A 112155-nucleotide genomic window follows, 5' to 3' on the forward strand; every position below is an offset into this window, starting at 1 on the left:
CCGCCACCTATCCCGACGGCACGGTCTATATCGGCCAGTTCAGCGACGGCCAGCGCCACGGCGAGGGCGAGATCTCGATGCCCGACGGGTTCAAGTACATCGGCGACTGGCAGAACGGCGAGATCTCGGGCCAGGGCGTGGCGACCTATGCCAATGGCGATGTCTACGAGGGCACTTTCGTCGCCGGCAAGCGCCAAGGCGAGGGCACCATGCGCTATGCCGCCGGCCAGGAGGCCTCTGGCGAGTGGAAGAACGGCGCGCTGGTGCAGGCCGACGAGCCCGAGACGCCAGCCGAGGAGAGCGCCGAGGATGAAGAGGCGCCGGCCCCGGCGGAGTGAGCGGGGTGTTCGGGGGTCGGGCGGCCACCCACTGCGCCCCCACGTCCCGGACCTGATCCGGGACCTCCTCGTCAGCCAAGAGGCCCCGGATCAAGTCCGGGGCGCGCGGAAGGGGGCGCGCTGAATACTTGATCTCTGCGCGGGCCATATTCGCTCAACGCGGCAGGCGCGCAACTGACCGCCTCACAGTCTGCCGCACTGCTGTATCGCGACCACCGCCGCGCCAAGCCAGCCCCACGCGAGCCCGCGTCCCGGACCTGATCCGGGACCTCACCGTCAGCCAAGAGGCCCCGGATCAAGTCTAGGTCGCGCGGAAGGCGGCGCGATGAATACCTGATCTCTGCGCGGGCCATATTCGCTCAACGCGGCAGGCGCGCAACTGACCGCCTCACAGTCTGCCGCACTGCTGTATCGCGACCACCGCCGCGCGATGTCAGCCCCACACGAGCCCGCGTCCCGGACCTGATCCGGGACCTCTACGTCAGCCAAGAGACCCCACGCCACCTGGGGCGCACGCGCGCCTGCCCGGCCCGTGTCACACCACCTCGCCGGCGCTCATCCGCTCCAGAAACGCCTCCGCCTCCTCCAGAATTTGCGCCCGTTTGCCCGCGTCAATCCGGTCCCAGGTGCGGTACATGTTGCCCATCCGGCCATTTCCCTCCAGCCGGTCGCGCTGACGATCGAGGAAATGCCAGTAGAGCAGGTTGAACGGGCAGGCGCCCTCGCCCAGCTTGGTCTTCACGTCATAGGCGCAAGAGCCGCAATAATCCGACATCCGGTCGATGTAAGCCCCTGACGAGACATAGGGTTTCGAAGCAAACAGCCCGCCGTCGGCAAACTGGCTCATGCCCACCACATTGGGCGCCTCGACCCACTCATAGGCATCGGCGTAGACCGCGAGATACCATTCGTGCACCTCGGCCGGGTCGATCCCCGCCAGCAGCGCGAAATTGCCGGTCACCATCAGCCGCTGAATGTGATGCGCATAGGCCTCCTCGCGGGTCTGCTCCACGGTCTTGGCCAGACAGGTCATTCGCGTCTCGCCGCCCCAGTAGAGCCAGGGCAGTTTCCGCTGCTGGTTCAGCTTGTTGTTGCGCGGATAGTCCGGCCCTTCAAGGAAATAGACCCCACGCACGAACTCGCGCCAGCCGATGACCTGGCGGATGAACCCTTCGACCGCGTTCAGCGGCGCATCGCCGGCGCGATAGGCCTCTTCCGCCGCCGCGCAGACCTCGCGCAGGTCCAGAAGCCCGATGTTCAGGTACGGCGAGATCAGCGCGTGATAGAGAAACCGGTCGTCGTTCAGCATTGCATCCTGGTAATCGCCGAACTTCGGCAGCGCGTGCTTGATGAAATGCGCCAAGGCCCGGCGCGCCTGCCCGCGGTCGGTGGCAAGGGTGAACGGCCTGAGGCTGCCGAAGTTGTCGCTGAAGCGTGCCTCGACAAGGTCGAGCACCGCCTCGACCGTCGCATCCGGGGTGAAGGCCATCGGCCCACCAAAACCCACCTCGCCCGGCGGCGGCTTGCGGTTCTCCTTGTCGTAGTTCCATTGCCCGCCCTCAGGCTTGTCACCATCCATCAGATAGCCGGTCTTGCGCCGCATCTCGCGGTAGAAATACTCCATCCGCAGGCTCTTGCGGCCCTCGGCCCAGCTCTCGAACGCCTTGTGCGAGGCCAGAAAGCGGTCGTCCTCGAGCAGGCTGACCGGGATCGGCGCCTCCTGCAGGGCGGTGATCAGCCGCCATTCGCCGGGCTCGGTGGCCAGCACCTCGCTGGCGCCGGTCTCCTCGGACCGGCGCAGAAGTTCGCCGACGATCGAGCCGGCGTTCTCGCTGTCATCCAACTCGCTGTAGCGCACCTGCCAGCCGTCATCGCGCAGGCGGGCGGCGAACTTGCGCATCGCCGCCAGCACCAGCGCGATCTTCTTGGGGTGATGCGGCACATAGCCGGTCTCGTCAGTGACCTCGGCCATCACCACGATGTCGCGGTCCTTGTCCGCCACCTTCAGCGCGGCGATTTCCGGGCTCAGCTGGTCGCCCAGAACCAGCACCAGCCGGCTCACCAGATCACCGCCTTGCCGGCCCAGTCGTAAAACCCGCCGGTCTGCTCCGAACCAAGACCGTCGATCACCGCGAGCAGGTTCTCCGCCGCCTCGTCCGGGAGCACCGCGGGATGCCGGCCGAGGTACTTTTCGGTGAAGGCCGTGGCCACGGTGCCGGGGTGCAGCGCCACGCAGAGCGCCTGCCGGTGGCTGCGTGCCAATTCGATGGCGAAGCTGTGCACCATCTGGTTCACCGCCGCCTTGGCGACCCGGTAGGCATACCAGCCGCCCAGCCGGTTGTCGCCAATCGAACCGACCCGCGCCGAGAGCACCGCGATCACCGCCCGCCGGTCCCTGGGCAGCAGGGGAACCGCGTGTTTCAGCACCATCGCCGGGCCGATGGCATTGAGCGCGAATTGCGCCGCCATCGCCCCGGGCGTCAGGTCGCGGATGGTCTTTTCCGGCGCGGCACCGTCGATCTCCAGCGCGCCGGTGGCGACGAGGATCAGATCAAACGGCCCCGCCAGCGCGCCCAGTTGCCGCCCCACCGCGGCCTCATCGGTCACGTCGAGCCCATCTGCGGAGCGCGACAGCCCGGTCACCTCCACGCCGCGCGCCCCGAGCGCCGCCACCACCGCGCCGCCGATCCCGCCGGAGGCGCCGATCACCAGCGCCCGCTTGATGTCATGTTGTCTGTCCATTCCGGCCAAAATAGCGCGTCCGCGCCGCAAATCCCGGCAAAAAGGCACTTTTCATTCGGGACCACCGGCGTATAGTCGCCCCATGTTGACCAAAGGCCATATCCCGACCCTGTCCCGCGCCCCCCGCGCGGCGCTGTCGCTCGGCCTGCTTCTCCTAGCCCGCCTCTGAGCGTGCCGTCAGGCGCGACCGCTCAGAGGAGGCCCGTTCGCGCCCGAACCCCGGAGAATATCTTTCAAGAGACAAGAGCATGACACAAGACGACAAGAACCGCGTGTTGATCTTTGACACGACCCTTCGCGATGGCGAGCAGAGCCCCGGCGCGACAATGACCCATTCGGAAAAGCTCGAAATTGCCGAGCTGCTTGACGACATGGGGGTCGACATCATCGAGGCCGGCTTCCCCATTGCCTCGGAAGGCGATTTCGCCGCCGTCTCGGAGATCGCCCAACGCTCGAAATCGGCGGTGATCTGCGGCCTCGCCCGCGCGCAACTTCCCGACATCGACCGCTGCTTCGAGGCGGTCAAAAAGGCCGCCCGGCCGCGCATCCACACCTTCATCGGCACCTCGCCGCTGCACCGCGCCATCCCGAACCTCACCCAGGACGAGATGGCCGAGCGCATCCACGAGACGGTGAGCCACGCGCGCAACCTGACCGACAACGTGCAATGGTCGCCGATGGATGCGACGCGCACCGAGTGGGACTACCTCTGCCGGGTGATCGAGATCGCGATCAAGGCCGGCGCCACCACGGTCAACATCCCCGACACGGTGGGCTATACCGCGCCGCGCGAGAGCGCCGAGCTGATCCGACGGCTGATCGAGACGGTGCCGGGCGCCGATGAGGTGATCTTTGCGACGCACTGCCACAACGATCTCGGCATGGCGACGGCGAACTCGCTGGCCGCGGTCGAGGCCGGGGCGCGGCAGATCGAATGCACCATCAACGGGCTGGGCGAACGGGCCGGCAATACCGCGCTCGAAGAGGTGGTGATGGCGATGAAGGTGCGCCACGACATCATGCCCTTCTCGACCGGCATCGACACCCGCAAGATCATGCATATCTCGCGGCGCGTCGCCACGGTCTCGGGCTTCAACGTGCAGTTCAACAAGGCGATCGTCGGCAAGAACGCCTTTGCCCACGAAAGCGGCATCCACCAGGACGGCATGCTGAAAAACGCCGAGACCTTCGAGATCATGCGCCCGGAGGACGTGGGCCTCTCGGGCACCTCCCTGCCGCTCGGCAAGCACTCGGGACGCGCCGCGCTGCGCGCCAAGCTCAAGGAGCTCGGCACCGAGGTGGGCGACAACCAGCTCAAGGACATCTTCGTGCGGTTCAAGGAGCTGGCCGACCGCAAGAAGGAGGTCTTCGACGACGACATCCTGGCGCTGGTCTCGGCCACCACCGAAGGCGACGCGGAGCAGTTGCAACTGGTCAACCTCAAGGTGGTCTGCGGCACCGGCGGCCCGGCGGAAGCGGCGATCGAGATGGAAATCGGCGGCGCCGAGCATTCCGCCACCTGTCACGGCGACGGCCCGGTCGATGCCGCCTTCCGGGCGGTGCGCGAGATCCATCCCAACACAGCGCAGCTGCAGCTCTACCAGGTGCATGCGGTGACAGAGGGCACCGATGCGCAAGCGACGGTCTCGGTGCGGCTGGAAGAGGACGGCATGATCGCCACCGGCCAGTCGGCGGATACCGATACCGTGGTGGCCTCGGTCAAGGCTTATATCCAGGCGCTCAACCGGCTTCTGACCCGGCGCGAGAAACTGGGCCCCGGTGCCGATGCGCGCGAGATCAGCTACAAGGAACTGGGCTGAGCCGAGCCGCGTGGAGTCGCCGCGCCTGGCGCGCGTCGACCAACCGGGGGGCCAGCCCCCAGACCCGCGACCAACTGGGGGCCAGCCCCCAGACCCCCGGAGTTGAGGGGCAAGATGAAGCCAGGAGCGCGCTCCTTCATTCATCTTGCCAAATAAACCTCCGGGGGTGAGGCCCCCCGGGGCCGAAGGGGGCTGGCCCCCTCTTCGACGCCAGCGATCAGGACCGCCCTTTCCAAGGTACCAGCACCCGCTCGGCCTTGCGCATCAGCATGTCGATGCCAAAGCCGATCACGCCGATCAGGATGATCCCCATCAACACGATATCGGTGAGCTGGAACTTCGAGGCCACCATGATCATCATGCCGGCACCCTGTTCCGCCGCGACCAGCTCGGCCGCCACCACCGTGCCCCAGCAGACCCCCATCGCCACCCGCGCCCCGGTGAAGATTTCGGGCAGCGAATTGGGCACGATCACATGCCGCATGATCTGCGCCTTGGACGCGCCCAGCGAATAGGCGGCGTGCACCTTGGTGATGTTCACCCCCGACACGCCGGAGCGCGCGGCGATGGCCATGATCCAGAGGGCCGCAAGGAACAGCAGGATGATCTTGCCGGTCTCGCCGATGCCGGCCCAGATGATCACCAGCGGGATCAGCGCCAGTGGCGGCACCGGCCGCATAAACTCGACGATCGGATCGAACCAGCCGCGGAACCAGCCCGAGAGACCCATGGCATAGCCCAGCGGGATGCCCACCAGCGCGCCCAGCGCAAAGCCCACCACCACGCGGAACAACGAGAAGCCGAGGTGCTCCCAGAGCGTGCTGTCGCGATAGCCCTCACCGGCAATCTCGCCCAGCCGTGCCACCACCGCCTCTGGCGGTGGCAGCCAGATCGGCTCCATCTGCCAGCCTTTCGCCGGCTCGAAGTTGAGCGTGCCCTTGGGCGACATCCCGACCCGGCCAAAGCCGGTCTGGACTTCGCCGCCCGGAGTGATCTCTTCGCCATTGACCGCCACCACCCGGTGGCCCTGGTCCCGGCCCTTCTCATCGTTGCGGTCGACCCGCAGGAGCCCGGAGCGCCAGGCGCCGATGGTGAAGGCGTCGTTCTTGGCCCAGCCGTCACCCGGCGGAACCTCCGGCGCCACCGCATCCTCGCCCACGGGGTGCACCAGCACGGTGATCGTCGCGTCGTCGCGGCTGCCGTCATCGGCCTCGGCCGTATAGGTGAACTCGGCCACCCCCTCGAACGGTCCCGGCGCATGCAGGAACCGCGGCAGCATTGAGGAGCCGGTGAAGGCGCCCCAGAGCAGGAAGATCGTCAGGACCGAGACCACGCTGGCGATCCGGTTCGAGTTGACCGCGGTCTCGTCGCCGAAGGTGACGGTCTTGCGGGCGCTGTAGCCCTTGGCGGTCTGGTCGACGATCAGCCGCACCAAGAAGAAGGAGCCGACGAAAATCGCGATGTAGAGCAGCAGGATGATCATGCCTCTTCCTCCGCGCGGCCCATGATTTCCTCTTCCATGTCCCAGATCATGCCAAGGATCTCCTCGCGCCGCTCGGCGAATTCAGGGTGTTTCTTGACCTCTCGCAGGTCCTGACCGACGCCGAGATCGGCAAAGGGCAGACGGTACTCGCGGTGGATGCGCCCCGGACGCGGCGCCATCACCAGGAGCCGCTCGCCCAGAAGCAGCGCTTCCTCGACCGAATGGGTGATCAGGATGATGGTCTTACCGGTCTCCTTCCAGAGCCGCAGCACCAGCGATTGCATCTTCTCGCGGGTCAGCGCATCGAGCGCGCCCAGCGGTTCGTCCATCAAGATCACGTCGGGATCATTCGCCAGGCACCGCGCCAGCGCGACCCGCTGCTGCATGCCGCCGGAGAGCTCATAGATCGCCTTTTCCTTGAAATCCTGCAGCCCGACGACATTGAGCAGGTGATCGACCTCGGCGCCGTAGTCCTTTTCACCCTGGCCCTTCATCCGTGGCCCAAAGCTGACGTTCTCGCGCACCGACATCCACTCGAAGAGCGCGCCCTGCTGGAACACCATGCCGCGCTCGGCGTCCGGGCCGGTGACGTCATGGCCGTTCAGCTCGATCTTGCCCGAGGTCGGCGCCAGAAAGCCGGCGACGATATTGAGCAGCGTGGTCTTGCCGCAGCCCGAAGGCCCCAGCACCGACATCAGCTCGCCCTCGGCAAGGTCGAGCGACACGTCCTTGAGTGCCTGCACGTGACTGCCGTTCGGCAGGTCGAATCGCATCGACAGATTTTCGATCAATAGTCCCGACATGGCTGCCCCGATGCCCCTTTTGCCCCTGTGCCTCTTGTTGGTGAGGCCGCTCCTCGGCCCTGGCGGGACGTCCTCGCAAGGAGGGCCCGTCAGGGACCGAGACGCGGCCCGGTCTTTTTTCGCGCCGGCCTACATGCCGCTGGCCGATTGCAGCGGCCCGGTGTTGACCGCGTCCTCATAGCTGTCGAGCGCGCCATCAATCGAGCCGGCCTCGACGAAGACATCCGCCACGCCCTTCATGAATTCCTGCGCGCCGCCGCCGAGCCATTTCTCGCCCAGCTGGTCATCGACCGTCGGGAAGACGAAGGTCGAGATCGTCTGCATCGTCGCATCTTCGTCCATGCCGGCGTCCTTGGCGATCATCGGCAGCATCTTGTCGCGGTTGGCCTCGTCGGCCCACATCGCGTTGGCCTCGGCCGTGACCTTGAGGAACGCCGCCACGGTATCGGAATTCTCCGCCACCCAGGAGGCCGGGCCCGAGGTCACGTCGAACACCAGGATGCCCAGCTCTTCCTTCTCGGCGCCGGTCATCAGCGTATTGCCATGTTCCAGCATCCGGCGCAGCGAACCGCCCCAGCCGCAGGCCATGTCGACCGAGCCCTGCGCCAGCGCCGCGGCGCCGTCCGGCGGCGCCATGTCGACCACGTCGAGCGACGCCACATCAACGCCGAAATGGCTCATCTGCTTGAGGAACCCGTAATGCGCGGCGGTGCCCAGCGGCACGGCGACCTTCTTGCCTTCCAGCTCGGCAGCGCTCGACTGGTCGATCTCGAGCTCTTCCTTGACCACGCAGTTGTCGTTCTCGGAATAGGTCACCGCGACGTCGAGGATCTGCAGGTCCTGCCCGGCCGAGGTCGCCACCACGAAGGGCGGCACGCCCTGGCTGACCGAAAGATGCACGTCGCCAGAAGCCATCGCCGCCGACATCGCGGTGCCGGTGTCGAAGCTGACCCAGTTCACCGGCATGCCCAGCGCCTCGTCGTACATGCCTTCCTGCTTGGCATACTGGAACGGCATCGGCCATTCGAGGAAATAGCCCACCGTGATGCCGTCGCTGTGGCTGGCGGCAAAGCCGGCCTGCGCCGAGGCCATCAGCGCCGCTGCGGCCACCGTACCCAGAACCCGTCGTGTGATCGTCATGTCGAGTGCTCCCGTGTTGGTCCTGCCCTTCTCGGGCATGTGATCGGCCGGACATCCCGGCCACGTCGCGGTTGGTCCGGACGTCGGGTCAATCCGAGCGGAAATCCTTCCGGCGATCAACGAAAAACTTTGCGCGCCGAAAGATACCAAAGGGCTTGCAGGCAAGCGCCTGTCGTTTTTCCGCAATCTTGCCAGCACCTTACCGCATACCGCCCGGTTTCCGGACGGCGCCGGCTTTCCTCTGGACTCAAAGGCAGGCCGGATGTGGCCCTATCCTTCGCCGCCGTTCGCCGCTTTTTTGACAGAAACGACTGCCGGTCTCCGACGGGCCTGCTGGCGTGTGTTCCTTGACCCCCGAAACTGAAAGGTGACGCCATGGATGGCACTCTGAGCGCAAATGACATCAGCCGTGTGGTCGAGGCCGACAAGGCCCACATCTGGCATCACCTGACCCAGCACAAGCCGTTCGAGACCGCCGATCCGCGGATCATCATCGAGGGCCGCGGCATCCACGTCTGGGACCAGCGCGGCACCCGGCTGCTCGACGCGGTCTCGGGCGGCGTCTGGACGGTCAACGTGGGCTATGGCCGCGAGCGGATCGCCAACGCGGTGCGCGACCAGCTGATCAAGCTGAACTATTTCGCAGGCTCGGCCGGCTCGGTGCCGGGCTCGCAGTTCGCCGAGGCGCTGCTCGACAAGATGCCGGGGATGAGCCGGGTCTATTACTGCAACTCCGGGTCCGAGGCCAACGAGAAGGCCTTCAAGATGATCCGCCAGATCGCCCACAAGCGCCATGGCGGCAAGAAGCACAAGATCCTCTACCGCGACCGCGACTACCACGGCACCACGATCTCCTGCCTCTCGGCCGGCGGCCAGGACGAGCGCGGCGCGCAGTACGGCCCCTATACGCCGGGCTTCGTGCGGGTGCCGCATTGCCTCGAATACCGCCGCCACGAACAGGATGGCGCGCCGGTCGAGAACTACGGCGAATGGGCCGCCGACCAGATCGAACAGGTGATCCTGCGCGAAGGCCCCGACACCGTCGGCGGGCTCTGTCTCGAGCCGGTGACCGCCGGCGGCGGCGTCATCACCCCGCCAGAGGGCTACTGGCAGAAGGTCCAGGAGATCTGCCGCAAGTACGACATCCTGCTGCATATCGACGAGGTGGTCTGCGGCCTCGGCCGGACCGGCGAATGGTTCGGCTATCAGCATTACGGCATTCAGCCCGACCTGGTCACCATGGCCAAGGGCGTGGCCTCGGGCTATGCCGCCATCGCCTGCCTCGTCACCACCGAGGAGATCTTCACCCCCTTCAAGTCCAACGCCGCCGACCCGCTGGATTATTTCCGCGACATCTCGACCTTTGGCGGCTGCACCGCAGGGCCGGCCGCAGCACTCGAGAACATGGCGATCATCGAGGAGGAGGACCTGCTGGCCAACACCCGCGCCATGGGGGCCCATATGTTCGAGGCGCTCGAAGCGCTGGCCGAGCGTCACCCGGTGATCGGCCAGGTGCGTGGCAAGGGCCTGTTCCTCGGCGCCGAACTGGTCACCGACCACGACGACAAGACCCCGGTGAGCGAGGCACAGGTCGCCGCGGTGGTCGGCGACTGCGGCAAGCAGGGGGTGATCATCGGCGCCACCAACCGCTCTGTGCCGGGGCACAACAACACGCTCTGCTTCAGCCCGGCGCTGATTGCCAGCAAGGACAACATCGACGAGATCGTCAGCGCCGTCGACCAGGCCCTGACCCGCGTCTTCGCCGGCTGACCGGGCACCGCGAGACCGGCCCCCTGCCCGGCCCACTGCGGGGCCCCCCCTCTCCGGCTTCTTCTGGCCAAAAATATTCCTGGGAGGAGGCCGCAGGCCCCGGGGGGCAAAGCCTCCTCTCAACAATCCTGCGGGGCATAGCCCCCCGCATTCTTCGCAATTCCGCCGACCGCACCATAAGTCCAGATTGCACCCCTCATGCAGCCAGTCTAACCATGGCGCATGGCCGTCCCCGTCGAAGCCTTCTTCCTCGATCCCCATGCCCAGGGCACGCTGCAGGTGCGCATCCAGCAGATGATCGCCCAAGGCATCCTCTCGGGTCGCATCCGGTACGGCGAAAAGCTGCCCTCGACCCGCAAGCTGGCGGCGCATCTGGGCGTCAGCCGGATCACCGTGACGCTGGCCTATACCGAGCTGGTGGCCAATGACTACCTCGCCGCGCGCGGCCGCTCGGGCTATTTCGTCTCGGAGAACGCGCCCAGTCCGCCGCCCGCCTTCGCCGGCGCCGAGGCGCCGCAGCACCCGGTCGACTGGACCCGCGCGCTGGGGCAGCGCTTTGCAAGGGCCTCGGAGGTCACCAAGCCGCTGGACTGGAACCGCTACAAATACCCCTTCGTCTATGGTCAGGCCGATCCGCGGCTGTTCGACCACGCCAACTGGCGGCTCTGCGCCCTGCGCGCGCTTGGCGCGGCGGATTTCCACGCCCTGACCTCGGATTACTACGATCAGGACGACCCCGAGCTGATCGCCTTCATCGCCCGCCACACCCTGCCGCGCCGCGGCATCCAGGCGCAGCCGCAGGAAATCCTCGTCACGCTGGGCGCGCAGAACGCGCTCTGGCTGGCGACCCAGGTGTTGCTGACCCGCGACCGGGTGGCGGCGATGGAGAACCCAGGCTACCCCGCGCTGCGTGACATGCTGCTGCAGGCGCGCTGCCGGTTGGCGGCGGTCGACATCGACGCCGACGGGCTGCCGCCCGAGGCGCTGCCGGCAGAGACCGACGTGATCTTCGTCACCCCGAGCCACCAGGCGCCGACCTCGGCCACCATGCCGATGGCACGGCGCAGGGCGCTGCTTGACCGGGCGCGGGCGCTCGATGCGCTGGTCGTCGAGGATGACTACGAGTTCGAGATGGCCTACCCGGCGGCGCCGCAGCCGGCGCTGAAATCGCTCGACCGCGAGGGCCGGGTGATCTACGTCGGCTCGTTCTCGAAATCGCTGTTTCCGGGGCTGCGGCTGGGTTACCTGGTGGGCGACACGGCCTTTATCCGCGAAGCCCGCAGCCTGCGCGCCAGCGTGCTGCGCCACCCGCCGGGCCATGTGCAGCGCACCACGGCGCATTTCCTGGGCCTCGGCCATTACGACGCGCTGATGCGGCGCCAGGCCCGCGCCCTGCACGAGCGGCGCGCGGCGATGGAGGCGGCGATCCGGGCCGAGGGGCTGGAGGTGGCCGGGGTGCCCGGCCTCGGCGGCTCGTCCTTCTGGATGCGCGCGCCGGAGGGGATGGACACCATCCGGCTGTTCGAGCGGTTGCAGGACCGCTCGGTGCTGATCGAGCCGGGGCATAATTTCTTTGCCGGCGATGCGGTGCCGCGCAACTTCTACCGGCTGGGCTATTCCTCGATTCCGAGTGCCCGGATCGCCGAGGGCATTGCGCTGGTTGCCGCGGCGCTGAAGGCCGAAAGCGGCGCCTAGCGCCGCCAGTGGGTCGGCACGATGATCAGCGCGCCGATCGACGAGACGATGGCGTTGAGCCCCGGCGAGGCAAACCCGAACCCGAACATCAGCCGCACGAAGTAGAACAGGAAGGCGCCGCCGACGCAGATGATGATGCTCTGCAAATAGCCGTTGTGGGTGAAGCCGGATTTCTCCGAGACATAGCCGACGATGCCGGCGATCACCACGGTGCCGATCAGGACCGGAAACATCAGCCCTCTCCCAGCTGCAGCCCGGCGGGCAGCGCCATGCCGCGCAGGAAGGTCTCGGCGTCCTGCGCCGCCTTGCCGGCGCGCTGCAGGGTCAGCAGCCGGACCGCGCCGCGGCCGCAGGCGACGGTGATCGCACCGTCGAGGATCGTGCCCCGCGCGCCCTGCCCCTCGGCCAGTTCCGACATCAAGAGCTTGATGCGCGTGCCCTCGGCCGTGGTCCAGGCGCCGGGAAAGGGCGAGAGGCCGCGGATCTGCCGGTCGATCTCTTCCGCTGGTCGGGTCCAGTCGATCGCGGCCTCGGCCTTGTCGATCTTGCTGGCATAGGTCACGCCGGCCTCGGGTTGCGGCTCTGGCGTCAGCGTCTCGAGCCGGTCCAGCGCCTCCACGATCAGCTGCGCGCCCATCGCGCTCAGCCGGTCGTGCAGCGCGGCTGTGGTGTCTTGGGGCGTGATCGCGGTGGCCTCGCGCAGCAACACCGGCCCGGTGTCGAGCCCGGCCTCCATATGCATGATGCAGACGCCGGTCTCGGCATCGCCGGCCATGATCGCCCGGTGGATCGGTGCGGCGCCGCGCCAGCGCGGCAGCAGAGAGGCATGGATATTGAGGCAGCCCTGCGCTGGCGCGTCGAGCACCGCCTGCGGCAGGATCAGCCCATAGGCCACGACAATCGCCACGTCGGCCTTGAGCGCGGCAAACTCCGCCTGTGCTTCGGCCCCTTTCAGCGAGACCGGGTGGCGCACCTCGAGCCCCAGCGCCGCGGCGCGGGCGTGCACCGGCGTCGGCCGGTCCTTCTTGCCGCGACCGGCGGGGCGCGGCGGCTGGCAGTAGACGGCGGCGATCTCGTGGCCCGCATCGACCAGCGCGTCGAGCACCGGGACCGAGAACTCCGGCGTGCCCATGAAGACCACTCTCATGACAGTTTCCTCGCCTTGCGGATCAGCATGTCGCGTTTGACCTTGCTCAGCCGGTCGAAATACATCCGGCCGTTGAGATGGTCGATCTGGTGCTGCACCGAGGTCGCCCAGAGGCTGACGAAATCACGCTCTTCAGTCTCGCCATGCTCGTTCAGGAACCGCACGGTCACCGCGCGGGGGCGTTTCACCTTGGCCGAGACACCGGGCAGGTTGGGGCTGGCCTCCTCGTGTTCGCGCAGCTGCACCGAGGCGTGCAGCACCTCGGGGTTGGCCATGCGCACCACCCGGCCGCGCTCTTCCGAGGCATCGACCACGGCCAAGCGCACCATCTCGCCCAGTTGTGGGGCGGCAAGGCCGACGCCGGGCATCGCCTCCATCACCTCGATCATCTGTTCCCAGAGAATGCGGTGTTCGTCGGTGAGGGCGCTCACCGGTGCGGCGGGGGTGCGCAGGCGCGTGTCGGGCCAGGGGATCACTTTGCGGGTCATGGCCGATGGGGTAAGCCAGCCCGCGGGTTGTCGCAAGGGGGGATGCGCGCCGCGCCCCGTGGATCAGGCGGTGCGGGCCATCTCGCGCTTGAGCTTGACCATCTTGCGGGTGATCATCTGGCGCTTGAGCGGCTTGAGGTAATCGATGAAAAGCTTGCCGTCGAGATGGTCGATCTCATGCTGCACGCAGGTCGCCCAGAGCCCGTCCATGTCCTGCTCCTTCAGGGTGCCGTCGCGGTCGAGCCAGCGCACGCGGACCTCGGCCGGGCGGGTCACCTCGGCGAACTGCTCGGGGATCGACAGGCAGCCCTCCTCGTAGACATTGAGATCCTCGGAGGCCGCGATGATCTCGGGGTTGAACATCACCACGGGTTTCGGCGGCTGGGTCTCGTCCTTTTCGCAGTCCATCACGATCACCCGATCCATCACCCCCACCTGCGGCGCAGCAAGGCCGATGCCGGGAGCGGCGTACATGGTGTCCAGCATGTCGTCGGCCAGAACGCGCAGATCGTCCGACAGATCGGCGACGGGCGTGCAGAGCTTCTTGAGCCGCGGGTCGGGGTGGATGAGGATGGGCCGTTTCATGCGGGTGATCTAGTGCAGCTTCTCCGAAAGCGCAACGGGCTCAGGCGCGCAGAACCGCGCCGGGGTTCATGATGCCCTGCGGATCGAGCGCCCGCTTGATCGCGCGCATGGCAGCAAGCCGCGCCGGATCGCCATAGCGTTCGAGGTCGGCAACCTTGAGCCGCCCGAGCCCGTGCTCAGCGCTGAACGAGCCGCCCATGTCGACGCAGAGGTCATGCACCGCGCGCTGGATGGCGTCGCGTTGGCCGGCGTAGTCTGATTTGCTGCGGCCCTCTGCGGGAAAGACGTTGTAGTGCAGGTTGCCGTCGCCCAGATGGCCAAAGCAGTTGATGCGGATGTCGGGGAAGTCCGAGAGCGCCTCTGGCGCCCTGTCGATGAACTCCGGCACCAGGCTCAGCGGCAGGGCGATGTCATGCGAGGAGATCGCGCCGATCATCCGATTGGCGGTGGGGATCTCCTCTCGCACCGCCCAGAGTCCGGCGCGCTGCGCCTCGCTCGAGGCGATCACCCCGTCGCTCGCCAGCCCCTCTTCCAGCGCTCCGGCAAAGATCGTCTCCAGCGCAGTCATCGGGTCCTGCCCGGCGCTCATGCCAAGCTCGATCAGCACCGACCATTCGGGGCGGTCGGCAAAGGGCTGGCGGACCTGCGGCAGCTTTTCGGCGAGGAAGTCGAGCCCGGTCCGACCGATCAGCTCGAAGACCGAGACCGCCTCGCCGGCGATATCGCGCGCCAGGCCCAGCAGGCGCAGAGCGGCGGCAGGACTTTCGACCACCACCATCGCGGTGCCGGTGGCCGCGGGGCGCGGCGAGAGCCGCAGGCTGGCGGCGGTGATCACCCCCAGCGTGCCCTCGGCGCCGATCAGCAGGTTGCGCAGGTCATATCCGGTGTTGTCCTTGTAGAGCCGCTGCAGCCCGTTCCAGAGCGTGCCGTCGGGCAGCACCGCCTCGAGACCAAGGCAGAGCGCGCGGGCGTTGCCATAGCGCAGAACGTTGACGCCGCCGGCATTGGTGGCGAGGCAGCCGCCGATCCGGGCGCTGCCCTCGGAGGCCAGCGACAGCGGGAACAGCCGGTCGGCCCCGGTGGCCGCAGCCTGGATATCGGCAAGGATCGCGCCGGCCTCGGCCACCAGCACGTTTTCCTCGGGGTAGAGCGCGCGGATGGCATTCATTCGCTCGAGCGAGAGGATCAGCGCCGGCGGCCCGGCGGGCTGGACCTGACCGCCGACGAGGCCGGTGCCGCCGCCAAAGGGCAGCAGGCCGACACGGGCTGTGTTGCAGGCGGCGACGATCCGCGCCACCTCGTCTGCACTGCGCGGCAGGGCAACATAGCCCCCCTGCCCCTGCCAATGGCCGCGCGGTTCCTCAAGGTAGCGCGGCTCTGCGGGGCGCAGGGTGTCAGCGGGCAACTCCTCTGCGAGGCGCGCGGCGAAACCGGCATCGGCCGGGGAAAGGTCGGTCATCTGGGGTCTCCTTGCGGCCGGTCTTAGCGGCTTGCGGCGGCGAAGGCTATTCGTCGCGCAGCCAGGCGGGGCGCAGGATGACCACGGTCGGCCGCGAGGGCAAGGTGGCGAGGCTGACCTCGATTGATGAGGTGCCGGGGCGGCTGATCTCGAAGTCGTCGGCCATGCCGGCGACAAAGCGCTCGACACCGTAGTCCGAGAACCAGTGCATCGGGATCACGATCGAGGATTTCAGCCGTTTCAGGATGCGGGTCATGGTGCCGAGATCGACGGTCATGCCGCCGTCCACCGCCGCCATCACCACGTCGAGCCGGCCCAGCGCGGCATATTGCCGGTCGTCGGGTTCGTGGTGCAGGTGACCGAGATGACCGATGCAGAGACCGCCGACCTCGAAGACGAAGATCGAGTTGCCCTCGGGCTCGGTGCCGCCGCCGGAGCGGATGTCGGTGGAGACATTGCGCACCAGCATCTCGCCGAGGTCGAGGTAATGATCGATGCCGCTGCCGAAGGGCTCGCCCCAGCCGGGCAGCACATGCGGAATCGCGGGATCGGGGGCATGGGTGAAATGGCTGGAATGGGCGTGGTTCATGGTGACCACATCGGGGATCATCGTGGTGGTGCCGATGAAGCCGGTGAAATCGGTGATGGCGTTGAGCCCGCCCTGGGTGCGGATCAGAAAGGCGGCGTGCTGGATGTACTGGATGCGCACGGTGTAATCGGGCAGCGGGTCTGACCAGGCGGCCTTGTGGATGTAGCTGATCCCGGGCGCGGCATCGGCAATGGCGATGCAATGCGAGGGGCGGCGGTCTTGCTGGGCGCTGGCGGGGGTGGCTGCGGTGGTGATGGCGGTGAAGAACAGGGCCGTCAGGAGAAATCGGAACATGGGGCTTACCTCTCTGCGGCGAGGATAGCGCGATTCGTGGCTGGGTCACCGGGTTTTGATGCGCCGGAGCGAGGGGCCAGCCCCTCGTCGTCCATTGGGCTTGAACCAATGGCGCCACAAAGACAGACCCCCGGAGTTTATTAGGCAAGATGCGTATAGGAGCCTTTGCCCTAGAGGCCGGCGTCGGTCTTGCCGCGGCGGTCGATGCGCAGGGCGGCATAGAGCACATGGGTGCGCCACCGGCCGTTGATCTGCAGGTAGCTCTGGGCCACGCCCTCGTATTTGAAACCGGCGCTTTCCAGCAAGCCGCGGGAGGCCTGGTTTTCCGGCAGGCAGGCGGCCTCGAGCCGGCTGAGGTCCATCTTGGTAAAGGCGTGGTGGACCAGCGCCAGGATCGCCTCGCGCATATAGCCGTGGCGGGCATGGGCCTCGCCGATCCAGTAGCCCAGCGTGCCGGCCTGGGCCGGGCCGCGGCGGATGTTGTCGAGGGTGATGGCGCCGAGAAGCGCCTGGTCGGCGCGGCGCACAAGGAAGAGCGGCATGGCGGTGCCGTTGGTGATCGCGCGCTGCGACCAGTAGACCCGGTTGGTAAAGCTCTTGCGGCTCAGGTGATCGTTCGACCAGGTCGGCTCCCAGCGGGTGAGGAACCCGCGCGAGCTGTCGCGCAGGGCCGACCAGTCGCGAAAGTCCGAATGCAGCGGCGCGCGCAGGGTGAGACGATCGGTCTCGAGCCGTATCCTGCGCCGCGTGAGCAGCATCAGGCGGCGCGCCGCGCGTTCAGCCCCGCGAGATCCGGAGCGGCCTCGACCGGGCCGTAGAGCGCCAGTGCCGCCGGCGCGTTGGCGGCAAGATGACCGCCGAAGTCGCGCACGCCCTTGACGGTGACGGCGTCGATCCGGGCGATGCTTTCCGAAAGGTCCGGCACCCGGCCCCAGATCTGCACCATGCGGGCCAGACGCTCGGCGCGGCTCGAGGGGCTTTCCAGCCCCATCAGCAAGCCGGCCTTCATCTGGGCGCGCGCACGGGCCACTTCCGCCTCGGTCATGTCATCGGCGGCGCGTTTCAGCTCGTCGATGGTGAGCCCCACAAGGTCGGACAGCTGCTCGGCCGAGGTGCCGGCATAGATCGTCATCATGCCGGTGTCGGCATAGGCGCCGGCCTGGGCAAAGATGGTGTAGCACAGGCCCCGATTCTCGCGGATCTCCTGAAACAGCCGCGAGGACATGCCGCCCCCCAGCGCCACCGAATGGACCTGAGCGGTATAGATCGCCTCGTCGCGGTAGCCGGGGCTTTCCAGCGCCAGCGCGAAATGCGCCTGTTCCAGCGATTTCACCGTGCGGCTCTCGCCGCCGCCGAACCGCGCCGGGCTGTCGGTCTCGGCCTTGCGCGGGGCGAGATGGCCAAAGAGCGCTTCGGCCTGTTTCACCAGCGCCGCGTGATCGACCGCGCCGGCGGCCGAGAGGATCATCTGGTCGGGGCCGTAATGCTCGGTGACGAAGCGCGCGAGGTCATCGCGGCCAAAGCCTTGGACCCGCTCAGGCGGGCCGAGGATCGAGCGGCCCAGCGCCTGGCCGGGGTAGGAGGCCTCTTGCAGCCAGTCGAAGATCACGTCGTCGGGCGTGTCGTTGGCCTGGCCGATTTCCTGCAGGATCACGCCGCGCTCGACCTCGATCTCGCGCGGGTCGAACACCGGGTTGAGCAGGATGTCGGCCACCACGTCGACCGCCAGCGGCACGTCGGCCTTGAGCACGCGGGCGTAATAGGCGGTCACCTCCCGCGAGGTATAGGCGTTGATATAGCCGCCGACGTCCTCGATCTCTTCGGCGATCTGCAGCGCCGAGCGGCGCTCGGTGCCCTTGAAGGCCATGTGCTCGAGGAAATGCGCGATGCCGTTCTGGTCTTCGCGCTCGGCGCGGCCGCCGGCGCCGACCCAGATGCCGACCGAGGCCGATTCCAGCCCCGGCATGTGTTCGGTCACGACGCGGAGACCGTTGGCGAGCGTGTGCAGTTCTACCGTCAAGAGGCGATCTTCTCCCGGATGTGGGTTTCAAGGGCGGCGAGGTCGTTCGACACTCGGGTCACCCGTTCCGGACGCTCATACAGATCCGCCATGCGTTGGGGAAGCCCCGGCCGCACGCCGGCCGCTTTTTCCACCGCGTCAGGGAATTTCGCCGGATGGGCGGTGGCGAGCGTGATCATCGGGGTCTGCGCCACGCGCTGCTCTTCGGCCACCTTCACGCCGACGGCGGAATGCGGGCAGAGCAGCTCGCCCATGGTCTTGCGGGCGTGGGCGATGGTGGCCATGGTCTCGTCCTCGCTGGCGCGGCCAGAGTCGAAATGCTCGCGCAGCCGTTCCAGCGCCCCCTGGGACACCGAGAAGCCGCCCTGCCCCAGCTCGTCCATCAGCTGGCCGATGGCATTGCCGTCGCGGTCATAGGCGTCGAACAGCGCGCGCTCGAAGTTGGAGCTGACCTCGATGTCCATCGACGGCGAGATCGAGGCATGAACCGCGTCCTTGGCATAGGCGCCGGTCGACAGGCAGCGGTGCAGGATGTCGTTCTGGTTGGTGGCAATCACCAGCCGGTCGATCGGCAGGCCCATGCGCTTGGCGATATAGCCGGCGAAGATGTCGCCGAAATTGCCGGTGGGCACGGTAAAGGAGACCTTGCGCTGCGGCGCGCCGAGCGCCACGGCGGAGGAAAAGTAATAGACCACCTGCGCCAGCACCCGCGCCCAGTTGATCGAGTTGACCCCGGCGAGGCGCACCTCGTCGCGGAACTCGAAATGGTTGAACATGTCCTTGAGACGCGCCTGGCAATCGTCGAAATTGCCGTCCACGGCGAGCGCGTGGACATTGGCCTCCGACGGCGTGGTCATCTGCCGGCGTTGCACTTCGCTGACCCGGCCATTCGGAAAGAGGATGAAGACGTCGACCGCATCCAGGCCCCGGAAGGCCTCGATCGCGGCAGAACCGGTATCGCCCGAGGTTGCGCCGACGATGGTGACCCGCTCGCCGCGCCGCTTGAGCGCATCCTCGAACAGCTGGCCGATCAGCTGCATCGCGAAGTCCTTGAAGGCCAGCGTGGGGCCGTGGAAGAGCTCGAGCAGGAAGTGGTTGGGCGCCAGCTGCACCAGCGGCGCGCGCGCACCGTGGCCGAAGACTGCATAGGCGCGGGTGATGCAATCGCCGAAGCTCTCGTCGGTGAAACTGTCGCCGACAAAGGGGCGCATCACGCGAAAGGCGACCTCTTCGTAGCTCAGGCCGGCCAGCGCCGCGATGTCGTCATGGGACATCTGCGGGATCTCGGCGGGGACATAGAGGCCGCCGTCCCGGGCGAGGCCGCTGAGCATCGCCTCTTCGAAGGAAAGTTCCGGGGCGCGGCCCCTGGTCGAGATGTATTTCATCGCTCAAGCGTCCTTGGTCTGGCGTGCGCGGAAGATGTAGTAGCCGGTCATCCCGAGCCAGATGGCGGCGAGGGAAAACCACGTGATGGCATACTTCAAGTGATCGTTGGGAATGGCCGAACTGTCCACCGGCAGCGGCGTGAGGCCGGGCGCCGGCGGCGTCTCGCTGCGGAGGATGACCAGCAGCGGCTCGGTCTTGAGGGCGCGGGCCATGGCCGCCACGTCGCGGGCGTACCAGATGTTGGCCTGCTGGTCGTTCTCGGGGGTCGAGGAGGTGCGGTCGTCGGGCCAGTGGATATTGCCGGTGATCTCGGCCGCGCCGGTGCGGCGTGCGGCGTCGCGCGCGGAAACCGGGATGAAGCCGCGGTCGATCAGGATGCGGCGGCCGGTGTTGGTGAGGAAGGGCGCGATCACGCGGTAGCCGGCGCCGATGTGCTTTTGAGAGACCAGCACATAGAGCGCGTCGCTGCCGATCTGGCCGCTCAGCGCCACCGGGGCATAGGTGTCGCTGGCGATGTCTGGCACCTCCGGCAGCGCGATCGGCTCGGCGGTGATGCGGGCGTCGATGGCGGCAAGGATGTCCTCTTTCCAGGCGAGCCGCTGGACCTGCCAGGTGCCAAGCCAGACCAGCAGCGCGGTGCCGGCCAGTCCGATGATCAGGGCAAAGAGGATGCGTGTCATGTGGTCCCGGTGGCGCGCGGAAATGGCGCGCCCGTGTTTTCCATGGTTCCGGGAGGCGATGCAACCGCAAAGGACGGGGATCCGGGCCAGTGGCGGCGCGCGGGACGGCGCAGCGAGCTATCTGAGGGGCAATTTATCTCTGGCCGGTCAGAGCGTCCTTGCAAGGGTGTGCCTTTGTTGGCGAAAGCGCCGCCCCGATGGGGCGGGCCGGCGCTGGCCCGGCGGCTTCGCCTTGTCCCGGGCCGGGGTCGGACACGACCGTCACGAAGCCGCGTTGTCGCGGCCAGGCAGAAGCCGGAAAAACGAACGCCCGCCAAAGTGGCGGGCGTTTCAAAAATTTCTGTCAGCTGCAGCCTCAGCCGCCCCAGATGTAGACCGCGGCGAAGAGGAACAGCCAGACCACGTCGACGAAGTGCCAGTACCAGGCGGCGGCCTCGAAGCCGATGTGCTTTTCGGGCGTGAAATGCCCCCGCAGCAGCCTGAGCAGGCAGACGAAGAGGAAGATCGTGCCGATGATCACATGCGCGCCGTGGAAGCCGGTCGCCATGAAGAAGTTGGCACCATAGATGTTGCCGGAGAAGCCGAAGGCGGCGTGGCTGTACTCATAGGCCTGGAAGATGGTGAAGATCACCCCCAGAACGATGGCGATGATCAGGCCCCACTTCATGTCCTCGCGGTTGTTCTCATGCACCAGCGCGTGGTGCGCCCAGGTGGCGGCGGCGCCAGAGCAGAGCAGGATCAGCGTGTTGATCAGCGGCAGGTGGAAGGGATCGAAGGTCTCGATGCCCACCGGCGGCCAGACGCCATCCACCGCCGGGCTCATGCCGTTCGGGTCCATCGGGTAGAGCGCGTGCTTGAAGAAGCTCCAGAACCAGGCGGCAAAGAACATCACCTCGGACATGATGAACAGTATGAAGCCGTATTTCAGGCCGATCCGCACCACCGGGGTGTGATCGCCGACGCGGCTTTCGGCCACCACCTCGGACCACCAGCCGAACATGACGTAGAGCACGCCGACGAAGCCGATCAGGAACATCCACGGGCCGTTGTCGTGGAACCAGAGCACGGCGCCGAACAGCATGATGAAGCCGGCGACCGACCCGAGCAGCGGCCAGATCGAGGGGCTCAGAATGTGATAATCGTGGTTCTTTACATGGGCCATTTTCGTGTCTTCCCTCGTGCAAAAGGCTCAGTTCGTTTGGTTTTGCGCCGGGGCCGCGTCAAGCGCGGCGGTCTCCGGCATGTCGATCTCGTAGAAGGTATAGGACAGCGTGATATGCTTGGTGTACTTCGCATCGCGATCCTCGACAATCTCGGGATCGACGTAAAAGGTCACCGGCATCTCGACCCGTTCGCCGGGCATCAGCACCTGCTCGGTGAAGCAGAAGCATTCGATCTTGGTAAAGAAGGCCCCGGCGTCATAGGGCGCGACGTTGTAGCTGGCCTGCCCGGCGACCGGGCGGTCGGTGGGGTTGTAGGCCTCGTAGAAGGCCAGCCCGGTCTCGCCGATGCGGATCGTCATCTCGGGCTGCAGCGCCTTGAACTCCCAGGCCATGTCGCGGTCAAGCGAGGCATCGAAGCGTATCTTGATGGTCTTGTCGAGGATCACGTCGCTGCCGGTCTCGGAGACATTGGTCACGCCGCCGAAGCCCGTGACCCGGCAGAACCAGTCGTAGAACGGCACCGAAGCCCAGGCCAGCGCGCCCATCAGCACCACGACCGATACGGTCTGCGCCACGGTCTTTGCCGGTCCCGAGAGCGCCATCAGCCGGCCTCCTGCACAGCCGGCGCGCTGTCGCGGAAGCCTTGGCTGGTGACCTTGACATAGGTCAGGCCAAAGACGATCACGATCAGCGCCGCCAGCACCAGGCCGACGCCGGTGTTGCGGCCCTTGCGGCGGCGGTGCAGCTCATGTTCGGGTTGAAAGTTCACCACAGGCCTCCGGGGTTGAGCGACAGGCCGGCGCGGTCCAGCCCGGCCTCGACAAGGATCGCGCCGAAATGCGCGAAGAGATAGAGCAGCGACAGCTTGAAGAAACGGCGCTCGACGGCGAAGTTGTCCGCCTCGGCATCGTCTTCATCGCGGCGCCAGATGCTGACGGCCCCCTTGATGAAGAGCGCGTTGAGCACCAGAGCCACGGCCAGATAAAACGGCCCGCCTGCCCCGGTGAAGGCAATCGCCAAGGCCAGCGCCGCCAGCAGCAGGGTGTAGGCCAGGATATGCACCCGGGTCGCCTTGCGACCGTGGGTCACGGTCAGCATCGGCACGCCGGCGTTGTCGTAATCGCCGCGCATGAACAGGGCCAGCGCCCAGAAATGCGGCGGCGTCCACATGAAGGTCAGGCAGAACATCAGCACCGATTCCACCGCGATGCCACCGGTGGCCGCGGCCCAGCCGATCATCGGCGGGAAGGCCCCGGCCGCGCCGCCGATGACGATGTTCTGCGGCGTCCAGCGCTTGAGCCACATGGTGTAGATCACGACGTAGAAGAAGATGGTGAAGGCCAGCAGCCCCGCCGCCACCCAGTTGGTCGCCAACCCGAGCAGCAGCACGGCAAAGCCCGAAAGGCCGACGCCCAGCGCCAGCGCCTCTTCCGGCGCGACCTTGCCGGCGGGGATCGGACGGCGGGCGGTGCGTTTCATCACCGCGTCAATGTCGGCGTCCCACCACATGTTGAGCGCGCCAGAGGCCCCGCCGCCCACCGCGATGAACAGCACGGCGCAGAAGCCCACGAAGGGGTGCACCGGCACCGGCGCGGCCAGAAGGCCCACGAAGGCGGTGAACACCACCAGCGTCATCACCCGCGGCTTGAGCAGGGCGAAGTAATCGCCGAACTGGGCCTCGGTGTCTCGGCTGGCGCTATGCAGGCTGGCGTCGGTCATCTTGGTCTCCGGGATGGTGCGCGGTGACGGCGCACCTGGCGGGCTGCTTGCGTCGATGCCGGGGCGGTGGGTTGCAAACCCACCCTACGGCGTGGTGTCATGTCACCGGGCGCAGACCGCCCGGAGGTCTCGCGGGGTGAGGTCGCCCCCACCGCCACGCTTAATTGGCCGACGCGACCTCGAAGGGCTGCGGCAGGCCGGCATATTCCTCGACCGCGCCGGCGAGCCAGGCTTTATAGGCCTCTTCGCTCACCACCTTGACGGTGATCGGCATGTAGGCGTGGTCCTTGCCGCAGAGCTCGGAGCACTGGCCGAAGTAGACGCCCTCGCGGTCGGCTTCAAACCATAGCTCGGCGATCCGGCCGGGCACGCCGTCCTGTTTCACGCCGAAGGCCGGGATGGTCCAGGAGTGGATCACGTCGGCGCCGGTGACCTGCATCACGACGGTCTTGCCGACCGGCACGACGACGGCGGTGTCGGTGGCCAGCAGGTACAGATCGTCGGTGTAGCCGGCCTCGGCCAGGCCATCGCGGCCGAGCATGAAGCTGTCATAGGCGATGACGCCGGGCTCGACACCCTCGACACCGGCGTCGACATATTCATAGCCCCAGTACCACTGGTAGCCGGTCGCCTTGATGACGATCTCGCCCTCGGGGATTTCCTGTTGCTTGAACAGCACCGGCAGCGAGAAGGCGCCGATCAGCACCAGGATGGCGATCGGACCCACGGTCCACGCCACTTCGATCGGGGTGTTGTGGGTAAAGGCCCGCGGCGTCGGGTTGGCCTTGCGGTTGAACCGCGCAAAGCAATAGACCATCAGGCCGGCGACGAAGATGCAGATGATGGTGATCACCACCAGCAGCATGCCGTCGAGCCATTGCAGGTCGCGCGCCAGTTCGGTGGCCGCGGGCTGGAAGCCGACGCCGTTCGGGACCGGCTTGCCCACGATCTCGAGGTCCTGCGCCAAGGCAGGCGCCGCGACAAGCGAGGCCGCAAGGCCGGTGAGCAGAGATTTAAGTTGCATCATATACACCCTGGTCGGTTCATGCTGTTCGTCTGGTCGGGGGGCGGGCGCGGGAAATCCGCACATACGAATCCATTGCCGCGCCGCCCATTGTAACGCAGGCGTTTAAAATCATATTCTGTGGATGAGATAAAGCGCCACGCCCGCGTCAAAGGGCCGCTTTTTTGATTTGGATCAAACTTCCCGAGGCATATCCCATGGCAGAGACCGCGTTTCGCCCGTTTCAGACATCGCTCGACCCCGACCGGGCGCTGGCCCTTCTGCGCGAGGCCACCGCCGGCGCCGAGGATGGCGAGCTGTTTCTCGAGCGGCGCCGGTCGGAGGTGCTGCATTTCGACGATGGCCGCGTGAAAACAGCTAGTTACGATGCCTCGGAGGGCTTTGGCCTGCGCGCGGTCAAGGGCGAGGTCGCGGGCTATGCCCATGCCACCGAGATCTCCGAGCCGGCGCTGAAGCGCGCGGTCGAGACCGCGCGTCTGGCGGTGGGCGATGGCGGCGGGGTGATGGCACCGGGACCGCAGGCCACCAACCGCCGGCTCTACACCGATGCCGACCCGATCACTGGCGCGGCCTTTCCGGTCAAGATCGAGACCCTGCGCGAGATCGACGCCTTCTCGCGCGATCTCGACCCTCGGGTGGTGCAGGTCTCTGCCACCATCATGGCGGCGCACCAGGAGGTCGAGATCCTGCGGCCCGACGGTCTGCATGTGACCGACATCCGCCCGATGACCCGGGTCAATGTCTCGGTGATCGTCGAGAAGGACGGCCGGCGCGAGAGCGGCACCGCCGGCGGTGGCGGCCGGGTCGGGCTCGACGGGCTGCTCGATCCCGCCGACTGGCAGGCCAAGGCGCGCGAGGCGCTGCGCGTCGCGCTGGTGAACCTCGAGGCCGTGGCCGCGCCCGCCGGGGTGATGGACATCGTGCTCGGCCCCGGCTGGCCCGGCATCCTGCTGCACGAGGCGATCGGCCACGGGCTGGAGGGCGACTTCAACCGCAAGGGCTCCTCGGCCTTTGCCGGGCTGATGGGCAAGCAGGTGGCGGCCAAGGGCGTCACCGTGCTCGATGACGGCACCCTGCCCGACCGCCGCGGTTCGCTCTCGGTCGATGACGAGGGCACGCCCTCTGGGCGCAACGTGCTGATCGAGGACGGCATCCTGACCGGCTTCATGCAGGACCGGCAGAACGCGCGGCTGATGGGGGTGGAGCCCACCGGCAATGGCCGGCGCGAGAGCTTCCAGCACATCCCGATGCCGCGGATGACCAACACCTACATGCTGGGCGGCGACACCGAGCCTGGCGATATCGTGGCCGGGCTCGAGGATGGCATCTGGGCGGTCGGCTTCGGCGGCGGCCAGGTCGATATCACCAACGGCAAGTTCGTGTTCTCCTGCACCGAGGCCTACCGGGTCAAGAACGGCAAGGTCGGCGCCCCGGTCAAGGGCGCCACGCTGATCGGCGACGGGCCCTCGGCGCTGATGCGGACCCAGGCGCTGGGCAATGACATGGCGCTCGATCCCGGCATGGGCAACTGCGGCAAGGCCGGCCAGTGGGTGCCGGTGGGTGTCGGCCAGCCAACGGTGCGGATCGGCGGGCTGACGGTGGGCGGCGCCGCCGCCTGAGCCGGCAATCATGGCGGAATCATGGCCGGTCGAGCCGCGCCCGGCGCGCGGGTCCGGCCGGCGCGGTTTTCGTAAAACCCCGAAAACATTCGTTTCGCTCAATCTGTCGCGGTTTACCCGTCGTTAACCAGCCACATTGTAGACATGATTCTGCAAGCAGGCGGGACCAGGATGGCCGACACAGTTTATTCTTCCTCTCACCCCCTACTCCCACCCACCTCGGAAGATGACCGGCTGGGCTGGATCCGCCTCTTGCGCTCTCACAGGGTCGGCATTTCGACCTTCTACCGGCTGATGGCCGAGCATGGCTCGGCCGAGGCTGCCCTCGCCGCCCTGCCCGACGTGGCCAGCGCGGCCGGGATCAAGACATATTCCCCCTGTTCACTGGCCGAAGCCCAAGGCGAATACCGCCGCGGCACGGCGCTTGGTGCCCGGCTGATCTGTCGCGGCGAGCCCGACTATCCCCGCGCCCTCGCCGAACTGCCGGATGCGCCGCCGTTCGTCTGGGCCCGCGGCCAGACCAAGCTGTTGCACACCCCGCTGATCGCCCTGGTCGGCGCCCGCAATGCCTCGTCGCTGGGCACCCGGATGGCCCGCGCCCTGGCGACTGAGCTGGGCGAGGCCGGGTTCACCGTGGTTTCGGGGATGGCGCGCGGGGTCGACACCGCCGCACATCTCGCGGCGCTCGAGATCGGCACCATCGCCGTCTTTGCCGGTGGCGTCGATGTCATCTACCCGTCCGAGAACACCGGCCTGGCCGAGGACATCCTCGACCGCGGGCTGGTGCTGTCCGAGCAGCGGCCGGGGCTGGCGCCGCAGGCCCGGCATTTCCCGCAGCGCAACCGGATCATCTCGGGGCAGTCGCGCGGTGTCATCGTGGTCGAGGCAGCGGCAAAATCCGGCAGCCTGATCACCGCCCGCAATGCGCTCGACCAGGGCCGGGAAGTGCTGGCGGTACCGGGCCACCCCTTCGATGCCCGGGCCAGCGGTTGCAACATGCTGATCCGCGATGGCGCCCGGCTGGTCCGCAACGCCGCCGACGTGATCGAGGCGCTGGACCCGATCTGCAGCGCGCCGCCGCAACCCGAATTGCCGCTGACGCCGGCGCCCGCCCCACCGAAACGCAGCCTGCGCGAAACCGCGGCGCTGCATTCCGAGATCCTGTCGCGGCTCGGGCCGTCACCATTGGCCGAGGACCAGCTGATCCGCGATCTGGAGGGCGCCTCGCCGGAGGTCGCGGCACAGCTGACCGATCTGGAGCTCTCTGGCCGGATCAGGCGGCATCCGGGCGGGTTGATCTCGCTGGCGTCCTGAGGGACCTACGTCGCCGAACGCTCGGCACAAGGACCCCGACCGGACCGTGCGTCCAGGTCGGGCTGGGCTGCAACGGGCGAGATGGAGAGACCGTCCCATGGGCACGCGCGCCATACCGACGGTCCAGGCCCAATTGGGCGTCGTGCGAAGAGGCAAAGGCGGCGGGTTCAATACCCTGTAGATGGCCCTCGCGGCGCTCAGAAGCAGTAGTCGGAGATCACCGGGCGATAGGCGGCGCAGAGCGGCTCCCAGACGAACCAGGCGTCGGTGGCGCCGATGGCGTGATGCACCGCCACCCAGGTCGCGCCGCTCTTGCGGTAGAGCGCCTGGAGGCTAGCGCCATCCATCATCTCGGGGTCGAGCGTGCCGCGGGCAAACCCCGGCGTGCGCCGCAGGTCGATCGCCGCCCCGCCGGGGCGCTGCGCAGTGAGCGCCGCAAAGGCCAGGTCGCCGGCCACCCGCAATTCGCCGACGACGAATTCCACCGGCGCGCCGAGTTCCCATTCCGCATGCGGCCGCAGCGCCTCCATCAGCGCGCTGCGGGTGGCACTGCCGCGCGCGGGCTCGTGCCAGGCGCGGTCCTGGGCGGCGCCCTTCCCGGTCGCGAGGCCCAGGGCCACGGCGGCAATCGCAAGCAAGATCACACGGCGTCGCATCTGTCCTCCGGTCGTTGCGGCCAGCATAGGGCCGGGGCGCGCGGTTTCACAACGCAGAATTGCCTGCATTGACTTTTGCACCACTCCGCCCACATGTTCCGCCGCCAGAGCAGGCGGTTTGAGTCGAAAGGAAATTTCATGCCAGTTGTTGTTGTCGAATCTCCGGCCAAGGCCAAGACAATCAACAAGTATCTCGGCTCGGATTACACCGTTCTGGCGTCTTATGGCCATGTGCGCGACCTGCCGGCCAAGAACGGATCGGTCGATCCGGATGCCGATTTCGAGATGAAATGGGAGATCGGCGTCGACAGCCGCAAGCACGTCAAGGCGATCGCCGACGCGCTCAAGGACGACAATGCGCTGATCCTCGCCACCGACCCCGACCGCGAAGGCGAGGCGATTTCCTGGCACCTCGAGGAGGCGCTGCGCAAGCGCCGGGCGATCAAGAAGGACACGCCGGTCAGCCGCGTCGTCTTCAACGCCATCACCAAGACCGCGGTCACCGAGGCGATGAAGAACCCCCGCCAGGTCGACGCGCCGCTGGTCGAGGCTTATCTGGCCCGTCGGGCGCTCGACTACCTCGTGGGCTTCAACCTGTCGCCGGTGCTCTGGCGCAAGCTGCCCGGCGCGCGCTCGGCCGGCCGGGTGCAATCGGTCTGCCTGCGGCTGATCGTCGAACGCGAGATGGAGATCGAGGCCTTCAAGCCGCGCGAATACTGGTCGGTCAAGGCGCTGCTCGCCACCCCGCGCGGTCAGGAATACGAGGCGCGGCTGACGGTGCATGCCGGCAAGAAACTCGACAAATACGACCTGGAGAACGAGACCGCCGCCGAACTGGCGGTGCAGGCGGTCACCTCGCGCGATCTCTTCGTCACCTCGGTCGAGGCCAAACCGGCGACCCGCAACCCCTCGCCGCCCTTCATGACCTCGACCCTCCAACAGGAGGCCAGCCGCAAGTTCGGCATGGGCGCGCGGCAGGCAATGAACGCGGCGCAGCGGCTCTACGAGGCCGGCCACATCACCTATATGCGGACCGACGGCATCGACATGGCACCAGAGGCCGTCGACGCGACCCGCACCGCGATCAAGGACCGCTACGGTGCCGAGTTCGTGCCGGCCAAGGCGCGGGTTTACAAGAACAAGGCCAAGAACGCGCAGGAAGCGCACGAATGTATCCGTCCGACCGAGATGTCCAAGGACACCGCCGCGCTGAAGCTGCGCGACAGCGACCAGGCGCGGCTCTACGACCTGATCTGGAAGCGCACCATGGCCTGCCAGATGGAGAGCGCCCGGCTCGAGCGCACCGTGGTCGAGATCGCCAGCCAGGACGGCCAGGTGGGCCTGCGCGCCAATGGCCAGCGGATTGCCTTCGAGGGCTTCCTCAAGGTCTACGAGGAAGGCCGCGATGACGTGGCCGAGGGCGATGACGACCGCATCCTGCCGCAGATCATGGACGGCGAGCCGGCCAAGTTCGCGAGATCCGGGCTGGAGACCGAATACAGCAAGGCCGGCGACAGCGCGCCCGCGGTGGTCGAAGCCGCCGGCATCCAGCGCAACGGCAAGGCGCTCTTGTCCGAAAACACCGCTGTTCTGGCGCTGCAGCACCACACCCAGCCGCCGCCGCGCTATACCGAGGCAACGCTGGTCAAGAAGATGGAAGAGCTGGGCATCGGCCGGCCTTCGACCTATGCCTCGATCGTCACCACGATCCAGGAACGCGGCTACGTGCAGAAGGAAAAGAACCGGCTGATCCCCGAGGACAAGGGCCGGATCGTCACCATCTTCCTGCTGAACTTCTTCCGCAAATACGTGGGCTACGAGTTCACCGCCAACCTCGAGGAAGATCTCGACAAGGTCTCGGCCGGCGAAGGCGACTACAAGGAGGTGCTCAAGCGCTTCTGGCAGGATTTCTCCGCCGCCATCGCCGAGACCTCGGACCTGCGGATCGCGCAGGTGCTCGACGTGCTCGACGAGGCGCTGTCTGACCAGCTCTACCCGCCGCGCGAGGATGGCAGCGATCCGCGGGTCTGCCCGAAATGCGGCGCCGGCAAGCTCCACCTCAAGACCTCGCAGACCGGCGGCTTCGTCGGCTGCGGCAATTACCCCGAGTGCACCTACACCCGTCCGATCGCCGGCGAGGGCGCGGATGGCGAGGAAAAGCTGCTGGGCGAGGAGGCCGGCGACGAGATCTGGCTGAAGGCGGGACGCTTCGGGCCTTACGTCCAGCGTGGCGAGCCGACGCCCGAGAACAAGAAACCGCCCCGCGCCTCGCTGCCCAAGGCCAAGGGCCAATTCGTGCCCGGCTGGGGGCCGGAGGACCTGACGCTCGACAAGGCGGTGACTCTGCTCAGCCTGCCGCGCGAGATCGGCGAGCATTCCGAAGGCGGCATGATCAAGTCGAACTTCGGCCGGTTTGGTCCTTACATCATGCACCAGAAGCCGGATGAGGAAAAACCCGTCTACGTCAACCTCAAGGACCCGATCGAGGTCTTCGAGGTCGGCATGAACCACGCGGTCGAATTGCTCGAGCACAAGCGCGCCAACCCCGGTCGCGGCCGCGGGCGGACCGCCGTGAAGCCGCTCAAGGAACTCGGCGATCACCCCGACGGCGGTGCGGTCAATGTGATGGAGGGGCGCTACGGGCCTTACGTCAAATGGGAAAAGGTCAACGCGACCCTGCCCAAGGACACCGAGCCGGCGGATGTGACCATGGAGATGGCGGTCAAGCTGATCGAGGAAAAGGCCGGCAAGAGCAAGAAGAAGCCGGCCAAGAAGGCCGCTGCCAAGAAGCCTGCCGCCAAGAAGACCACCGCGAAGAAAGCCGCGCCGAAAAAGGCCGCTGCCAAGGACGAGTGACCCCGTCCCGGCCTCCGCGCCGGGACCTCACGGCCGGCCCCAAAACCGAGAGGCCCCGGATCACGTCCGGGGCGGGGTCCCGAGCAAACCTCCGACACCACAAACCCAACGCCGTCCCGGCCCCCGAGCCGGGACCTCACCGCCGGCCCCAAAACCGAGAGGCCCCGGTCCACGTCCGGGGCGGGGTCCCGAGCAAACCTCCGACACCACAAACCCAACGCCGTCCCGGCCCCCGAGCCGGGACCTCACCGCCGGCCGCAAGACCGTTAGGCCCCGGACCACGTCCGGGGCGGGGTCATTGGCAAACGTCCGAGGACACACACCCCACGCCGCCCCGGCCCCCGAGCCGGGACCTCACCGCCGGCCTCAAACCGAGAGGCCCCGGACCACGTCCGGGGCGGGGTCCCGAGCAAACCTCCGACACTACAAACCCAACCCAGTCCCGGCCCCTCACCGCCAGTCCCAAACCGAGAGGCTCCAGGTTGGGACTGGCACGGTCGTCAGGAAACCTCACGCAGCCCCCTCCCCCGCCCCGATGTCTCACCCCCTGTGACCTTTCCGCACTCACATTCACGCTCGCGCATATGTGAGTGGCAACCCCCGACGCTTTCGGCTTCATGTCCCCCTGCACGGAACGACAATCGAAAGGTCCTGACATGCGCCAGACATTCACCCGCCGCCACCTGCTGGCCACCGCCGGCGCGGCCCTGCTGCTGCCTGCTGTTGCCCGCGCCGCCGAGCCGGTGCGCCACAATATCTCCGCCTTTACCCATCAGGACTGGCGCGACCACTTCAGCGAGCTGGGCCAAGGCGCCATCGTCTGCGACACCGAGTCCCGCGCCCTGCATTTCTGGGCCGGGGACGGTAGCGACTATCGCGTCTACCCGACCTCGGTGCCAAAGACCGACGAGCTCACCAAGCGCGGCTACACCCGGATCGTGCGCAAGAAGGTCGGCCCCTCCTGGACGCCGACGGCCAGCCAGATGGAGCGTTTTCCCGACTGGAAGCCCGTCGCAGGCGGCGCGCCGGACAATCCGCTGGGCACCCATGCGCTCTATTTCGACTGGCCGGCCTACCTGATCCACGGCACCCATGACACGCGCAAGATCGGCCGCCGGTCCTCTGACGGCTGCATCGGGCTCTACAACGAGAAAATCGCCGAGCTCTACGCGCTCACCGAGATCGGCACCCAGGTCCGCCTGCTCTAAGCCCGCACAAAGCCGGCGCGCCGATCCGGCCACGGATCGGCGCGGCTGCTTATGCCACCGCGGTCTCGAGCGCGGCAAGGATGCCGGTCCAGCCGCCCTTGTGATTGTCGCGGCTGTCCTCGCTGGGAAAGCGCACATGGGTGAGCTTGACCCGCGTGGCCGCGCCCTCGGGGGTGAATTCCACGGTGACCTCGCTGTCCGCCTCGGTCGAATGGTTGCTCTCCCAGGTAAAGACCAGCCGGTCATGCGGCGAGATCTCGCGGTAGGTGCCGGTGTGCGGCAACGCCTGGTCTCCGGCCATCATGATGATCTCGAACCGCCCGCCTTCGCGCGCGTCGGCGTTTGCCCGTGCCACAGTCACGTTTTCGCCGGGCCGCATGAAACGGCGCAGCATATCGGGATCGAGCCAGGCCTTGAACAGCGCCTCGCGCGGGGCGGCAATGGTGCGTTCAACCGTCAGTGTCAGATCGTTCATCGGAAATTCCTTCCGTCATCAGGGTTTCAAGCGCGTCAAGACGCAGGTCCCAGATCGACCGCAGGTCGTCGAACCAGCGCTCGACCGCCTTCAGCGGCGCCATCTGCACGTCAATCAGATGTTCGCGCCATTCGGTCCGCCGCCGTACCAGACCCGCCCGCTCCAGCGCCTTGATATGCTTGGAGATGGCATTGAGGCTCATGTCGAACCTGGCGTGGATGTCACCGACCTTCAGCGGCCCTTCCTGCGCCAGAAGCGTCAGGATGGACCGGCGCGTCGGATCGCTGGCGGCCTTGAGAATGTCGTTGAGGTCATATGCGTCATGTCGTTTAGCCATATGGTTGAATAACACGTCGTCCCGGCATCAGTCAACCTTTCAGGAGAATGATCGCCCGGCGGGCTGCTAACGTTAACGATCTCTGCGCTGCGGCAATCCATTTGACTCTTCGCCCCCCCTCGCCCACAAACTCGCCAATCATCACTTTCATGGGAGATTTTCGATGAAGAAGGTCTATGGCTCGGCGTCAGAAGCGCTCGACGGCCTGCTTTTCGACGGCATGCAGATCGCGGCGGGGGGCTTCGGGCTCTGCGGCATCCCGGAACTGCTGATCGACGCGCTGGTCGACAGCGGCGTCAAGGATCTGACCGTGGCGTCGAACAATGCCGGCGTCGACGGCTTCGGTCTCGGCAAGCTGCTCGAAACCAAGCAGATCAAGAAGATGATGTCCTCCTATGTCGGTGAGAACGCCGAATTCATGCGCCAGTACCTCTCCGGCGAGCTCGAGCTCGAGTTCAACCCGCAGGGCACCCTGGCCGAGCGCATGCGCGCCGGCGGCGCCGGCATCCCGGGCTTTTACACCAAGACCGGCGTCGGCACCCAGATCGCCGAGGGCAAGGAAGTGAAGCAGTTCCGCGGCGAGGATTACATCCTCGAAGAGGGCATCTTTGCCGACCTGTCGATCGTCAAGGCGTGGAAGGCCGATGACACCGGCAACCTGGTGTTCCGCAAGACCGCGCGCAACTTCAACCCGCCGGCGGCGATGTGCGGCAAGGTCTGCGTCGTGGAGGTGGAAGAGATCGTCGAGCGCGGCGCGCTCGATCCCGATCACATCCACCTGCCCGGCATCTACGTGCACCGGATCGTCCAGGGGCAGCACGAGAAACGCATCGAACAGCGCACCACGCGCAAGAGGGAGGACGCCTGATGGCCGCTGAAATCAAGGGCTGGGACCGCAACCAAATGGCCGCCCGCGCGGCGGAAGAGCTCGAAGACGGCATGTACGTCAACCTCGGCATCGGCATCCCGACGCTGGTGGCGAACTACGTCGGCGACAAGGACATCACCCTGCAGTCCGAAAACGGCATGCTGGGCATGGGCCCCTTCCCCTTCGAGGGCGAGGAAGACCCCGACCTGATCAACGCCGGCAAGCAGACCATCACCGAACTGGCGCGCACCTCGTATTTCGACAGCGCGACGAGCTTCGGCATGATCCGCGGCGGCAAGATCGCGGCGGCGATCCTCGGCGCGATGGAAGTGGCCGAGAACGGCGACCTCGCCAACTGGATGATCCCCGGCAAGCTGGTCAAGGGCATGGGCGGCGCGATGGACCTGGTGGCCGGCGTCGGCCGCGTCATCGTGGTGATGGACCACACCAACAAGCACGGTGACAGCAAGCTGCTGAAGGCCTGCACCCTGCCGCTGACCGGCAAGGGCGTGGTCGACCGGATCATCACCAACCTCGGCGTGCTCGACGTGGTGGACGGCGGCCTCAGGATCGTCGCCTGCGCCGATGGCGTCAGCGAAGACGAGATCCGCGCCGCCACCGAGGCAACCATCGTCTGACAAATGACCGGGGCGGCCAGGCGCTGCCCCGATCCTTCTTCTGTTCAAAAATACCCTCGGGGGAGGCCGTCAGGCCGGGGGCAGCGCCCCCTCCTCCGCTCAGAGCCTGTAGCTGGGCAAGAGCTGGAACGCCTCGCGCAGCGCCTGCCCCCAGAGCTGGCTGATCCCCTGATAGACCGCGTCATCGGCCTGCACCCGCTTGTTGCGGTGGTTGCTGAAACTGTCGGTCTCGTAGATCTGCAGGTCGAAGGGCAGGCCGACCGAGAGGTTCGATTTCACCGTCGAATCGAAGGACACCAGCAGCAGCTTGATCGCATCCTCGAAATCCATCGTCCGGTCATAGGCGCGTACCAGGATCGGCTTGCCGTATTTGGTCTCGCCGATCTGAAAGAATGGCGTGTCCTCGGTGATTTCGATGAAATTGCCCTCGGGGTAGATCAGAAAGATCGTCGGTTGCCCGCCGCGGATCTGTCCCCCCACGATGATCGAGGCGCCGAACTGGTCGTCAGAGGTCTGGCCCGTGGGCGAGGCATCGGCGATCACCTCGCGCAGGGTGTCGCCGACCAGCCGCGCCACCTGGAACATCGTCGGCTGGTGCAGCAGGCTGGGGTCGCGCTGCTCCTCCGAGACCGAGCGCTCGTTGAGCAGGCTGATCACCGATTGCGTGGTGGCCAGATTGCCGGCGGTCATGATGGTGATCGCCCGCTCGCCCGGCACCTCCCAGGTGAACATCTTCTTGCTGACGGCGAAATTGTCGACGCCGGCGCTGGTGCGGGTGTCGGACATGAACACCAGGCCGTGGTCGAGCCGCATTCCGATACAATAGGTCATCTGCCGGTTCCGAAGGTGAGGTCAGCCCCAGTCTTACTGCTGAACCTGCAGCGAGACCACAAGCGATTCCTCGGCCGAGCCCATCCGCAGCCCGGCCACCGGCGCGGCATCGCGGGCATCGCGGCCGGTGGCGATACGGGCGTATTTCTCGTCCGGCGAGACGCCGTTCGAGACGTCGAAGCCGACCCAGCCCAATCCTTCAACATGCACCTCGGCCCAGGCATGGGTCGCCTCCTGTTCGGTCTGGTCGTTGACCAGCAGATAGCCACTCACATAGCGCGCCGGCAGCCCCGACAAGCGGGCGGCGGACACAAAAATCTGGGCATGGTCCTGACAGACGCCGGAAGTGCCCTGCAGCGCCGCCTCGGCGCCGGTGTCGGCGCCGGTGGTGCCGGTCGCATAGGGCAGCGCCTGCAGGATCGCCGCCGAGAGCGCATGCAGGCTGTCAAGCTGGCCGGCCGGCTCCGGCGCCACCGCCGGCAGCGCCCGGATCGCCGCGCCCGGACGGGTCAGCGGCGTCTGCTGGCGGTAGTACCACAGCGGCGCCACGCCATCGTGCCGGCCGAAGACACCGCTGCCATCCAGCGTCTCGACCGTGCCATGGGCGCGCAGCCGCAGCCCCTGGCCGCCGGGATCGAGGCTGACCAGGTCGACATGGTTGCCGTGGTGGTCGCGGTAGCTGGTCTCGATCCGCCCGCCGGCAATCTCGATCTGCCACTCCGCCACCCGCTGCACCTGAGAGGCCAGAGGCCGCAGCCGCACCTTCTGCAGCGCATAGCTCACCGGGGCGCTGTAGCCGTAATCGGTGCCGTGGTTGATCGTGATGTCCATCGCCTTACCCCGCAAACCTGAAATCGGTCTCGACCTGCCGCGCGAGCCCCGCGGTATCACCGATCAGCCGGGTGATGAAATCATGCAGCCCCTCGTTGAAGATCGAGGTGATGTCGCGTTTCTCCAGCTGGCAGCAGAGCGCATCGGCCAGGTCATGCGACGGGTGGCGGGTCTCGTAATCCTCGGCCAGGTTGCCGAGGCTGCGCACGATCTCGCAGGCGCTGTAGGCCAGCGAGCGCGGCATCCGCCGGTCGAGGATCAGGAAGGCGGCGATGGCAGGGGCGGTGAAATCCTCTTCCACCGCCCAGCGGAACGACCGATGCGCCGAGACCGAGCGCAGGATGGTCTCCCATTGCACGTTGTCGAGCCGGCTGCCGACGAAGGAGGGCGCCGGCAGCAGCGAATAGTATTTCACGTCGATCAGCCGCGCCGTGTTGTCCATCCGTTCGACATAGGTGCCGAGACGGCAGAAATCATAGACGTCGTTGCGCAGCATGGTGCCGTAGAGCGCGCCGCGCACCAGCCCCGACTGCTGGCGGATGGTGGCCAGCACCGCCGGCAGCTCGGTCTGCGGGATCTCGTCCCTGAGCAGTTCGGTGAACAGCATCCAGGTTTCGTTCACGGCCGCCCAGACCTCGGTGGTCAGCGCGGTGCGCACGGTGCGGGCATTGTCGCGCGCCGACTTGATGATCGACAGCACCGAGCTCGGGTTCGCCGTCTCGCGCAGCAGGAAGTTCACCACCTGCGCGCTGTCATAGCCGTCATGCGCCGCCTCATAGGCCGATTGCGCCGCCAGCGTGACGATGACCGAGCGCCATTCGGCCTCGGCGCTGTTGGAGCGGGTGAGCGCGATGCGGAACCCCGCCTCGATCAGCCGCGCCGTGTTTTCCGCCCGTTCGAGCGAGCGGAACATCCAGTAGAGCCCGCCTGCGGTTTTGCCCAGCATGTCAGTCTTCCAGTACCCAAGTGTCTTTGGTGCCGCCGCCCTGGCTCGAATTGACCACCAGAGAGCCCTCCTTGAGCGCCACCCGGGTCAGCCCGCCGGGCGCGATCTTGACCCCCTGCGGCGAGACCAGCGCAAAGGGCCGCAGGTCGACATGGCGCGGTGCCAGCCCGTTGTCGGCAAAGATCGGCACGGTCGAGAGCGCCAGCGTCGGCTGGGCGATGTAGTTGCCGGGCCGTGCGCGCAGCTTCTCGGCGAAATCCGCCAGCTCCTGCTTGGTGGCCGCCGGCCCCACCAGCATGCCATAGCCGCCAGAGCCATGCACCTCCTTGACCACCAGCTCGGCAAGGTTGTCGAGCACGTATTTCAGCGCCTCGGGCTCGGAACAGCGCCAGGTCTCGACGTTCTTCAGGATCGCCGGTTCGCCGGTATAGAATCGCACGATATCGGGCAGGTAGCTGTAGACCGCCTTGTCATCGGCGACCCCGGTGCCCGGCGCATTGGCAATGGTCACGTTGCCGGCGCGGTAGACATCCATGATCCCCGGCACGCCCAGCATCGAGTTGGGGTTGAAGGTCAGCGGGTCGAGGTATTCGTCATCGACCCGGCGATAGATCACGTCGATCCGCTTGTAGCCGCGGGTGGTGCGCATGGCGATATGGCCGTCGACGATGCGCAGGTCATGGCCCTCGACCAGCTCGACCCCCATCTGATCGGCGAGGAAACTGTGCTCGTAATAGGCCGAGTTGTGGATGCCGGGGGTCAGCACCACCACGCAGGGCCGGCCCTTGCAGCCCAGCGGCGCCGAGGCTTCCAGCGACCGGCGCAGGTTGCGGGGATAGTCGCTGACCGGCTGCACCCGGATCCGGCTGAAGAGTTCCGGGAACATCTGCAGCATGGTCTCGCGGTTTTCCAGCATGTAGCTGACGCCCGACGGGGTGCGGGCATTGTCCTCGAGGACAAAGAAATCATCCTCGCCGGTGCGCACGATATCTGTGCCGACGATATGGGTATAGACCCCGCCGGGCGGCGAGAACCCCATCATTTCCGGCAGAAAGGCCTCATTCTGGGCGATCAGCTCGATCGGGATCACCCCGGCGCGGATGATTTCCTGCCGGTTGTAGATGTCATGCAGAAAGGCGTTGATCGCGATGATCCGCTGCTCGATGCCTTTCGACAGCCGGCTCCACTCGCGGTCCGAGATGATCCGCGGCACCAGATCGAAGGGGATCAGCCGCTCTTCGGCATCGGCCTCGCCATAGACGTTGAAGGTGATGCCGGTGCGGCGAAAGAACGCTTCGGCCTCTCGCGATTTCTGCGAGAGCCTTTCGTTGTTCTGTCGGGCGAACCAGGCGTCATAGCTGGCATAGGGCGCGCGGGCCTGGCCGGCGCTGTACATTTCACTGAAATACGGGCTGTCGCTTGTCATGGGCCGAGCCTAGATAACCCGGCGGCACTGGCAACGAAGAGCAGGTCGCGGCGCGGCGCGGCGGCAGCTTTGCCTTGAAATCGATCACCCCCGAGGCAAATGCCTGCAAACAAGGCAACGCATGCCTGCTCGCCCCGGTCTTCTGGCCTGTGGCCATCACATCGTCACGAACACGCAGCCGTCCGAGATGAACATCGGCGGTGTCTTGCACAGGCCCTGCGCCACCTTCCAGGCCGCCAGCACCTTGGGGATGTAGTCGCGGGTCTCGGCATAGGGCGGCACGCCGCCGTGCTTGCCGATCGAGTTCTCGCCCGCGTTGTAGCCCGCCAGAACCAGCAGCGGGTCGCCCTCGAACTTGTTGATCAGGAAGTCGAGGAACTTGACCCCGCCTCTTATATTGTCAGCCGCAACCGCGCTGTCGGTGACGCCGAACCGCGCGGCGGTCGCCGGCATCAGCTGCATCAGGCCCTGCGCGCCCGCCGACGAAACCGCATCGACCCGGCCGCCGCTCTCGACCGACATCACCGCCAGCGCCAGCGCCGGCGAGACCTGGGTGCCGACCGTCGCGGTGAGGATCTCCACCCCGCGGGCGGCGGCGATGGCTTGCAGGTCGGCCAGCCGCGGCGGCCGGACCCCCTGCCCCTTGGGAGCCTTGTCGAGCGCCGCCAGAGCCTCGTCCAGGCGGCCGGGGTTGCGGTCTTCGTATTTCGCCGAGACGGTTGTCCAGAACCAGCCGTAGGTCGCAACGCCGCTGGCACCGTCGGTCGCCGGGGCCGGTTTCGCGGCGACCGGCTTGCGCGGGGCCGGCGCGGTGATCTGCACCAGAATGCGCTTCTTGGTGCCGGGCTTGGGCGGCTTGACCCGCCGGGCCTCGAAATCGGGAAAGGCCGGCGCTTCGGCCAGGGCGGGAAGTGGCGCCGCCATCAGGGCGCACAGCACGGCGCCATATGCCAGATGTCTCATCTTGATACCTGCTCTGCCTCGTTGGGCGATGTCATTGTCGCCAAACCTCGCAAAAAACCGCGCCTGAGGCCAGTTTGGTCGCATTCAAAAGCTGCGCGCGCGCCATATTTGCCAACAATTGTCCGCGCCCGGCGGCCGGTTCATGCACCGCTAAAATTATTTGAGGCGAAAAATCAGCGACTTGCGGAGTTTTCCGCGGGGCCGACCGGCAGGGCCGCAAATTGAGCGATTGCCGCCCAACTGCCGCCCCATTCGGGTGGCCTATTAGCGTCATACCAAGTCGGACAGACCTGAGGTGAGAGGCAGGCCTGAGACCCCCGGCGAGGTGAACGAAACGCAAAATCGACCTACGGAGAAAACACCATGATCAACTTCATCAAGAACTTCCGCAAAGACGAAGACGGCGCCGTTACTGTTGACTGGGTCGTGCTGACCGCAGCCATCGTCGGCCTGGCGATCGCAGCCTACGGCGCGATCGAAACCAACGCCACCACCCTGTTCAACGCCACTGCCGGCGCGATCTCGGGCGAGAACGACTTCTGATCGTTTACCTGAGCCTCTGATCTGAGGGTCCTGTCGCGGCAGGACCCGACACCCAACATACAGGCCCCTGTGGCCGAACCGGAGACACACCATGATCAACTTCATCAAGAACTTCCGCAAAGACGAAGACGGCGCCGTTACTGTTGACTGGGTCGTGCTGACCGCAGCCATCGTCGGCCTGGCGATCGCGGCCTACGGCGCGATCGAAACCAACGCCACCACCCTGTTCAACGCCACTGCCGGCGCGATCTCGGGTGAAAACGACTTCTGATCGTTTACCTGACCAAAGACAGGTACCCGGATTTCGCGCTCGGGTGCCTGTCTGACCCTCTGTGCCCTGCGGCACAGGTCGCCCGCGGGGCGGCTGCCGCGTAACGGCGCGGCGGGTCAGGCCTCGGGGGCACAGCCCTGTGCAATGCTCCCGAGCTGTCCAGAACGGACCCACAGGCTCGACGGTTCAGCCGGCATCGCCGGCATCGTCCTATTGAGGTATCAAGAGTTGGGAGAGACGGCTATGCAAAGGCTTCTCAAGAATTTTTTCAAGGCCGAAGATGGCGCCGTCACCGTGGACTGGGTTGTTCTGACCGCAGCCATCGTCGGCCTTGCCGCCGTGGCCTATGTCTCGATCGAGACCAACACCAACACGCTGTCGACCGCCATTGGCGGCGCGATCGGCGGACAAAACGATTTCTAGACCCTGATCCCCCTCAGGCAGCGTGACCGACAGCCGGCCCCTGACCAGGGCCGGCTTTCGCATGCCCGGGCCGCCGCGTGCCCTGCAATCGCGCGCCATCAGCCGCCAGGCCGCCCGCTCCGCGGCTTAAATTCACCACATTCATCCGGCAAAACGGAAACAATGATTTGAAGGAAAGGGCAGGATAATGCGAGTGGTATTCGGATTGGTGCTGATTCTCGGCATCGCGCTGGCCGGCTTCGCGGTTTACCTGGCCAACGGCTATGTGAACTCCTATCGCGTGGCACTGGCCAAGGCCAAGGGCTCGGAGGGCATCGCGACGGTCGATGTCTATGTTGCGACAAAACGCATGAACTACGGCGACAGGCTGGAGACGGAGGCGGTGCGGGTGGTGAAATTTCCGCGCGCCTCGGTGCCGGAGGGCACCTTCCTGCAGCAGGGCGGCGCCGTCCCCTATCACAAGCCCTGGGACGAGCTCGACGAGGCGACCCAGGCCAAGCTTCGTGAGAACCCCGAACCGGGCGTGCACCCGCGCCGCGACGGGATGAAGATCACCGAGACCGACGATCTGTTTCCCGACGGCGGCGAGGCGCGCTACGTGCTGCGCACCATCGAGCGCGGCGAGGCGATCCTGGCCACCAAGGTCACCCGCCCCGGCCAGGATGCCGGCATCACCTCGCGGCTGGACCCCGGCATGCGCGCCTTCGCGATCAAGGTCGACGTGGCCTCCGGGGTCTCGGGCTTCCTGCGGCCGGGCGACCGGGTCGATGTCTACTGGACCGGCCGCGTCTCCTCCTACGGTGACGAAGGCGGGCGCAGCTCCTCCGACGTGACCAAGCTGATCGAAACCGGCGTCAAGCTGATCGCCATCGACCAGTCTGCCTATGGCGACAGTTCGGCGACCACCATCGCCCGCACCGTGACCGTCTCGGCCAAGCCGCAGCAGGTGGCGGCCCTGGCCCAGGCGCAATCCACCGGCCGCCTGTCGCTGGCGCTGGTGGGCTCGGGCGACACCTCGGAGGTCGGCCCGGTCGAGGTTGACCAGATGAGCCTTCTGGGGCTCGAGGCGCCGGAGGTCGAGAAGGTCGTCGAGGCAAAGCAGGAAGAAGTTTGCACAATCCGCACCCGCAAGGGCGGCGAGATGGTCGAGATCCCGATTCCCTGCACCAACTGAGCGGCACCCTCTACATCAGGTAGGTCTGAAAGAGCAAAACGCCGCATCCTGTGATGCGGCGTTTCATTTTTTTCGCGCTGTTGCGAGATACCCACATAAAAGCCCGCTCGGAAGCCATTGATTCTTGCAAAAAATCCAAACTTCCCGCAAGGTGACGCCAAATGCAGGCGAAAAGACCTGCGAGTTGAGGCGTGATCGGAAAGGCAGGTCACAGATGACAGTGAAGATGTTCCTCGGAGCCGCCCTCATGGGCGCCGCTCTGGCCACCGGGCCGTTTGCGCCGAGCGCGCAGGCCGAAACCCTCCGGGTGGTGCGGCAGGGCACCTCGTCCAAGCTCTCGGTGCCGATCAACCGCGCGGTGGTGGTCGAAAGCGACGTGCCCTTTGCCGAGCTGTCGATCGCCAACCCCGCCATTGCCGACATCTCGTCGCTCTCGGACCGCACGATCTATGTGCTGGGCAAGGGCACCGGCACCACGACGCTGACGCTGCTCGATGCCTCGGGCCGGCTGATCACCAATGTCGATGTGCATGTCACCTTCGACCTCACGGAATTCAAGGAACGGCTGCGCCAGATCATGCCGGGCGAGAAGATCGAGGTGCGCAGCGCCGACGACGGTATCGTGCTGTCGGGCGTCGCCTCGTCGACGCAAAAGATGATGCGCGCGCTGGACCTTGCCGAACGCTACGCGCCGGAGCGGGTGTCGAACCTGATGAGCGTCGGTGGCGTCCAGCAGGTGATGCTCAAGGTCCGCTTTGCCGAGATGTCGCGCAACGTGTCGAAATCGCTGGCCTCGTCGCTGGCACTGGGCGGCAACGTCGCCAACAACAACGTCGGCGTGCGCTTTGGCTCCGGCCAGGCAGCGCGGAACTCGGCGCTGCAGGGCATCCTCAACGGCGTGATCCCCGGGTCCACCGCGAACGAGCTCTCCTCCTCAATCGGCTTCAACCTTGGTGCGGTCGAGGTGGCGCTGCTGCTCGAGGCGCTGGAAAGCAAGGGCATGGTGCGGATGCTGGCCGAGCCCAACCTCACCGCCCTCTCGGGCCAGGAGGCGACCTTTCTGGCCGGTGGCGAATACCCGGTGCCGGTCTCGGCCGAAAGCGACCTGATCCGTATCGAGTTCAAGCCCTTCGGCATCGAGCTGAGCTTTACCCCCCGGGTGGTCGACAATGACGTCATCAACCTCGAACTGAAGACCGCCGTCTCGGCAATCGACCCGACCAACGGGTTCGTCAACAACGACTTCCAGATCGACGCCTTCACCCGCCGCGAGGCGACCACCACGGTGGAGATGCGCGACGGCGAGAGCTTTGCCATCGCCGGTCTGCTCAAGGACGACTTCCGCGATCTCAACGGCCAGGTGCCCTGGCTGGGCGATGTGCCGGTGCTGGGCGCGCTGTTCCGGTCGGCCGAATACAGCCGCGAGCAATCCGAGCTGGTGATCATCGTGACACCGCATCTGGTGACGCCAACCCGCGGCGAAGCCCTGGCCCTGCCCACCGACAAGGTGCGGCCGCCGTCAGAGAAAGACCTCTTCCTGCATGGCCGCGTGGCCAGCGACACGGCACCCCGGAAAGGACCCGTTGCCGAAGTTGCCAAGCAGGACTTCTCCGGGTCCTATGGCTATGTGATGGATTGATCGGATGCAGCAGGTGCGCTTGACATATCTCGTGGCTTCGGTCGCCGCCCTCGGCATCCTGGCCGGGTGTTCGCCCCATGGCGGGCCGGTGCAGGGTTCGTTCTATCGCGAATCCGGAGCGCTGATCGATACCGGCAATTTCGGCACCGCGACGATGAACAACCAGGCCTATCAGACCGGCGAGAAGCAATGGGTCTACAACATGGCCCAGCGTTTCGCCGAAGAGGTGCCGACGACGGTGAACTTCGCCTTCAACTCGACCCGGATCGAGGCCGGCGCCGCCGCCACGCTGAGCCGTCAGGCCGCGTGGATCAAGCGCTTCCCCGAGGTCCGCTTCCGGGTCTATGGCCATACCGACAAGGTGGGCTCCAACGCCTACAACCGTCAGCTCGGCCAGCGCCGCGCCGATGCGGTCGTGGCCTTCCTGGTGGGCCAGGGCATCTCGCCGAGCCGTCTCGAGGCGGTGGTGAGCTTTGGCGAGACCCAGCCGCTGATCGTGACCGAAGGACGTGAGCGCCGCAACCGCCGCACCGTGACCGAGGTCTCTGGCTTCGTGGCGGGCCACCCGATGCTGCTCGACGGCAATTACGCCGCCGTCGTCTACCGCGAGTACCTGACCTCCGGCGAGCCCGGATCGACCTTTACCACTGGCGTCTCGACCGGCTCCCAGGCCGACACGTCCGACAGCTCTGCCAACTAGACTACCTCGTATCCCGGCAGGCAAAAGGAGGCGGATGTTCCGCCTCCTTTTTCGTTTCCAGCGCCATGAACAATCCCCCGGGATCGATGGCGATTGGCCCGTTTTCGCGAAATGACGATTTTTTGGCCGCAATCTCGCCTGAATTTTCAAGCACTTTCGGATCAGTGAAATGTGCCACGTGGGACGATTAACCCGCGGGACGGCCCCAGACCCCGCGACCGCACCGGCACATCGCATGCCGGACGTCGGCAGGGCTAGAGGGCGGGTAGAGTTTGTAAAGGATAAAGGCCATGACGGACGAAACAGCGCTTGAGATGGACATTCCTCCCATCGTCGCCTGCACGATCAGCCGGAACGTGCAGGAATTCGAGCTCCTGATCGAAGACATGGAAACCGCTCTGGGCGAGCAATGGGGCGACCTCGGCTTTGACGAGGCGATCCCGTTCTTTGCCCAGCAGGACGCCGAGGCGCTGGAGTTCATCGCCATCGCCATGGATGCCGAGGACGAGGCCGACCTGCCGGTGCTGGCCGAGATCATCGAGGCCGCCAAGGCGCGCGACATCAAGGTGATCCTGATCACCGAGGATGTCTCGCCGGCGGCGCTGCACCACCTGATGCGCAAGGGCGCCGATGAATTCGTCCCCTACCCGCTGCCAGAGACCGAGCTGCAATTCGCCATCGACCGGGTGCGCGCCGCCGCCGCTGCCCCGTCGGAGGCCGCCGCCGCCGGCGCGCTGGTTGAGGTCTCCGAGATCGACGCGGCTGAGGCGCAGCCCGAAGAGAAGAAGGTCAAGCTCAAGAAAGGCGCGGCCCGCAACGGCGTGCTGATCGCGGTGCACGGCCTGGTCGGTGGCGTCGGCTCCACGACCTTTGCCACCAACCTCGCCTGGGAGCTGGCCACCATCGCCAAGACCGAAGCGCCCAAGGTCTGCCTGATCGACCTCGACCTGCAGTTCGGCTCGGTCGCCACCTATCTCGACCTGCCGCGCCGCGAGTCGGTCTACGAGCTGCTGTCGGACATCGAGAACATGGACGAGGACAGCTTCAGCCAGGCGCTGATGGACTACGAGGAAAAGATGCAGGTGCTCACCGCGCCGGCCGACATGCTGCCGCTGGACCTCTTGCCGCCGCAGGACGTGGAAAAGCTGCTGCGGACCGCCTGCGAGCACTTCGACTATGTGGTCGTCGACATGCCCAAGACGCTGGTGCAATGGTCCGAGACCGTGCTCACCATGGCGCATGTCTACTTCTCGATCCTCGAGATCGACATGCGCTCGGCGCAGAATGCCCTGCGCCTGAAGCGTGCGCTGCAGTCCGAGGACCTGCCCTTCGAGAAGCTGCGGTTCCTGCTCAACCGCGCGCCGAAGTTCACCGACCTGACCGGCAAGAGCCGGGTCAAGCGCATGGCCGAGAGCCTCGGCATCGCCATCGACGTGCAATTCCCCGACGGCGGCAAGCCGGTGGTGCAGGCCTGCGACCACGGTCTGCCGCTGGCCACCGCCGCCGCCAAGAACCCGCTGCGCCGTGAAATCGCAAAGCTTGCCAAATCGCTGCACGAAGTGGGTGCAGACGCGGCAGAAGCAGCCTGAGGACAGAGCCCATGTTTTCCAAATACCGCAAATCCGACGCCGCCAAGCCGGCCGCCGCCAAGGCCGACAACGTCGCCAAGCTGCCGCCCCGCGAGGACGCCCCCGCCAAGACGGTCTCGATGCGCCGGCCGGTGGTCAAGACCCTGGCGTCCCGCCCCGAGGCCACCGACAAGGAACAGAAGCGCAAGGAGAAGATGGGCGAGCTGAAGCTCGACCTGCACCGCGCGCTGCTCGACAATCTCAACCTCGGCGCGCTGGAACATGCTACCGAGGCCGACCTGAAATCCGAGATCAGCGATATCGGCGAGGAGCTGATGACCGAGAAGGGCGTGGTGCTGAACCGCGAGGATCGCACCACGCTGATCCAGGAGCTCTACAACGAGGTCAAGGGCCTCGGCCCGCTCGAGCCGCTGCTGCAGGACGACACCGTCAACGACATCCTCGTCAACGGCCCGCAACAGATCTTTGTCGAGCGCAACGGCAAGCTCACGCTGTCGGACGTGACTTTCAAGGACGAAAAGCACCTGCTGCGGATCATCGACAAGATCGTCTCGGCGGTGGGCCGGCGCGTGGACGAGAGCAACCCCTATGTCGACGCCCGTCTTGCAGATGGCTCGCGGTTCAACGCCATGGTGCCACCGATCGCGGTCGATGGCTCGCTGGTCTCGATCCGGAAGTTCAAGAAGGAGAAGCTGGCGGTCGACGACCTCGTCAAGTTTGGCGCCTTCACCGAGGAAATGGCCGCCTATCTTCAGGCCGCCGTCGCCTGCCGGCTCAACGTCATCGTCTCCGGCGGCACCGGCTCGGGCAAGACCACGACGCTCAACGCGCTGTCGTCCTTCATCGACGACAGCGAACGGATCCTGACGATCGAGGACACCGCCGAACTGCAGCTGCAACAGACCCATGTCGGCCGGATGGAAAGCCGCCCCGCCAACGTCGAGGGCAAGGGCGCGGTCAGCCAGCGCGACTGTCTGCGCAACGCCCTGCGGATGCGGCCCGACCGGATCATCGTCGGCGAGACCCGCGGCGAGGAAGTGATCGACATGCTGCAGGCGATGAACACCGGCCACGACGGCTCGATGACCACGATCCACGCCAACTCGGCCCGCGACGGGGTGAGCCGGCTCGAGAACATGGTCGCCATGGCCGGGATCGAGATGCCGCTCAAGGCGGTGCGCTCGCAGATCTCCTCGGCGGTCAACCTGATCGTTCAGGCCTCGCGCCTGCAGGACGGCTCGCGCCGCATGGTCTCGATCACCGAGGTGACCGGCATGGAGGGCGAGGTGATCTCGATGCAGGAGGTCTTCCGCTACCAGCGCGTGGGCCTGACGCCCGACAACAAGATCATCGGCCACTTCACCGCCACCGGCGTGCGCAGCCACTATTCCGAGCGCTTCAAGCTCTGGGGCTACGACCTGCCGCCTGCCATCTTTGAACCCTTCGCCGCGGAGTAAGGCTCATGGAGCTCACTGCAGAACCGATCATCTACGGGTTGATCTTCGTCGGCGTCCTGGCGCTGGTCGAAGGGGTCTACCTGACCGTCTTTGGCAAATCGATCAGCCTCAACAGCCGGGTCAACCGCCGGCTCGAGATGATCGACAAGGGCGCGCGCCGCGACGAGGTGCTGGAAAAGCTCCGCAAGGAGATGAACCAGCACGTCAAGTCGCGCAAGATACCGCTCTATTCGCTGCTTGCCACCAAGGCGCAGAAGGCGGCCATCGCCTTTACCCCCACGCAGCTGATCCTGATCATGGTGGCGGTCAGCTTCCTGGCCTTCGTCGGGTTGACGCTGGGCACCGAAACCGGGCTCGCGGTGCGCTGCGCCGGGGCCGTCGCCATGGGGGTCGGCGGGGTCTACACCTGGATCAACCACAAGGCGGGCAAGCGCATGTCGATGCTCGAGGAGCAGCTGCCCGACGCCATCGAGTTGATCGTCCGGTCGCTCCGCGTCGGCCACCCCTTCTCCTCGGCGCTGACCATCGTGTCGAAAGAGGTCAAGGACCCGCTGGCCTCGGAACTGGGCGTGATCGCCGACGAGGCCGCCTATGGACGCGACGTGGGCGAGGCGCTGCGCGAGATGTCGGACCGGCTCGACATGCAGGACCTGCGCTTTCTCGCGGTCGCGGTGACCATCCAGCAGCAATCGGGCGGCAACCTCGCCGAGGTGCTGGCGGGGCTGTCCAAGGTGATCCGGGCGCGCTTTCGCCTCTTTCGCCGGGTCAAGGCGATCACCGCCGAGGCCAAGTGGTCTGGCAAGTTCCTGTCAGGCTTTCCGATCATGTGCCTGATCTTCATCCAGCTCACCGACCCGCATTACTATGACGAGGTGATGGACCACCCGTTCTTCATCCCGGCCTGTTTCGTGGTCTTCGGCTTCCTCGCGGCGAACCTGATCGTCATGCGGATGCTCGTGAACATCAAAGTCTGAGGGAGACCGTCATGTTTGAACCCGGTGGAATGCTCTACGACCTCTTCGGCCCGATGGCCCCTGTGCTCCTGGTGGGCGCTCTGGGTGTGGTCCTGCTGCTGCTGGCGCTGTCGATGCTGCTCAAGCAGCGCCCCGACCCGATGGACAAACTGGTGGCGCAGACCCGCCAGCAGAAAGGCATCAAGGGCGAGACCCTGCGCTCTAGCGGGACCACGAACAAGAAGCTCGAGAAATACGGCAGCTTCCTCGAACCGCAGGATCAGGAAAGCTATTCCGAGATCCAGAAGAAGCTGATGCAGGCCGGCTATCGCGGCCGAGACGCGGTGCGGATGTTTCATGCCGCGCAGGTGATCCTCGGCGTGCTGGCCCTGGCGCTTGGCCTGGCCTACTACTACCTCGTGCTCGGCCCCGAGAACGCCACCACCCAGCAGATGGTGATGTATATCCTCGGTCCCGGAGCCGCGGGCTATTTCCTGCCCAAGTACTGGATCACCAGCCGCGCCGGCAAGCGCCACGAAGAGATCGAGGACGGCTTTCCCGACGCGCTCGACATGATGCTGGTCTGCGTCGAGGCCGGGCAGTCGCTCGACCAGTCGATCCTGCGGGTGTCCAAGGAAATCCAGTCGTCCTATCAGGAGCTTGCCTATGAGTTTCAGGTGGTCAGCCATGAGATCAAGGCCGGCAAGGACAAGTCCACCGTGCTCAACGACATGGGCGAGCGCTGCGGCGTGCAGGACATCGCGTCGTTTGTCACCGTGCTGATCCAGGCGCAGACCTTCGGCACCTCGATCGCCGAGGCGCTGCGGGTCTATGCCGGCGAGATGCGCGACAAGCGGGTGATGCGGGCCGAGGAAAAGGCCAACAAGCTGCCCACCAAGATGACGCTGGTGACCATGGGCCTGACCGTGCCGCCGCTGCTGATCATCCTCGTCGGTCCCTCGGCGATGGGTATCATGAAGCTGGGTTCGCTGGCGGGGTAAGGCGGTGGGGTGCCCCCCATTAGGGCACCCGGCCGGTTTCTCGTGGCGGGCGGTGGGTTGCAAACCCACCCTACGGGCCAGGGACCCTTGCCGCAGGAGGCGGTGGGTTGCAAACCCATCCTACGGCCGGCGACCCGGGGACGGGGTGCATCGCCACTCCATCAGCGCAGGGCCGGATCGGCAAAATCGCAACGTGGGCGGGGTTTTTGCGGCAAGGCGCGACAAACCGCTGCGGGAAACCCGCCGCTCTGCGGTAGTCTCTGGTCAAGCCGGGCCGCCCGAGGGTGAGACACCGGCACCAAACGAGGCAGCCAACGAGCAGGAAAGACGGTGTCCCTTTCCAAGACAGTCGGCCTTCTGGCCGCGATCCTGAGCCTGACCGCCTGTTCCCAGGGCGGTCTTTCGCGTGACCGCAACTCGCCCTACGCGCCCGAGGTCAACCGCCGGGCGGATGCGGTCGACCAGTTGCTGGTCGGCCACCGGCTTCTGGCCGCCAACGAGAACGAACTGGCGCTGGCCGCCTTCAACCGCGCCGCGCTTGATCGCGGGATCGGCGATGCCGAGGTGCTCACCGCGCTGGGCAGCGCCAACCTCGCGCTTGGCCGGCTGGGCCAGGCCGAGACCCTGCTGCGACGCGCGGTCAAGAGGGAAGAGGGCTGGGCCGAGGTCTGGAACAATCTCGGCGTGGTGCTGATGGAGCGCGGCAAGCATGCCGAGGCCGCCCAGGTGTTCCGCCGGGCCTATGCGCTCGACAGTGGCCAGAGCGACGCGATCCGCGACAACCTGCGGCTGGCGCTCGCAAAACTGGACAATATCCAGTACGGTATCGAGCAAGAACAAGACTACAAACTGGTGCGGCGGGGGAGCTCGGACTACCTGATCCGAACCGCACTCTAGAGGCAAGAGCAGAAAAGGACGCAAAAATGCGCCATCCCACCTTTGTGTTCGCCGGTCTGGCCGCCGTGCTGGCGCTGGCCGCCTGTGAAAAGGGGATCGACAAGGACGCGGTCGATCGCAAGCTGCAAGACATCAACGTGATCGACGAAAGCAACCTCAACGAGGTGATGCTGACCAACTCCGATCCCAACGAGGCGGTGAGCTATTTCCAGCGCGCCACCGCCGGCCAGCCCGAACGCATCGACCTGCAGCGCGGCCTTGCGGAATCGCTGATCCGCGCCAAGCGGCCGACCGAGGCGGTCACGGTCTGGAAGAAGATCATCAAGCTCGAGGACAGCACCCCCGACGACCGTATCGAGCTGGCCGATGCCTATATCCGCAACAACCAGTGGGCTGAGGCCGAAGAGGTGCTCGACGCGGTGCCGCCGACCCACGAGACCTTCAAGCGCTACAGGCTCGAGGCGATGATCGCCGACAGCAACGAGGAGTGGAAGAAGGCCGACAGCTTCTACGAGACCGCGGTGGGCCTGACCACCAGCCCCTCCGGCGTGATGAACAACTGGGGCTATTCCAAGCTGAGCCGCGGCGATTACGCCGGTGCCGAGCGGTTGTTCGTCCAGGCGATCCGCCAGGACAGCGCGCTCTTTACCGCCAAGAACAATCTGGTGCTGGCCCGCGGCGCGCAGGGCAACTACACCCTGCCGGTGGTGCCGATGAGCCAGCAGGAGCGCGCCGAACTGCTCTATACCCTCGGCCTCTCGGCGGTCAAACGCGGCGATGTCGAGACCGGCAAGGGCCTGTTCCGCGATGCCGTCGAGACCCACCCGCAGTATTTCGAGGCCGCCGTCCGCTCGCTGAGCGCCCTGGAAAACAACACGGCGAACTGAGCGATGGGCCTCACTGTCACCAGCTGGTCGGCCCTGTGGTTCCTGCCCTTCGTGGTGCCGGTCTGCCTCTATGTCTGCTGGTCCGACATGCGGGCGATGAAGATCCCCAACAAGGCGGTGCTGGCGCTGGCAGCGGTGTTTCTGGTGGTCGGTCTGATCGCCCTGCCGCTTGCCGACTACCCCTGGCGGCTGGTGCAGCTGGTGGTGGTGCTGTTGGCCGGCATCGTGATGAACGCCACCGGGCTGGTGGGCGCGGGCGACGCCAAGTTCGCCGCCGCCGCCGCGCCCTTCATCCACCCCAGCGATGTCGTCTTCCTGATGATGCTGCTGGCGGCGACGCTGCTGGGCGCCTTTGCCGCCCACCGGCTGGCCAAATACACCCCCCTGCGCCGCATGGCACCCTCCTGGCAAAGCTGGGACACCGGCAGCGATTTCCCGATGGGTCTGGCGCTTGGCGGCACGCTGGCGCTCTACCTCGCGCTCGGCGCGGTTTTCGGGAGCTGACGGCGATGCGCTTCACGATTTCTGAACTCCTTCTTGCCACCATGACCCTGCGTCGAGAGAGGTACCTGCGATGAACATGGCCGTCGGAAACGTCACTGCCCCGCCCGCCCCCAGGCGGCTGGAGGAGATGGCCCTGCCGATCGTGATGATGCGGGACATCCTGCTCAAGACGATGTTCCGCTCGAACCTCAACGTGGTGACCGAGATCGCCCGCGGCGTCTGCCTGCCGATCCCGGTGAGCCAGGAACTGGTTGACATGGCCCGCGGCCAGAAGCTGTTGCAGGCCACCGGCACGCTGAATGCCAACTCCGGCAACGAGATGGGCTACGAACTCACCGATTCCGGCAAGGCGCGCGCGCTCGATGCCCTGGCGCAGTCGGAATATTACGGCGCCATGCCGGTGCCGCTGCATGTCTACCAGGAGCAGGTCAAACGCCAGTCGATCCGCAACGTCCAGATCACCCGCGCCCAGCTCACCGCCGCCATGGGCGAGCTGATCCTGCCCGACACGCTGATGGACCAGCTGGGCCCCGCGGTCTCGGCCGGCCGCTCGATCCTGATGTACGGGCCGCCCGGCAACGGCAAATCCTCGATCTCGAACGGCATCCGCAAGGCGATGGGCGACAAGATCTACGTCCCTCGCGCGATCGAATACGCCGGCCAGGTGATCACCGTCTACGACCCGATCGTGCATTCCGCCGCCGAAGAGCAGGAGGACGACCCAACCCAGCTGCGCCGCGCCTCGAACCGCTATGACACCCGCTATGTGCGCTGCGAGCGGCCGACGGTGGTGACCGGCGGCGAGCTGTCGCTGAAGATGCTCGACCTGGTCTACAACCCCACCGCGCGCACCTATCAGGCGCCGCTGCAGCTGAAATCCTCTGGCGGCATCTTCATCGTCGACGACCTCGGCCGTCAGGAAGAGCCGCCGCAGGCGCTGGTCAACCGCTGGATCGTGCCGCTGGAGGAAAGCCGCGATATCCTGGCGCTGCAGTCGGGCGAGAAATTCGAGGTGCCGTTCGACACGCTGGTGGTGTTCTCGACCAACTTCCACCCCAACGAGATCTTCGACCAGGCGGCGCTCAGGCGGATCTTCTTCAAGATCAAGATCGACGGGCCGGGGCAGAAGGATTTCCTCAAGATCTTTGCCCTGGTGGCCAAAAAGAAGAAACTGCCGCTCGACGAGGCGAGCCTGATCCATCTGCTGCAGAAGAAGTATCCGACGATCCAAAATGTCTATGCCAACTACCAGCCGGTGTTCCTGATCGACCAGATCCTGTCGATCTGCGCCTTCGAGGGGGTCTCACCCCGGATGACGCCGGAGTATATCGACCGCGCCTGGGCCAACATGTTCGTCAAGGACGAGAAGATCGTGAAGTGAGGCCGGCCCGGGGAGGGGGGCTCTGCCCCCGTCCCTGCGGGACTCCCCCGAGGGTATTTTTGAACAGAAGAAGGGCGGACCCGGTTTTGATCTTTGACCGCGCGCCCTAGGTTTGGCGGATGAGCGCCCTGCCCCCTGCCATTCACGATTGGTTTTCCGCCCGCGGCTGGCGGGTGCATCCGCACCAGCAGGCGATGGTCGACCGGCGGACGGCGCCGGCGCTTTTGCTGATCGCGCCCACCGGCGGCGGCAAGACCATGGCGGGGTTCCTGCCGACACTGGCGGAACTGGCGGCGGGCGGGCACGCCGGGCTGCACACGCTCTATGTCTCGCCGCTCAAGGCGCTGGCGGCGGACATCAAGCGCAACCTGACCGGCCCGGTGGGCGAGATGGGCCTGCCGATCCGGATCGAGGACCGCACCGGCGACACCTCCTATACCCAGAAGCGGCGGCAGCGGGCCGATCCGCCGCATATCCTGCTGACCACGCCGGAGAGCCTGGCGCTGATGTGCTCCTATGAAGATGCGCCGCGGATTTTCAAAGGCCTGCAGCGGGTGATCGTCGACGAGATCCATGCCCTCGCCGACAGCAAGCGGGGCGACCAGCTGATGCTGGCGCTGGCGCGGCTGCAGAGCCTTTGCCCCGGGCTGCGGCGGGTGGGGCTGTCGGCGACGGTGGAGGACCCCGAGGCCATCGCGCAGATGCTGGCGCGCCATCCCGACCCCTGCACCATCGTCGCCGCCGACCCCGGGCCGGACCCCGACATTGCCATGCTCGAACTGCCCGACGCGCCCCCCTGGGCCGGTGGCGGCGCGGCCTATGCCATCCCGCAGGTGATGGCGGCGGTCAAGGCGCATCGCACCACGCTGATCTTTCACAACACCCGCGCGCAGGCCGAGATCTTCTTTCACAACCTGTGGCTGGCCAATGACGAGAGCCTGCCGATCGGCATCCACCACGGCAGCCTCGACCGGGTGCAGCGCGAGCGGGTGGAGGCGGCGATGGTGCGCGGCGAGCTGCGGGCGATCGTCTGTACCGGTAGCCTCGATCTCGGCATCGACTGGGGCGATGTCGACCTGGTGATCCAGATCGGCGCGCCGAAGAACGTCAAGCGGCTGATCCAGCGCATCGGCCGGGCCAATCACCGTTACAATGCGCCGTCGAAGGCGCGGCTGGTGCCGGCCAACCGTTTCGAGGTGGTGGAATGCCATGCTGCCCTGCAGGCCGCGCGTGCCCATGCGCTCGATGGCGATCCGCGCGGCCCCGGCCCGCTCGACGTGCTCTGCCAGCATATCCTGATCGCCGCCTGCTCGGGGCCATTCGAAGCCGGTGCGCTTTATGCCGAGATGAAGACGGCCGGGCCCTATGCCGGGCTGACCCGGGCGCAGTTCGACGACTGTCTCGAATTCTGCGCCACCGGCGGCTATGCCCTGCGCGCCTATGACCAGTGGCAACGGCTGAAGCAGCGCGACGATGGGTTGTGGCAGCTGCGCGATCCGCGGTCGGCGCGGATCATCCGGATGAACATCGGCACCATCCAGGACACCGACCTGCTCAAGGTGCGCTTCAAGGGCCGCGGCGGCAAGCCGCTGGGCGAGATCGAAGAGGGGTTTGCCGCAACGCTGACGCCGGGCGACACCTTTCTGATCGGCGGCCAGATCGTGCGCTATGACGGGCTGCGCGAGACGGTGGTGGAGGTGACCCGCGACGCCGCGAAGAAGCCCAAGATCGCCACCTTCGGCGGCACCAAGTTCGCCACCTCGACCCAGCTCAGCCAGCGCATGCTCGACATGCTGCAGGCGCGCGACTGGCCCTACCTGCCCGATCATACCCGCGACTGGCTGCATCTGCACCGAAGGGTCAGCCAGCTGCCCGAACCGGGGCGGCTGCTGATCGAGAGCTTTCCGCATGACGGGCGCGAACATGCCTGCATCTACGGCTTTGCCGGGCGCAACGCGCAGCAGACGCTGGGCCTGCTGGTGACCAAGCGGATGGAGGAGCTGCGGCTCGATCCGCTGGGCTTTGTCGCCACCGATTACGCGACGCTGATCTGGGGATTGAAGCCGCTGACCGACCCGGGCCCGCTGTTCGACATCGCGGCACTGGAGGCCGGGCTCGACGGTTGGCTGGCGGGCAACGCGGTGATGAAGCGCACCTTTCGCGCCAGCGCCACCATCGCCATGCTGATCAACCGCAACATGCCGGGAAGCAAGAAGAGCGGGCGGCAGGCGACCTTCTCCAGCGACATCCTCTATGACACGCTGCTGAAATACGACCCCGACCACCTGCTGATGCGGATCACCCGGGCCGAGGCCATGCGCGGGCTGGTGGATTTCGCCCGCATCCGCGAGATGGCCGAACGGGTGCAGGGGCGCATCGACCTGCACCGGCTTGACCGGGTGACGCCGCTGGCCGCGCCGATGCTGCTCGAAGTGGGAAAGGTGCCGGTGATGGGGGCCGGGCGCGAGCGGCTGCTGGAGGAAGAGGCGGCGGCGCTGATGAGCGAGGCCGGGCTCGACCGGCTCTGAGCGCTTGCGCTCGGGCGCGGCTTGCGGCAATGAACAGAGCATGAACACCTATCCCTTCACCTTTGCCGGGGCAGAGCTGGTCGCCCGGCCGTCAGGCGCGCTGCATTGGCCTGAGGCCGGGCTGCTCTGCGTGTCGGACCTGCACCTTGGCAAATCCGCCCGGCAGGCGCGACGCAATGGCGTGCAACTGCCGCCCTATGACGTCGAGGACACGCTGGCGCGGCTCGAGGCCGAGGTGGAGGCGACGCAGGCGCGCGTGGTGATCTGCCTCGGCGACAGTTTCGACGATCTGCAGGCGTTCGAGGCCCTGCCCCCGGCAGCACTCGACTGGATCACCCGGTTGCAGGCCGGTCGGCGCTGGATCTGGATCGAGGGCAACCATGATCCCGGGCCGGTGGCGCTGGCCGGCGATCACCTGGCGCAGTTTCGTCACGGGGGCTTGAGCTTTCGCCATATCGCGGGCGACGCGGCCGGCGAGGTGTCGGGCCATTACCATCCCAAGCTGCGGCTCAGGGCCGGGTCGCGGGCCTGTTTCCTGGTCGATGCGCAGCGGCTGATAATGCCGGCGTTTGGCACCTATACCGGCGGGCTGCGTTGCGATGATCCGGCGCTCGACCGGCTGATGGGCGACGGCGCGCTGGCGATCCTCACCGGTGCGCGGGCACTGGCGGTTCCGATGCGTCAGAACAGGTCGGGGCGGGCCGCTTCGAGACGCGGGCGATAGGTCCGGCTGACCGGCAGCTCGTCGCCATTGACCAGCGTGACCAGCACCTTGCCACCGCGGCGCTGCACCGTCTCGACCGCTTCGAGCGGCACCCAGTGCGAGCGGTGCACGTGGCAGCCGGCCAGCGGTGCCATCTCCTCGACCGCATCGGCAAAACGCATGCGGATCTGTTCGAGCCCCTGGTCGGTCGCCACGTCTGTCAGGTGGTCATTGGCCGAGAGCCGGTAGATCGTCGCCCGCGGCCTGTCCAGCCGCTGCACCAGGCGGGGCAGCGGCTCTGGCTCGGGGGCGGCACCCGTGTCGGCCGCGCCATCGCGCAGATGCGGCCGCAGCACGTGGATCACCGAATAGACCGTGAGCGTCGGCACGAAGGTATTGAGAAGCAGCGACCAGAACTGCGGATCAAGCCCGCCGCCCAAAAGCCCGATCACTCGCGACCAGACAAACACCATCGGCGCGAAAACCAGCGTCATCAGCACCGAGGCCACCAGCGCCGCCCGCCAGCGCACCAGCGGCTGTACGATGCGATAGGAAATCTCGTCGAAAGCCGCGCCGCAGATCATTGAAATGGCAATCAGCACCGACCAGAACAGCACCCTCAGGCCAAGGTCCAATTCCCCCGACGTTCCATAGGGTTGCGCAATCACCGCGACAGTGGTCAGGCCAAAATACACGGCAAGGGCCACACGAGAGTGGCGCAGGCCGAGCACCCGGTCGCGTATTGCCGTCAGTGCCGCGTGATCGGTGCTGCTTTCGGAAAGATGGGTCTCTTGGTTCAACATGGATGAAAAATGCGTCGCTTGGTCTTTGCAAATGATCCGGCGGTCCGGCATCGTGAATTCCGGTGCACCGTTCAATACCACCGGTCCGAGGGAAAACAATGACATTGTCCCGGCAGAAAGAGGCTGACCTTAGGGAAAGCTTCGCCCGGCAGAGCCTGATGCGCACCTTCTCGGCAGAGCTGTCTGAGCTGGCCGCCGGCCGGGTGGAGGTCCGCGCGCCGATCGGTCCGGGTGTGTTGCAGCAGCACGGCTTTGGCCATGCCGGGCTGACCTTTGCGCTTGGCGATACCGCGGCGGGCTATGCGGCGCTGACGCAGATGCCCGAGGGCGCCGAGGTGCTGACGGCAGAGATCAAGATCAACCTGCTGGCCCCGGCCCGCGGCCAGAGCCTGCGCGCCCGGGGCGAGGTGCTCAAGCCCGGGCGTCGGCTGGTGGTGGTGCGCGCCTCGGTCTGGGCGCTGGACGGCGACACCGAAACCGAGATCGCCGCCCTGCAGGGCACCATGGTGCCGGTGTTGCCGGGCGCCTAGGCGGTCAGCCCCTCCGGCGCCGCGATGCCATTGGCGCGGCAGCAGGCGGTCAGCGTGTTGGCCAGCAGGCAGGCGATGGTCATCGGCCCCACCCCGCCGGGCACCGGGGTGATCGCGCCGGCCACCTCGGCGCAGCTGTCGAAGTGGCAATCGCCCACCAGGCGGGTCTTGCCCTCGCCTTTCTCCGGCGCGTCGATGCGATTGATGCCGACGTCAATCACCGTCGCACCGGGCTTGATCCAGTCGCCGGTGACCATCTCGGGGCGGCCCACCGCCGCCACCACGATATCGGCGCGGCGGGTGACCTCCTGAATGTCCTTGGTGCGCGAATGCGCGATGGTCACGGTGCAGCTGTCGCCGAGCAGGAGCTGCGCCATCGGCTTGCCGACGATGTTCGACCGGCCGATGACCACCGCGTTCAGCCCGGACAGGCTGCCGTGATGCTCGCGCAGCATCATCAGGCAGCCCAGAGGCGTGCAAGGCACCATGCTCTCCTGACCGGTGCCCAGCAGCCCGACATTGGAGATATGGAAGCCGTCGACATCCTTGGCCGGATCGATGGCGTTGATCACCAGGTCCTCGTCCAGATGATCCGGCAGCGGCAGCTGCACCAGGATGCCATGCACCGCGGGGTCATCGTTGAGCTGCTCGACCAGCGCCAGCAGCTCCTCCTGAGAGATCGAGGCATCGCGCTTGTGCTCGTAGGAGTTCATGCCGACCTCGACGGTCTGCTTGCCCTTGGCGCGCACGTAGACCTGGCTCGCCGGGTCCTCGCCGACCAGCACCACCGCCAGGCCGGGGGTGATGCCGTGGTCCTGCTTGAGCCGCGCGACATGGTCCGCCACCTCGCCCCGCACCTTTGCGGCAAAGGCCTTGCCGTCGATCTTACTGGCCGTCATCCGTCTGTTCCTTCCTTGCCCATGACCCGCTCTTCGCGGGCAATCATGGCGTCGATCAAAAGCGTCCACATCGCCTCGGCCAGGTCGGCGTCGAAGCCCGTGGCATCGGCCTCGGCCCTGACCTTGGCCAGCACGTCCGCCACCCGAGAGGGCGCCCGTGCCGCGATCCCTGTCGGGGCCTTCAGCGCTGGCGCGCGGTCGATGTAGCGCACCCGCTCCACATGCAATGCGATCAGCGCGCGGTCAATCTCGTCGATCGCTGCGCGCAGCTCGGCCATGGTCTCGATCTGGTCTGGGGTCTTGCGCATCCCGGTCCTTCTTCGGTTCTGAAACTATCCCCGCCGGAGGCAGGCGCCGCCCCTGTGGCGGCCGGGTCCGAGGGGGCGCGACGCCGCCTCAGACCCGGCCCCCTTTTAGAACAATCCTTCGACCTGGCCACCCTCGTTCAGCCGGATATTTTCCGACGCCGGCACCGAAGGCAGCCCCGGCATGGTCATGATCTCGCCGCAGATCACCACCACAAAGCCCGCCCCCGCCGCCAGCCGCACCTCGCGCACCGGCACCGAATGGCCGGTGGGCGCGCCGCGCAGGTTGGGATCGGTCGAGAAACTGTACTGGGTCTTGGCCATGCAGACCGGCAGATCGCCATAGCCGGCCTCTTCCCACTCGCGCAGCTGGTTGCGGATCTTGCCGTCGGCCAGCACCTCGTCGGCGCGGTAGATCGACTTGGCGATGGTCTCGATCTTCTCGAACAGCGGCATGTCGTCGCGGTAGAGCGGCGCGAACTGCGACACGCCGGCATCGGCAATCTGCGCCACCCGGGTGGCCAGCGCCTCGGTGCCCTCGGAGCCCTTGGCCCAGTGCTGGCAGAGGATCGCCTCGGAGCCCTGGCTCTCGACGTAGTCCGTCACCGCCTGCACCTCGGCCTCGGTATCGGTGACGAAATGGTTGATTGCCACCACCACGGGGACGCCAAAGCTTTTCACGTTCTGGATGTGCCGCCCGAGGTTGGCGCAGCCCTTGCGGATCGCCGCCACGTTTTCGGCGCCGAGATCGCCCTTGGCCACACCGCCGTTCATCTTCATCGCCCGGCAGGTCGCCACCAGCACCACGCAATCGGGCGCCAAACCGGCCTTGCGGCACTTGATGTTCATGAATTTCTCGGCCCCCAGATCGGCGCCGAAGCCGGCCTCGGTCACCACGTAATCGGCCACCTTGAGCGCCGTGGTCGTCGCCATCACCGAGTTGCAGCCATGGGCGATATTGGCAAACGGCCCGCCGTGCACGAAGGCCGGGTTGTTCTCCAGCGTCTGCACCAGATTGGGTTGCATCGCGTCCTTCAACAGAACCGTCATCGCGCCATCGGCCTTGATGTCGCGGCAGGTGACCGGTTTGCGCTCGCGGGTATAGGCGACGATGATATCGCCCAGCCGCCGCTCGAGGTCCTTGAGCGAGGTGGCGAGGCAGAGGATCGCCATGACCTCTGAGGCGACGGTGATGTCAAAGCCAGTCTGGCGCGGAAAGCCATTTGCGACACCGCCGAGCGAGGTCACCACGTCCCTCAGCGCGCGGTCGTTCATGTCCATCACCCGCCGCCAGACCACCCGGCGCGGGTCGATCTCGAGCGCGTTGCCCCAGTAGATGTGGTTGTCGATCATCGCCGAGAGCAGGTTGTGGGCGGTGGTGATGGCGTGGAAATCGCCGGTGAAATGCAGGTTCATGTCCTCCATCGGCACCACCTGGGCATAGCCACCACCGGCCGCCCCACCCTTCATCCCGAAGTTGGGCCCGAGCGAAGCCTCGCGGATGCAGATCGCCGCCTTCTTGCCAATCCGGTTGAGCCCGTCGCCCAGGCCCACGGTGGTGGTGGTCTTGCCCTCGCCCGCCGGCGTCGGGTTGATCGCGGTGACGAGGATCAGCTTGCCGGTCTCGTTGCCCTGCACCGAGGCGATGAACTCCTGGCTGACCTTGGCCTTGTCATGGCCGAAGGGCAGCAGGTGCTCGGACCCGATGCCAAGCCTGGCACCGATTTCCTGGATCGGTTTCTTGGTCGCGTCGCGGGCGATTTCGATGTCGGATTTATGGGACATGGGGCCTCTCCTCCTGGCTTTGGCCCTGCATAGCGCGACAACCCGCCGCAGCCGAAGGTGAATCCGACATTTTGACTGCAGCTTGCGGCGGCCCTGCCCGAAGCGCAGGGCCCCCGCCGCCGCACACCAACCCCGCCCCGGACCCCGCTCCGGGGCCTCCCGGCCAACACCACCGCTGACGGCGAGACACCGGGGCAGACGGTAGAGGCCCGGGGCGAGCCCCCTCCCCTTTCGCAACGAAAAACCCCCGCGGCCTGCGCCGCGGGGGTCTCTGTCTCAGGTCATCAGGCTCAGGCCGTGGGTTCCGGCTCCAGATCACCGGAGGGCTTGGGCTTCGGCTTGGTCTTGGGGATCGCCGTGACCGAAGGCGCATTGCCCTGGTCGGGGGTGTCGTCCTCGTCCTCGCCCATTTGCGGCGGCTCGCCCTTCATCACCCGGCGAATCTCCTCGCCGGTCAGGGTCTCGTATTCCAAAAGCCCCTGGGCCAGCCGCTCCCATTCCTCTTTCTTCTCGGTGAGGATCTCGAAGGCGCGGTCATAGGCCGCCTGGATGAAGCCCTTCACCTCGTCCTCGATCAGCTCCTTGGTATGGGCCGAGACCGACAGGCCGGCGGTGTTGCCGCTGTAGCCTTCATGCGCCTCGGAGTAATCGATGTTGCCGACCTTGTCGGACATGCCCCAGCGCAGCACCATGGCGCGCGCAAGTGCCGACGCCTGCTGAATATCGCCCGCCGGGCCGTTCGAGACATTCGGCTCGCCATACTTGATGATCTCCGCGGCCTTGCCGGCCATGGTCATCGCCAGCTTTTCCTCGCATTCCGACTTGTGCCAGTTCAGACGGTCGATCTCGGGCAGCGAGACCACCATGCCCAGCGCGCCGCCGCGCGGAATGATCGTCGCCTTGTAGACCGGATCGCACTGCGGCAGCGACAGACCGACGACGGCATGGCCGGCCTCGTGATAGGCGGTCTTTTCCTTCTGGTCGTCGGTCAGCACCATCGAGCGGCGCTCGGCGCCCATCATCACCTTGTCCTTGGCGTTCTCGAAGTCTTCCATCGTCACGAACCGCCGGCCGACCCGCGCCGCCATCAGCGCCGCCTCGTTGACCAGATTGGCAAGGTCCGCGCCCGAGAACCCCGGCGTGCCGCGGGCAATGATCCGCATGTCTGCATCGGGGCCCAGCGGGATCTTGCGGGCGTGGACGTTGAGGATTTTCTCGCGGCCCTTGATGTCGGGGTTGGGCACGGTGACCTGACGGTCGAAGCGGCCGGGGCGCAGCAGCGCGGGGTCGAGCACGTCTTTCCGGTTGGTGGCGGCGATGATGATCACGCCCTCGTTGGCCTCGAAGCCGTCCATTTCCACCAGCAGCTGGTTCAGCGTCTGTTCGCGCTCGTCATTGCCGCCGCCGTAGCCGGCGCCACGATGCCGGCCGACCGCGTCGATCTCGTCGATGAAGACGATGCAGGGCGCGTTCTTCTTGGCCTGCTCGAACATGTCGCGCACCCGGCTCGCACCGACACCCACGAACATCTCGACGAAGTCGGAGCCCGAGATGGTGAAGAACGGCACGCCGGCCTCGCCAGCAATGGCGCGGGCCAGCAGCGTCTTACCGGTGCCCGGAGGGCCCACCAGAAGCGCGCCCTTGGGGATCTTGCCGCCGAGACGCGAGAACTTCTGCGGGTTGCGCAGGAATTCGACGATCTCTTCCAGCTCTTCCTTGGCCTCGTCGATGCCCGCCACGTCGTCAAAGGTGACGCGGCCATGCTTCTCGGTCAGCATCTTGGCCTTGGACTTGCCAAAACCCATCGCGCCGCCTTTGCCGCCGCCCTGCATCCGGTTCATGAAATAAATCCAGACGCCGATCAGCAGCAGGAAGGGCAAGAGGCTCAGGATGAAGGACTGAAAGCCCGACTGCTCCTGCGATTCGGCATTCACCGCCACGCCGTTGTCGATCAGAACCTGGGTGACCTCGGCATCCTCGGGCTTGATGGTGACATAGTCCCGCCCGTCCTTGCCGCGATAGCGGATGGTCTCGCCGTCGATCACGGCCGAGGAGACCTTGTCCTCCTCCACCAGCTGGACGAAGTCGGAATACGGCGTGCTCTGGCTCTGCAGCGTGTTGCCACCGCCCGAGAACAGGTTGAAGAGCGTGAGGATCAGCACAAAAAGCACGACCCAGAAGGCGATGTTACGCAGGTTGCCCAAGAAAGTTCTCCCGAAGATTGGGTGTGGCCCGCTCTATAGCGCGCCCTTGTGGTGAAAAATAGGGGTTTATGCGGTACATTCAATGCACCGCGAGGAATGCGGAAAAGCCGCCGGCGCCGGCCCGGCGATGGATCTCATGCGCGGGGCCGACGCCCGCCGGCGCGAAAGCCACCAACCGGGGGCCATCAAACACCGCCGGTTGCGCAATCAGGCTCTGGTAGGGCAGCCCGGACGGCCGCTCCGAGAGCTGCGACGCGCCCTCCGCGCCGAGCGCGCGCACCTCGCCCGGCCCGAGCCCGGCACCGCTCAGCCGCAGCCGCCCGTCCCAGAGCCCGCCGACCGGCGCCACAGCCTCCGCCACCGCGGCATATTCCCGACAAATCCGAATCTCAGACCGTTCGGCCCGCATCAGGCAGCCATGCAGCGTGGCCGTGCCGCCGGATGCCACCTGCCCGGCCGCCGCGGCCAGCGCGCGGGCGCGCGGCCGATAGACCTGCCCAGAGACAAATTGCAGCCCCGCCGCCAGCAGCCGCATCCGGGTCTCGTCATCAAGCGTAGCCAAACCGTCGCGATCATAGAGCAGGTCGCCATGAACCTGCCGCACCACCCGGTCCGCCGCCTCGCAGGCCCTGGCCCGGAGCGCCGCCTGCGCCCGCGCCATCCGCCCGGCGGTCTCCGCCAGTGCCGGCGCATCCAGCCCCAGCGGCGCCAGCACCTCCAGCGCCTGCCGCACCCGCACCCGCTCGAACCGCGCATCGCCATTCGACGGGTCCTCGATCCAGTGCCCCTTGAGCACCGTCAGATAATGCCGCAGCTCGGCGCGGCGGACCTCGAGCAAGGGGCGCAGCAGCCAGAAGCCGGTCCCCTCCTCCTCCGCCACAAAACGCCGCGCCGCCATGCCCGCCAGCCCGTCAACGCCGGAACCGCGCGCCAGCCGCATCAGCACCGTCTCGGCCTGGTCGTCCAGAGTATGCGCCATCAGCACATGCTGCAGATCGCCGCGCCACGCCCCGATCAGCCGCAACCGCGCCGCCCGCGCCGCCTCCTGCAGGTTGCCGCTGCCGTCCCAGTCCTGCCAGCGCAGGATGTCATGCGCGTGCCCCATCGCGGCGCATTCCCTTGCCACGAACGCCGCCTCCCCGGCGCTCTCGGAACGCAGACCGTGATCCACCGTCACCACCCGCAGCCCGACGCCCATGCGCCGCGTCCAGTTGTGCGCCAGGGTCAGCAGCGCCATGCTGTCGCCGCCGCCAGACACCGCAAGCCCGATCTCGGCCGGAAACCCCGGCCCCAGCAGATCGCCCATCACCCCGGCAAAATGGCTTTCCAGACTGAATGACGTCATCCGGCGCGCCGCGCCCCCTGCTTCTTCTGTTCAGAAATACCCTCGGGGGAGTCGCCAAAGGCGACGGGGGCAGAGCCCCCGCACCCGACGGCCACGACCGCCCGGTTCAGGAACAGCCCAGCGTCGCCATCTCGGACTGCGCCTCGCTCAGCTCGGCCGCCGCAGGAAAGCGCGGTCCGATCTCCGCCAGCATCTGGCAGGCTGCGTCGGTCTGTCCCAGCCGCGCCAGCGCCCGGCCGAGGTTGAGCAGCGCCGGCGCCGCCGTGGCCTCGGCCTCGCGGTCCAGCGAATAGGCGTCGAGATAGGCCCGCGCCGCGTCCTTGGTGTTGCCCAGCTTCTCCAGCGCCTCGCCGCGGCCCAGCAGCGCACGTGCGCCCAGCGGCCCGCCCGGATAGGTCTCGTTGAAGGTCGCAAAGAGCCCGGCGGCGCGCTCGAAGTCACCAGCGGCCAGCGCCTCCTCGGCGCGGCGGAAATCCTCTTCCTCGCTCATCGCCAGGGCCGGGCCTTCGCCCTCCGGCGGGGCCACCGGCACCGGGACCGCCGGGGTCGCCACCTCTTCACCGCCCAGGGTCGAGGTCTCGCCAAGGGCACCGACGTCGCCGCCCTCAAGCTCGACCAGGCGGAACTCGAGATCACCGATCCGGTTGGTGCCGTCGGTGACCACGCGGTCGATGCGATGCTCCAACTCCTCGGTCTTGCCGGTGAGCCGGGACAGCTCGGCCTCGATCACCTGCACCCGGTCAAGCAGCGTGCCGCTGCCGGCCGAGACATCAGAGCCGCCGGTGGTCGACAACTCGCGCCGCAGCCGCTGCACCTCGATGTTGAGCAGCGTCAGATCCTGCCGGATATCGGCCAGGGTCGCGGCCCCGCCCTGCGCCGCCGCCGTCAGCGGCAGCGCCAGCACCAGCCCGAAGATCATCACAAATCGCATCGCTCACTCCCGGCCCTCCGGGCCTCTGGTTCCGTTCCGCCTCAGCTCAGCGCGCTGCCGGCGATCACCGTGACCGCGCGGCGGTTCTTGGCATAGCAGCTCTCTTCCGAACAGATCTCGATCGGACGTTCCTTGCCATAGGTGACAAAGCGCAGCCGGCTGGCCGGCACGCCCCGGGAGATCAGGTATTCGCGCACTGCGTTGGCCCGACGGCCGCCAAGCGCGAGGTTGTATTCCCGGGTGCCCTGCTCATCCGCATGGCCTTCGATCACCGCCTGATAGTCGGTGTTGACCAGCAGCCACTCGGCCTGCGCATCGAGCGTCGCCTGCGCCTCGGAGGTCAGCGAGGACTGGTCGACCAGGAACAGCACCCGGTCGCCGATCGCCTGCTGGAAATAGCTCGGGCTCGAGGGATCGCCGGCGCCACCGGGGGTCACGCCCGCCCCGGCCCCTGCTCCGGCGTTCATGTCGGCCGAGCCGTCGAGCCGCGGATCGTCCTGGCCGAAGCGGCCGGCATTGGTACAGGCCGAAACGGCCAGCGCACCGACGAGAAGCGCGATCTTGGTGAAATGTGTCATGGGTCCTTGGGTCCTGTCCTGCTCCGTGGCATTTCGCCATTGTTGCCTGCGAGACTAGCATAGCGCCGCCCGCCTTGAAATCCTTATCGCCGCTACTGCAACGGCCCCCAGCTCGGGTCAGAGGCCGCATCCGGCGTGCGCACCCGCCGCAGGCTGCGGCCAGAGACATCGACCGAGTAGAGGCTGGCCTGACCGCTGGCGCCTTGGGTCTCGCGGGTGAACATGATCACCCGGCCGTTGGGCGCCCAGGTCGGGCCCTCGTCGAGGAAGGAGGCGGTGAGCAGCCGCTCCTCGCTGCCGTCGGTGCGCATCACGCCGATGTGGAACCGGCCTTTATGCTGCTTGGTAAAGGCGATCAGGTCGCCGCGCGGCGACCAGACCGGGGTGCCGTAACGGCCGGGGCCGAAGGAAATCCGCTCGGCCTCGCCGCCGCCCGCCGGCATGATGTAGAGCTGCTGGCTGCCCGAGCGGTCGCTCTCGAAGACGATGCGGCTGCCGTCGGGGCTGTAGGAGGGCGCGGTCTCGATTGCCGGGGTGTTGGTCAGCCGCCGGGTGGTGCCCGAGGCGAGGTCCATGGTGAAGATATCGGTGTTCGCGCCTTCCGAGATCGAGAACACCGCCGTCTGGCCGTTGGGCGCGAAGCGCGGCGCAAAGGACATCACCCCGGTCTGGCTCTCGAGAATCCGGCTCTGGGTATTGCCGACGTCGAGCACGTGGATCCGCGGGAAGCCGGTGGCATAGGAGGTATAGAGCACCCGGTCGCCGGTGGGTGAGAACCGCGGCGCCAGCACGATCGACGAGCTGTCGGTCAGGTACTGCACGTTGGCGCCGTCGTAATCCATGATCGCGAGGCGCTTCTTTCGGTCGTCCTTCGGCCCGGTCTCGCTGACATAGACCACCCGGCTGTCGAAATAGCCGCTCTCGCCGGTGATCCGGCTGTAGACCGCATCGGCGACCTTGTGCGCCATCCGCCGCCAGCCTTCGGTGGTGCCCTGAAACTGCAGCCCCTTGCCCAGTTCCTGGCCCGAGAACACGTCATAGACCCGGAACTTCACCGTCAGCTGGCCACCGTCGCCGACGGTGACCGCGCCCATGATCAGCGCTTGCACGTTGATCGCCTTCCAGTCGTTGTACTGCACCGGCGCGGCAAAGCTGGTGGGCCGCGAGATGAAGGCATCCTGCGGCGTCTGGATGAACAGCCCGGTGCCGTTCAGGTCATCGGCCACCACCTGCGCCAGCCGGTTGCCCCACTCGCCGGCGGCGGCGTTTTCCGGGATGAAATCAGGCACGGCAAAGGGCAAGGGTTCCACCACGCCCTCGGTGATCTCGATCCTGAGGGGGGCCGCCTTGGCCGGCAGGGCGAGGAGCCCGGCCATCAGGACAGCCAGCGCCGCGCAGAGCACAGTCAGACTCTTGGCGGTCAGACCCTGAGCGGTCAGAGCCGGGGCAGTCAGAACCTGGGTCACAGGGTGTTTCACACTCATCTACTTACCTTCTCGGGATTAAAGGTCATCTCGATTTGCCGCCATTGGTCGTATTTGTCGACCGGCAGTGCGTAGCCGTCCTTCTGACAGCGGATAATCGCGCGTCTGGCGGCCTGGAAGGCGACTTCTGTTGCACGCGCGTCACCCCCGTCGCTGCCGGCGAGGCGGATCGAGTTCGCCGCCACGCGGCCGGATTGCTCCATTTCCATGGTCACCACCACCGTCACGCGCGCCGCGGCAGAGCCCACATCGATCACCCAGCAGTCCTGCACCGCCAGACGCAGGTTCTCGCGTTCGCCGGCGGTGAGCGGCGGGCCGCTCGGTGCGGCGGCGGGGGCCGGTGTCGGATCGCTGCTGCCGCCCAGCGCCTCGGCCAGCGCGTCGGCCACCGCGTCTGCAGTGTCCTCCGGCGCAGGTGCGGGCGTGGCGGGCGTCGGCGTTTCGGCCGGCGTTTCAGCCGGGGATTCCGTCGGGGCCTCGGCCACGGCGGTTGGCGTGCGAGGACGCCCGCGCGGGCGGACCGAGCGCTCGGGCGCGCCCGAGGGGGCCTCGTCGGCCTCGGTGACGATCTCGCTGGTGGCCTCCTCCTCGGCGGCGGCCTCCTGCTCTTCCTGCGGCTCGGGCGTCGGCGCCTCTTCCTCGGCCACCACCGCATCCTGGGTGGTGTCCTCGATCACCACCTCGGGCTCGGGCGGCGCGATGGGCTCGGGGGCGACGCGCGGCGCCGGGCGGGGCTGCGGCCGCGGCGTCACCTCTGGCAGCACCACCGCCACGTCCTCATCGGCGGGCGGCGCCGGCTCCGGCGGCGGGATATCGTCTGGCGGGGTCACCGGCGCCGGCGGCTCTGGCACCTCTGGCAGTGCCTCCGGCGCGGGTGCCGGCGGCTCCTCGACCGGCTCGGGCGGGGTCACCGGGGCCGGCGATTCCTCGACCGGGGCCGGCGGCGGGGTGTCCTCGGCGGCCGGCGGGGCCGGCTCCTCGGGCGCGTCGGGCACCGTGGGCGCGACCTCTGGCACCACCTCGGGCGCAGGCTCTTCCGGCGCGACCTGACCCGACAGCGCGGCATAATCCGCTTCGCTGATGGTGGTCACGGTGGTGACGTCGAAAGGCAGCGGCTCGACCTGAAACAGCGGTCCGATCAGCAGCCAGCCGATCAGGCCGACATGCGCCGCACCCGAGAGGTAAAAGCCGAAGTGCAGCCGGCGACGGCCCTCCTCGGAGATATCCTGATCTGCGCTCACGGCGACCCCGGCCTAGCCTTCGTCCTGACCGTCGAGCCGCGGCCCGCCGGTCTCGGTCACCAGCCCGATGTTGGAAAAGCCACCGGCATTGAGCGCGCCCATCACCTCCATCACCTGTGCATAGGACACCGCCCCGTCAGCCCGCAGAAACACCCGGTCGCTGGACCGCTCCTGCGCGATGGCGCGCAGCTTGCCGATCAGCTCGCCCGACGGCGTCTCGGTGGTCTGGATCAGGATGCCGCCCTCGGCGGTCAGGGTCACGGTCAGCGGCTCTTCGCTGTCGGCCGAGAGCGCCGAGGCCGCGCTTTTCGGCAGTTCCACCGGCACGCCGACGGTCAGCAGTGGCGCCGAGACCATGAAGATGATCAACAGCACCAGCATCACGTCGACAAAGGGCGTGACGTTGATTTCCGACATCGGCTTGGCCCCGCCCCTGCGGCGCCTGCGGCTGCCGCCGCCGCCCGGTTTGACGATATGTGCGCCCATGGCCTAGCTGTCCAGCTGGCGGCTGAGGATGGTCGCGAACTCGTCGGCAAAGCTCTCGTAGCCCGACAGGATCCGGTCCGCGTCCGCGCTCAGCTTGTTGTAGAAGATCACCGCCGGGATTGCCGCCAGCAGGCCGAGGCCGGTGGCCAGCAGCGCCTCGGCGATGCCGGGGGCGACGACGGCCAGAGAGGTGTTCTGCTGCTCGGCGATCTCGACGAAGGCGTTCATGATGCCCCAGACGGTGCCGAAGAGGCCGACGAAGGGCGCGGTCGAGCCCACCGTCGCCAGCACCGACAACCCGTTCTGCAGCTCGTCGCTGACCTGCGCGATGGCGACGTTCATCGAGCGGTCGATGCGCGCCTGCGCGCCGGGGATCAGCCCGCCGTCCTCGCGGTGCGAGCGGCGCCATTCCAGCATGCCGGCGGCAAACACCCGCTGCGCCCGGCCCTTGGGTTCCGGCCCCATCTGCTCGAACAGCTCGTCGAGCGGCTCGCCGGACCAGAAGGCGCGGTCGAAGCGGCGCGCCTCGCGCTTGGCGCGACGATAGGTGACGAGGTTGTAAAAGATGATCGCCCAGGACCAGAAGCTTGCCACGATCAGCGCGATCATCACCAGCTTCACGGTCAGGGTGGCACGGGCGAAAAGGCCCCACATGGAGAAATCGATCTCCTGTGCGAGCGCGAGGGTCTCTGTTTCCATCAGCCTGCTCTTTGTTGTGGCCGGTTCTGTGCGGCCCGTTTGGGCGCAAGCGTAGCGGAAAGACAGGGGGAAAGCCAACACCAAGGCGCCCGCGGACAGGCTTTGTCACGCGAATGTGGGCCACCTTGGCGGATATTCGCCAAGCCCCGGTGATCGGCGTTTCACCCGGCCCCGGTCAGGCCGCCGCGCGCCGCCTGCGGGCCAGGCCCAGCGAGACGAGCGCCACCGCCAGAGCCAGCAGCACCAGCGCCGCCGCCCCTGCCAGGTAGAGCATGAACGCCGCCCCCAGCCCCTGCCCCAGGCCCGCCGGCAGAAGGCCCGTCAGCGCCGCCGGCAGCGCGCCGGTCAGCGCCACCGCGCCCAGGGTCGCTGCCAGCCAGCCCAGCACCGCCAGCGTCGCCAGCAGCATCAGCGCCCTGACCCGCGGCGCGCGAAAGCGCCAGCCGCGGCGCAGGGTGGCCTGCATCCGGCCGAGGTCCTGCTGGATGGCGACCAGCGCCGGCACCACCAAAAGCACCAGCCCCATGCCGAAGCCCAGCCCGTAGACCAGGGTGATCACCGTCGGCTTGAGGAACTGTGCCTGTGACGAGCGCTCGAACAGCAGCGGCGCCAGCCCCAGCACGGTGGTCGCCGTGGTCAGGAAGACCGGCCGCAACCGGTCGGCCGCGCCTTCGATGATCGAGGGCACCAGCCCGCGGTCTCTGGCGTATTCGTCGATGGTGCTGACCAGCACGATGGAATCGTTGATGATGATCCCGGTCATGCCCAGCATCCCCACCACCGTGAACATGCTCAGCGGCACCTCCCAGTAATAATGGCCATAGATCGTGCCCACCAGGCCGAAGGGGATGATCGACATCACCACCAGCGGCCGGGTCCAGCTGGCAAAGACCCAAGACAAGACGAGATAGATGCCCAGCAGCACCAGGATCAGCCCGTTGCGGGCGTCGGAGAGGAAGTCGTTCTCCTGCTCGGACAGGCCCGAGATCCGGTAATCGACCTGCCGCTCCTCGGCGATCTTCGGCAGCACCTCGGATTGCAGCACTTCCTGGATCTCCTGCGCCCGGGCCGGGTCATCCTCGGAGATGTCGCCGGTGACCGAGATCAGCCGGATGCCGTTCTCGCGCCGCACGGTGGAAAAGCCGGTGCGCCGGGTGACGCTGACGATATCGGCCAGCGGCACATAGGACCCCGAAGCCGCGCGCAGCTGGGTGCGTTCGAGGAAATCGGCGGTCAGCTCGCCCTCGGGCAGCTCCACCCGGATCGCGGCCGAGCGCGGCCCGTCGGGATAGGTCGCGGCCTCGATCCCGCCCAGCCGGTGGCGCAGCACCGTGCCCAGCCCGTCGATGGTAAAGCCCAGCGCCTGGCCTTGTGCGGTGAGCTCGAGGATCAGCTCTTCCTTGTCATAGGCCAGGTTGTCCTCGACCGCCGAAACCTCGGGGAAGCGACCGAGCGCCTCCTTCAGATCTTCCGAGGCACCCTTGAGCACCTCTGACGAGGCGCCATAGAACTGCACGTCGAGGGCATCGCCGCCCGGACCGGAGCGCCAGCCGCGAAAGCTCACGGTTTCCAGCATCGGGTGGCCGCCGACCGCGTCCTGCAGGGCGGCGACGAACTGAAAGCTGGAATAGGGCCGCAGGTCCGGGTCGATCAGCTCGATCGAGATCGCGCCGAGCTGGTAGCTCTCCTTGGTGTCGGTGCCGGCAAGGCCGCGGCCGGCGTTGCCGCCGATCTCGGCGATGACATAGTCGATCGGGTTGCGGCCATGCTCGGCCTCATACTCATCGCCCAGCGCCTCGGTGGCGCGCTGCATCTCGCGCATCATCTCGAGCGTGTCCTGCCGGCTGGCGCCGGGCGCCATGGCGAAATTGCCGGTGACCGAGGACTGTTCGGGGGCATTGAAGAAGCGCCATTGCACGTCGCCCCGGATGAACAGCGCCACCTGGCTGGCCAAGAGCACCACCGCGCCGGCCAGCACCGCATAGCGCGCCCGGACCACCACCGCCATGACCCGGCGGAAGATCACGTCGCGCACCCAGCGGAAGCCGCGGTTCACCTGACGCGAGGGCCAGTCGTACCAATGCTCCTTCGACTGGTGCACCAGCGCATGCGCCATGTGGTTGGGCAGGATCAGGAAGCATTCCACCAGCGAGGCCAGCAGCACCACGATCACGGTGAAAGGAATGTCGGAGATCAGGTCGCCGAAGCGGCCGGAGATCGCGGTGAGACCAAAGAAGGCGATCACCGTGGTCAGGGTCGAGGCAAAGACCGGCATCGCCATGCGCCGCGCGGCGTTCTCGGCCGCCACCACCGGGCGCTCGCCCAGCCGGCGATAGCGGAAATCGGCATGTTCGCCCACCACGATCGCGTCATCGACCACGATGCCCAGGGTGATGATCAGCGCGAACAGCGAGATCATGTTGAGCGTCAGCCCGGCCGCGAACATCAGCGCGATGGTTGCCGCCATCGCCACCGGAATGCCCGCCGCCACCCAAAAGGCGATGCGGGCGTTGAGGAACAGAAACAGCAGCGCCAGCACCAGCGCCAGCCCCATCGAGCCATTGTCGAGCAGGATGTCGAGCCGGCCGGTGATCGCCTCGGCGCGGGTGCGGATCAGATCGATTCTCGTGCCGTCCGGCAGGGTCGCCTCGAGCGTTTCGGCAACCTCCTCGACGGTGCGCTGGATCTCGATGGCGTCGCCCTGGTTCGAGCGGTCGACCCGGACCGAGATCGCCGGGTTCTCGCCCACGAAATAGCTGCGGTCGCGGTCGATGCCCTCGACCCGGACGGTGGCGACGTCGCCGATGGTCAGCTTGGAGCCGTCGTCATTGGAGCGCAGGGCGATGGCCTCGATCTGGTCGGCCGAGCGCTTCTCGACCCCGGTGCGCACGCGGGTGTTGGCGCTGGTCACGTCGCCGGCCGGGTCGGCATCGACCTCGGCGGCGATGGCGGCGGCGATCTGGCTCATGGTGACGTCATGGCGGATGAGCGCCACCGAGGGCACCTCGACGATGGTCTGCGGCGCGGCAAGGCCGCGGATGGTCGAGCGGGTGACGCCTTCGGCAAAGAGCCGCACCACCATCTCGTCGGCAAAGCGCGCCAGCTGGTCGACGCCGACCGGGCCGGTGATCACCACGTCGGTCACCCGATCGCGCCAGCCGCCGCGGCGGATGCTCGGATCGTCGGCCTCTTCCGGCAGGTTCGAGACCGCATCGACCGCCGCCTGCACGTCATCGCCGGCGCGGGCCATGTCCCAGCCCGGTTCGAACTCGAGATCGATGCTGGCGCGGCCCTCGCGAGAGGTGGACTCCGCGCTCTCGACGCCTTCGACGGCCAGAAGCGCGGGCTCGAGGATCTGGACGATGGCGGCGTCGACGTCCTCGGCCCCGGCCCCGTCCCAGTTGACCGAGACCGAGACCTCGTCGACGATCACGTCTGGAAAGAACTGCGCCCGCATGTTGGGCGCGGCCATCACCCCGGCGGCGACCAGCAGCACCAGCAGCAGGTTGGCCAGGGTGCGGTGGCGGGTGAAGTAGCTGAGGATGCCGCCGGGGCCGGGAGGAAGATCGCGGATCATGGGCGGGTCTCCGGAGCAGGTATGACGGGGTTGGCTGGCGTGACGGTGAAGCACCGCGGCTTCAGGCGCGGAGCAAGGCCGCGGGTCACTACGCGATCACTTGCGCGGAAATCAGCAAGACGCTGTCCGATTGCCGAAGGCCCGCATCCGGCGTGATCCTGCAGAAGCAGTTGGAAACGGGACCGGCGAATGATGACTGGCACCGCCCGGTCGTTCGTGAGCCCGCAGCGCGCTACAAGGCCGCGGGCCACCGCGCGATTGCCGACCCGCCCCGCCGCCCCAAGGGTGCGCCGTCCAAGAACCGCACGCGTTGAGCGTGACGGGCGGCGGTTTGGTGAAGCTGGGCGCACTACTGTGAGGTTGTACGGATTTCGCCGGCATAAAGTGGCGGATTGCCAGGCTCGGATCGCCACCCCGCGGATCGGCGATCGCGCGGCTTGGCGCTTGGTTGCACCGTCGTGACGCCTCATCCCTTCACCCCCCCATCCGTTCCTCGATCCGCAGCACCACCTGTGCCGGCACCTTTTCCTGCTCCAGCTGCGTCAGGATCCGCGCCTTGGCATCGTCCGGCATCCGTGCGTTGCCCTCGACAAAGGCGCGGATCTTTGCCCGTCGTTCGGCGGTCAGCTCCAGCATCTCGGGCTCTACCGGCGCGGCAGCCGCCCCCGGCCGCAGCGCCCGAACCTTGATCCCGGCGCCCAGCAGCGGCGTCCGTTCGGCCACCACGCTGCGCCCCGCCAGACCCTGCGCGCGCACCAGCACGTCATCGCCCTGCCGGCGCAGCAGGCTCACCTGCATCTCTTCCAGCCGGTCCTCGGCATCGAGCACCAGCACCCGGCTCGCCGCGTCCAGCGCCGAGGAGGGCAGCCGCACCACCCGCTCGAGCGGCGGTTCCTCGATCTCGACGGTGACGAAATCACCCGGTTTCAGCCCGCGCACCAAATCGAGCCGGGCAAACAGCAGCCGCCCGGTCTGGCCCTCGCCCACCGCGGCACTGTCGCGCACCAGCACGCCCTCGCTGACCAGCGCAGAGCCCAGCACATCCAGCGTCACCTTCACCGGCGCGCGCGCCAGCGCCCCCTGCGTATCCAGCAGCCTGGCATATTGCGCCGTCGACACCCGGAACGAGACCTCGAGCGCCGTCGGATCGACCAGCCGCGCCAGTTGCTCGTTGTTCGACACCAGCCGGCCGAGGGTGGCGTTCACATCCGCCAGCGTGCCGTCAAACCGCGCCGTGATCCGGGTGTCGTCAAGCCGCCGCTGCGCCTCGGCCAGCGCGATCTCGGCGCGCTGCAGGGCGGTGGCGGCCTGGCTGACCCGGCTTTCGGCCTGGGCCACGGCCTGACGCCGCGTGAGCACCGATTGCCGCGCCGAAGAGGCCGCGAGCTCGGCGGTCTCGACGCTGGCGGCGGTGCCGACGCCGCGGCTCAGCAAGTCGCGCTGGCGGTCATAGGCCTTTTCGCGCAGGGCGGCCTGTTCCTCGGCCGACTGCAACTCGTCACGCGCCAGCACCAGCGCGCTCTCGGCCTCGGCCTGTTCGGCGCGGGCGTCGAGCCGGTCGGACTGCACCCGGCCCAGCGCCAGTTCGGCATCGCCGGGATCGATCTGCACCAGCAGCGTCCCTTCCCGGACGCGTCCGCCTTCCTCGAAGCTCTCGGCCAGTTCGACGATCTTGCCGGCGCTGGCGGCGCGCACCTCGAGCTCACGGCGGCTCTGCACCTCGCCAAAGGCGGTCAGCACCGGGGTCACGGTCTGCGGCGCGGCCTCGACCACGTTGACGGCAAACACCCGCTCGCGCGCCTGCGGCACCCGCCGTTCCTGGTTGATCCGGGCCTCGACCGCCTCGCGCACCAGCGCGCCGGCATAGACCAGAAGGCCCAGCGTCAGGGACAGAAGAAACAGGCCGGTCAGGCTCTGGCGTAGGAACCGCATGCGCGACATCCCCGTAATCGTTGAACACAGGTTGCCGGTGCCCCGCTCCGCTCGCACCGGTTTGACATTGATACGCGCTTATCGGCTATTTCCGTCGCTGATGCTCGGTCAATCGCGGCAATATCTCGACAAAGTTACAGGGGCGGTGGCGATAATCGAGCTGAAAGCCCAGAATTTCATCCCAGGCGTCCTTGCAGGCACCGGGCGAGCCGGGCAGCGCGAACATGTAGGTGCCGTTGGCCACCCCGCCGGTGGCCCGGCTCTGCACGGCGGAGGTGCCGATCTTGGCCATCGAGACATGGGTGAAGACCGTGCCGAAGGCCTCGATCTCCTTGTCATAGACGTCGCGATGCGCCTCGACCGTCACGTCGCGGCCGGTGAGACCGGTGCCGCCGGTCGAGATCACCACGTCGATGTCCGGATCAAGGCTCCAGGCGCGCAGCTGGGCGGCGATCTCGGCGCGCTCGTCCGGCAGGATGCGGCGCGCGGCCAGCTCATGGCCGGCGGCGGCGATGCGGGTGGCCAGAACATCGCCCGAGCGGTCCTCGGCCAGCGTGCGGCTGTCGCTCACCGTCAGGATGGCAATGCGCACCGGGATGAAGTCGCGGCTGTCGTCGATTGGGCTCATAGAGGGGTCTCGCGGGATGGCAGGCTCAGCCGAGGCGGGCCTTGAGGGAGAGGAGGTCGGCCCAGGCCTCGCGCTTGAGATGCGGCTGGCGCAACAGGTAGGCCGGGTGGAACATCGGCAGGGCGGGCTTGCCATAGGCCTCGGTCCAGCTGCCACGGAGCCGGGTGATGCCGCGTTTGCCGAGGCCCGCGTCGCAGGAGATATTGCCGACCAGCACCAGCAGATCGGGCTGCGCCAGCGCCACGTGACGCGCGACGAAGGGGCGCATCATGGCGATCTCGTCGGGCAGCGGGTCGCGGTTCTGCGGCGGCCGCCAGGGCAGAACATTGGTGATGTAGACGCTCTCGGCACGGCTCAGACCGATGGCGGCGAGCATCCGGTCGAGCATCTGGCCGGCCTGGCCCACGAAGGGACGGCCCTGCCGGTCCTCCTCGCGGCCGGGCGATTCGCCGATGATCATCACCCGCGCGCCGGGGGTGCCATCGGCAAAGACCGTGTTGCGGGCACCGCGCCGGAGCTCGCAATGGGGAAAGGCCGCCAGCGCCGCCTGCAGCCCGGCCAGATCCTGCGCCGCCGTCGCCATCTGCTGCGCCTCGGCCACCGGATCGGCCGCCGCAGCAGCCATGGGCGCACCGGTTGCGGCGTCCACCGGGTTCGCCTCCTCGGCCCTTGCGGCCCTCTTCGGCTGTTCCGGCGCGGCGGGCACGGCATAGCGGTCCACCGGCGTCTCGCCGAGGGTGTCGAGCACCCCGGCCTCGATCTGCCATTCCAGCGCCGCGCGCAGGCTCATGTGTTGGTGATAGTCCATCGCCGCGATCCTACCCCGCCCGGTCTCCGAAGGGAAACGCTCTGCCTGACGTTCCTTGCCAAATCCGCAAATCCGCGGCCAGCCGAAAGTGCCCCCATTGAACGCATCCGCCCCCGCTCCTATAACCGCAGCCAACCCGAACCGGAGCAGGTCATGACCTTTACCCAGCGCCACCTTCTCGGCATCGAGCCGCTCCACCCGTCAGAGATCACCGCGCTGCTCGATCTGGCCGATGACTACGTCCGGCTCAACCGCGACAAGCGCCACGGCGACGCGCTGGCCGGGCGCACCCAGATCAACATGTTCTTCGAGAACTCGACCCGCACCCAGGCCTCTTTCGAACTGGCCGGCCAGAGGCTTGGCGCGCATGTGATGAACATGGCGATGCAGGCCAGCTCGATCAAGAAGGGCGAGACGCTGATCGACACCGCGCTGACGCTCAACGCCATGCATCCCGACCTGCTGGTGGTGCGTCATCCGCATTCCGGCGCCGTCGACCTGCTTGCACAAAAGGTCAACTGCGCGGTGCTGAATGCCGGCGACGGGCGGCACGAGCATCCGACGCAGGCGCTCTTGGACGCGCTGACCATCCGCCGGGCCAAAGGCCGGCTGCACCGGCTCAACATCGCGATCTGCGGCGACATCGCCCATTCCCGGGTGGCGCGGTCGAACATCCTGCTCTTGGGCAAGATGGAGAACCGGGTGCGCCTCGTCGGCCCGCCGACGCTGCTGCCGGCCGGGATCGATGCCTTCGGGGTCGAGGTCTATGACGACATGCGCGAAGGTTTGAAGGACGTCGACGTGGTGATGATGCTGCGGCTGCAAAAGGAGCGGATGGACGGCGGTTTCATTCCCTCCGAGCGGGAATACTACCACCGCTACGGGCTCGACGCCGAGAAGCTGGGCCATGCCAAGCCCGATGCCATCGTCATGCACCCCGGCCCGATGAACCGCGGGGTCGAGATCGACGGCGAGATTGCCGATGACATCAACCGCTCGGTCATCCAGGAACAGGTCGAGATGGGCGTGGCCGTCCGCATGGCGGCGATGGACCTGCTGGTCCGCAACCGGGCCTCCGCCCCCACAGAAGGGATCATGACATGAGCGACATTCTCGAAATACCCGCCGACGAGCACGGTCTGGTGCGCGTCTTCACGCTGGAGCTGCCGCTCGACGAGGCGCAGACCCTGCTCGACGACGACGCCCGCGCGCTGCAGCGGATGACCGGGGCCACCGCGCTCGACCCAGATCACATCGACCTGTTCGACATGAACGACCTCTCAGGCATGCCGCTGGCCGATTACCTGGCCGAGGGCCACGGCATCCCCGACGACGAGCTGGCGCCGATCCGCGCCCAGCTCGAGCGGGTCAAGGGCCGGGTCATGGTGATGCGCTCGGCCGCCTTCGAGCGGATCGGCCAGCAGCTGCGGGTGACCCATCCGCTGCGCTGGATCGCCACCTTCGGCGAGGCCCGCGACCCGGTGCCGCTGGAAAAACCCCGCGCCGAGAGCGCTTCGGCGCCGGAAACCCCTGAGCCCCCCGCCGCCGCCGCGCCGGAGCCCGCGGGCCGGCCGATGCGCCCCGGGCTGATCATCGGCGCGGTGGTGGCGCTGGCGGTGCTCGGCGTGGTGCTCTGGGCGCTGGCATGAGCGCCGGCGCCGGCAGGCCAATGACAGTGACGCAAAGGACGCGCGATGCAGGAACCCAATGACCCGAAGATGTCGGGCCGCGTCGCCACGGTGGCGCTCTTGGTGATGTTCGCGCTGGTCGGCGTGATGATCTGGATCGCGGGGTGAGGGCGATGGATGAGCAGGAACAAGTGCTCTTCTCTTACTGGGATACGTTCGAATCGCTGATCGCCTCAGGGTCCGGCCCCGTGCAGGCAGTTGCCCCGACCAAGTTGACATGGGTTGCCCATGATGTCGGGTTCGAAGGTGCGTCCCTCAATGTAGCATTGGTGCCAAGTAGACACGAAATTCGCGTCGAATTGTTCATGGATGGCGATCACGCCCATGCGTTGTTCGATCGTCTGCACCGACAGCGGGACGAAATCGAAACCCAGATCGGATCAACTCTCATCTGGGAGCAGAAGGTCGGCGTCCGGCGCCGGAAGACCTACGTGAAGAACGACGGCTTGGACTTGAATGCGACGTCCAATTGGCGAAATCAACACAGCTGGATAGCCGATATGCTGAACCGATTTCATATCACCTTCAATCCGCTCCTTTCGCGCATTGACCTAACTTCGCTGCAAAAGGGTGATAGATGACCTCGCTCCTGCTGACAAACGCCCGGCTGATCGATCCCGAGGCCGGCACCGACAGCCCCGGCTGGCTGCACCTGCGCGACGGGGTGATCGTCGCCACCGGCAGCAATGCGCCGCCGCAGATCGACAACGTGCTGGATTGCGGCGGCAAATGCCTCGCGCCCGGCATCGTCGACATCGGCGTCAAGGTCTGCGAACCGGGCGAGCGCCACAAGGAGAGCTATGCTTCCGCCGGCCGCGCTGCGGCCGCAGGCGGCGTCACCACCATCGTCACCCGCCCCGACACCACGCCGGCGATCGACAGCCCCGAGGGGCTCGAGTTCGTCGCCCGCCGGGCGCAGGCCGATGCGCTGGTGCATGTCCATCACATGGCCGCGCTGACCAAGGGCCGGCAGGGCCGCGAGATGGCCGAGATCGGCTTCCTGCTCGATGCCGGCGCGGTGGCCTTCTCCGATTGCGACGTGGTCATCCGCGACACCAAGGTGCTGAGCCGCGCACTGACCTATGCCCGCTCGCTCGGCGCACTGGTGATGCTGCACCCGCAGGAGCCGATGCTCTCCGACGGGGCGGTGGCCACCTCTGGCAAATTTGCCTCGCTGCGCGGCCTGCCGGCGGTCTCGGCGATGGCCGAGCGCATGGGGCTCGACCGCGACATCGCGCTGATCGAGATGACCGGCGTGCGGGCGCATTTCGACCAGATCACCACCGCCCGCGCCCTGCCGGCGCTGCAGCGCGCCAAGCGCAACGGGCTCGACGTCACCGCCGGCATCTCGATCCATCACCTGACGCTGAACGAGATGGACGTGGCCGATTACCGCACCTTCTTCAAGGTCAAGCCGCCGCTTCGGGCCGAGGACGACCGGCAGGCGATGATCGAGGCCCTGCGCGACGGGCTGATCGACGTGATCTGCTCGATGCACACGCCGCAGGATGAGGAAAGCAAGCGCCTGCCCTTCGAGGAAGCGGCCTCCGGCGCGGTGGCGCTCGAGACGCTCCTGCCGGCGGCGCTGCGGCTCTATCACGCCGAGGCGCTGACCCTGCCGCAGCTGTTCCGCGCGCTGAGCCTCGCCCCGGCGCGGCTACTGGGGCTCGACGCCGGCCGGCTGGCCGCCGGGGCGCCGGCCGATCTGGTGCTGTTCGATGCCCATGCGCCCTTCGTGCTCGACCGGTTCGAACTGCGGTCGAAATCCAAGAACACGCCGTTTGACGGCGCCCGGATGCAGGGCCGCGTTCTGGCGACCTTCGTTTCCGGCCGCCGCGTGTATGGAGAACCCTGATGCCGGTGCTGGAAACCGCCCTTGGCGGGCTGATCCTCTGGGCCGTGATCGGCTACCTGCTGGGCTCGGTGCCCTTCGGCATGGTCATCGCGCGGGCGCTGGGGCTGGGCGATCTGCGCAAGATCGGCTCTGGCAACATCGGCGCCACCAACGTGCTGCGCACCGGCAACAAGCCGGCGGCGCTGGCGACGCTGATCCTCGATTCGTTCAAGGGCGCCATCGCGGTGCTGATCGCCCGCTGGCTGGCAGCCGAGGACGCGGCGCAGCTGGCCGGGCTGATGGCCTTTCTCGGCCATTGCTTCCCGGTCTGGCTGGGATTTCGCGGCGGCAAGGGCGTGGCCACCTTCCTCGGATTGCTGCTCGGACTGGCCTTTCCGCTGGGGCTGGCGGCCTGCGCCACCTGGGTGGTGGGCGCGGCGCTGACCCGGATCTCCTCGGCCTCGGCGCTGCTGGCGGCGGCTCTGGCGCCGCTTTGGGCCTGGCTGCTGGGCTATCCGTCGATGGTGGTGCTCTGCGCCGTGCTGGCCCTGATCGTCTGGGCCAGGCATCAGGCGAACATCCGGCGGATCCTGAGCGGTGAAGAGCCGCGGATCGGCAGGAAGCGCTGAGGGCCCTTGACCCCCGGACCGGCTCTTGCCTGACGAATGGACAGGATCGATCAGCCGAAAGGATCAATTTTGCGATTCGGAGCGCATGTGGCAATGTTGAAGCCTCTGATGCCGTTTTCTGGAGCGACAAGATGATCATTCGATCCACGCGACCTGTCACCAGTGTCGTGCAAAACACCCGGAATGTCGAAGCCATTGCCGAAGGCGATTCCGTAGCACTTTCCGAACAGTCGGATACCGACAGCGAAGCGCAGGCTGTGTTGGACAACTATTCCGAGCTGGATGAAAACAGAAAGGCAATCGTCCGGTCCGTCATCGAAAAGGCGGATTACAAGTTCGACGACAATTCGGGCGGTGAATTCGTCACTGCCGCGATGGCCGGTCTCGGCGGCGCGGGTCTCGCTGCCCTGTCGGGCAGGACCGATGTGTTCTCGCTCATCGGTGGCGCGGCCGTGGGCATTGCAGCTGGTTATGGCGGCCACAAGGTGGGTGCCGCGATCTGGGAGAAGGTGGAAAAGACCGACGGAAAGATTGTCCTGGAGAGCAAGGCAGGACAAATGCCCTCTATCACCGCCTCATGGAGTTTTTCGTCCTGAAGCCTTTGGGATGCGGGTCCGGTCAACGCGGACCCGCAGGATCTCAGAGCGCCTTGCGGGCATTCAGCGCGGCGGTGATGGTGCCGTCGTCGAGGTAGTCGAGCTCGCCGCCGATCGGCACCCCCTGCGCCAGCGAGGTCAGGGTCACCCGGCCCCCGAGCTGGTCGGCGATGTAATGCGCGGTGGTCTGGCCGTCGATGGTGGCGTTGAGGGCGAGGATCACCTCGGTGACGCTCTCGGCCGAAATCCGGTCGACCAGCCGCGGGATCGAGAGCTCCTCGGGGCCGACCCCGTCGAGCGCCGAGAGGGTGCCGCCGAGCACGTGGTAGCGACCCCTGAAGACGCCCGAACGCTCCATCGCCCAGAGGTCGGCCACGTCCTCGACCACGCAGATCATGCCGTTGGCGCGTTTCTCGCTGTCGCAGATGTCACAGATGTCATTGGTGCCGATATTGCCGCAGTTCAGGCATTCGCGGGCGCTGGCGGCGACATCGCTCATCAGGTCGGCCAGCGGCGTCATCAGCAGGCCGCGCTTGCGGATCAGGTGCAGCACCGCGCGCCGCGCCGAGCGCGGTCCGAGGCCCGGCAGCTTGGCCATGAGCTCGATCAGCGCGTCGATGTCGCGGGTGGCGTTCACGGCCGGGCCTCGCCCGGCAGCGGAATGCGGGTGACGGTAAACCCCTGGTGGCGCAGCAGCGCCACGAGGCCGGTCTCGCCCGGCAGGTGAAAGCCGCCGACCGCGACGAACACCCCGCCCGCGGCCAGCTCGGCCCGGGCGGTGGCGATGAAGGCCCGGTTGCGGGCGGTCAGAAGGTGGCGGTTGACCCGGTCGACGGCACCGCCGCCGTCGGCCAGCACCGCGCCCACCACCGCCCGGTCCCAGGCCATCAGCAGGCCGAGCCTGCCCGAAAGGTAAAGCGCCATCTGGCTGGCGCGCTGCGCCGTGGTCAGACCGGGGTCGAGATAGGCGCCGTAGACATTGAGGAAATCCACCGCGAAGCCGGCATTGCCGGGCTGGTCGAGATGCCGGTGGATGCGGTCGGCCGGCTCGAGCGGCAGGATGTCCGCGCCCCCGATCTGACCGAGCATCTGGATCCGCCCGTCCTGGGTCGGCAGCACGCCGGCCGAGAAATCGTTGCAGGGATCGGAGAGCAGCAGTTCGGCCAGCGCGCCCGGGGTGAGCCGCTCAGGCGCGCCGCGGCCCCAGCCCAGCCCTTCGGTGCGCAGCCGGATCCAGCCCAGCACCTGCGGGTCGAGCCCGTCGGGCGCCTCGGTCAGCGGCGTGTCGCGGTACCAGTCGGCGCTGTCGAACTGCGCGTCGAAGGCGGCCCGCGACGGCAGCACCGGGTCGATCTCGAGCGCCACCAGCCGGGCCTCGGCGATGCGCTGCTCGACCAGGTCGGGCAGCGCCAGGATGCGCGGATCGGCGGAATGCATCGTGCCCCAGAGGTGCGACACCGCGCCCGAGGGCGCCACCACCCGCCAGAACCGGCCGGTGGCATGAGCCATCGCGCCGGCCTCGGCCTGCAGCTCTTTGAGACTGGCGGGGGCGAAGGCGGCCTCGTCGAGCCGCGGTTCGGCCACGTCGCAAAGCGCCCGCGTGGCCCAGTCCTGGGCCTCGAGTGCGGTGCCGCCGAACAGCGCCGCCGCCAGTGCCAAGATGACGCCCCGGCCCGTCATCACCTCAGAACGGCAGCTTCATGTCTTTGGGCAGGCCCATTTCCTCGGTCAGCCGCGACATCTCGTCCTCGGCCTTCTGGGCGGCGCGCTGCTGGGCGTCCTTGATTGCGGCGAGGATCAGGTCCTCGACCACTTCCTTGTCGTCACCGTTGAAGATCGACGGGTCGATGTCGAGCCCCTTGAGCTCGCCCTTGGCGCTGGCGGTGGCCTTGACGAGGCCCGCGCCGCTTTCGCCGGTGACGGTCATGGCGTGCAGGTTGTCCTGCAGCTCGGTCATCTTGGCCTGCATCTGCTGGGCCTTTTTCATCATCCCGGCCATGTCGCCGAGATTTCCAAGTCCTTTGAACATCGGGAACTCCTATCGGGTTGCTTGAGGGTTAGATACGGGCGGCGGTGCCGGTCGGCAAGGGGCGCGCGTGTGGCCGGTGGCGGCGATGGGGGCTCTGCCCCCGGCCTGCGGCCTCCCCCGGAGGTTTATCCGGCAAGATGAAGATCGGGAGCCGCGCCCCGGGGCCGGCGTCAGTCTTCCTCGAAGGGGTCCCATTCGTCCTCGACCTCGGCCAGGGCGTCGGTCTGGGCCTGGGCTTCGGCTTCCTGCGGGGTATGGATGGCGGTGATCCGCGCCTTGGGAAAGGTGGCGAGCGCGGCCTGGACCAGCGGGTGCTCGGCGGCCTTGGCCTCGAGGGCCAGCCGGTCGGCATCGCGGGTCTCGACGATGGTGGGCGCCTCGGCACCGTTGACCAGGGTGACCGCCCAGCGGTTGCCGGTCCAGCGTTGCAGCGCGGTGCCGAGACGCTGGGCGAGATCGGGGGCGGCGCCCTCGGCCGGGGTGAACTCGATGCGGCCGGGCTGGTAGGCGGCGAGGCGGACGCCGGCCTCGACCTCGACCAGCAGCTTGACGTCGCGGTTCGAGCGGATCAGCTCGATCACATGCTCGAAGCCGGGGTAGCGGGCCAGCGCCTGGTCGGTGGCCAGGGCGACGACAGCGCTGCCGCCTGAGGCCGAGGGGCCGGACGGGCCCGGATGAGTGGGGCGAGCAATCCCCTGGGCGCTGGTCTGGGCGGCGGTCTGGGCATTGGTCTGGCGACCGCCGCCGCCGGTGGGCGGGGTCGGCACCGGGGCCTCGCCGAGCTTGCGGATCAGCTCTTCCGGGCTCGGCAGGTCGGCGACATGGGTCAGACGGATCAGCGCCATCTCGGCCGCCATCATCGCGTTGGGGGCCAGGGCCACCTCCTCGATCGCCTTGAGCAGCATCTGCCACATGCGGCTGAGCGCGCGCATCGGCAGGTCGGTCGCCATTTGTTGGCCGCGGGTGCGCTCATCCGGGGCGATGGTCGGGTCTTCGGCCGCGCCCGGCGTGATCTTGACCACCGAGATCCAGTGAGTGACCTCGGCGAGGTCGCGCAGCACCGCCATCGGGTCGGCGCCATCGGCATATTGCGCCGAGAGCTCAGACAACGCGCCGGCGGCGTCGCCCTTCATCACCAGGTCGAAGAGGTCCATCACCCGGCCGCGGTCGGCCAGCCCCAGCATGGCGCGGACCTGTTCGGCAGTGGTCTCGCCGGCGCCATGGCTGATTGCCTGGTCGAGCAGCGAGGTGGCATCGCGCGCCGAGCCCTCGGCGGCGCGGGTGATCAGCGCCAGCGCATCCTCGGCGATCTCCGCGCCCTCCGAGGTGGCGATGCGGCGCAGCAGGCCGATCATGTCCTCGGGCTCGATCCGGCGCAGATCGAAGCGCTGACAGCGCGACAGCACCGTCACCGGCACCTTGCGGATCTCGGTGGTGGCGAAGATGAACTTCACATGGGCGGGCGGCTCTTCGAGGGTTTTCAGAAGCGCATTGAAGGCCGATTTCGACAGCATGTGCACTTCGTCGATGATGTAGACCTTGTAGCGTGCGGCCGAAGGCGCGTAGGCCACGCTGTCGATCACCGTGGAGCGGATATCGTCGACGCCGGTGTTCGAGGCCGCGTCCATTTCCAACACGTCGACATGGCGGCCCTCGGAAATGGCGATGCAATGTTCGCAGGCCCCGCAGGGCTCGGTGGTGGGGGCGCCCTGGCCATCGGGGCCGATGCAGTTCATCCCCTTGGCAATGATCCGCGCGGTCGTCGTCTTGCCGGTGCCGCGGATGCCGGTCATCATGAAGGCCTGGGCGATGCGGCCGGTCTCGAAGGCGTTCTTCAAGGTGCGCACCATGGCGCCCTGACCGACCAGATCGGCAAAGGTCTCTGGCCGGTACTTGCGCGCCAGAACCTGATAGGCGGGCTGCTGCGGGTCGCTCATCGTCGGGGCCTTTCTGTCCTGCGCCGAGGTCGGCTGTCAGGGTATTGCCTCGCGGGGCAGAGATCCAGTCGCTGTGGGGGGGCCGTCTGGCGCGCCGGGTCTCGGGAACGCCGGGTCTCGGGACCAAGGGCCGGCGATGAGGTCCCGGATCAGGTCCGGGACGCGGCTGGCGACTGCGCGCGGCCCGCCGCCCCGAAGCGGCCCGGCCCTAGCGGCGGCGGTCGCGGCGCGAGGACATCGGCTGGAAGGCGACGCCGACATGCGCCTCGCAATAGGGTTTGCCCTGCGACACCGGCAGCCCGCAGAACCAGAAATCCTCGGTTGCCGGATCGCCGACCGGCCATTTGCAGGTCCGTTCGGTCAGCTCCATCAGGGTCAGGCGCTTGGCCTTCTTCTCGATCTCGTTGACCTTGGCCAGCGCCTCGGGGCTGATCTCGTTGGCCGAGGGCTGCGGCGGCAGAGGCTGGCCGGCCGGGATGATCTGGCGGCGCGCCGGGGTCGAGGGCTTGGCGGCGGCGGGTTCCTCGGCAGCGGCCGCGACGGGCTCGGGGCGCGGTTTGACGTCGGCCTTGGGCGCGGGCTTGGCCTTGGCGTCCGGTTTCGGCGCCTTGGCGGGCTCGGGCTTGGCGGCGGCCGGGCCGGTGCCGGCCCCGGCGCGGTTCGACAGGCCGAGACGATGCACCTTGCCGATCACGGCATTGCGCGTCACGCCGCCCAGCTCCTTGGCGATCTGGCTCGCGGACTGCCCCTCGCCCCACATTTTCTTGAGCAATTCGACGCGTTCATCGGTCCAGGCCATGGATCATCCTTACGAGAAAAAGCGGCCTCGACAGCGGGCCGCTCTGGGAATTTCTGTGTGGCCCCTATTTTAATCACTGGTGGCTGAGTTACAAGGCCGCGAATCGTGAGCAGGAGGCAGCCATGAGCGAGACTGTGCAGGCGGGGACGGCCCCGGAAATGGGCATGCGGCGCTTTGGCCGGGTGAATTGGCTGGGGCTGGCGACGCTGTGCCAGCGCGAGATCCAGCGCTTTCTCGCGGTCTGGACCCAGACGCTGCTGGCGCCGCTGGTGACCGCGGGGCTGTTCCTGATGATCTTTTCCATCGCCATCGGCCCGCGCCGCGGCGACGTGATGGGCGTGCCCTTCACCCATTTCATCGCGCCCGGCATCCTGATGATGACGGTGATCCAAAACGCCTTTGCCAATACCTCCTCGTCGATCATGATCTCCAAGGTGCAGGGCAATATCGTCGACACCCTGATGCCGCCGCTGTCGCCCTTGGAATTGGTACTGGGCTATTTCGCCGGCGGCGTGGTGCGCGGGCTGGTCGTCGCGCTGGTGATTGCCGCCGGGCTCTGGGCGGTTCTGGGGTTGGGGCTGGCGCATCCGTTCTGGGCGCTGTGTTTCGTCATCCTCGGGGCGGCGTTCCTGTCGGGCCTCGGCATCATCGCCGGGATCTACGCCCAGAAATTCGACCAGATGGCGGCGATCACCAACTTCATCGTCACCCCGCTGGCGTTTCTCTCGGGCACCTTCTACTCGGTCGAGGCGCTGCCGCCGGTGCTGCATGAAATCACCCGCTTCAACCCGATGTTCTACCTGATCGACGGCGTGCGGTTTGGCATGATCGGGGTCTCCGACAGTGCGCCGGTGCTGGGGCTTGTGGTCTCGATCGTTTCGGCGGCGGCGGTGGCCGCGGTGGCCTGGAACATGTTGCGGCGCGGCACGAGGCTCAAGGCCTGAGCATGGCGCTTGCCTCGCCGCGCGCGCAGGACTAGACCCGCGCCATGTTTGACAACACCGATGACATCCACCCGCTCTTTGCCGATGCGCCCTCCTCGACGGAGTTCAAGAAGCTGCGCAAACGCATCGTCCGTCAGACCCGCGAGGCGATCGAGCACTACGGCATGGTCGAGCGTGGCGCGAAATGGCTGGTCTGCCTGTCTGGCGGCAAGGACAGCTATACCCTGCTGGCGGTGCTGCACGAGCTGAAGTGGCGCGGGCTCTTGCCGGTCGAGATCCTGGCCTGCAACCTCGACCAGGGGCAGCCGAATTTCCCGGCGACGGTGCTGCCGGAGTTCCTCGAGAAGATGGGCGTGCCGCATCGGATCGAATACCAGGACACCTATTCCATCGTGAAGGACAAGGTGCCGGCCGGCCGGACCTACTGCGCGCTCTGCTCACGTCTGCGGCGCGGCAACCTCTACCGGATCGCCCGCGAAGAGGGCTGCTCGGCGGTTGTGCTCGGCCATCACCGCGACGACATCCTCGAGACCTTCTTCATGAACCTGTTTCACGGCGGGCGGCTGGCCACCATGCCGCCAAAGCTGGTCAACGAGGAAGGCGACCTGTTTCTCTATCGCCCGCTGTCCTTCGTCGCCGAGGCCGACTGCGAGAAGTTCGCCAAGGCCTTGAAATATCCGATCATTCCCTGCGACCTTTGCGGATCTCAGGACGGGTTGCAGCGCCAGCAGGTCAAGCAGATCCTCGACGGCTGGGAGCGCAACAGCCCCGGCCGGCGACAGGTGATGTTCCGCGCGCTGATGAACGCGCGGCCCTCGCACCTGCTTGATTCGGGGCTGTTCGACTTTGCCGGGCTAGAGCGAAATTCGGAACAATTCGAGATAAGTTCCGGGAATGTTCCTGACCTGCGTTAACGCATGAGTGACCGGGCGCGGCTAATCCTGAAGCTCTCAGGGGTCAAGCTCGGACGGAACTTCTCATGCCGGACACCAATCCGCGACTGCCGCGCGCCGCTCAGCGTGTGTTGCACGATCTGACCGTCAGCCCGATGCTGCCGGCGCTGTTTCCGGCGCTGGCGCTTGGCGGCTTCTGGATCGGCGGCGAACCGCTGCTGGCGGCGCTGGCGATCGGAGTGCCACTGCTCTGGCTGGCGGTGCTGATCGGGCGGGCCAAGGTGCGGCCGGCGCGCACTGATCCGGTCACCGGCCTGCACCTGCGCGAGGGGTTTCCCGACCGGGTCGATGCGCTCCTGACCGAGTGTCGCAGCTCCGGGCGCACCACCGTCTGCTTCATGGTCGAGGTCGATGACGGGCCCGAGTTCTGCGAGCGATTCGGCGGCGATGCCTGCGACCGGGTGGCCGATACCCTGGCGGCGCGGCTGCGCACGGCGATGCGCGGGTCGGATTGCTTCGTGCGGCTCAGCGACTGGCGGATCGGCGTGGTGCTGGCGCCGCTGCGCCGGATCGATGTCGAATCCGCAGTGCAGATGGCCGCCCGGCTGCAATCCGAGCTCGAGGAACCGATCCGCATAGACCGGGCGCCGGTCTATGTCTCGGCCTGCATCGGCTTCTGCCTCGCGGCGCGTGCGCCCGACAAGAGCGGCACCGGGCTGATCGACGCCACCGTCGCCGCGCTCGACGAGGCGCGCCGCCATGGCCCGGGCGCGATCCGCGCCTTCTCTCCCGACCTGCAACGCAATCGCAACCAGCGCGTCGCCCTGATCGACGAGGCCGCCCGTGCGCTTGACGACGGCCAGATCTGCGCTTGGTACCAGCCGCAGATCTGCACCGAGACCGGGCGGATTTCCGGGCTCGAGGCGCTGGCCCGCTGGCGCCACCCGGTGCGCGGACTGATCCCGCCGGGCGATTTCCTGCCGGCGCTCGAGGCCGCGGGCCTGCTCGAGCGGCTGGGCGAGGTCATCCTGTTCCACGCCCTCTCGACGCTACGCGACCTCGATCGCTCCGGCTTTGCGATCCCGCAGGTCGGGGTGAACTTCACCGAGACCGAGCTGCGCAATCCCAAGCTCGTCACCCGGCTGCGCTGGGAGATCGACCGCTTCAGCCTCGCCCCGGAGCGACTGGCGGTGGAGATCCTCGAACATGTGGTCGCCGGCACGCCGGATGATATCGTCTCGCGCAATATCGCCGATCTCGCGGCCCTGGGCTGCACCATCGATCTCGACGATTTCGGTACCGGCCATGCCTCGATCACCTCGCTGCGGCGATTCGCCATCGACCGGCTCAAGTTCGACCGCTCCTTCGTGGTGAAATGCGACATCGACCCTGAACAGCAGCGCATGGTGACGATGATCCTGACCATGGCCGAGAAACTGGGCCTCGAGACCCTGGCCGAAGGGGTCGAGACCCTGGGCGAGAACGCCCTGCTGTCGCAATTGGGCTGCGGCCACGTCCAGGGCTTCGGTATCGCCATGCCGATGCCGGCCGACCAACTGGCGGAGTGGATCACCGATCACACCGCGCGGATCGCCAGACCGCCGGAAATCGCCCCCCTGCCCGGCCCTGCCACCCGCCGCAGCCCCTGAACCGGGCGGTCAAAGGCCTTTGACCCCGGGCGACCACGGGCCGCCTGTCGGCCCTGCCGCTGCGACAGGGTGCCCCGAATGGCCCCACGCCCGGGGAATATGGCACTCGGCCCTTGACCTTTGGGCCGCGCAAGGGTTGAACCCGGCCTGATACCCAAGAGACAGGTGGCGGTCCCCTATGGACGATCAGAACAAGAACCTCATCCTCGCAACTGCGCTCAGCTTCGTCGTGATCCTGATCTGGTTCGTGCTGTTCCCGCCGCCCGAGCCGGACACCATCGAACCGGCGCCGTCGGTGGCCGAAGGCACGGCGACCCCCGGCGATGTCGCCGCCACCCCCGGCGTGGCCGACACCCCCGGCGCCGCGCCCGGCACCACGCCGCTGACCGAAGATGCCGCCGCCAGCCCCGATGCCCCGCGCATTGCCATCGAGACGCCGCGCCTGTCGGGCAGCATCTCGGCCCAGGGCGGCCGGATCGACACGCTGGCCCTCAAGGACTACCGCGAGACCACCGATCCCGACGCGCCGATCGTCTCGCTGCTGCGCCCGGTCGGCACACCCGGTGCCTACTACGCGCTGCACGGCTGGGCGCCCGGCCAAGGCCTCGCCGCATCCGACGTGCCCGGCCCCAACACCGAATGGCAGATCGCCGGCAACACCACCCTGACCCCCGAGAGCCCGGTCACCCTGGCCTGGGAGAACGGCAGCGGCCTGCGCTTTACCCGTCAGATCGCCGTGGACGCCGATTACATGTTCACCGTCACCCAGAGCGTCGAGAACAGCACGGAGGGCACCGTTTCGCTGGCGCCCTACGGGCTTCTGGCGCGGCATGGCGAACCGGTCGACCTGAAGAACTTCTTCGTCCTACACGAGGGCGTCGTCGCCATGTCCGATGGCGAGCTGGCCGAGATCGACTATGACGACATGACCGATTTCGAAGTCGACGCCCGCGACGGCGTGCCGGCCGAGGTCATGCAGGTGACCGAGAACGGCTGGATCGGCTTTACCGATCACTACTGGATGGCGACGCTGGTGCCCGCGCCCGGCGAGGCCTTCCGCTCCGCCGCGAAATACGACCCGCGCCGCAACATCTACCAGACCGAAACCGTGCTCAAGACCCGCAGCCTGGCCCCCGGCGCCACCGCCGAGGTCACCACGCAGCTCTTTGCCGGTGCCAAGGAATGGGACACCATCCGCGAATACGAGGCCGAAGGCGTCGAAGGTTTCATCGACAGCATCGACTGGGGCTGGTTCTTCTTCCTGACCAAGCCGATCTTTGCGCTGCTGCACTGGCTCAACCAGATCATCGGCAACATGGGCTGGGCGATCATCGCGCTGACCCTGATCATCAAGGCGGTGCTCTTCCCGCTGGCCTACAAGTCCTATGCCTCGATGGCCAAGATGCGCGAACTTCAGCCCGAGATGGAGAAGATCAAGGAGCGCGCCGGCGACGACCGCCAGAAGCTCCAGCAGGAGATGATGGGCCTCTACAAGAAGGAAAAGGTCAACCCGGCCTCGGGCTGTCTGCCGCTGCTCTTGCAGATCCCGATCTTCTTCTCGCTCTACAAGGTGATCTTCGTCACGCTCGAGCTGCGTCACGCGCCCTGGATCGGCTGGATCGACGACCTCTCGGCGCCCGATCCCTCGTCGCTCTACAATCTCTGGGGTCTGCTGCCCTGGGCCGCACCCGAGCCCGGCACCATTCTGGCGCTGGTCTTCATCGGCATCCTGCCGCTGCTGCTCGGTGTGTCGATGTGGCTGCAGCAAAAGCTGAACCCGGCGCCCACCGATCCGACCCAGCAGATGATCTTTGCCTGGATGCCGTGGGTGTTCATGTTCATGCTCGGCAGCTTTGCCTCCGGCCTTGTGGTCTACTGGATTGCCAACAACACGATCACTTTCATCCAGCAGTACCTGATCATGCGCAGTCACGGCTACAAGCCGGACCTGTTCGGCAATATCACCGGCAAGAACAAGAAGAAGGCCGCGGAAGCCGCCAAGAAATGACCGGACGGATCACCGATATCCTGCGCTATCCGATCAAGAGCCACGGCCGGGAGGCCGTGGCTCGCGTCACTTTGAGCCCTGGCCAATCCCTGCCCTGGGACCGGCACTGGGCGGTGGCGCATGACGCGACCGATGCCGACGGAACAGAGTGGCTGCCCTGCCGCAACTTTACCCGCGGCGCCAAGGTGCCCGGGCTGCAGGCGATGACTGCCGCGCTCGACGAGGCCACGGCCACGGTGACGCTGACCCATCCTGAGTTGGGCGAAGTGCGGTTCCGCCCCGATGTCGAGGGCGCGACGCTGATCGACTGGACCCGGTCGCTGATGCCCGAGGGCCGGGCGGCCTCTGACCGGGTGGTACGCGCCGAGGCGCGGGCGATGACCGACAGCGATTTCGCCTCGGTGTCGCTGTGCAACCGGTCGTCGCACCGGGCGGTGTCGCAGAAGCTGGGCCGGGATCTGTCGATCCATCGCTGGCGCGGCAACCTCTGGTTCGACGGCCTCGCGCCCTGGGAAGAGTTCGACTGGATCGGTCGCGAGGTCAGGATCGGCTCCGCCGTGGTGATGGTGCGGGAGCGGACGACGCGCTGTCTGATGACCCATGCCAACCCAGAGACCGGGGCGCGCGATGCCGATATCCTGGGCACGCTGGACACATGGGGCCACCGCGATTTCAGCGTGATGGCCGAGGTAATACAAGGCGGCGAAATCGCCGCAGGTGACGAGATCGGACCCGCATGATGCAACTGCCCTTCCCCCTAGCCGAAGAGCCCGACGATTTTGCCCGCGAGGCCGGTCGCAAGCTGTTTGCCGGCGAGAAAGACTTTCTCAAGGGCGTGGTCGCCATGTCAGGCCTGCCGCCCGATGAGCGGATCGAGGTCTGTTTCGCCGGCCGGTCGAACGTCGGCAAATCCTCGCTGATCAATGCCCTGACCGGGCGCAAGGGGATCGCGCGCGCCTCCAACACGCCGGGGCGGACTCAGGAGATCAACTTCTTCACCCTGGCCGAGAGCCATTACCTCGTCGACCTGCCCGGCTATGGCTATGCCAATGCACCGGTGGCGGTGGTCGAGAAATGGCAGCGGCTGCTGAAGCAGTACCTTTCGGGGCGGCAATCACTGCGCCGGGCATTCGTGCTGATCGACGCGCGGCACGGGGTCAAGACGGTCGATGAAGAGATCATGACCCTGCTCGACAAGAGCGCGGTGACCTTTCAGGCAGTGCTGACCAAGGCCGACAAGGTCAAGCTCGACGCCCGCGAGAAGGTGCTCGATCAGGTGCGCGGCCGGCTCTCGGCGCATCCGGCGGCCTATCCGGAGATCGTGGTGACCTCGTCCGAGAAGGGCGACGGCATCGAGACGCTCAGGTCGATCATCGCGACGCTGGTATAGGGCTCGCGCGGGACAAGGCCGCAGACCGCCGTGCGATCGCCGACCCGCCCCCCGGGGCGGCGATTTGGTGAGGCAGGCGCATTGCTGGGAGCTTGGACGGATTGAGCCGGCATAAAGTGGCGGATAGGGAACACAGGATCGCCACCCCGCGGCTCGGCGATCGCGCGGCTTCGCCTCCCGTAATCCGCTTGCGCCCGAAACGCCCTGTTGGGATAACAGCCTTTCAAGAGGGGCCGAAGATGAGAACCCAGGACATGAACCGCGATTGGATCGCCACGGCTCGCACCCTGAGCCAGGCACTGCCGTACCTTCAGCGCTACACCGACGCCATCGTCGTCATCAAGCTTGGCGGTCACGCCATGGGCTCTGACGAGGCGATGGAGGAATTTGCCCGCGACGTGGTGCTGATGCAGCAGGTCGGCGTCAACCCGGTGGTGGTGCATGGCGGCGGCCCGATGATCAACGCGATGCTCGACAAGCTCGGCATCGAGAGCACCTTCGTCAATGGCAAGCGGGTGACCGACAAACCGACCGTCGAGGTGGTCGAGATGGTGCTCTCGGGCCTCGTCAACAAGCGCATCGTCCAGGCGATCAACGCCCAGGGCGGCAAGGCGGTGGGCGTTTCCGGCAAGGACGCCAACCTGATCGTCTGCGAGCAGACCCATTCCGATCTGGGATTTGTCGGCACGCCCGACACGATCAACACCGCGGTGCTGCACGACATGTTCCGCTCGAACACCATTCCGGTGATCGCGCCGCTGGGCGCCGGTCGCAATGGCGAGACCTTCAACATCAACGGCGACACCGCCGCCGGCGCCATCGCCGGCGCGCTCAAGGCCGACCGGCTGCTGCTGCTGACCGATGTGGCGGGCGTCAAGAACGCCGAGGGCGAGGTGGTGACCGAGCTTACCGCGGCGCAGATCCGCGAGATGACCGCCGAGGGCGTGATTGCCGGCGGCATGATCCCCAAGACCGAGACCGCGCTCGACGCGATCGGGCGGGGCGTGCGGGCGGTGGTGATCCTCGACGGCCGGGCGCCCAATGCCTGCCTGCTCGAGCTCTATACCGAACACGGCGCCGGCTCATTGATCCGCGACATCCCCAAGACGTGAACTGTGACGCTCAGGCCATGGCCTATATACCGCGCCATGGAGAATGAAACCTTGATCCGGCTCGGCGTGTTCGCCGGGCTCTTCGCGCTGTTTGCCGCGCTCGAGGCCGTGGCCCCGCGCCGCGCGCGACAGCATCCGCGACGACGCCGCTGGGTCACCAACTGGGGGTTCACCCTTGCCAATACGCTGGCGCTGCGGGCGCTGGCGCTGGGGCTGCCGCTTCTGGCCGTGGGTGCGGCGCTCGATGCCGAGGCGCAGGGCTGGGGGCTGTTGAACCAGCTTGGCTGGCCGGTCTGGCTGGAAATCGGGCTGGCGGTGCTGATCTTCGACTTCGCGATCTGGCTGCAGCATCTGGTCACCCACAAGGTGCCGCTGCTCTGGCGGCTGCACCGGGTGCATCACGCCGATGTCGAGATCGACGTGACCACCGCGATCCGCTTTCACCCGGTCGAGATCGCGCTGTCGATGCTGCTGAAGATCGGGCTGGTCTACCTGCTGGGGCCCGCGGCCTGGGCGGTGGTGATCTTCGAGGTCCTGCTGAACGGCACGGCAATGTTTAACCACGCCAACCTGCGGCTGCCGCTGCGGGTCGACGCCCTGCTGCGTCGGGTTCTGGTGACCCCCGACATGCACCGGGTGCACCATTCGGTGCATCGCCACGAGCATGACAGCAACTACGGTTTTTCCCTGTCGCTCTGGGACCGGCTGTTTCGCACCTATCGCGCCCAGCCCGAGGCCGGCCATGACGGCATGACCATCGGGCTCGAGTGGCAGGACGCGCGGCCGACGCAGCTGGGGTGGAGCCTGTGGCTGCCGTTCTCGAAACGCTAGAGGCAGAAGCGCAGGCGCGACACCTGCGGGTGCTGGGCGGATTTCACCCCGGGCCGGAGGACGGCGCGCCGGACGGCTGCGCCACGCTGCTGATGATCGGCCCGGGAGAGCCTGCCTTCTGGCCAGCGTTCCAGGCCAGTCCGGAGTATCGTGACGGCGCGGCGCACCCGCTTGACCGTTGGTCGAAGCGGGTGCTGGGTGGCTGGGCCGAGACCTTGGGGGCGCGGGCGATCTACCCTTCTGACGGGCCGCCCTATGCGCCCTTCATCGTTTGGGCCAAGGCCACCGGGCGGGTGTGGAACTCGCCGGCCGGCATTCTGGTGCATGACCGGGCCGGGCTGATGGTGTCGTTCCGCGGCGCGCTGGCCCTGCGCGAACGGATCGCCCTGCCCCCTGCCCCGGCCTGCCCCTGTGAGGGCTGCCACAAGCCCTGCCTCGACGCCTGTCCGGTGGGTGCGCTGGGGGTGGGCGGCTATGACGTGCCGGGCTGCAAGGCCTATCTGGACACGGCCGCAGGCGAGGATTGCATGGCGCGGGGATGCGCGGTACGCCGGTCCTGCCCGCTGTCGCAGAGATATGGCCGGGCCGAGGCGCAATCGGCGTTCCATATGAGGAGCTTTCACCCGGCATGACCCTGCGGTTGATCCTGATGCGCCACGCGAAATCGAGCTGGGACGCCCCCTGGCAGGGCGATCACGCGCGGCGGCTGAACAAACGCGGTCGGCGTTCCGCCGCGGCGCTGGGAGACTGGCTGCGGGACAGGGCCTATCTGCCGGAGCTTGCGCTGAGCTCGGACGCGGTGCGCACGCAGGAGACCTTTGCCGGGTTGCGGCTGGACTGCCCGGTGCGGTTTTCGCCGGGACTCTACCTGGCCGAAGCGGGGACGCTGCTGGACCGGTTGCGGCAGGCGGAGGCGGGCTGCGTGCTGATGATCGGGCACAATCCGGGGATCGGGAGCTTTGCCGGGCGAGTGGTGACCATTGCACCAGAGCATGGGCGGTTCGGCGATTATCCCACCGGAGCAACCCTGGTGGCGGATTTCGAGGCAGAAAGCTGGGAAGACGTGGATTACGGCATGGGTCGCGTGGTGGATTTCGTGGTGCCTCGCGAACTGGCGTAGCACCCGCGCGTTAACAGCGGGGTGCAGGCCGCCGCCGGCGATTTGGCTGCCACACGCGCGCAGATGAGAGGTTCTACGGAGTTTGCCGGGTAAACTGGCCGACATGACCGGCGGCCCGCCGCACCGCGGCCCGGCGCTGCGCAGCTCTGGACCGGAAACGCAAAACGCCCCCGCGAATTTCCGCGAGGGCGCGCAATCTAGAGCACTTGACCTCAATGCCCGAGGATCTGGCTCAGGAACAGCTTGGTCCGCTCGTTCTGCGGGTTGTTGAAGAACTCTTCCGGCTCGTTCTGTTCGACGATCTGGCCGGCGTCCATGAAGATCACCCGGTTCGCCACCTGCCGCGCGAAGCCCATCTCGTGGGTGACGCAAAGCATGGTCATGCCCTCTTCGGCGAGTTCGACCATGGTGTCGAGCACCTCCTTGATCATCTCGGGGTCAAGTGCCGAGGTCGGCTCGTCGAACAGCATGATCCGCGGCTTCATGCAGAGCGAGCGGGCAATCGCCACCCGCTGCTGCTGACCGCCCGACAGCTGGCCGGGATACTTGTCGGCCTGCTCGGGAATCTTGACCTTGCGCAGGAAGTGCATCGCGGTCTCTTCGGCTTCCTTCTTGGGCGTCTTGCGGACCCAGATCGGCGCCAGGGTGCAGTTCTCGAGGATCGTCAGATGCGGAAACAGGTTGAAGTGCTGGAACACCATGCCGACCTCAGAGCGGATCCGGTCGATGTTCTTCACATCCGACGACAGCCGCGTGCCGTCGACGGTGATCGACCCTTTCTGGTGCTCTTCCAAGGCGTTGATGCAGCGGATCAGGGTCGACTTGCCAGAACCCGACGGCCCGGCAATGACGATCCGCTCGCCGCGATGAACGGTCAGGTCGATGTCACGCAGCACGTGGAACGTGCCGTACCACTTGTTCATGTTCTCGATCTGGATGGCGACTTCGTTGGAGATTTCCATCTGGGTTTGTGCAGCTTGAGCCATGGACAATCCCTCCTCTTAACGGTGATCGGTCTGAAGCTGACGCTCCAGCCATTGTGAATATTGCGAGATCGAGTAGCAGACGATGAAGAACAGGAAGACCGCGAAGCCCCAGAGTTCCCAGTAGACGCCGTTCCACTCGGTCGAGGCGAGGATCGGACCGCGGATCATGCCGACAAGGTCGAACATCGAGATCACCGAGACCAGCGTGGTGTCCTTGAACAGGCCCACCGCGACGTTGACGATGCCGGGGATCGAGATCTTCAGCGCCTGCGGCATGATGATCAGCCGGGTCGCCTGGGCATAGTCGAGGCCAAGCGAATCTGCCGCCTCGTACTGCCCGCGCGGCAGGGCTGCCAGACCGCCCCGGATCACCTCGGCGATATAGGCCGAGGCAAAGGCGGTGATCATGATGATCACGCGGATGATCAGGTCAAAGCTGGTGCCCGGCGGCAGGAAATAGGCCAGCACCACGTTGGCGACGAAGAGCAGCGTGATCAGCGGCACGCCGCGGATGAACTCGATGAAGAGCACGCAGATCCACTTGATGATCGGCATGTCAGACTGTCGCCCGAGCGCGAGCACGATGCCGAAGGGCAACGACAGCGAGACGCAGACCACGCCGAGGATCATGTTGAGCATGAAGCCCCCCATGTCGCGCGAAGGCACGCTCTCGAGCGCCAGGAAGCCGGGCTCTGAGCGGACGGCAAAGCCGCCGATGAACCAGGTCACCACCGCCGCCACAAGGAAGGCCAGCGCCCCCATGGCGAAGCTCTGGTGCTCGACCTTCTTGAAGGCGATGAAGCCCACCACGAATCCCGCCAGCGCCACCAGCGGCGCAAGGATCGTGCCGCCCCAGATCAGCCAGAAGGCGATGAAGGGATAGAGCCCGGTAAAGAGCAGCATCGCCTTGGGCAGGGTGTTGAACAGCACCGGTGCGATGGCGAGACCGAGCAGCAAAAAGGCGAGAATCAGCCGCCAGTACTGGTCCTGCGGATATTGGAAGCCGAACAGCAGCTGGTTCCAGCGTTCGGTCAGCACCGAGAAGCAGCCGCCGGTGGTGCCTTGCAGGATCTCGCGGCATTCGGCCAGCGAGGAGGTGCTCCAGAGGCCATTGGCAAACCACGGCAGCGCCCCGGCCACGATCTTGTAGATCACGAAGATCGCGACCAGCGTCATCAGCGTGTTGGCCCAGCCGCGAAACAGGTTCTCGCGCATCCAGGCGACCACTCCCACCGCCGAGGCCGGCGGCTCCTGTTCGGGCAGCATGGTTTCGCGGACGTAAGCGACGGAATGTGCGTGCATGTCACTCATCTCAGCGCTCCTTCAGCTTCACGGCGTTGTTGTAGACGTTCATGATCGCCGAGATGGCGAGCGAGATCGTCAGGTAGAACAGCATCAGCAGCAGCACGCATTCGATGGCGCGCCCGGTCTGGTTCAACGTGATGCCGCCCAGGGTGCCGGTCAGGTCCATGTAGCCCACGGCGATCGCCAGCGAGGAGTTCTTGGTGAGGTTGAGATACTGCGAGATCAGCGGCGGGATGATCACCCGCAGCGCCTGCGGCAGCACCACGAGGTTCATGATCCGGTTGGGCCGCAGGCCCAGCGAGGCGGCCGCCTCGGTCTGGCCTTTGGAGACGGCGAGGATGCCGGCGCGGACGTTCTCGGCGATGAAGGCGGCGGTATAGATCGACAGCGCGAACCACAGCGACAGCAGCGAGTTGCGCATGTAGATGCCGTCCTGGAAGTTGAAGCCCTGCAGCGAGGGGTATTCCAGCGAGATCGGTCGTCCCAGGAGGAAGAACATCAGCAGCGTCGGCACGAAGAACAGCGCGGCGGACGGCCAGCCGCGGGGCAGCAGCACGCCCTCGTCATAGAGCTTTTTCGTGGTGTAGCGGCGGTAGAACACGATCGCCACCAGCGAGGCCGCGAAGGTCGCGACCACCAGCCAGGCGCCCGGCTCGAAGACCGGCGCCGGCAGGTAGAAGCCGCGACCGGTGAAGGCAAAAGCGTCCCAGAGCATCGAGGCCTCGGCGTCGTCGCCGCGGAAATCGCGCGGCTGCGGCAGCACGGCGACAAAGACCGCCATGATGATCAGGATCCAGATCAGCACCGGCACGTTGCGGAAGATCTCGACATAGACCGACATCAGCTTGCGGATCAGCCAGTTCGGCGACAGCCGCAGCACCCCGACAAAGACGCCGACGATGGTGGCCATGATGCAGCCCATGATGGCCACCAGCAGCGTGTTGAGCACGCCGACCATGGCGGCCCGCCAGTGGCTCGACTGGCTGTTGTAGTCGATCAGCGTCTGGTTGATGTCATAGCCGGCCGGCTCACCGAGGAAATCGTAGGAGATGTTGAGCCCGGCGGCGGCGAGGTTCTGGACGAGGTTCAACCCGAGGTAGGCCATGGCGAAGATCAGCAGGATCAGCGCGATGAACTGGAAGGTGATGGACCGGTAACGGGTGTCGTTGATCAGCTGCGATAGCCGGAACGACTCCGCCGGGGGGTCGGTGACGGTCGACATGAATATGATCCCTGAGTGTCCGCGGTCATTATGGCTGGCGGTTTGCCCGCTCTGTCGCCGGTTGCGGAGGTTATTGTGCAGAAAGCAACAAGGGCGCGGTGTGACCGCGCCCTTGTCTTGATCGTCTTAGCGGAAGGGCGGTGCGTAGAGCAGGCCGCCGTCGGTCCACTGTGCGTTCAGACCACGCGACAGGCCGACCGGGGTGTTCTCGCCGATGTGCTTCTCGAAGAGCTCACCGTAGTTGCCGACGGCCTTGATGGCACGTGCGGCCCAGTCGGCGTCGAGGCCGAGCATCTCGCCGAGGTTGCCCTCGGTGCCGAGCAGACGGTTGATCTCGGGGTTCTCGGTGCCCGACATCATCTCGTCGACATTGGCCGAGGTCACGCCCAGCTCTTCTGCCGCGATCAGCGCGTTGAGCACCCAGCGGTTGACGTCACCCCATTCGTTGTCGCCGTGGCGGACGAGCGGGCCCAGCGGCTCTTTCGAGATGATTTCCGGCAGGACCACGTGATCGCCCGGGTTTTCAAACGCGGCGCGGGTCGCGGCGAGGCCGGAGGCGTCGGTGGTATAGACGTCACAGCCGCCTTCGAGATAGAGCGGCTGCGCTTCGGCGTTGGTTTCGATCGGCACCGGCTCGTAGCTGATGTTGTTCTTGCGGAAGAAGTCCGCGAGGTTCAGCTCGGTGGTGGTGCCGGTCTGGATGCAGACCGTGGCGCCGTCGAGTTCCTTGGCCGAGGAGACACCCATGTCCTTGGGGATCATGAAGCCCTGGCCGTCATAGTAGTTCACGCCGACGAATTCGAACTTCAGATCGACGTCGCGCGAGAAGGTCCAGGTGGTGTTGCGGGCCAGCAGGTCGATCTCGCCCGAGGCCAGCGCGGTGAAGCGGGTCTTGCCGGTGGTCGGCACGAATTCGACGGCAGACGGGTCGTCCAGCACCGCGGCGGCGACGGCACGGCAGATGCCGACGTCAAAGCCGTCCCAATTGCCGTTGGCGTCGGGGGCGGCAAAGCCCACCAGGCCCGTGGTCACGCCGCAGTTCAGCGTGCCGCGTGCCTTGACGTCGTCCAGCGTGGCTGCGGCAGCAGCGCCAGCAGCGAGCCCGGCAATGGTCAGCGCGCCAAAGAATACGGATTTTTTCATGGTTACCTCTTCCTGTTTTTTTGAGCCGCCACATCAGTCGGACGGTCTCTGCCACCCCTACGGGAAGCAACACTCTTGCAAGGAAGCCTCGCTCCCCAACAGGGGCAAGTGTGGGCGGATTTCCGCGGAAACGTCAAGCCTAGCCCGTGACAAATTGGTCAGTGACCGGGCACAATCGCGGCACTGACGCCGGGTCAATGGTCGCCGGACAGACGCCAGACCTCGGCCGCGTGCAAAAAGGCGGCACGTTTCAAAGCCGCGTGGGCCTGCGCCTCTTCATCCTCGCCCCATTGCTCTTCCTGCCAGGTCTCGTCGATCCGCGACAGCGCCCAGAGCGTCTCGGGATCCTGCCGTCCGCCGGCCGCCGCCAGTCCGATCACCAGCGAGCCAGACAGCGACACCAGATCATGCAGCGCGGCCAGCTGGAACGGGTTGCAGGCATGGACCGCGCGGCGCAACGGCGCCAGCGCCGCCGCGTCCTGGGCCAGGTGCATCACGCCGCTGGTCACCGCCAGCCGCGCCCCATATGTCGCCTCGGCCCAGTCCAGCAGCGGATCCCAGGCGGCATCCTGACGTGCCCGCAACGCCTCGGGGGCCTCGGCGCGGTAGCAAAGCTGGTCGGTGCCGCCGTAATCGGCGATCATGTCGGCCACTTCGTCCTTCTGATGCGCCACCTTGTCGATCGCGGCATTGGCGGTGCGGGTAAAGGGCATCCTGGTCGGATCGATCAACTCGCCCACCGCGTCCCATTCGGCGTGCACCGCCTCGGCAAAGCCCTCGGTCGGCAGCAGCAGCGGCGCCTTCGCCGGGGTCTTGACCGGACGGCCGTCGAGATAGACGCCGTAGCCGCCTGCCTCGGCCCGGATCTCGGTGACCCTCCAGAACCGTTTCGCTTTCCACTCACTCATGCGCCCTGCCCCCATCTGTCGTCGAGCACCTGCGGCAGCGCCGCCATGTCGTCGAGGATCACGTCTGCCGAGGTCAGCGCGCTGACCGGGTGGTAGCCATAGCTCATGCCGATGGCATAGATCCCGGCGGCGCGCGCCATGTCCATGTCGAAGCTGGTGTCGCCCACCATCACCGCGTCGGCGCGGTCGACCCCGGTCTCGGCCAGCGCCGCCTCGAGCATCGCCGGATGCGGCTTGGACGGGTGGAAATCCGAGACCTGCCGGGTGACGAACCGACCCGTCAGCCCCTGCGCCTCGAGCAGCGCGTCGAGCCCGCGTTTCGACTTGCCGGTGGCGATGCCGAGCAGCCAGTCGTCCTGTTGTCCCAGCCGGTCGAGCACCTCGGTCACCCCGGGATAGAGCGGCCCGCTGTGGCCGGCCTTGCGGGCGCCGACATAGGCGTCCTTGTATTCGGCCACCAAGGTGTCGAGGGCCGCGTCGTTCAACTGCGGGGCCAGCTGCCGCATCGCCACGTCGAGCGAAAGCCCGACAATGCCGAGGATATGCTCTCGCGCCGGCGGCGCCAGATCCAGCGCGCCAAAGGCCGCGTGCATTGCGGCGACGATATCGCCCTGGCTGTCGACGAGGGTGCCGTCGACGTCGAAGATCACCAGTCGCAATCGGCTCATTGCAGCGCCTCGAAGGGGTCTTCGTCGGCGAGGTCCTCGGTCCAGCCGAAGGTCTCGAAGGTATGGGCGAGATGCTCCGGCAGCGGCGCGGTGATCGTGAGCGGCTTGCGGGTCTTGGGATGCTCGAGCCGCATGGTCCGCGCGTGCAGGTGCAGCTTGTTCGAGATGATGCCGCCCAGTTTCGCACCCCAGCCATCGCCGAGGTTCTCCTGGCCCGAGCCACCGTATTTGCCGTCGCCGATTATCGGATGACCTATCTCGGCCATATGGGCGCGCAGCTGATGGGTGCGGCCGGTGATCGGCTCCATCGCAACCCAGGCGGCGCGGCTGGCCACCCGGTAGAGCGTGGCATATTGTGTGATCGCGCGCTTTGCGCCCGGGGTGCTGTCGATCTCGCGCGGGTGGACGGCGCGCATCTTCTCGCCCTCGCCATGGGCGCCGTGACCGCCGGCCTTGACCAGACCGAACTTGATCTCGCCCAGATAAGGTACCGGCACGCCGGCGACCACGGCCCAGTAGATCTTGCGGGTCTCGCGGTGGCGGATCGCGGCGGTCAGCAGGCGGGCCATCTCCTGCGTGCGGGCCAGCAGCAGCACGCCAGAGGTGTCCTTGTCGAGCCGGTGCACCAGCCGCGGCTTGTCGTCAAAGCCAAAGCGCAGCGCCTCGGCGAGCCCGTCGACATGTTTGGTCTGCTTGCTGCCGCCCTGAGTCGGCAGGCCGGGCGGTTTGTTGAGCGCGATGATGTGGTCGTCCTTCCAGATCACGCAGGCGCGGATCATCTCGGCATCTGCCTCAGAGACGGTGTCGCGCCGGGGCGCCGGCTTGGCCAGCTCCTCTTCCGGGATCGGCGGGATGCGCACCTCCTGACCGGGCTCGATCCGGGTCGAGCTCTTGACCCGTCCGCCATCGACCCGCAGTTCGCCCTTGCGGCACATCTTCTCGATCCGGCCCTGGCTCAGATGCGGGAACATCCGCCTGAGCCAGCGGTCGATCCGCTGCCCGCCGTCGGCCTCGCCGACAATCTGTTTCTGTACGCCACTCATGCGAAATACCCCCGCGCCGCCATCAATCCGGCAAACAGCGCCGCGATTGCCACCCCGACCGACCCCAGCACATAGAGCGCCGCCGTCGTCACCTGCCCCCGCTCGAACAGCGCCACCGCATCCAGCGAGAAGGCCGAGAAGGTGGTGAACCCGCCCAGCACCCCGGTCATCAGCAAGGGCGCGAAGCGGGTCGCATGGTAGTGCGCCAGCACCACCACCAGCACGCCCATCAGGAACGAGCCGAGGATGTTCACCGCCAGCGTGCCCCAGGGAAAGCCGTGCCCGATGAGGCGCACCGCCGCGATGCCGGTGAGATAACGCGCGCACGCGCCGAATGCGCCGCCGAGGGCGACCTGAAGAAGGGTTGATGTCATGGCGCGTCTGTCGCGCGGGCGGTGGCCCTTGTCAAGCAGGCTGCCGTGCCGCTGGCCCTGCGCCGGACCTCGTGGTCGGCCCAGAGGCCCCTGAGCTTGGGGACGGCACTCAGTCCTCGCCGCGCTTTGACCGCAGCTTGGCGAAGTAATCCACCCGCTTTTTCAGATCGCGCTCGAAGCCGCGTTCCACCGGCAGGTACATCACCGGGCGCTTCATGGTCTCGGGAAAGTAGTTCTGGCCGGAAAATCCGTCCTCGGCGTCATGGTCATAGGCATAGCCCTCGCCGTAGCCCTGCTCCTTCATCAGCTTGGTCGGCGCGTTCAGGATATGCCTCGGCGGCGGCTCGGAGCCAGTGCGCTTGGCCTCGCGCCGCGCCGCCTTGTAGGCGACATAGGCGGCGTTGGATTTCGGCGCCAGCGCCAGGTAGACCAGCGCCTGGGCAATCGCCAGCTCGCCCTCGGGGCTGCCCAGCCGCTCGTAGGTCTCCCAGCTCTGCAGGCAGACCGCCTGCGCCTGCGGATCGGCCAGCCCGATATCCTCGACCGCCATCCGGGTGATCCGCCGCGCCAGGTAGCGCGGGTCCTCGCCCCCCTCCAGCATCCGCGCGAACCAGTAGAGCGCCGCATCGGGGTCGGAGCCGCGCACCGATTTGTGCAGCGCCGAGATCAGGTTGTAATGCGCATCGCCGGACTTGTCGTATTGCGCCGCCCGCCGCATCAGCCGCTGCGCCAGCGCCTTCGGTCCGAGCTTGACCGTCACCTCCCAAGCCATGATCTGTTCGATCAGGTTGAGCAACGCCCGGCCGTCGCCATCGGCCATCTCCAAGAGCGCCTCGCGCGCCGGCCCGTCGAGCGGCAGCGGCCGGTCCAGCTCCTGCTCGGCGCGCTGCGCCAGCCGCTCGAGATCGGCCAACTCGAGCCGGGTCAGCACCAGCACCTGCGCGCGGCTCAGAAGCGCGGCATTGAGCTCGAACGAGGGGTTCTCGGTGGTCGCCCCCACCAGCAGGATGGTGCCATCCTCCATATGCGGCAGGAAGCCGTCCTGCTGCGCCTTGTTGAAGCGGTGGATCTCGTCGACGAAGAGCAGCGTACCCTGACCGTTGGCGCGGCGGTGCTTGGCGGCCTCGAAGACCTTGCGCAGCTCCTGCACGCCGGTGAAGATCGCGCTGATCTGGACGAAATGCAGCTCGGTCACATCCGCCAGCAGCCGCGCGATGGTTGTCTTGCCCACGCCGGGCGGGCCCCAGAACACCAGCGACGACAGCGCGCCGGAGGACAGCATCACGCCCAGCGGCGCCTCCGGGCCCAGCACCTGTTCCTGGCCGATCACCTCGGCCAGCTTCGCCGGCCGCAGCCGGTCGGCCAGCGGGCGTGGTGCGTTGCTTGGCGTGGGGCCTGCGGAGCTGTCGAAGAGATCGGCCACCCGCTCAGACCCGGAACCGCAGCGCCACGCGGCGATTGCCGCGCAACACCTGCAGCGCGACGCGGCCAGAGGCCTGGCGCAGGGTCCGCGCCACGTCTGCGGGCCGCTCGATGCCATAGCGACCGACCGCCTGCAGGATATCGCCGGCGCGCAGCCCGATGCGCGCGCCCGCCGCGCCCGGATCAAGCACGATGACCCCCTCGCCCGCCTCGAGCCCGAGCTCGTCGCGCAGCGCCGGGTTGAGCCGCGCCAGCCGCAGCCCCTCGAACAAGGCCTCGCGGCCCAGCACCAGCTCCTCGCGCGGCGGCTCGTCCGGCGGGGCGATCAGGGTGACGCGCGCCTCGGCCGGCCGGCCGGCGCGGACATAGTCCACCGCCACCCGCGCGCCGATGCCGCGCACCGACATGCGATAGATCATCTCGGCCGGGGTGTTCACCGGCTGGCCGTCAACCGCCGCGATCACGTCGCCCACCGCGAGCCCGGCCGCGGCGAAGGGGCTGAGTGGCTCAAGCTCAGAGATCACCACGCCGCCGGGCCGCGCGAGACCGAGGCTGTCCGACAGATCGGCATCCACCGCCTGGCCGTTGATCCCGGCCCAGGGCCGCAGGAACCGGTCCTGGCCGTCGCGCGCCTGGGTCACGAATTGCGCCACCAGCGAGGCCGGAATGGCAAAACCGATGCCGTTCGAGCCGCCCGACCGGGTCAGGATCGAGGTGTTGATGCCGATCAGCCGGCCCTCGATGTCGATCAGCGCGCCGCCGGAATTGCCGGGGTTGATCGGCGCATCGGTCTGGATGAAATAGCCGCGCAGGTTGCCGGTGGCGAGGCCCGAGCGCGCCAGCCCCGACACAATGCCCGACGACACCGTCTGACCGACGCCGAAGGGGTTGCCGATCGCCAGCGCCAGCTCGCCCACTTCGACGGTATCGCTGTCGCGCAGCGCCAGGTGCGGCATGTCGGCGGCGCCCTCGAGCTGCAGGATCGCAAGGTCGCTCTGTTCGTCTGACAGCAACACCGAGGCGGAGTATTCCCGCCGGTCGTTGAGCACCACGCGGATGTCTGTCGCCTCGCCGATCACGTGATAGTTCGACACCACGATGCCATCGTCCGAGAGGATCACGCCCGAGCCCAGCGAATTCTGCACCCGCGGCTGGCTCTGGCCAAAATCGCGGAAGAATTCGCCGAAAAAGGGATCATCGGCAAACGGGCTGCGCCGCGCCGCGACCACCCGGCGGGCATAGATGTTGACGACGGCCGGCGCGGCGTCCCGCACCAGCGGCGCAAAGCTGAGCGAGATCTCGGCGCGGCTCTCGGGCACACGGGTCTCGGCCAGGGCCGGGGCAGAGAGCAGGGCAAGGGCAAGCACAAGGATCAGACGCATCGTCCCTCCGACATCGGGGTTACGGGGTTCGGGGCTGATATGCCCGTCTGACGGGGCTGTTTCAAGCGCGCAGCCGGAACCGCCGGGCGGCTGGCGCGTTGACCGACAGACCCGCTTGGAAAAGGAGGCTATCATGGCAGACCGCAAAAGGTCACAGGACGGCGAACGCGAGACCGAGAAGTATATCGACGACGCCGCAACCCCCGGACAGCAAGGCCGCGCCGATGGCAACCTCGAGCGCAAGGTCGGCACCCGCGATCTTCTGAAACAGGCCGAACAGGACAAGCCCGGCGTCACCCGTGTGCAAAAGCGCGACGAGCTCGACAAGGGAGGCTCCTGAGATGGCAGAGATCGGAAACGGCACCTGGATCGTGGTGACCGACAGCGAAAAGGCGCTGTTCCTGCGCAACCTGACCGATCACGAGGACCCGCATCTCGAGGTGACGGACAAGGACGAACAGGACAACCCGTCCGACATCGAGCAATCCGCCAACCGGCCCGGCCGGATGAACGACACCGGCGTGCAGCAGCGCTCGGCGCTCGATGACACCGACTGGCACGAGCTGGCCAAGGAGCGCTTTGCCGCCGATCTGGCCGAAAAGCTCTATCAGGAGGCGCACAAGGGCCATTTCGAGCGGCTGATCCTCGTGGCTTCGCCGCAGGTGCTGGGCGATCTGCGCGCCGAGTTGCATCAGGAGGTGAGCGACAAGGTGGTCGCCGAAATCCCCAAGACGCTGACCAACCACCCGGTCCACAAGATCGAGGAACTGGTCAAAAAGGAGCTCGACGAGGCCTGACCGCGTCGGGACCGTAGTAGCGAGTGCTGGCCGGCCCCAAGGGGCTGGCCTTTTTCGTGCCCGCTGTGGGCCTGCGACCCTCGGTCACTGGCCCCGCGGCCGGCGGTGATTAGATATGATCGGAACGTGAGGAGACCTGCCATGTCCGACCCCGCCGAAACCCGCGCGCTCTACAACAGCGATTGCCCGGTCTGCGATGCCGAGATGTGCAGCTATGCCGCCTATTCCGAGGCGCGCGGCCTGCCGATCGCCTTTGACGACCTCAACCGGATCGAGCTCGACCGCTGGGGCGTGAGCGAGGATGCGGCGACGCGGCTCTTGCACGTGCTGCACCGGGGAGAGCTGCACATCGGCTTCGACGCCATGCTGGTGCTCTGGGACCAGATGCCGCGCTATCGCTGGCTGGCGAGGCTGGGGCGCCTGCCGGGGGTCTACCCGATCTGTGACTGGATATACGCGCAGGTGGTGGCGCGCTGGATCTACCTGCGGCACCAGCGGCGCAAGGCCCGCGGGTTGCTGCGCAAGACATAGAAAAGCCCGCCGAAGCGGGCTTGTTCCGTTAGGCTTTCGGGGCGGGGTTTACTCGTCCGCCGCTTCCAGCTCGGCCAGGCGGGCCTTGTCGGCGGCGCCTTTGGCGTCGACATCGCGGTCGACCAGCTCGATGATCGCCATCGGCGCCATGTCACCATAGCGGAAGCCGGCCTTCAGGACGCGGGTGTAGCCCCCCTGACGCTCGGCGTAGCGTGGGCCGAGGATTTCAAAGAGCTTGGCGACGTCCTTGTCTTCCTTCAGGGCGGCGGCGGCCTGACGGCGGGCGTGGATATCGCCGCGCTTGCCGAGGGTGATCAGCTTTTCGACAACGCGTTTGAGTTCTTTTGCCTTGGGCAGGGTGGTCTTGATCTGCTCATGTTCGATGAGCGAGCCGGCCATGTTCGACAGGAGCGCCTTGCGGTGCTCGTGGGTGCGGTTCAGGCGGCGGTAACCTTTTGCGTGACGCATGTATCTTGTCCTTCAATTGCCCTCTACGGGCGGTTTTGCTTTGTCTGTCCGGCGATGCGTGTCACCGGCTCTCCTTGGGGCGCGGAACGCCCGGAAAATGCAAAGGGCCCGAAGGCCCCGTCGCAACCCTCCGGATCAAAGCCAGAGGGATGCGCGTCCTTAGCCGAAATGACCTCGCGGGGCAAGCCCCGGATTGGCGATGTGGTTGTCCCCTCCGCTGCCGCGCCCCGGACCCCGCTCCGGGGCCTCCTGGTGGGCAGCGAAGTGGTCGCGGATCAGCGTGCTCGACGCTCCCTGCCCCACACGCCCCGGACCCCGCTCGGGGGCCTGTTGATGGTCGGCGAAGAGGTCCCGGATCAAGTCCGGGACGGTGGTGCGTCTCAGATCGCCTGTTGGTTCACCCGCTTCGACAGTGCGGCCGCGCTTTCGACCCGTTCGCTGTAGCGATCGGTCAGGAGTTCCTTGAGATCGCGGGTCAGCAGGGTGAACTTCACCAGCTCCTCCATCACGTCGACGATCCGGTTGTAATAGGCCGAGGGCTTCATCCGCCCATCGCCGTCGAACTCGAGAAACGCTTTGGCGACCGAGCTCTGGTTGGGGATCGTCAGGCAGCGCATCCAGCGCCCCAGCACCCGCATCTGATTGACCGCGTTGAAGCTCTGCGAGCCGCCGGAGACCTGCATCACCGCCAGCGTCTTGCCCTGGGTCGGCCGCACCGCGCCCAGCGACAGCGGGATCCAGTCGATCTGCGCCTTCATGATGCCGGACATCGCGCCGTGCCGCTCCGGCGAACACCAGACCATACCCTCTGACCAGGTCACCAGGTCGCGCAGCTCCTGCACCTTGGGGTGGCTGGCCTCGGCATCATCAGGCAGCGGCAGGCCCGAGGGATCATAAGCCCGCGTCTCGCAACCCAGCCGCTGCAGGATGCGCGCGGCCTCCTCGTTGGCGAGGCGGGAATAGGAGGTCTGGCGCAGCGAGCCGTGCAGCAGCAGGATGCGCGGACTGTGCGTGGCCCGCAGCGGTGTACTGAGCGTCGCCGTGTCGGGCAGATGCAGCTGGCTGTCATCAAGCTGGGGGGTGTCGGACATTGGCGCGGCTCCTTCTTGCGATCGGTATCGGCGGATCTAGCCGGCCACAGAGGGTGGCGCAACCTTATTTCCATATTTCACGAAATAAAGGATTACTGCGACCAGCCCACCAGCAAAGAAAAAGGGCAGGTGCTTGCGCCCTGCCCTTCCCCAATCTCTGTATCGCAAGACTTAAAACGCGTCTTCGAACTTTTTCGCCAGGTCTTCGATGTTGTCCGGCGGCCAGTCCTCGACGTCCATCCCGAGATGCAGGCCCATGCCCGACAGTACTTCCTTGATCTCGTTGAGCGACTTGCGGCCAAAGTTCGGCGTGCGCAGCATCTCGGCCTCGGTCTTCTGAATGAGGTCGCCAATATACACAATATTGTCGTTTTTCAAGCAGTTGGCCGAACGCACAGACAGCTCGAGCTCGTCGACCTTCTTGAGCAGCAGCGGGTTGAACTCGAGACCGTCGTCATCGTCCTGACGGGTCGCCGATTCCGGCTCGTCGAAGTTGACGAAGATCGACAGCTGGTCCTGCAGGATGCGCGCGGCATAGGCCACGGCGTCCTCGGGGGTGACCGAGCCGTCGGTGTCGATCTTCAGCGTCAGCTTGTCGTAGTCGAGAACCTGGCCTTCGCGGGTCGGCTGCACGTCGTAGGAGACGCGTTTGACCGGCGAATAGATCGCATCGATCGGGATCAGGCCGATGGGGGCGTCTTCCGGCTTGTTCTTGTCGGCCGAGACATAGCCCTTGCCGGTGTTGACCGTCAGCTCCATGTAGACATCCGCGCCCTCGTCGAGGTGGCAGATCACGTGGTCCTTGTTCAGAACCTCGATGCCGGCGCTGTCCGAGATGTCGCCGGCAGTGACCACGCCCGGGCCCTTGGCATTGATCGACAGCCGCTTGGGGCCTTCGACTTCCATGCGCAGCGCGACGCCCTTGAGGTTCAGAACGATGTCTGTCACGTCTTCACGCACACCGGCCACGGACGAGAACTCGTGCAGCACGTTGTCGATCTGGACGGAGGTGATGGCCGCGCCTTGCAGCGACGACATCAGCACGCGGCGCAGCGCGTTGCCGAGGGTGAGACCGAAGCCGCGCTCGAGAGGCTCGGCCACGGCGGTGGCCTGACGCGCGGGGTCGTTGCCAGGGCGGACCTCCAGCTGCGTCGGCTTGATCAGCTCGGCCCAATTCTTGTGGATCATGCGTCCCTCCATTCCTGCTCTTGCCCCATGTCCTAAAGGCGAAAGCGCCCGAGGTTAAAATGACGGAATGGGGCCGAGCGGATGCCCGGCCCCAAACTTGATAGATATCGATCAGACGCGACGACGCTTCGGCGGGCGGCAGCCGTTGTGGGCGATCGGGGTCACATCACGGATCGAGGTGATGTTGAAGCCGATGGCAGCCAGGGCGCGGAGCGCCGATTCACGGCCGCCACCGGGGCCCTGAACTTCGACTTCCAGCGTCTTCATGCCGTGTTCCGCGGCCTTCTTGCCGGCGTCTTCCGCAGCCATCTGGGCCGCATAGGGGGTCGATTTCCGCGAGCCCTTGAAGCCCATGGTGCCGGCCGAGGACCATGCAATCGCATTGCCCTGCACGTCCGAGATCAGGATCTTGGTGTTGTTGAACGAAGAGTTCACATGCGCCACGCCTGTGGCGATGTTCTTGGAGACCTTCTTCTTGCCTCCGCGACGGGTATCACGTGCCATGTTCTCAGACCTCCCTTACTTCTTCTTGCCGGCGATTGCTTTCGCCGGGCCCTTGCGCGTGCGCGCATTGGTGTGGGTCCGCTGACCGCGGACGGGGAGGTTGCGGCGATGACGCAGGCCACGGTAGCAGCCGAGGTCCATCAGGCGCTTGATGTTCATCTGCACTTCGCGGCGCAGGTCGCCTTCGACGGTGAAGTTGGCGTCGATGTGCTCGCGCACGGCCAGGACTTCGGCGTCGGAAAGCTCGTTCACGCGACGCGATGCGTCGATGTTCACGGCTTCACAGATTTTCTTGGCCGAGGTGTGGCCAATTCCGGTGATGTAGGTCAGGGCGATCGGGACCCGTTTGTGGGTCGGGATGTTAACGCCGGCGATACGTGCCAAGTGTCACTTTCCTTTTGTTGCGGTTCCGTAGTGCCAGAACCTTTTTTCACAACGTAAGCCCGAGGCATGGAGCACCCGGGCCGCAGCTGATGTCGAGGTGATGGATCCCCGAAAGGGAATCGCTCGCCATGGGCGAGATAGGGCTAACTATGGGCCTGAGAGGGCATCGTCAACCCCCCTGTCAAGAGATTTCTTTCCCGGCGGGAATTGGCCCCTGCTCAGCCCTGTCGCCGCGCAGGGCGGAGCCGAAATCAACGGCGTCGTTCAGCCCTCGACGACACGCTCCGGGTCATACCCGAAGAGTTCATAATCGCGGGCGTAGATGTCGCGGATCAACTGCCGACACTTGCTGTCAGCCAAAAAGGTATTGCTGTCTCCGCTCGGCTGGCGATTACGGATATCGGCCACCAGCTCTTTGGGGAGAGGCCTGTCCAACGCTTTGCAGAGGTCCCGGTAAAAGGCCGGCATGGCCTCAAGACGGCCAACGAGATCGGGCTTCAGAAGGTCGATCTGGGTGTTCCGCCATTGTGGCCGCCAGTGATTGTTGACCGAAACAATCCCTTCCTGCTCGCTTTCAACCTGAATGAATTCGAGGAATCTCTGGAAGCCATCAATTGTGCCAGGATGCCAATCCCAGTCGAACCCGGTCAGCGCCGAAAGGCGGATGCGATCGCGCAGCAGCTTTTCGCTCTGCTTTTCGTTGGACTGGCAGATATAGCGAAAGGACGACAAAACCCGACGAGCCGGCTCGCGGACGACCGTGAACGAGAAGGTTTTGGCCAGAAATTCGGGAATATTATCAATTCCTGGTAAATTCAACACCGGCTGGAATACATGCGCGGCCCGCATCTGGTGCAAAGCGGTATCGGGATTATGGTCGGCAGTCGTCTGCAGCTTCACCGAGAATGAAACCCCGAACTCCAAGGCAAACAGAAAGGAAAGCACCGAAGAGGAGCCCGCCTTGGCGTTCGTCTTGTACACCCAACTGCGATCTACCGGAACGTAGGTGGCCATAAGGAAGTTTTGCATCTCCCCTACCGTCTGGAACTGTTTCTTGTACGACGCAAAGATCTTCTGCGTTG

At 66.8% G+C, this 112155-nt stretch carries 111 protein-coding genes and 1 pseudogene (2 of these 112 cut by a window edge); 46 read left to right on the forward strand and 66 right to left on the reverse strand.

Annotated elements, in window-relative coordinates:
* Positions 1–338 carry the 3' portion of a 2-isopropylmalate synthase gene (locus VOI27_RS01955; protein ID WP_323763604.1) on the forward strand. It extends 1120 nt beyond the left edge of the window, so only the last 338 of its 1458 coding nucleotides appear in the window; the start codon falls outside the window, past its left edge; its stop codon occupies positions 336–338.
* Positions 339–873: 535 nt separating this feature from the next.
* Here the strand turns inward: VOI27_RS01955 and VOI27_RS01960 are convergent.
* Together VOI27_RS01960 and VOI27_RS01965 are read right to left on the reverse strand one after the other, a co-directional pair.
* Entirely contained in the window at positions 874–2400 is a 1527-nt protein-coding gene (locus tag VOI27_RS01960) for a cryptochrome/photolyase family protein (RefSeq protein WP_323763605.1), read from the reverse strand.
* On the reverse strand, positions 2397–3080 hold the full coding sequence (locus VOI27_RS01965) for an SDR family NAD(P)-dependent oxidoreductase (protein ID WP_416374627.1): 684 nt from the start codon (positions 3078–3080) through the stop codon (positions 2397–2399). The genes VOI27_RS01960 and VOI27_RS01965 overlap by 4 nt, the downstream gene beginning before the upstream one ends.
* A gap of 248 nt (positions 3081–3328) precedes the next feature.
* Here VOI27_RS01965 and VOI27_RS01970 point away from each other — a divergent pair, with 248 nt between their 5' ends.
* Positions 3329–4900, forward strand: coding sequence for a 2-isopropylmalate synthase (locus VOI27_RS01970; RefSeq protein ID WP_323763606.1), 1572 nt, complete (start codon positions 3329–3331; stop codon positions 4898–4900).
* A 217-nt stretch (positions 4901–5117) separates the two neighbouring features.
* Here VOI27_RS01970 and VOI27_RS01975 read toward each other — a convergent pair whose 3' ends face one another.
* The 3 genes from VOI27_RS01975 to VOI27_RS01985 all read right to left on the reverse strand — a co-directional run bounded on the left by VOI27_RS01975 (position 5118) and on the right by VOI27_RS01985 (position 8326).
* Positions 5118–6383: an ABC transporter permease gene (locus tag VOI27_RS01975; protein ID WP_323763607.1), complete on the reverse strand. Its 1266-nt coding sequence runs from the start codon at positions 6381–6383 to the stop codon at positions 5118–5120.
* Positions 6380–7186 carry an ABC transporter ATP-binding protein gene (locus VOI27_RS01980; protein WP_323763608.1) on the reverse strand — a complete coding sequence of 269 codons (807 nt, stop codon included), beginning with the start codon at positions 7184–7186 and terminating at the stop codon, positions 6380–6382. Before VOI27_RS01980 ends, VOI27_RS01975 begins: the two co-directional genes overlap by 4 nt.
* Positions 7187–7315: 129 nt before the next feature.
* Complete coding sequence (locus VOI27_RS01985) at positions 7316–8326, reverse strand: ABC transporter substrate-binding protein (protein ID WP_323763609.1); 1011 nt, start codon at positions 8324–8326, stop codon at positions 7316–7318.
* A gap of 375 nt (positions 8327–8701) precedes the next feature.
* On the opposite strand from VOI27_RS01985, the gene VOI27_RS01990 reads away from it, so the two are divergent.
* Positions 8702–10096, forward strand: a complete 1395-nt coding sequence (locus tag VOI27_RS01990; RefSeq protein ID WP_323763610.1) for an aspartate aminotransferase family protein — start codon at positions 8702–8704, stop codon at positions 10094–10096.
* 222 nt (positions 10097–10318) lie between these two features.
* Complete coding sequence (locus tag VOI27_RS01995) at positions 10319–11791, forward strand: PLP-dependent aminotransferase family protein (RefSeq protein WP_323763611.1); 1473 nt, start codon at positions 10319–10321, stop codon at positions 11789–11791.
* On the opposite strand, the gene VOI27_RS02000 is transcribed toward VOI27_RS01995, so the two are convergent.
* From VOI27_RS02000 to coxB, 15 genes are all read right to left on the reverse strand, one after another.
* Positions 11788–12024, reverse strand: coding sequence for a hypothetical protein (locus tag VOI27_RS02000; RefSeq protein WP_323763612.1), 237 nt, complete (start codon positions 12022–12024; stop codon positions 11788–11790). The two genes, VOI27_RS01995 and VOI27_RS02000, sit on opposite strands and share 4 nt — an antisense overlap.
* Positions 12024–12938 (reverse strand): methionyl-tRNA formyltransferase, encoded by a 915-nt coding sequence (fmt, locus tag VOI27_RS02005; RefSeq protein ID WP_323763613.1) that lies wholly within the window; start codon positions 12936–12938, stop codon positions 12024–12026. The genes VOI27_RS02000 and fmt overlap by 1 nt, the downstream gene beginning before the upstream one ends.
* Entirely contained in the window at positions 12935–13426 is a 492-nt protein-coding gene (gene def / locus VOI27_RS02010; RefSeq protein WP_323763614.1) for a peptide deformylase, read from the reverse strand. The genes fmt and def (VOI27_RS02010) overlap by 4 nt, the downstream gene beginning before the upstream one ends.
* Before the next feature lie 63 nt (positions 13427–13489).
* Positions 13490–14011 carry a peptide deformylase gene (gene def, locus VOI27_RS02015; RefSeq protein ID WP_323763615.1) on the reverse strand — a complete coding sequence of 174 codons (522 nt, stop codon included), beginning with the start codon at positions 14009–14011 and terminating at the stop codon, positions 13490–13492.
* Positions 14012–14051: 40 nt separating this feature from the next.
* The gene (locus VOI27_RS02020) at positions 14052–15470 is read right to left on the reverse strand and encodes an FAD-binding oxidoreductase (protein ID WP_323763616.1); all 1419 of its coding nucleotides are present in this window, start codon (positions 15468–15470) and stop codon (positions 14052–14054) included.
* A 46-nt stretch (positions 15471–15516) separates the two neighbouring features.
* Positions 15517–16353 carry an MBL fold metallo-hydrolase gene (locus VOI27_RS02025; RefSeq protein WP_323763617.1) on the reverse strand — a complete coding sequence of 279 codons (837 nt, stop codon included), beginning with the start codon at positions 16351–16353 and terminating at the stop codon, positions 15517–15519.
* A gap of 170 nt (positions 16354–16523) precedes the next feature.
* Positions 16524–17111 (reverse strand): GNAT family protein, encoded by a 588-nt coding sequence (locus tag VOI27_RS02030; protein ID WP_323763618.1) that lies wholly within the window; start codon positions 17109–17111, stop codon positions 16524–16526.
* Entirely contained in the window at positions 17111–18373 is a 1263-nt protein-coding gene (locus VOI27_RS02035) for a pitrilysin family protein (protein WP_323763619.1), read from the reverse strand. Before VOI27_RS02035 ends, VOI27_RS02030 begins: the two co-directional genes overlap by 1 nt.
* Entirely contained in the window at positions 18370–19758 is a 1389-nt protein-coding gene (gene thrC / locus VOI27_RS02040) for a threonine synthase (protein ID WP_323763620.1), read from the reverse strand. Before thrC ends, VOI27_RS02035 begins: the two co-directional genes overlap by 4 nt.
* Before the next feature lie 3 nt (positions 19759–19761).
* Positions 19762–20439 (reverse strand): SURF1 family protein, encoded by a 678-nt coding sequence (locus VOI27_RS02045; protein ID WP_323763621.1) that lies wholly within the window; start codon positions 20437–20439, stop codon positions 19762–19764.
* Between the two features lie 355 nt (positions 20440–20794).
* Positions 20795–21601 carry a cytochrome c oxidase subunit 3 gene (locus VOI27_RS02050; protein WP_323763622.1) on the reverse strand — a complete coding sequence of 269 codons (807 nt, stop codon included), beginning with the start codon at positions 21599–21601 and terminating at the stop codon, positions 20795–20797.
* Between the two features lie 27 nt (positions 21602–21628).
* On the reverse strand, positions 21629–22204 hold the full coding sequence (locus VOI27_RS02055) for a cytochrome c oxidase assembly protein (protein ID WP_323763623.1): 576 nt from the start codon (positions 22202–22204) through the stop codon (positions 21629–21631).
* Positions 22204–22371: a cytochrome C oxidase assembly protein gene (locus VOI27_RS02060; protein ID WP_323763624.1), complete on the reverse strand. Its 168-nt coding sequence runs from the start codon at positions 22369–22371 to the stop codon at positions 22204–22206. The genes VOI27_RS02055 and VOI27_RS02060 overlap by 1 nt, the downstream gene beginning before the upstream one ends.
* Positions 22368–23321, reverse strand: coding sequence for a heme o synthase (gene cyoE / locus VOI27_RS02065; RefSeq protein ID WP_323763625.1), 954 nt, complete (start codon positions 23319–23321; stop codon positions 22368–22370). Before cyoE ends, VOI27_RS02060 begins: the two co-directional genes overlap by 4 nt.
* Before the next feature lie 160 nt (positions 23322–23481).
* Positions 23482–24345, reverse strand: coding sequence for a cytochrome c oxidase subunit II (gene coxB / locus VOI27_RS02070; RefSeq protein WP_323763626.1), 864 nt, complete (start codon positions 24343–24345; stop codon positions 23482–23484).
* A gap of 197 nt (positions 24346–24542) precedes the next feature.
* On the opposite strand from coxB, the gene tldD reads away from it, so the two are divergent.
* Positions 24543–25964, forward strand: coding sequence for a metalloprotease TldD (tldD, locus tag VOI27_RS02075; protein ID WP_323763627.1), 1422 nt, complete (start codon positions 24543–24545; stop codon positions 25962–25964).
* Positions 25965–26135: 171 nt separating this feature from the next.
* Positions 26136–27278 carry a DNA-processing protein DprA gene (dprA, locus tag VOI27_RS02080; protein WP_323763628.1) on the forward strand — a complete coding sequence of 381 codons (1143 nt, stop codon included), beginning with the start codon at positions 26136–26138 and terminating at the stop codon, positions 27276–27278.
* Positions 27279–27475: 197 nt separating this feature from the next.
* On the opposite strand, the gene VOI27_RS02085 is transcribed toward dprA, so the two are convergent.
* Positions 27476–27934, reverse strand: a complete 459-nt coding sequence (locus tag VOI27_RS02085) for a hypothetical protein (RefSeq protein WP_323763629.1) — start codon at positions 27932–27934, stop codon at positions 27476–27478.
* A 138-nt stretch (positions 27935–28072) separates the two neighbouring features.
* Between VOI27_RS02085 and topA the strand changes: the two genes are divergently transcribed.
* Together topA and VOI27_RS02095 are read left to right on the forward strand one after the other, a co-directional pair.
* Positions 28073–30790: a type I DNA topoisomerase gene (gene topA, locus VOI27_RS02090; protein WP_323763630.1), complete on the forward strand. Its 2718-nt coding sequence runs from the start codon at positions 28073–28075 to the stop codon at positions 30788–30790.
* Between the two features lie 656 nt (positions 30791–31446).
* Positions 31447–31998, forward strand: coding sequence for a L,D-transpeptidase (locus VOI27_RS02095; RefSeq protein ID WP_323763631.1), 552 nt, complete (start codon positions 31447–31449; stop codon positions 31996–31998).
* Between the two features lie 49 nt (positions 31999–32047).
* Here VOI27_RS02095 and VOI27_RS02100 read toward each other — a convergent pair whose 3' ends face one another.
* The gene (locus VOI27_RS02100) at positions 32048–32473 is read right to left on the reverse strand and encodes an SRPBCC domain-containing protein (protein WP_323763632.1); all 426 of its coding nucleotides are present in this window, start codon (positions 32471–32473) and stop codon (positions 32048–32050) included.
* Positions 32448–32810 (reverse strand): metalloregulator ArsR/SmtB family transcription factor, encoded by a 363-nt coding sequence (locus tag VOI27_RS02105; protein ID WP_323763633.1) that lies wholly within the window; start codon positions 32808–32810, stop codon positions 32448–32450. Before VOI27_RS02105 ends, VOI27_RS02100 begins: the two co-directional genes overlap by 26 nt.
* A 163-nt stretch (positions 32811–32973) precedes the next feature.
* On the opposite strand from VOI27_RS02105, the gene VOI27_RS02110 reads away from it, so the two are divergent.
* Together VOI27_RS02110 and VOI27_RS02115 are read left to right on the forward strand one after the other, a co-directional pair.
* Positions 32974–33678 (forward strand): CoA transferase subunit A, encoded by a 705-nt coding sequence (locus tag VOI27_RS02110; RefSeq protein ID WP_323763634.1) that lies wholly within the window; start codon positions 32974–32976, stop codon positions 33676–33678.
* Complete coding sequence (locus tag VOI27_RS02115) at positions 33678–34316, forward strand: 3-oxoacid CoA-transferase subunit B (protein ID WP_323763635.1); 639 nt, start codon at positions 33678–33680, stop codon at positions 34314–34316. The genes VOI27_RS02110 and VOI27_RS02115 overlap by 1 nt, the downstream gene beginning before the upstream one ends.
* 99 nt (positions 34317–34415) lie before the next feature.
* On the opposite strand, the gene VOI27_RS02120 is transcribed toward VOI27_RS02115, so the two are convergent.
* The 5 genes from VOI27_RS02120 to VOI27_RS02140 all read right to left on the reverse strand — a co-directional run bounded on the left by VOI27_RS02120 (position 34416) and on the right by VOI27_RS02140 (position 39313).
* Positions 34416–35147, reverse strand: coding sequence for a peptidase (locus VOI27_RS02120; protein WP_323763636.1), 732 nt, complete (start codon positions 35145–35147; stop codon positions 34416–34418).
* 33 nt (positions 35148–35180) lie between these two features.
* Positions 35181–35978 (reverse strand): transglutaminase family protein, encoded by a 798-nt coding sequence (locus VOI27_RS02125; RefSeq protein ID WP_323763637.1) that lies wholly within the window; start codon positions 35976–35978, stop codon positions 35181–35183.
* 4 nt (positions 35979–35982) lie between these two features.
* Entirely contained in the window at positions 35983–36924 is a 942-nt protein-coding gene (locus VOI27_RS02130) for an alpha-E domain-containing protein (protein ID WP_323763638.1), read from the reverse strand.
* 1 nt (position 36925) lies between these two features.
* A complete protein-coding gene (locus tag VOI27_RS02135) occupies positions 36926–38350 on the reverse strand; it encodes a circularly permuted type 2 ATP-grasp protein (protein ID WP_323763639.1) in 1425 nt (474 codons plus the stop codon).
* Positions 38351–38506: 156 nt separating this feature from the next.
* A complete protein-coding gene (locus VOI27_RS02140; RefSeq protein WP_323763640.1) occupies positions 38507–39313 on the reverse strand; it encodes a lytic transglycosylase domain-containing protein in 807 nt (268 codons plus the stop codon).
* Positions 39314–39676: 363 nt separating this feature from the next.
* Between VOI27_RS02140 and VOI27_RS02145 the strand changes: the two genes are divergently transcribed.
* From VOI27_RS02145 to VOI27_RS02170, 6 genes are all read left to right on the forward strand, one after another.
* Complete coding sequence (locus VOI27_RS02145; RefSeq protein ID WP_323763641.1) at positions 39677–39856, forward strand: hypothetical protein; 180 nt, start codon at positions 39677–39679, stop codon at positions 39854–39856.
* Positions 39857–39947: 91 nt separating this feature from the next.
* Entirely contained in the window at positions 39948–40127 is a 180-nt protein-coding gene (locus VOI27_RS02150) for a hypothetical protein (RefSeq protein WP_323763641.1), read from the forward strand.
* A gap of 243 nt (positions 40128–40370) precedes the next feature.
* Positions 40371–40550, forward strand: coding sequence for a hypothetical protein (locus VOI27_RS02155; protein WP_323763642.1), 180 nt, complete (start codon positions 40371–40373; stop codon positions 40548–40550).
* Between the two features lie 187 nt (positions 40551–40737).
* Positions 40738–41724, forward strand: coding sequence for a Flp pilus assembly protein CpaB (gene cpaB, locus VOI27_RS02160; protein WP_323763643.1), 987 nt, complete (start codon positions 40738–40740; stop codon positions 41722–41724).
* Between the two features lie 214 nt (positions 41725–41938).
* Positions 41939–43363: a type II and III secretion system protein family protein gene (locus tag VOI27_RS02165; protein ID WP_323763644.1), complete on the forward strand. Its 1425-nt coding sequence runs from the start codon at positions 41939–41941 to the stop codon at positions 43361–43363.
* A 4-nt stretch (positions 43364–43367) separates the two neighbouring features.
* The gene (locus tag VOI27_RS02170; protein WP_416374628.1) at positions 43368–44063 is read left to right on the forward strand and encodes an OmpA family protein; all 696 of its coding nucleotides are present in this window, start codon (positions 43368–43370) and stop codon (positions 44061–44063) included.
* Position 44064: 1 nt separating this feature from the next.
* On the opposite strand, the gene VOI27_RS02175 is transcribed toward VOI27_RS02170, so the two are convergent.
* Entirely contained in the window at positions 44065–44241 is a 177-nt protein-coding gene (locus VOI27_RS02175) for a hypothetical protein (protein ID WP_323763646.1), read from the reverse strand.
* A gap of 112 nt (positions 44242–44353) precedes the next feature.
* On the opposite strand from VOI27_RS02175, the gene VOI27_RS02180 reads away from it, so the two are divergent.
* The 10 genes from VOI27_RS02180 (at position 44354) to pdeM (ending at position 55984) form a co-directional block, all read left to right on the forward strand.
* On the forward strand, positions 44354–45652 hold the full coding sequence (locus VOI27_RS02180; protein ID WP_323763647.1) for an AAA family ATPase: 1299 nt from the start codon (positions 44354–44356) through the stop codon (positions 45650–45652).
* An 11-nt stretch (positions 45653–45663) separates the two neighbouring features.
* Positions 45664–47109 (forward strand): CpaF family protein, encoded by a 1446-nt coding sequence (locus VOI27_RS02185; protein WP_323763648.1) that lies wholly within the window; start codon positions 45664–45666, stop codon positions 47107–47109.
* A gap of 5 nt (positions 47110–47114) precedes the next feature.
* On the forward strand, positions 47115–48083 hold the full coding sequence (locus VOI27_RS02190) for a type II secretion system F family protein (protein WP_323763649.1): 969 nt from the start codon (positions 47115–47117) through the stop codon (positions 48081–48083).
* A gap of 11 nt (positions 48084–48094) precedes the next feature.
* Complete coding sequence (locus tag VOI27_RS02195) at positions 48095–49063, forward strand: type II secretion system F family protein (RefSeq protein WP_323763650.1); 969 nt, start codon at positions 48095–48097, stop codon at positions 49061–49063.
* 330 nt (positions 49064–49393) lie between these two features.
* Positions 49394–49960: a tetratricopeptide repeat protein gene (locus VOI27_RS02200; protein WP_416374629.1), complete on the forward strand. Its 567-nt coding sequence runs from the start codon at positions 49394–49396 to the stop codon at positions 49958–49960.
* 26 nt (positions 49961–49986) lie between these two features.
* Positions 49987–50847: a tetratricopeptide repeat protein gene (locus tag VOI27_RS02205; RefSeq protein WP_323763651.1), complete on the forward strand. Its 861-nt coding sequence runs from the start codon at positions 49987–49989 to the stop codon at positions 50845–50847.
* Positions 50848–50850: 3 nt separating this feature from the next.
* Entirely contained in the window at positions 50851–51351 is a 501-nt protein-coding gene (locus tag VOI27_RS02210; protein WP_323763652.1) for a prepilin peptidase, read from the forward strand.
* 70 nt (positions 51352–51421) lie between these two features.
* Positions 51422–52732 (forward strand): ATPase, encoded by a 1311-nt coding sequence (locus VOI27_RS02215; RefSeq protein WP_323763653.1) that lies wholly within the window; start codon positions 51422–51424, stop codon positions 52730–52732.
* 119 nt (positions 52733–52851) lie between these two features.
* The gene (locus VOI27_RS02220; protein WP_323763654.1) at positions 52852–55260 is read left to right on the forward strand and encodes a ligase-associated DNA damage response DEXH box helicase; all 2409 of its coding nucleotides are present in this window, start codon (positions 52852–52854) and stop codon (positions 55258–55260) included.
* Positions 55261–55300: 40 nt separating this feature from the next.
* The gene (gene pdeM, locus VOI27_RS02225; RefSeq protein ID WP_323763655.1) at positions 55301–55984 is read left to right on the forward strand and encodes a ligase-associated DNA damage response endonuclease PdeM; all 684 of its coding nucleotides are present in this window, start codon (positions 55301–55303) and stop codon (positions 55982–55984) included.
* On the opposite strand, the gene VOI27_RS02230 is transcribed toward pdeM, so the two are convergent.
* Positions 55942–56766 carry a LytTR family DNA-binding domain-containing protein gene (locus VOI27_RS02230; protein ID WP_323763656.1) on the reverse strand — a complete coding sequence of 275 codons (825 nt, stop codon included), beginning with the start codon at positions 56764–56766 and terminating at the stop codon, positions 55942–55944. The genes pdeM and VOI27_RS02230 overlap by 43 nt on opposite strands.
* A gap of 98 nt (positions 56767–56864) precedes the next feature.
* On the opposite strand from VOI27_RS02230, the gene VOI27_RS02235 reads away from it, so the two are divergent.
* Positions 56865–57296 (forward strand): PaaI family thioesterase, encoded by a 432-nt coding sequence (locus VOI27_RS02235; protein WP_323763657.1) that lies wholly within the window; start codon positions 56865–56867, stop codon positions 57294–57296.
* Here the strand turns inward: VOI27_RS02235 and folD are convergent.
* The 15 genes from folD to VOI27_RS02310 all read right to left on the reverse strand — a co-directional run bounded on the left by folD (position 57293) and on the right by VOI27_RS02310 (position 76198).
* Positions 57293–58195, reverse strand: coding sequence for a bifunctional methylenetetrahydrofolate dehydrogenase/methenyltetrahydrofolate cyclohydrolase FolD (gene folD, locus VOI27_RS02240; protein ID WP_323763658.1), 903 nt, complete (start codon positions 58193–58195; stop codon positions 57293–57295). The two genes, VOI27_RS02235 and folD, sit on opposite strands and share 4 nt — an antisense overlap.
* The gene (locus VOI27_RS02245; RefSeq protein ID WP_323763659.1) at positions 58192–58503 is read right to left on the reverse strand and encodes a chorismate mutase; all 312 of its coding nucleotides are present in this window, start codon (positions 58501–58503) and stop codon (positions 58192–58194) included. The genes folD and VOI27_RS02245 overlap by 4 nt, the downstream gene beginning before the upstream one ends.
* Before the next feature lie 105 nt (positions 58504–58608).
* A complete protein-coding gene (locus VOI27_RS02250; protein WP_323763660.1) occupies positions 58609–60285 on the reverse strand; it encodes a formate--tetrahydrofolate ligase in 1677 nt (558 codons plus the stop codon).
* A gap of 290 nt (positions 60286–60575) precedes the next feature.
* The gene (gene ftsH, locus VOI27_RS02255; RefSeq protein ID WP_323763661.1) at positions 60576–62489 is read right to left on the reverse strand and encodes an ATP-dependent zinc metalloprotease FtsH; all 1914 of its coding nucleotides are present in this window, start codon (positions 62487–62489) and stop codon (positions 60576–60578) included.
* Between the two features lie 79 nt (positions 62490–62568).
* A complete protein-coding gene (gene tilS / locus VOI27_RS02260; RefSeq protein ID WP_323763662.1) occupies positions 62569–63834 on the reverse strand; it encodes a tRNA lysidine(34) synthetase TilS in 1266 nt (421 codons plus the stop codon).
* Positions 63835–63940: 106 nt separating this feature from the next.
* Complete coding sequence (locus VOI27_RS02265; RefSeq protein ID WP_323763663.1) at positions 63941–64765, reverse strand: tetratricopeptide repeat protein; 825 nt, start codon at positions 64763–64765, stop codon at positions 63941–63943.
* Between the two features lie 41 nt (positions 64766–64806).
* Entirely contained in the window at positions 64807–65343 is a 537-nt protein-coding gene (gene pal / locus VOI27_RS02270; protein ID WP_323763664.1) for a peptidoglycan-associated lipoprotein Pal, read from the reverse strand.
* Between the two features lie 92 nt (positions 65344–65435).
* Entirely contained in the window at positions 65436–66719 is a 1284-nt protein-coding gene (gene tolB / locus VOI27_RS02275) for a Tol-Pal system beta propeller repeat protein TolB (RefSeq protein ID WP_323763744.1), read from the reverse strand.
* Positions 66720–66823: 104 nt separating this feature from the next.
* On the reverse strand, positions 66824–68068 hold the full coding sequence (locus VOI27_RS02280) for a cell envelope biogenesis protein TolA (RefSeq protein WP_323763665.1): 1245 nt from the start codon (positions 68066–68068) through the stop codon (positions 66824–66826).
* 12 nt (positions 68069–68080) lie between these two features.
* Positions 68081–68554, reverse strand: coding sequence for a protein TolR (tolR, locus tag VOI27_RS02285; RefSeq protein ID WP_323763666.1), 474 nt, complete (start codon positions 68552–68554; stop codon positions 68081–68083).
* Positions 68555–68557: 3 nt separating this feature from the next.
* Complete coding sequence (gene tolQ / locus VOI27_RS02290; protein ID WP_323763667.1) at positions 68558–69253, reverse strand: protein TolQ; 696 nt, start codon at positions 69251–69253, stop codon at positions 68558–68560.
* A gap of 175 nt (positions 69254–69428) precedes the next feature.
* On the reverse strand, positions 69429–72830 hold the full coding sequence (locus VOI27_RS02295; protein ID WP_323763668.1) for an efflux RND transporter permease subunit: 3402 nt from the start codon (positions 72828–72830) through the stop codon (positions 69429–69431).
* A gap of 474 nt (positions 72831–73304) precedes the next feature.
* Positions 73305–74762 (reverse strand): efflux RND transporter periplasmic adaptor subunit, encoded by a 1458-nt coding sequence (locus VOI27_RS02300; protein ID WP_323763669.1) that lies wholly within the window; start codon positions 74760–74762, stop codon positions 73305–73307.
* An 85-nt stretch (positions 74763–74847) separates the two neighbouring features.
* Positions 74848–75390 carry a molybdenum cofactor biosynthesis protein B gene (gene moaB, locus VOI27_RS02305; protein WP_323763670.1) on the reverse strand — a complete coding sequence of 181 codons (543 nt, stop codon included), beginning with the start codon at positions 75388–75390 and terminating at the stop codon, positions 74848–74850.
* 25 nt (positions 75391–75415) lie between these two features.
* Complete coding sequence (locus VOI27_RS02310; RefSeq protein ID WP_323763671.1) at positions 75416–76198, reverse strand: uracil-DNA glycosylase; 783 nt, start codon at positions 76196–76198, stop codon at positions 75416–75418.
* 153 nt (positions 76199–76351) lie between these two features.
* On the opposite strand from VOI27_RS02310, the gene VOI27_RS02315 reads away from it, so the two are divergent.
* From VOI27_RS02315 to VOI27_RS02340, 6 genes are all read left to right on the forward strand, one after another.
* On the forward strand, positions 76352–77302 hold the full coding sequence (locus VOI27_RS02315) for an aspartate carbamoyltransferase catalytic subunit (RefSeq protein WP_323763672.1): 951 nt from the start codon (positions 76352–76354) through the stop codon (positions 77300–77302).
* Positions 77299–77847, forward strand: coding sequence for a hypothetical protein (locus VOI27_RS02320; protein WP_323763673.1), 549 nt, complete (start codon positions 77299–77301; stop codon positions 77845–77847). Before VOI27_RS02315 ends, VOI27_RS02320 begins: the two co-directional genes overlap by 4 nt.
* Positions 77848–77999: 152 nt before the next feature.
* Positions 78000–78467, forward strand: a complete 468-nt coding sequence (locus VOI27_RS02325) for a DUF4268 domain-containing protein (RefSeq protein WP_323763674.1) — start codon at positions 78000–78002, stop codon at positions 78465–78467.
* Positions 78464–79741: a dihydroorotase gene (gene pyrC, locus VOI27_RS02330; protein WP_323763675.1), complete on the forward strand. Its 1278-nt coding sequence runs from the start codon at positions 78464–78466 to the stop codon at positions 79739–79741. Before VOI27_RS02325 ends, pyrC begins: the two co-directional genes overlap by 4 nt.
* Positions 79741–80349, forward strand: a complete 609-nt coding sequence (gene plsY, locus VOI27_RS02335) for a glycerol-3-phosphate 1-O-acyltransferase PlsY (protein WP_323763676.1) — start codon at positions 79741–79743, stop codon at positions 80347–80349. Before pyrC ends, plsY begins: the two co-directional genes overlap by 1 nt.
* A 131-nt stretch (positions 80350–80480) precedes the next feature.
* Positions 80481–80945 carry a hypothetical protein gene (locus tag VOI27_RS02340; RefSeq protein ID WP_323763677.1) on the forward strand — a complete coding sequence of 155 codons (465 nt, stop codon included), beginning with the start codon at positions 80481–80483 and terminating at the stop codon, positions 80943–80945.
* A 43-nt stretch (positions 80946–80988) separates the two neighbouring features.
* On the opposite strand, the gene recR is transcribed toward VOI27_RS02340, so the two are convergent.
* From recR to VOI27_RS02365, 5 genes and pseudogenes are all read right to left on the reverse strand, one after another.
* Positions 80989–81582, reverse strand: coding sequence for a recombination mediator RecR (recR, locus tag VOI27_RS02345; protein ID WP_323763678.1), 594 nt, complete (start codon positions 81580–81582; stop codon positions 80989–80991).
* Positions 81579–82604 (reverse strand): TraB/GumN family protein, encoded by a 1026-nt coding sequence (locus VOI27_RS02350; RefSeq protein WP_323763679.1) that lies wholly within the window; start codon positions 82602–82604, stop codon positions 81579–81581. The genes recR and VOI27_RS02350 overlap by 4 nt, the downstream gene beginning before the upstream one ends.
* A 25-nt stretch (positions 82605–82629) precedes the next feature.
* Entirely contained in the window at positions 82630–82974 is a 345-nt protein-coding gene (locus tag VOI27_RS02355) for a YbaB/EbfC family nucleoid-associated protein (RefSeq protein WP_323763680.1), read from the reverse strand.
* 170 nt (positions 82975–83144) lie between these two features.
* Positions 83145–84923 (reverse strand): annotated as a pseudogene (locus VOI27_RS02360) (DNA polymerase III subunit gamma/tau); the annotation flags it as partial.
* A 196-nt stretch (positions 84924–85119) separates the two neighbouring features.
* A complete protein-coding gene (locus VOI27_RS02365; RefSeq protein WP_323763681.1) occupies positions 85120–85710 on the reverse strand; it encodes a GcrA family cell cycle regulator in 591 nt (196 codons plus the stop codon).
* Positions 85711–85832: 122 nt separating this feature from the next.
* On the opposite strand from VOI27_RS02365, the gene VOI27_RS02370 reads away from it, so the two are divergent.
* The 10 genes from VOI27_RS02370 to VOI27_RS02415 all read left to right on the forward strand — a co-directional run bounded on the left by VOI27_RS02370 (position 85833) and on the right by VOI27_RS02415 (position 95657).
* Positions 85833–86654 carry an ABC transporter permease gene (locus VOI27_RS02370; RefSeq protein ID WP_323763682.1) on the forward strand — a complete coding sequence of 274 codons (822 nt, stop codon included), beginning with the start codon at positions 85833–85835 and terminating at the stop codon, positions 86652–86654.
* Between the two features lie 44 nt (positions 86655–86698).
* A complete protein-coding gene (ttcA, locus tag VOI27_RS02375) occupies positions 86699–87568 on the forward strand; it encodes a tRNA 2-thiocytidine(32) synthetase TtcA (RefSeq protein ID WP_323763683.1) in 870 nt (289 codons plus the stop codon).
* A 65-nt stretch (positions 87569–87633) separates the two neighbouring features.
* Positions 87634–89196, forward strand: coding sequence for a bifunctional diguanylate cyclase/phosphodiesterase (locus VOI27_RS02380; protein WP_323763684.1), 1563 nt, complete (start codon positions 87634–87636; stop codon positions 89194–89196).
* A gap of 178 nt (positions 89197–89374) precedes the next feature.
* Positions 89375–91204 (forward strand): membrane protein insertase YidC, encoded by a 1830-nt coding sequence (gene yidC, locus VOI27_RS02385; RefSeq protein ID WP_323763685.1) that lies wholly within the window; start codon positions 89375–89377, stop codon positions 91202–91204.
* A complete protein-coding gene (locus VOI27_RS02390) occupies positions 91201–91944 on the forward strand; it encodes an MOSC domain-containing protein (RefSeq protein WP_323763686.1) in 744 nt (247 codons plus the stop codon). Before yidC ends, VOI27_RS02390 begins: the two co-directional genes overlap by 4 nt.
* Positions 91944–92594, forward strand: coding sequence for a ribosome biogenesis GTP-binding protein YihA/YsxC (yihA, locus tag VOI27_RS02395; RefSeq protein WP_323763745.1), 651 nt, complete (start codon positions 91944–91946; stop codon positions 92592–92594). Before VOI27_RS02390 ends, yihA begins: the two co-directional genes overlap by 1 nt.
* Positions 92595–92833: 239 nt before the next feature.
* On the forward strand, positions 92834–93706 hold the full coding sequence (argB, locus tag VOI27_RS02400; RefSeq protein WP_323763687.1) for an acetylglutamate kinase: 873 nt from the start codon (positions 92834–92836) through the stop codon (positions 93704–93706).
* 36 nt (positions 93707–93742) lie between these two features.
* A complete protein-coding gene (locus VOI27_RS02405) occupies positions 93743–94537 on the forward strand; it encodes a sterol desaturase family protein (protein WP_323763688.1) in 795 nt (264 codons plus the stop codon).
* Positions 94513–95169 carry a ferredoxin gene (locus tag VOI27_RS02410; RefSeq protein WP_323763689.1) on the forward strand — a complete coding sequence of 219 codons (657 nt, stop codon included), beginning with the start codon at positions 94513–94515 and terminating at the stop codon, positions 95167–95169. The genes VOI27_RS02405 and VOI27_RS02410 overlap by 25 nt, the downstream gene beginning before the upstream one ends.
* Positions 95166–95657, forward strand: coding sequence for a SixA phosphatase family protein (locus tag VOI27_RS02415; RefSeq protein ID WP_323763690.1), 492 nt, complete (start codon positions 95166–95168; stop codon positions 95655–95657). Before VOI27_RS02410 ends, VOI27_RS02415 begins: the two co-directional genes overlap by 4 nt.
* 212 nt (positions 95658–95869) lie before the next feature.
* Here VOI27_RS02415 and VOI27_RS02420 read toward each other — a convergent pair whose 3' ends face one another.
* The 10 genes from VOI27_RS02420 to VOI27_RS02465 all read right to left on the reverse strand — a co-directional run bounded on the left by VOI27_RS02420 (position 95870) and on the right by VOI27_RS02465 (position 106110).
* Positions 95870–96643 (reverse strand): amino acid ABC transporter ATP-binding protein, encoded by a 774-nt coding sequence (locus VOI27_RS02420; protein WP_323763691.1) that lies wholly within the window; start codon positions 96641–96643, stop codon positions 95870–95872.
* Positions 96644–96658: 15 nt separating this feature from the next.
* A complete protein-coding gene (locus VOI27_RS02425; RefSeq protein ID WP_323763692.1) occupies positions 96659–97954 on the reverse strand; it encodes an amino acid ABC transporter permease in 1296 nt (431 codons plus the stop codon).
* 1 nt (position 97955) lies between these two features.
* Positions 97956–99170, reverse strand: coding sequence for an ABC transporter permease subunit (locus tag VOI27_RS02430; protein WP_323763693.1), 1215 nt, complete (start codon positions 99168–99170; stop codon positions 97956–97958).
* 126 nt (positions 99171–99296) lie between these two features.
* Positions 99297–100313, reverse strand: coding sequence for an amino acid ABC transporter substrate-binding protein (locus VOI27_RS02435; protein ID WP_323763694.1), 1017 nt, complete (start codon positions 100311–100313; stop codon positions 99297–99299).
* Between the two features lie 194 nt (positions 100314–100507).
* Positions 100508–101221 (reverse strand): ATP12 family chaperone protein, encoded by a 714-nt coding sequence (locus VOI27_RS02440; RefSeq protein ID WP_323763695.1) that lies wholly within the window; start codon positions 101219–101221, stop codon positions 100508–100510.
* Complete coding sequence (locus tag VOI27_RS02445) at positions 101218–101889, reverse strand: HAD-IA family hydrolase (RefSeq protein WP_323763696.1); 672 nt, start codon at positions 101887–101889, stop codon at positions 101218–101220. Before VOI27_RS02445 ends, VOI27_RS02440 begins: the two co-directional genes overlap by 4 nt.
* Positions 101886–102932 (reverse strand): RluA family pseudouridine synthase, encoded by a 1047-nt coding sequence (locus VOI27_RS02450; protein WP_323763697.1) that lies wholly within the window; start codon positions 102930–102932, stop codon positions 101886–101888. The genes VOI27_RS02445 and VOI27_RS02450 overlap by 4 nt, the downstream gene beginning before the upstream one ends.
* Positions 102929–103306: a fluoride efflux transporter CrcB gene (crcB, locus tag VOI27_RS02455; RefSeq protein ID WP_323763698.1), complete on the reverse strand. Its 378-nt coding sequence runs from the start codon at positions 103304–103306 to the stop codon at positions 102929–102931. The genes VOI27_RS02450 and crcB overlap by 4 nt, the downstream gene beginning before the upstream one ends.
* A gap of 109 nt (positions 103307–103415) precedes the next feature.
* Positions 103416–104729 carry a replication-associated recombination protein A gene (locus tag VOI27_RS02460; protein ID WP_323763699.1) on the reverse strand — a complete coding sequence of 438 codons (1314 nt, stop codon included), beginning with the start codon at positions 104727–104729 and terminating at the stop codon, positions 103416–103418.
* Positions 104730–104733: 4 nt separating this feature from the next.
* Entirely contained in the window at positions 104734–106110 is a 1377-nt protein-coding gene (locus VOI27_RS02465; RefSeq protein WP_323763700.1) for a trypsin-like peptidase domain-containing protein, read from the reverse strand.
* Between the two features lie 133 nt (positions 106111–106243).
* On the opposite strand from VOI27_RS02465, the gene VOI27_RS02470 reads away from it, so the two are divergent.
* The 3 genes from VOI27_RS02470 (at position 106244) to VOI27_RS02480 (ending at position 107438) form a co-directional block, all read left to right on the forward strand.
* On the forward strand, positions 106244–106450 hold the full coding sequence (locus VOI27_RS02470; protein ID WP_323763701.1) for a hypothetical protein: 207 nt from the start codon (positions 106244–106246) through the stop codon (positions 106448–106450).
* A gap of 1 nt (position 106451) precedes the next feature.
* Complete coding sequence (locus tag VOI27_RS02475) at positions 106452–106907, forward strand: host attachment family protein (RefSeq protein ID WP_323763702.1); 456 nt, start codon at positions 106452–106454, stop codon at positions 106905–106907.
* A 141-nt stretch (positions 106908–107048) separates the two neighbouring features.
* On the forward strand, positions 107049–107438 hold the full coding sequence (locus tag VOI27_RS02480; RefSeq protein ID WP_323763703.1) for a DUF393 domain-containing protein: 390 nt from the start codon (positions 107049–107051) through the stop codon (positions 107436–107438).
* A gap of 48 nt (positions 107439–107486) precedes the next feature.
* Here the strand turns inward: VOI27_RS02480 and rplQ are convergent, their stop codons facing one another.
* The 6 genes from rplQ to VOI27_RS02510 all read right to left on the reverse strand — a co-directional run.
* Positions 107487–107906 carry a 50S ribosomal protein L17 gene (gene rplQ, locus VOI27_RS02485; protein WP_323763704.1) on the reverse strand — a complete coding sequence of 140 codons (420 nt, stop codon included), beginning with the start codon at positions 107904–107906 and terminating at the stop codon, positions 107487–107489.
* A gap of 380 nt (positions 107907–108286) precedes the next feature.
* On the reverse strand, positions 108287–108997 hold the full coding sequence (gene arsH / locus VOI27_RS02490; RefSeq protein ID WP_323763705.1) for an arsenical resistance protein ArsH: 711 nt from the start codon (positions 108995–108997) through the stop codon (positions 108287–108289).
* A gap of 171 nt (positions 108998–109168) precedes the next feature.
* Entirely contained in the window at positions 109169–110185 is a 1017-nt protein-coding gene (locus VOI27_RS02495; protein ID WP_048529616.1) for a DNA-directed RNA polymerase subunit alpha, read from the reverse strand.
* Between the two features lie 111 nt (positions 110186–110296).
* Positions 110297–110689 (reverse strand): 30S ribosomal protein S11, encoded by a 393-nt coding sequence (rpsK, locus tag VOI27_RS02500; protein WP_323763706.1) that lies wholly within the window; start codon positions 110687–110689, stop codon positions 110297–110299.
* A 15-nt stretch (positions 110690–110704) separates the two neighbouring features.
* Positions 110705–111073: a 30S ribosomal protein S13 gene (rpsM, locus tag VOI27_RS02505; protein ID WP_323763707.1), complete on the reverse strand. Its 369-nt coding sequence runs from the start codon at positions 111071–111073 to the stop codon at positions 110705–110707.
* Positions 111074–111337: 264 nt separating this feature from the next.
* Positions 111338–112155 carry the 3' portion of a sulfotransferase family 2 domain-containing protein gene (locus VOI27_RS02510; protein ID WP_323763708.1) on the reverse strand. It continues 61 nt past the right edge of the window, so the window shows 818 of its 879 coding nt (coding positions 62–879); its start codon lies beyond the right edge, outside the window; it ends in the stop codon at positions 111338–111340.

It is taken from the genome of Marinovum sp., from assembly GCF_034669705.1.
Classification (GTDB): domain Bacteria; phylum Pseudomonadota; class Alphaproteobacteria; order Rhodobacterales; family Rhodobacteraceae; genus Marinovum.

Bases quoted from the DNA above. Each gene is read 5' to 3' on its own strand.
- VOI27_RS02110 (WP_323763634.1), top strand. From the start codon at position 32,974: ATGAAGAAGGTCTATGGCTCGGCGTCAGAAGCGCTCGACGGCCTGCTT.
- topA (WP_323763630.1), top strand. From the start codon at position 28,073: ATGCCAGTTGTTGTTGTCGAATCTCCGGCCAAGGCCAAGACAATCAAC.
- VOI27_RS02205 (WP_323763651.1), top strand. From the start codon at position 49,987: ATGCGCCATCCCACCTTTGTGTTCGCCGGTCTGGCCGCCGTGCTGGCG.
- VOI27_RS02195 (WP_323763650.1), top strand. From the start codon at position 48,095: ATGTTTGAACCCGGTGGAATGCTCTACGACCTCTTCGGCCCGATGGCC.
- VOI27_RS02155 (WP_323763642.1), top strand. From the start codon at position 40,371: ATGCAAAGGCTTCTCAAGAATTTTTTCAAGGCCGAAGATGGCGCCGTC.
- VOI27_RS02445 (WP_323763696.1), bottom strand. From the start codon at position 101,889: ATGAGCCGATTGCGACTGGTGATCTTCGACGTCGACGGCACCCTCGTC.
- coxB (WP_323763626.1), bottom strand. From the start codon at position 24,345: ATGCAACTTAAATCTCTGCTCACCGGCCTTGCGGCCTCGCTTGTCGCG.
- VOI27_RS02050 (WP_323763622.1), bottom strand. From the start codon at position 21,601: ATGGCCCATGTAAAGAACCACGATTATCACATTCTGAGCCCCTCGATC.
- VOI27_RS02140 (WP_323763640.1), bottom strand. From the start codon at position 39,313: ATGAGACATCTGGCATATGGCGCCGTGCTGTGCGCCCTGATGGCGGCG.
- VOI27_RS02085 (WP_323763629.1), bottom strand. From the start codon at position 27,934: ATGCGACGCCGTGTGATCTTGCTTGCGATTGCCGCCGTGGCCCTGGGC.
- VOI27_RS02320 (WP_323763673.1), top strand. From the start codon at position 77,299: ATGAGCGACATTCTCGAAATACCCGCCGACGAGCACGGTCTGGTGCGC.
- VOI27_RS02465 (WP_323763700.1), bottom strand. From the start codon at position 106,110: ATGCGTCTGATCCTTGTGCTTGCCCTTGCCCTGCTCTCTGCCCCGGCC.
- VOI27_RS02000 (WP_323763612.1), bottom strand. From the start codon at position 12,024: ATGTTTCCGGTCCTGATCGGCACCGTGGTGATCGCCGGCATCGTCGGC.
- VOI27_RS02440 (WP_323763695.1), bottom strand. From the start codon at position 101,221: ATGAGTGAGTGGAAAGCGAAACGGTTCTGGAGGGTCACCGAGATCCGG.
- tolQ (WP_323763667.1), bottom strand. From the start codon at position 69,253: ATGGAAACAGAGACCCTCGCGCTCGCACAGGAGATCGATTTCTCCATG.
- tldD (WP_323763627.1), top strand. From the start codon at position 24,543: ATGGCAGAGACCGCGTTTCGCCCGTTTCAGACATCGCTCGACCCCGAC.
- tilS (WP_323763662.1), bottom strand. From the start codon at position 63,834: ATGACGTCATTCAGTCTGGAAAGCCATTTTGCCGGGGTGATGGGCGAT.
- rpsK (WP_323763706.1), bottom strand. From the start codon at position 110,689: ATGGCACGTGATACCCGTCGCGGAGGCAAGAAGAAGGTCTCCAAGAAC.
- VOI27_RS01975 (WP_323763607.1), bottom strand. From the start codon at position 6,383: ATGATCATCCTGCTGCTCTACATCGCGATTTTCGTCGGCTCCTTCTTC.
- rplQ (WP_323763704.1), bottom strand. From the start codon at position 107,906: ATGCGTCACGCAAAAGGTTACCGCCGCCTGAACCGCACCCACGAGCAC.
- VOI27_RS02450 (WP_323763697.1), bottom strand. From the start codon at position 102,932: ATGAGTGGCGTACAGAAACAGATTGTCGGCGAGGCCGACGGCGGGCAG.
- VOI27_RS02235 (WP_323763657.1), top strand. From the start codon at position 56,865: ATGACATTGTCCCGGCAGAAAGAGGCTGACCTTAGGGAAAGCTTCGCC.
- VOI27_RS02340 (WP_323763677.1), top strand. From the start codon at position 80,481: ATGATCATTCGATCCACGCGACCTGTCACCAGTGTCGTGCAAAACACC.
- thrC (WP_323763620.1), bottom strand. From the start codon at position 19,758: ATGAAATACATCTCGACCAGGGGCCGCGCCCCGGAACTTTCCTTCGAA.
- VOI27_RS02165 (WP_323763644.1), top strand. From the start codon at position 41,939: ATGACAGTGAAGATGTTCCTCGGAGCCGCCCTCATGGGCGCCGCTCTG.
- VOI27_RS02300 (WP_323763669.1), bottom strand. From the start codon at position 74,762: ATGCGGTTCCTACGCCAGAGCCTGACCGGCCTGTTTCTTCTGTCCCTG.
- ttcA (WP_323763683.1), top strand. From the start codon at position 86,699: ATGTTTGACAACACCGATGACATCCACCCGCTCTTTGCCGATGCGCCC.
- VOI27_RS02245 (WP_323763659.1), bottom strand. From the start codon at position 58,503: ATGCGCAAGACCCCAGACCAGATCGAGACCATGGCCGAGCTGCGCGCA.
- arsH (WP_323763705.1), bottom strand. From the start codon at position 108,997: ATGTCCGACACCCCCCAGCTTGATGACAGCCAGCTGCATCTGCCCGAC.
- VOI27_RS02025 (WP_323763617.1), bottom strand. From the start codon at position 16,353: ATGTTCCGATTTCTCCTGACGGCCCTGTTCTTCACCGCCATCACCACC.
- VOI27_RS02210 (WP_323763652.1), top strand. From the start codon at position 50,851: ATGGGCCTCACTGTCACCAGCTGGTCGGCCCTGTGGTTCCTGCCCTTC.
- VOI27_RS02130 (WP_323763638.1), bottom strand. From the start codon at position 36,924: ATGCTGGGCAAAACCGCAGGCGGGCTCTACTGGATGTTCCGCTCGCTC.
- tolR (WP_323763666.1), bottom strand. From the start codon at position 68,554: ATGGGCGCACATATCGTCAAACCGGGCGGCGGCGGCAGCCGCAGGCGC.
- VOI27_RS02030 (WP_323763618.1), bottom strand. From the start codon at position 17,111: ATGCTGCTCACGCGGCGCAGGATACGGCTCGAGACCGATCGTCTCACC.
- VOI27_RS02105 (WP_323763633.1), bottom strand. From the start codon at position 32,810: ATGGCTAAACGACATGACGCATATGACCTCAACGACATTCTCAAGGCC.
- VOI27_RS02220 (WP_323763654.1), top strand. From the start codon at position 52,852: ATGAGCGCCCTGCCCCCTGCCATTCACGATTGGTTTTCCGCCCGCGGC.
- VOI27_RS02355 (WP_323763680.1), bottom strand. From the start codon at position 82,974: ATGTTCAAAGGACTTGGAAATCTCGGCGACATGGCCGGGATGATGAAA.
- cyoE (WP_323763625.1), bottom strand. From the start codon at position 23,321: ATGACCGACGCCAGCCTGCATAGCGCCAGCCGAGACACCGAGGCCCAG.
- VOI27_RS02480 (WP_323763703.1), top strand. From the start codon at position 107,049: ATGTCCGACCCCGCCGAAACCCGCGCGCTCTACAACAGCGATTGCCCG.
- VOI27_RS02495 (WP_048529616.1), bottom strand. From the start codon at position 110,185: ATGATCCACAAGAATTGGGCCGAGCTGATCAAGCCGACGCAGCTGGAG.
- VOI27_RS02325 (WP_323763674.1), top strand. From the start codon at position 78,000: ATGGATGAGCAGGAACAAGTGCTCTTCTCTTACTGGGATACGTTCGAA.
- VOI27_RS02095 (WP_323763631.1), top strand. From the start codon at position 31,447: ATGCGCCAGACATTCACCCGCCGCCACCTGCTGGCCACCGCCGGCGCG.
- VOI27_RS02150 (WP_323763641.1), top strand. From the start codon at position 39,948: ATGATCAACTTCATCAAGAACTTCCGCAAAGACGAAGACGGCGCCGTT.
- def (WP_323763615.1), bottom strand. From the start codon at position 14,011: ATGAAACGGCCCATCCTCATCCACCCCGACCCGCGGCTCAAGAAGCTC.
- VOI27_RS02310 (WP_323763671.1), bottom strand. From the start codon at position 76,198: ATGGACTATCACCAACACATGAGCCTGCGCGCGGCGCTGGAATGGCAG.
- VOI27_RS02430 (WP_323763693.1), bottom strand. From the start codon at position 99,170: ATGTCGACCGTCACCGACCCCCCGGCGGAGTCGTTCCGGCTATCGCAG.
- VOI27_RS02020 (WP_323763616.1), bottom strand. From the start codon at position 15,470: ATGACCGACCTTTCCCCGGCCGATGCCGGTTTCGCCGCGCGCCTCGCA.
- VOI27_RS01985 (WP_323763609.1), bottom strand. From the start codon at position 8,326: ATGACGATCACACGACGGGTTCTGGGTACGGTGGCCGCAGCGGCGCTG.
- VOI27_RS02170 (WP_416374628.1), top strand. From the start codon at position 43,368: ATGCAGCAGGTGCGCTTGACATATCTCGTGGCTTCGGTCGCCGCCCTC.
- argB (WP_323763687.1), top strand. From the start codon at position 92,834: ATGAGAACCCAGGACATGAACCGCGATTGGATCGCCACGGCTCGCACC.
- VOI27_RS02420 (WP_323763691.1), bottom strand. From the start codon at position 96,643: ATGGCTCAAGCTGCACAAACCCAGATGGAAATCTCCAACGAAGTCGCC.
- VOI27_RS02215 (WP_323763653.1), top strand. From the start codon at position 51,422: ATGAACATGGCCGTCGGAAACGTCACTGCCCCGCCCGCCCCCAGGCGG.
- VOI27_RS02365 (WP_323763681.1), bottom strand. From the start codon at position 85,710: ATGGCCTGGACCGATGAACGCGTCGAATTGCTCAAGAAAATGTGGGGC.
- VOI27_RS02380 (WP_323763684.1), top strand. From the start codon at position 87,634: ATGCCGGACACCAATCCGCGACTGCCGCGCGCCGCTCAGCGTGTGTTG.
- VOI27_RS02470 (WP_323763701.1), top strand. From the start codon at position 106,244: ATGGCAGACCGCAAAAGGTCACAGGACGGCGAACGCGAGACCGAGAAG.
- crcB (WP_323763698.1), bottom strand. From the start codon at position 103,306: ATGACATCAACCCTTCTTCAGGTCGCCCTCGGCGGCGCATTCGGCGCG.
- VOI27_RS02415 (WP_323763690.1), top strand. From the start codon at position 95,166: ATGACCCTGCGGTTGATCCTGATGCGCCACGCGAAATCGAGCTGGGAC.
- VOI27_RS02145 (WP_323763641.1), top strand. From the start codon at position 39,677: ATGATCAACTTCATCAAGAACTTCCGCAAAGACGAAGACGGCGCCGTT.
- VOI27_RS02250 (WP_323763660.1), bottom strand. From the start codon at position 60,285: ATGTCCCATAAATCCGACATCGAAATCGCCCGCGACGCGACCAAGAAA.
- folD (WP_323763658.1), bottom strand. From the start codon at position 58,195: ATGACGGCCAGTAAGATCGACGGCAAGGCCTTTGCCGCAAAGGTGCGG.
- yihA (WP_323763745.1), top strand. From the start codon at position 91,944: ATGCAACTGCCCTTCCCCCTAGCCGAAGAGCCCGACGATTTTGCCCGC.
- VOI27_RS01970 (WP_323763606.1), top strand. From the start codon at position 3,329: ATGACACAAGACGACAAGAACCGCGTGTTGATCTTTGACACGACCCTT.
- pyrC (WP_323763675.1), top strand. From the start codon at position 78,464: ATGACCTCGCTCCTGCTGACAAACGCCCGGCTGATCGATCCCGAGGCC.
- def (WP_323763614.1), bottom strand. From the start codon at position 13,426: ATGACCCGCAAAGTGATCCCCTGGCCCGACACGCGCCTGCGCACCCCC.
- VOI27_RS02190 (WP_323763649.1), top strand. From the start codon at position 47,115: ATGGAGCTCACTGCAGAACCGATCATCTACGGGTTGATCTTCGTCGGC.
- VOI27_RS02055 (WP_323763623.1), bottom strand. From the start codon at position 22,204: ATGGCGCTCTCGGGACCGGCAAAGACCGTGGCGCAGACCGTATCGGTC.
- VOI27_RS02390 (WP_323763686.1), top strand. From the start codon at position 91,201: ATGACCGGACGGATCACCGATATCCTGCGCTATCCGATCAAGAGCCAC.
- VOI27_RS02475 (WP_323763702.1), top strand. From the start codon at position 106,452: ATGGCAGAGATCGGAAACGGCACCTGGATCGTGGTGACCGACAGCGAA.
- VOI27_RS01980 (WP_323763608.1), bottom strand. From the start codon at position 7,186: ATGTCGGGACTATTGATCGAAAATCTGTCGATGCGATTCGACCTGCCG.
- VOI27_RS02405 (WP_323763688.1), top strand. From the start codon at position 93,743: ATGGAGAATGAAACCTTGATCCGGCTCGGCGTGTTCGCCGGGCTCTTC.
- VOI27_RS02425 (WP_323763692.1), bottom strand. From the start codon at position 97,954: ATGAGTGACATGCACGCACATTCCGTCGCTTACGTCCGCGAAACCATG.
- moaB (WP_323763670.1), bottom strand. From the start codon at position 75,390: ATGAGCCCAATCGACGACAGCCGCGACTTCATCCCGGTGCGCATTGCC.
- VOI27_RS02115 (WP_323763635.1), top strand. From the start codon at position 33,678: ATGGCCGCTGAAATCAAGGGCTGGGACCGCAACCAAATGGCCGCCCGC.
- pdeM (WP_323763655.1), top strand. From the start codon at position 55,301: ATGAACACCTATCCCTTCACCTTTGCCGGGGCAGAGCTGGTCGCCCGG.
- VOI27_RS02100 (WP_323763632.1), bottom strand. From the start codon at position 32,473: ATGAACGATCTGACACTGACGGTTGAACGCACCATTGCCGCCCCGCGC.
- VOI27_RS02295 (WP_323763668.1), bottom strand. From the start codon at position 72,830: ATGATCCGCGATCTTCCTCCCGGCCCCGGCGGCATCCTCAGCTACTTC.
- VOI27_RS02435 (WP_323763694.1), bottom strand. From the start codon at position 100,313: ATGAAAAAATCCGTATTCTTTGGCGCGCTGACCATTGCCGGGCTCGCT.
- VOI27_RS02370 (WP_323763682.1), top strand. From the start codon at position 85,833: ATGAGCGAGACTGTGCAGGCGGGGACGGCCCCGGAAATGGGCATGCGG.
- VOI27_RS02125 (WP_323763637.1), bottom strand. From the start codon at position 35,978: ATGGACATCACGATCAACCACGGCACCGATTACGGCTACAGCGCCCCG.
- dprA (WP_323763628.1), top strand. From the start codon at position 26,136: ATGGCCGACACAGTTTATTCTTCCTCTCACCCCCTACTCCCACCCACC.
- pal (WP_323763664.1), bottom strand. From the start codon at position 65,343: ATGACACATTTCACCAAGATCGCGCTTCTCGTCGGTGCGCTGGCCGTT.
- VOI27_RS02180 (WP_323763647.1), top strand. From the start codon at position 44,354: ATGACGGACGAAACAGCGCTTGAGATGGACATTCCTCCCATCGTCGCC.
- VOI27_RS02120 (WP_323763636.1), bottom strand. From the start codon at position 35,147: ATGACCTATTGTATCGGAATGCGGCTCGACCACGGCCTGGTGTTCATG.
- plsY (WP_323763676.1), top strand. From the start codon at position 79,741: ATGCCGGTGCTGGAAACCGCCCTTGGCGGGCTGATCCTCTGGGCCGTG.
- yidC (WP_323763685.1), top strand. From the start codon at position 89,375: ATGGACGATCAGAACAAGAACCTCATCCTCGCAACTGCGCTCAGCTTC.
- VOI27_RS02230 (WP_323763656.1), bottom strand. From the start codon at position 56,766: ATGTTGAACCAAGAGACCCATCTTTCCGAAAGCAGCACCGATCACGCG.
- VOI27_RS02315 (WP_323763672.1), top strand. From the start codon at position 76,352: ATGACCTTTACCCAGCGCCACCTTCTCGGCATCGAGCCGCTCCACCCG.
- VOI27_RS02265 (WP_323763663.1), bottom strand. From the start codon at position 64,765: ATGCGATTTGTGATGATCTTCGGGCTGGTGCTGGCGCTGCCGCTGACG.
- VOI27_RS01995 (WP_323763611.1), top strand. From the start codon at position 10,319: ATGGCCGTCCCCGTCGAAGCCTTCTTCCTCGATCCCCATGCCCAGGGC.
- VOI27_RS01965 (WP_416374627.1), bottom strand. From the start codon at position 3,080: ATGGACAGACAACATGACATCAAGCGGGCGCTGGTGATCGGCGCCTCC.
- fmt (WP_323763613.1), bottom strand. From the start codon at position 12,938: ATGAGAGTGGTCTTCATGGGCACGCCGGAGTTCTCGGTCCCGGTGCTC.
- VOI27_RS02135 (WP_323763639.1), bottom strand. From the start codon at position 38,350: ATGACAAGCGACAGCCCGTATTTCAGTGAAATGTACAGCGCCGGCCAG.
- VOI27_RS02185 (WP_323763648.1), top strand. From the start codon at position 45,664: ATGTTTTCCAAATACCGCAAATCCGACGCCGCCAAGCCGGCCGCCGCC.
- VOI27_RS01990 (WP_323763610.1), top strand. From the start codon at position 8,702: ATGGATGGCACTCTGAGCGCAAATGACATCAGCCGTGTGGTCGAGGCC.
- tolB (WP_323763744.1), bottom strand. From the start codon at position 66,719: ATGGCCGGGCTCCTCGCCCTGCCGGCCAAGGCGGCCCCCCTCAGGATC.
- cpaB (WP_323763643.1), top strand. From the start codon at position 40,738: ATGCGAGTGGTATTCGGATTGGTGCTGATTCTCGGCATCGCGCTGGCC.
- VOI27_RS02045 (WP_323763621.1), bottom strand. From the start codon at position 20,439: ATGACACGCATCCTCTTTGCCCTGATCATCGGACTGGCCGGCACCGCG.